Source organism: Sulfitobacter sp. HGT1, from assembly GCF_013282155.1.
Taxonomy (GTDB): domain Bacteria; phylum Pseudomonadota; class Alphaproteobacteria; order Rhodobacterales; family Rhodobacteraceae; genus Sulfitobacter.
The window spans coordinates 1-113,961 of record NZ_BLWI01000001.1 but is presented as its reverse complement, the minus strand read 5'-3'; the positions used below and the strand labels follow the sequence as shown (position 1 = coordinate 113,961).

Below are 113,961 nucleotides of genomic sequence, written 5' to 3'. Positions count from 1 at the left end.
TGAAGTTCGAGGAATGGGACGCCATGCGCCCGCAATCGGTGTTCGTATCTGCCACCCCTGCTGCGTGGGAAATCGAACAAACCGGCGGGGTGTTTACGGAACAGATCATTCGGCCGACCGGTCTGATCGACCCGATGATCGAAATCCGCCCCGTTGAAATGCAGGTCGACGATCTGCTGGACGAGGTCCGCAAGGTCGCCGCCGACGGTTTCCGGACGCTCTGCACCGTATTGACCAAACGCATGGCCGAAGACCTGACCGAATACATGCACGAACAGGGCATCCGCGTGCGCTATATGCACAGTGATATCGACACCATCGAACGGATCGAAATCCTGCGCGATCTGCGTTTGGGAGCATTCGACGTGCTGATCGGCATTAACCTTCTGCGCGAGGGTTTGGACATCCCCGAATGCGGGCTGGTGGCCATTCTTGATGCCGACAAAGAAGGCTTCCTGCGCTCTGAGACATCCCTGATCCAGACGATTGGCCGCGCCGCGCGTAACGCCGAAGGCCGCGTGATCATGTATGCCGACCGCATCACCGGTTCGATGGAACGCGCGATGGGCGAGACCGACCGCCGCCGCGCCAAGCAGGTCGCCTATAACGAGTTGCACGGCATCACGCCAACGACGGTGAAAAAGAACGTCGATGATATTCTTGCCGGGCTCTACAAGGGCGATGTGGACATGATCCGCGTCACCGCCAAGATCGACAATCCACTGGCAGGCGGCAATCTTCAGACCGTTCTGGAAGGACTGCGCACCGATATGCGCAAGGCGGCTGAGAACCTTGAATTCGAAGAAGCCGCGCGTTTGCGTGACGAGGTGAAGCGGCTTGAGGCCGTCGATCTGGCAATCGCAGACGACCCGATGGCGCGGCAATACGCGGTCGAGAAAGCCGTCGATGACGCGCATAAGGCATCGGGCCGGTCTACCGGCGGGCGTGGCGGCATGCGTGGCGGCAAGTCGCGTTATGGCGGGAAAAAGCGCTAGGCAGTCAAACTTCGCGCAGGGGTATTCACGCTTTATCCCTGCGCCAACAGCCCCCCTTGACCGCCCCTCCTCGCAAAAAATTGAAGATCCTCTCACGGGAGTGGGAACAAAATCGCACATTGGCAAGTTGATCTCCCAGAACAACTCATTAGGAGAACGACAATGGAATATGGTATTCTTGGACTAATTATCTTGATCGCCGACATCTACGCTATCGTCAAAGTCATCGGCTCCGGCGCATCAACTCTTGCGAAAATTCTGTGGGTCGTGGGCATCCTGGCATTCCCGGTTGTTGGTTTTATCGTGTGGCTGCTGGCTGGCCCACGTGGCGGCACAGTGCGCGTCTAAATCGGTCTTACGACAGACAAAGGGCTGGCAGATCACTCTGCCGGTCCTTTTTTTTGCGGAAATTTCATTTCAAACCGTAAGCGTTTTATTAAGTTTCATTAAGCATGTTTTCCGCGAAAGGGCGGTATATTGGACATGCTTCCTAGATTGGCGATCTTGTTTTTTCTGCTTGATGTTAGCACCGCCACAGCAGGCGCGTGGCTGCGCGAAAAGGGTACCGGTTTTTCGTCGGTTACGACCAAAGGCACCCTTTCGCGGGATTTCGCCGAAACCACATACTGGGAATATGGCGTTCGGGACGACCTGACGCTGGGCGTGGAAGCCGCCTTTTTCACCTTTGCGTCCGGTGCCCAGTCAGGGTCGGGCATGGTCTTTTTGCGCCGCCCCATTGGGAAAAAAGACCGACCAAGCGTTTGGGCCTATGAGTTGGGCATCGGTGCTGATTGGTCCGACGCTTCCGTGCGCGCCAATGTTCGGGCTGCCCTTTCATGGGGCCGTGGCTACCAGCTTAAACAATTGAACGGGTGGATGGCCGTTGACGGGGCAATCAAGCTTGATGTGTATGACGCAAGCCATACGCTCAAGATCGACAGCACCGTTGGGCTGAATTTCAACGACCGGTTTTCCGGCATGATACAGGTTTTTCACGCGCATACCGCCAATAGCACCGCCACCTCAATCGCCCCTTCATTCCTTGTCAAACCGATCAAAAGCAAACCGAATATCAGGCTGCAAATCGGCGGGGAAACGGAACTGGGAAAAGCGAAAAACCCAGCGTTCAAGATATCATTCTGGCGGGAATTTTAGGGCCTTTCGCAAGCGCATCCGGCAAAAGGCCCCTAGCATCGTTAACGCTTGTCCATACGCGCCTGCATAAAGATGGAGCCCTTCACGCTCGTGCTCCAGACCAGATGAAACAAATCGCGATCCGGCCCTTGATCCGTCAGCACATAAGGCACCGTGAATTGCGCAACATTCGATGTATTCCGCACAGGCCCGTCCATCGCAATGCTGTCCACCGCGATTGCCCAGCCCTGAAAAGGTAGGCGTTCCGAAATATCGACGACCCAGGTTTGCGCAAGGCTGGATTGCGAATGTTCAACCTGCACCGGGTTCGCAACAGGAAAGTTCACGCCATGAAACGAATTCCCCGTCATCTCGATATTGCGCATCCGCGAAAAATCCATATCGGCAAAACTGGTATCAATCCGTTCCACACGATCAATCGGGCCGTTCAGGCTGCGAAACCGGTTATCATTAATGGTTAAACCGTTAATCACGTGACCACTGCCATGAGGCTTGATCACGATATAGCTGAACCAGGGGGCAACTTCCCCCGACAGGAAGATATTGCCGGTAATCGACAATGAACTGAACGAATATTCGCTGCTGTAATCGGGGGCCTGATCCTGCTCGTTCGTCCACTCGATAAAACAATTGTCGATGTAATTCCCCTGCACCACTGACCCCGTGTGCTGCGCAGCAATGATCAAACCGGCAGAACGTATCCCATTGGGCACCGTATCCCCCTGGAAAAAGTGGTTGCCGGTTATGATATTATTCTGCCCCGCAACCAGCGCGAAATGCCGGAAACGTGTCGCGCGGTTGTCACGAATTTTCACATCATTGGCGTTGCAGTTGATGGCAATGCTGGTGCGATCCGCGACATTCAAACCATCCTCTGACGACAGGAACTGACAGCGGTCGATAAACATGCCCTGACATCCGCCACCAATAGACGTGATCCCGCGATCTTTGGGGCGCGAGACAAAGCAGTCGCGCATGTGAAAGGTTACTCCCGACGGGGCAAGGTTCACACCGCTTGCCACGTTGTTGCACTGGATCTCGATGTCGGACAGCACGAACTTGCTAAGCGATGCGAAGTTGCTGAAATCCAGCATGTATTGGAACCGCGAAAAGCTGAAATTCTGCGTGCCAGCCGCGTCATATAACGGCGCGTTCAAGGTGATTTCTTGGGTCGCGACATTCTTGTCCCGAACATAGATTTCCCGCCCGACCCCGGTACCCGATACATGGGCACCAACCGGAATATTGGCAATGTTGGTGACATTGGTCAGCTTGCGCGCATTGGACGGGGAATACGTGCCTTGCGAGGTAACCGTGACCGTATCCCAATCGCCATTGCTGGCAGCTTCAAACTGACCGTTGCGAATGATCCTGCGGGTGGCATAGCTTGTCCGCTCTGGCGTGGCGGCCTGCATATCAATCGGCCCGGTGACATAGACTTTGCGCCCGCCCATATCTAGCGACTCGTGATCGGCATTGTTCAACAACGCCTGAAACGCCTTGCGAAAGGCGAGTTCCTCGGTCTCGAAGGCATCGATATAATTTGGCAGATCAAAGTTGTGACGCAGTTGCAGGATCGCTGTCGCGGGCATGGTCACTTTGCCCTCAAACAGGGTTTCGGTATCAAACGTGACATCACCGTTCAGCAGATACGTCCCCTTCGAGATCAGGACCCGTCGACCGTCAGCCGCCGCATTTGCCGCATTAAATGCAGCGGTATCATCAGTGACCCCGTCCCCAACCGCACCGAAATCACGCACATCAATCTGGGCCAGCATATCCACCAGAAACGCGCTGGTGATGTCTTCGATCTGTAGATCATCAATGCGAACCACGCCGCCATTCTGGCCCGTCAAATCCAGACCGAAATGCCCGTAAACCGGGTCCGTCCCCCATACCATGTCGACACCACCGCGCTGGCCTGATCCAACGATGGCACTCACCTCGACAACTTCGCCATAGCTGGTCAGTTGCACGGATGGGCCGGATTCAACCAGCCCTCCTGCGCGACTGCCGTTCCCAAGCGCCGGATACCCCGCAATCCGCACAGCGGGAAGATTGCCGCTGATCGCTTTTACCTTGGCCGTTATGCGCAAATAGCACCCCGGCAGCAGCGGCGTCTGCCCCATATAGCGCAGCTTTTGCGTGCTTTGGGTCTTGATCAGCTCCAGCGCGCCGCCGAAATCCTGATCTGCGGGGATGAATGCTGCGTTGATCGCATTGGCATAGGTATCCGATCCGGCGGTTCCATCGCCGCTTGAATACACATCCAACCCGTTGGCAAAGATTGCTGGTGTCAGGACAAGCCCGTCCGTAATCGCCTTGTTCATCACTATCCCCTTTCGGAAACCGCGGCATATGCCCCACGGCCCATCTGTTGCGAAACCCCGGCGAATTGCCGGCATGCGCATCTGGATAGTTACGGGTCGTTAACCGGCGCTAAGGGGACCGAACGCTGAAAACAAAAATGCGCCGCTTGCCACACCAACCAAGGCGGACAAGCGGCGCATTATTTCTTTGGCACAGTGAACAGCAGACCCACACGCGGTTACCGTCGCTGCAAGGCAAACGCTTTAGGCTGCGACCAGTTTCCCTGCCAAAGCATCATCAATCAACGCGATGGTTTCATCCACACCGTACAGCGCGATGAACCCGCCGAAACGTGGGCCCTGGCTGGCCCCCAACAGCACCTCGTAAAGCGCCGTGAACCAATCGCGCAACGGATCGAAACGCTCTTTGCCAACAGCGAAAACCATCGTCTGAAGCGCCTCGGCATCCAGCCCGCCATCCCATGCTTTCAATTGATCGCGCAGATCTTCCAATGCCTCGCGCTCCAGATAGCTGGGTGCGCGGAACACTTTGGTCGGCTTCACAAAGTCGTTGTAATACCGCACCGCATGATCGGCCGCCGCGTCCATACCGGGGTTACCCTCGGGCGTCGCATCCGGCGCATAACGCTGGATGAAACCCCACAGCTGGGATTTTTCCTCGGCCGAGGAAACAGACGCAAGGTTCAGCAACATCGAATAGGGCACGATCATATCCGACTTGGGCACATCGCCGCCGTGAATATGCCAGACCGGGTTGTTCAACTTGCCCTTGTCATCCTGTGTCTCATAGGCACGCAACTGCTGGTGATATTCATCCACAGCCTTCGGGATCACGTCGAAATACATCCGCTTTGCCGTCTTGGGCTTGAGATACATGAAATACGACAGCGATTCAGCGCTGGCATAGGTCAACCATTCATCAATCGTCAGGCCATTGCCCGATGACTTCGAAATCTTGTGGCCGTCCTGATCAAGGAACAATTCATAGGTGAAATGCTCAGGCGCACGCGCGCCCAGAATCCGGCAGATCGAATCGTAGATCGGCGTATTGGTTGAATGGTCCTTGCCATACATCTCGAAATCGACCCCCAAGGCCGCCCAACGCGCGCCGAAATCGGGCTTCCACTGCAATTTCACATTGCCGCCGGTCAACGGCAGGGTCATCTCGGTGCCATCTTCATCGTCGAAAGTAACTGTACCCTCTTTGACGTTCACTTCTTTCATCGGCACATACAAAATACGGCCGGTTTCGGGGTGGATCGGCAAAAAGATCGAATAGGTCTGGCGACGCTCTTCGCGCAAGGATTTCAGCATCACAGCCATGATCTCGTCGTATTTTTCGGCAGCGCGTAAAAGTATCTCGTCGAATTGCCCCGATCTGTAAAACTCCGTGGCCGAGATAAATTCGTACTCAAACCCGAATGTATCCAGAAACCGACGCAACATGGCGTTGTTATGGGCACCAAAACTGTCGTGCGTCCCGAACGGATCAGGCACAGACGTCAGCGGACGCTGCAAGTGCTCTGCCAGCGCTTCGGGGTTCGGAACATTGCCGGGCACCTTGCGCATGCCGTCCAAATCATCTGAAAAGCAGATCAAGCGGGTAGGAATGTCACTAATCAGTTCAAAAGCGCGCCGGATCATCGTGGTGCGCGCAACTTCGCCGAAGGTCCCGATATGCGGCAAACCTGATGGGCCATATCCGGTCTCGAACAAGACATACCCCTTCTCGGGGGCCTTGTTTGCATAGCGTTTCAACACCCGGCGCGCCTCTTCAAAAGGCCATGCTTTGCTGGTTAAGGCGGCTTCACGCATCTGCGACATCTTTAAAATCCATCAATTTTGCCTGTCACCCTATGTACACAAGCAGGCTGTTCCTATTGCGTCCCCCACGGGGCGTCAATAATCTGGCCTTCATGAGCTTGTCATATAGGATATTCCAATGACCGAAGACACGTCCCTGACACTAAGCGCACAAGATTGCCTTGTCGCGCTGATGATCGCAGTCTCCGCGTCAGACGAAGACATTCGCACGACTGAGCTGATCAAAATTCAGACCTCCGTCAATATTCTGCCGATTTTTTCGAACTACGACAATGATCGCATCAGCACCGTCAGCCAGATGGTGTTTGACTTGTTTGAGCAAGAAGACGGATTGGATGCCCTGTTCGGGCTCATCAAAGGCGCGTTGCCGGACCGGCTAAACGAAACTGCCTATGCGCTGGCCTGCGATGTCGCGGCTGCCGATGGAACGCTGGAAGAGGCGGAACTGCGTCTCCTTGAAGAAATCCGCTACGAACTGGATCTCGACCGCCTTCACGCCGCCGCAATCGAACGTGGTGCGCGGGCCCGCCACCTCACGTAATCCGCGGGAATTTCCCCGAATAAAACGGCCCCTCAGCTGACGTGATACGCGCCCCAGCGTTCGATCAATCCCTGCTGCAAGCGTTTCGCACGCGCGTTCCATGCGCTGCCGCCGTCGGGGCGTTCGCGTTGCGCCCTGCTCAGCTTTGACCTGCGGGGTTCATCCGCCGAAAACACCACAAACGCCATTTCACGCCCGTTCGGGGCCTGCATAAACCCGGCCAGCGTCGAGACAAAATTCAAAGTTCCGGTTTTCGCATCAACCTTGATCGGGTGATCCGGCAAGGGCTTGCCCTTACTGTCCCGCAGCGTGATTTTTTTCAGAATGGGCTTCAAGCCCTCGGTCCCGTTGACGCTGACCAAAGCCTTCAACATGTCACTTGCAGAAATCCTGCTGGCTTCTCCCAGACCCGAGTGATCAACCAGCGCAGGATTCTTCAAACCCAGCTTGGCTATGGCCCACAAGTTCATCTCTGCCGCTGACTCTTGCAGCGTTGCAGGCGTCTTGCCCCGCGCCATCGTGGCCGCCAAACCGGTCATTTCTGCCGTCAGGTTGGTCGAAAATTTCAGCATGTCGCGCAAAATATCGCGCAGCGGCGCACTTTGCTGGGCAACCACCACCTTTGTGTGCGCGGGCATCTCCGTGATAACCTCAAGCCCGCGCAACCTGATCCCGTTTGCCCCCGCCATCGTCGCAAACACATCACCGGCATAAAGGCCGGGCTTGCGCACCGGCAACCACCGCGATCCGCCACGCCCCAATGCGGGCTTTGCGACCGTCCAGTTGTCGCGCTTAGTTTCTTCGCGATACGTGTACAAAGGGCTTGCGCGGTCCTGAACCTGCATCACCGCCATTGCAACTTCGGGGCGGTATTTGTCAGACCTGCCATCCATCGTCACAGCATAGCCGTTATTGCCGCGCTTCCATTCGAAATGAACACGGTTAAAGTTCAACGCCACGCCACTGATACCAGGGTTATAGCTCACATGGTCGGGCTGGTCCGGGTCGATCCGGCTTAGGACCGGCAGATGCCCCTGATAGACCTTAAAGCCGCCCTTTATGCTGCGAATGCCCGCGTCCTGGAGCTGCCCCGCCATCGCGGCAAGCATATTGGTGTCCAGCGTAGGGTCGCCGCCACCGACCAGGATCAGATCGCCTTGAACCTCGCCTTCGACCACCTCGCCCGTCACTGCGATCCGTGTCTCGAACCGATGGTCCCCACCCAAGGTATCAAGCGCATAAAGCGCCGTAATGGCCTTGGTCACGCTTGCGGGCAACAGCCCCATCGTGGGTGCCATTTCCTCAAGCACGGTCCCCGTCTTGGCATCCGCAACGATGAACGCGACCTGCCCTTTCAGGTTGGCCTTTTCGATAAGTTCCTTGGCGGTCGGGATGGCCTGACGGAACAGGTCGTCCCCCCGCAGAACGGGGCGCAGTGATGTGTCAGGCGGTGCGGCAAATGCTGCGGGTGCAACCACGCCTGCCGCAACCGACCCCAGAAAGAACCGTCGTGAAAATTGCTGTGTCATAATGAAACGTTAAAGCCGACGATGCGCCGCTATTCAAGCATCTCTCTTTCACATTTTCATGGGTAAACACCCGTGCTACCCGTTTGCCCATGCAGCGGGCAATCTTCATCATGTTTATCGCCATGTCCCTGATCCCCGCCGGGGACAGTGCAGGCAAGATTTTGACATCACAGCTTGGGGCCGCTCCGGTATTTGTTGCATGGTCCCGCTTCGCAATCGGCACTTTGCTCCTGATCCCGCTCATCCCCGCCAATACGCGCGCGCTGTTTGGCAATTGGCGCATCTGGATACGCGCAGCGATGATCTGTGGCGGCATCACATGTATCCAGACAGCCCTCCAGACCGAAGACGTTGCAAATGTCTTTGCCGCCTTTTTTATCGGCCCTTTGCTCAGCTACCTTCTTGCCGCGATTTTCCTTCGCGAACCGATCACGCTTTTGCGTACCACATTGATCCTGATCGGATTTGCTGGCGTTATCGTGGTGGTGCGCCCCGGCGTCGATGTCAGCATTGGGCTGCTCTGGGCGCTGGCGGCAGGCACTTTCTATGGCGTGTTTCTGACCATGTCGCGCTGGCTGTCCGGGCTGGCATCGCCTTTGCAGCTTTCGTTTTCGCAACTGGTCATCAGCACAGGATTACTGTTGCCCTTTGGCCTGATGCATCTTCCCGAATTCACAGCCCCCATCGCGGCACTGACAGTCACCAGCGCGGCCTGTTCGATGCTGGGCAACCTTCTGATGCTCTATGCCTACAGGATCGCCCCCGCGACCAAGATCGCGCCGATGATCTATTTCCAGCTGCTGTCGGCTGTCGCTTTGGGCTGGCTGTTGTTTGATGCTTTGCCCGATCTGATGACCTGGGTCGGCCTTGCCGTGATCCTAAGCGCGGGCATCGCCTCAACCAGGTTGCGCTGACCACTTGCCGGCCGCACGGATCGCGCTTGAACTGACATCCATCATCGGGACATTCACGAAACACCATGCAGGCGCATCCGCATGCCCCAAAAGCTGGCTTTGCCGCGCGGGGATGCGGTAGCGGGCATAAAGTGCGGCAGCCTTGCTCATCCGCGCCGAAATGCGCTGCCCCGGCCGCGCCAGAACGCCGATCGGCACCGTTTCCATGATCTGCCGCCAGTCTTGCCACAGATGAAACTGCGCCAGATTATCCGCCCCCATCAACCACACGAACCGGACACCAGGGTTGCACGCGCGCAGTGCCGCCAGGGTCTGGGCCGTATAGCGCGTGCCAAGATGGGTCTCGATATCCGTGATTTGCACATTCGGGTGCTGCATCACTTCGCGGGCATGCGCCATCCGCTGCGCAAGGGGCGCTGGCCCATGGTTCTTGAGCGGATTACCCGGGCTGACCATCCACCAGACACGATCCAGCCCGAACCGCTTGAGCGCCTCGCGTGTGATATGTGCATGCCCTTGATGGGCGGGATCAAATGATCCGCCCAAAAGCCCTATCACCTGACCCGGTGCCGCATAAGGAAATGGATAGCCCACAAAAACGGCCCCCGAATTGCATCAGGGGCCGAAAGGAGAGCAGCATGCTCTCTTTGTCAATCGCGTTAAGCGTTGATTACTTGATGAACTTCTTCAACTCGCCGGATTTCAGGCGGCTGAAATAGCTGTTCATCTCGCGCTTGACGATAGGCATCAGGAAATACAGCGCCGTGATGTTCACAACTGCCATGGCAAAGATCATCGCATCAGAGAAATCGATGACAGCGCCCAGATTGGCCGCAGCCCCCACAATGATGAAGAAGCAGAAGATGACCTTGAACACGATCTCTTTGTTTTTGCCTTCGCCAACCAGATAGGTCCACGCCTTCAGACCGTAGTAGGACCAGCTGATCATCGTCGAGAAAGCGAACAGGATCACTGCGACTGCCAGTACATAGGGGAACCAGCTAAAGCCGGTGGCGAAGGCCGCCGACGTCAGTTGAACACCGCTGGAACCGTCGATGGTTTTGATCGACGTACCTGCCTCGTTCAGAACGAACTGACCTGTTGCAGGGTCCATCACCAAAACGCCCGAGATCGTGATGACCAAAGCCGTCATCGTACAGATCACAACCGTGTCGATAAACGGCTCAAGCAGCGACACAATACCTTCGGTTACCGGTTCCTTGGTGCGCACGGCAGAGTGTGCAATCGCAGCCGACCCGACGCCCGCTTCGTTCGAGAATGCAGCGCGTTTGAAGCCCTGGATCAACGCGCCGACAAAGCCGCCCGCAACCCCAAGACCGGTAAAGGCACCATCAAAGATCTGACCGAAAGCCCAACCGATTTTGTCATATTCGACGATCAGAATGACCAGTGCCGCAGCAACATAAAGGATGCCCATAAATGGCACGACCTTTTCCGTCACCTGCGCGATGGATTTGATCCCGCCCACGATAACCGCGAACACGACAGCGGCAAAGATGATGCCCGTGATCCAGCCGGGGTAATCCCCAACGATACCGGAAATCTGCGCATGTGCCTGGTTGGCCTGGAACATGTTCCCGCCGCCCAATGCACCACCGATCGTAAAGATGGAGAATACAACAGCCAGAAAACCGCCCATCGGCAGGCCACGTTCCTTAAAGCCTTTGGTCATGTAATACATCGGACCACCGGAAACCGTGCCATCTGGGTATTCGTTGCGATATTTCACACCCAGCGTACATTCGGTGAACTTTGACGCCATCCCCAACAGACCCGCAAGGATCATCCAGAATGTCGCGCCGGGGCCACCGATGCCAACAGCAACAGCAACACCCGCGATATTGCCCAAACCGACGGTACCGGACAGCGCTGTCGTCAAGGCCTGGAAGTGGCTGACCTCGCCTGCGTCATTGGGGTCGGAGTAATCCCCTTTGACCAAAGAAATCGCATGGCCGAAGGCCTTGAACTGCACGAAGCCGAAATAGATCGTAAAGACCGAAGCAGCCACAACCAGCCACATCACGATCCAGGGAAAGTTGGTCCCCGGCAGCGACATAAAGATCAGGTTGACGAACCAACCCGTCGCCCCGGCGAAGATATCATTAATGCGTTGATCCATGCCAACGGCGTCTTGGGCCGATGCGATGGCCGGCAAAGCAGAGATTGCAGCCGCGCCAAGCCCAGTTGAAAGAAACTTGTTCATTATATGCCCCTTATGGAATGATCGTGACTGGAACGCTGGATGCGACGGCCAGGCGGCCTGTAACGCCACCGAACATCCGCTCTTTCAGACCGCGCAAGCCGACACGGCCCACCACGATTTGCTGCGCTTTGCTCTCTTTGGCGATATCGTCCAGAATATCCGCGACATCGCCATGTTTGACGATACCATTGACCGATATTCCATCTTCTGCGGCTTTCTTAAGCGCCGGCTCCATGATCCGCTCACGCGCCAAGCTAAGCTCTTCTTCGCGGCGTACATGGCGCTGTTCGTTTTCTTCCGGGGTCTGGAAACTGAACGGCGACCATTCAATCACATAGACCAGCTTTAGGGTGCAGTCCCCGATCAGCTTGGCCTGAGCGGTCGCGAAAGCCAGCGCACGATTGCCAGCCTCACCCCCGTCAAGCCCGACGACGATAGTAGATGTTGTCATTGTTTTGTCCCTCGTGTTGCGGCGCGGCCTCTTGCGGGTCGCGTTACCGGGGCCTGAAATTGACCCCGGATCAAAGAACGATAACGGACAAAACGAAAAATATTCGCCTCATTATTGCGCCAACTGAAGCCGAATTCGCCGTTTTTTCTACGATTTCACGACAATTCGGACAGTTATTGCGATGCGCATTAACGACTCAGATCGGTGAAACGCTGTCGCCCAGGCGGATCAGACCGGACGTATGCACCGATGCACACCACCCGCCATGCCCGCGAACGGCGGAATAACCGCCGCGACCCAACGCCTCTTCCATGCGGCTACACGGGGCACATATTACGTCAAAAGACAGCACCGCCTGCCCGACGCGCACCAACCGTCCCTTGAGCGCGGACAGATTGATACCCGCCACCACCAGATTGCGCCGAAGAATGTCAGGCGGCACTGCGTCGCGCCCCAACATTGCGCCAATCACCGCCAGATGCTCTGCCTGAATAAGGGTCACGGCGCGTTTTCCAGGCCGTGCATGGTCGCCCTCTAACCCGCTGTCATGCACCATAATCTGCGGGACCGGCTGCATGTCGACGCGCCTTTGCGCACGCAGGCCGATCCACGTCACCTGCCCCGACTGCGCATAACCTGCAATCAATGCCTTCAAATCCGCCATCAGCACCCCATATATTGAGTGTTTGATCTTGCCCGGTTTGGGCGATATTGCACAACAAACTAAAAATGCAGCTTATCCGAGGATTCCCAATGGCCGCCTTTCAATATGTCTATCACATGTCCGGTGTCTCAAAGACCTATCCGGGCGGCAAGAAGTGTTTCGACAACATCAACCTCAACTTCCTTCCCGGCGTGAAAATCGGTGTGGTCGGTGTGAACGGATCGGGTAAATCCACCTTGATGCGGATCATGGCTGGCCAAGACAAGGATTTCTCGGGCGAGGCATGGGTCGCCGAGGGTGCCAAAGTTGGCTACCTCGAGCAGGAACCCTATCTGGACCCTGCCCTGACCGTGCGTGAAAACGTCATGCTGGGTGTGAAAAAGAAAAAGGACATCCTGGATCGCTACAACGAACTGGCGATGAACTATTCGGATGAAACCGCAGACGAGATGGCAGCACTGCAAGACCAGATCGATGCGGAAAACCTGTGGGATCTCGACAGCCAGATCGACGTGTCGATGGAAGCATTGCGCTGCCCCGCCGACGACGCAGACGTGACGACCCTTTCGGGCGGTGAAGCCCGCCGCGTTGCTTTGTGCAAACTGCTGCTTGAAGCGCCAGAAATGCTGCTGCTCGATGAACCGACCAACCACTTGGACGCGGAGACCATCGCCTGGCTGCAACAGCACCTGATCGACTACAAAGGCACGATCCTCATCGTTACCCACGACCGTTACTTCCTGGATAACATCACCAGCTGGATTCTCGAATTGGACCGCGGCAATGGCATCCCCTACGAGGGTAACTATTCCAACTGGATCGACCAGAAAGCCAAACGGCTTGAGCAGGAAGCCCGCGAAGACAAGTCCAAGCAAAAGACATTGTCGCGCGAACTTGAATGGATGCGTCAGGGGGCCAAGGCCCGTCAGGCGAAATCCAAAGCGCGGATCAAGTCCTATAACGAAATGGCCGACAGTTCAGAGCGCGAACGCTTGACCCGTGCCCAGATCGTTATTCCCAACGGTCCCCGCTTGGGCAGCAAAGTGCTCGAGGTCGAAGGCCTGTCCAAAGCAATGGGCGACAAGCTCTTGATCGAAAACCTTGAATTCTCGTTGCCACCCGGTGGTATCGTCGGCGTCATCGGCCCCAACGGTGCCGGTAAATCGACCTTGTTCAAGATGATCACCGGCAACGAACAACCCGACAACGGTACCATTACCTTGGGCAATACGGTTGATCTGTCCTATGTCGACCAGTCGCGTGACGACCTGAACCCTGACGACAACGTCTGGCAGGCGATTTCGGGCGGTGCCGAGATCATCAAACTGGGTGACGCCGAAGTGAACTCCCGCGCCTATTGCGGCGCGTTCAACTTCAAGGGTGGCGATCAGCAGAAGAAAGTCGGGTTGCTGTCAGGTGGTGAACGCAACCGCGTCCACATGGCGCGCTTGTTGAAAGAAGGCGGCAACGTGCTGCTGCTCGATGAACCGACCAACGATCTCGACGTTGAAACCTTGCGCGCCCTCGAAGACGCGCTGGTGGATTTCGCCGGTTGCGCCGTGGTCATCTCGCACGACCGTTTCTTCCTTGACCGGATTTGTACGCATATCCTGGCCTTTGAGGGCAACGCGCATGTCGAATGGTTCGAAGGCGGGTTCTCGGATTATGAAGAAGACAAGCAGCGCCGCCTTGGTGCCGATGCTTTGGAACCCAAGCGCCTGAAGCACAAGAAGTTCTCGCGCTAAACAAACGCGACGGAATGACGGAAAACGGGGACATCAAATGGTGCCCCCGTTTTTCATTTCGGTTCAGATTTCAAACGAAAACAAACTGTCGCCGTCATCGGCTGCCGCTTGCTCTCTCGGGGCATTTTGCCCGACATACTCGCGGACCTTGCCGCAGGCCGATCGCGCGGTCCAAAGCCGCTGATTGGTCAGCGATTTCACGGCCACATCCTCGGCAAGATCGCCACCGGCATCTGATGGCTGTCTGCTTTGGGTCAGGTTTTGTTGAACAAGGCGTTGAACACCTAGCGGATCAATCCGGCTGCGGGCAAATATGGCAGCCACCATAACACCATTACCTGCATAGCCCAGAATGCAGCGTTGATCTTGCAGCGCCTCGACCGACGCCTCGGCGACGCGCACCATCTGACGACAAAATTCGGCCGGTGTCAGCGTGTCAAATATATTGCGGACCTGAGGCAGTTTGATCGCGATCAGGTTCATCGCATAGCACCCTTCGGGCAACCGCAGCAGCCGGTTCTCAAACCCGTTCAGATCATGGACATCCGGAACCCCCAGATCAAAACTTTCCTCTGGCCTGATCTTCATCAAATCGGTCAGTTCTGCCAGTGAATGATGCGCAACCCGTTCGCGCCGCAGGCTGTCGTTCAGCAAGCCCGCGGTGTTGATACGGGCCCCCAGTTCGACACCATTCAGCGGTTTATAGATGAAATCGGTCGCACCGGCCTCAAAGGCCCGGTTCATCAAATCAGCTGTCGTGCTCGCTGTAATCATCAGGATCGGCGTCTGCCGGTGTTTTTGCAGACTGCGCAATTTGGCGCACAGCGCGATCCCGTCAATGCCCGGCAACATGATATCCAGCAAGAAACAGTCAAAATCAGTCTCACTGTCGTCTAACAAGGCAAGCGCTTGTTCCGCATGCACCGCGCAGACCAGATCAAACCCATGTCGGGCGGTCAGGCAATTGCTCAACATTTCGAGGATTGTTGGGTCGTCATCTACGGCTAGAATTTTCATACTATCTCTTGCTCAATTTACAGGGCCAGGACCCACACACCAATTAACGAAACCCATCTTGGCAAGAATATCTGGCATTTTTGTGGTGCCGCACCGCGTCATAACGCCAAATACTCGCAATGGTAGAAGTCAATAAAGCAGGGGGGTTACGCGAAATCGCCCCTTGGAATATGGCCAGAATGTGCACATATCGGCGGCATTTCGCTATGATTATCCCGCCAAAGTCGACCCCCTTGCGCGAATCTCTCGCCTCTGGCATACGGTCGGTGCAAACGTTATTCTTTTTCGACCCACTGTCTCCTTATACGGCGTTCAGACTTCGATCCAGACCGACAACGCCAAGCCATCGCACGATGCGGATGGTACACTAGAGGAGACTACGGATATGGCCACTGGCACCGTAAAATGGTTCAACACAACAAAAGGCTTCGGCTTTATCGCACCCGATGGCGGCAGCAAAGATGTATTCGTACACATCTCCGCTGTTGAGCGCGCAGGCCTGACCGGTCTGGCCGACAACCAGAAAGTGACATTCGACATTGAAGCTGGCCGTGACGGTCGCGAATCTGCGTCGAACATCGCACTGGCGTAAGCCAAGCTAGGCCCCGGCCTACACAAAGAATTGACCGGCTGATCCATATGGGACAGCCGGTTTTTTTATGGCCTCAGGGTTGCTTTAAACCAATCAACCAGCAAAATAGACATAACAGAAGCTAATTAGGAACATCACATGCGCCGCCGTTCTTTTATTGCAGGCTCTTTGGCTGCTCTCGCATTTCCCCAAGCCCTTTTCGCCCAAAACGCTGCCTATGATCCGACCCCGCAATTGGTCTCCATCAAGAGCCAGTACAGCGTTGGTCAGATGCTCATACTCCCGCGGAGCCACTATTTGTATCTGGTTACCGAACCCGGCAAGGCAATGCGCTATGGCGTGGGCGTCGGCAAGGCAGGCTTGGAATTCACCGGTAGCGCAACGATTTCCGTGAAGAAAGAGTGGCCTACCTGGCGCCCTACGGACGAAATGATCGAACGCGATCCCAAGGCCTATGCGCGTTTCGTCGGCAACACAGAAGCCCAGCCGGGTGGTCCGGATAACCCTCTGGGCGCGCGCGCCTTGTATCTTTTCCAGAATGGCAAAGACACGTATTTCCGCATCCACGGCACCACACAGCCCAGCAGCATCGGGCGGTCTGTGTCAAACGGGTGCATCCGCATGATCAACGAACACGTCAAAGACCTGTACGAACGGGTGCCGATCGGCACGACTGTAACCGTTCTCTGATTCTGGATAGTTAATGCAATCACGAAAAAAGGGCCGGTGTTTCCACCGGCCCTTTTTCTATTCTCAACGCATGTTCGAACTTAGTTCAACGCTTTGTCCGTGATCGCATGTGTCCATGCGCCTGTTGGTGCTGCTGTGATCACCGGATCAGACCCACCTGACAAAAGCGATTCAACTGTGCGCTGATAATCCGCCTCATCCAGCGCGCCGTTGCTGCCTGCTGTGAGCTTGGCGACTTCGCCCATCATACGCTTTTGGTGCTCTTCGGTCTGCGCACCGGAGGAATCATTCTCAAGAACGATTTCGGCCGCTTCATCAGGGTTTGCTTCGGCGTATTTCCAACCCTTCATCGACGCCCGCACAAAGCGCACCATCTTGTCTTCGAACGCAGGGTCAGCCAGCTTGTCTTCCAGAACATACAGCCCGTCTTCCAGCGTCGCGACGCCTTGGTCTTCGTATTTAAAGACGGTCAGATCCTCGGGTGTCAGACCCGCATCAATCACCTGCCAATATTCGTTATAGGTCATGGTCGATACGCAAGCCGCCTGGTTCTGCAACAGCGGGTCAACGTTGAAACCCTGCTTCAGCACCGTCACGCCGCCTTCGCTGCCATCGGTTGCCAGCTCAAGCTTGCTCATCCAGCTGAGGAAAGGGAATTCGTTGCCAAAGAACCAAACGCCAAGGGTCTTGCCCTTAAAGTCGTCTGTGGTTTCAATGCCCGCATCCTTGCGGCAGGTCAGCATCATACCGGAGGATTTGAAAGGCTGGGCGATGTTCACCATCGGCAGACCTTTTTCGCGCGCAGCCAAAGCCGCAGGCATCCATTCAACCGTCACATCGGCACCGCCGCCAGCCAGAACCTGTGTCGGCGCAATGTCAGGGCCGCCGGGTTTGATTGTAACGTTCAGGTCTTCTTCGCCGTAGAACCCTTTGTCCAGCGCGACATAATAGCCCGCGAACTGGGCCTGCGTGACCCATTTCAGCTGCAAGGTCACATCATCGGCCGCATGGGCCATCGTACCCATCAGGCCGACAGCAGCACCGGCGATATAGTTTGTCAGATTTTTCATTTTATAGACTCCCTCTTGGTTGGTTTGGTTTTAATTATCTACGTTGGCTTGGGTGCCAGAACGTCACTGCCCGTTCGATCAATGACATGGCACCATAGAACGCCGATCCTGCAATGGCTGCCACGACAATCTCGGCCCAGACCAGATCAAGCGCAAGCTGTCCCACCGAGGTCGAGATACGAAACCCCATCCCCCTGACAGGAGAGCCGAAAAATTCAGCAACAATCGCGCCAATCAGCGCCAATGTCGTGCCGATTTTAAGCCCATTGAACACGAAAGGCATAGCAGCAGGCAAGCGCAGCTTGAAAAGCGTGGCCCAGTAATTCGCGCCATAGGTCCGCATCAGATCGCGCTGCATGCTGTCTGTGGCCTGCAACCCTTGCACAGTGTTCACCAGCATCGGGAAAAACACCATGACAACCACAACAGCGGCCTTTGACTGCCAGTCGAAACCGAACCACATCACCAGAATCGGGGCCATGCCGATCACAGGTAGCGCCGCCACAAAGTTACCGACAGGCAACAACCCCCGTTGCAGGAATGGGAACCGGTCAATCGCCACCGCGATCACAAACGCAGCCCCACAGCCGATGACATAGCCGGACAGCGCCCCTTTTAGCACGGTCTGCACAAAGTCGACCCAAAGGATGTCCAGCGATGTGGCAAAGCGCACGGCAATGACCGACGGGGCCGGCAGCAACACCTGCGAAATCTCGAACCCGCGCACAACGCCTTCCCAGACGGCGATCAATGTCGCGCCGAAAATCAGCGGTGCCGCCAAGGCCGCGCCACGTGAAGGCCGCAACCGCGAGAGCCGCACATTCACCCAGAACCCGAACGCCCACGCAACGGTGGCAAAGACCAACCAGATCATTGTGCCATCCCCATACGTTTCAAGGTCGCGCGCTGGATCAATCCGATGATCCCGACCAACAACGCAGCCAGTGCCGCAGCCATAATCAGCGCGCTCCAGATCTGGATTGTCTGACCATAGTAACTACCCGCCAGCAGACGCGCACCCAAACCGGCAACCGCCCCGGTGGGAAGCTCCCCCACGATGGCACCGACCAGGGATGCCGCCATTGCAATCTTGAGCGACGTAAAGAAATACGGCATCGACGCAGGCAACCGCAGCCGCCAGAATGTCTGCGCAGCGCTCGCATGCCAGGTCCGCATCTGATCCAACTGCATCTGGTCAGGGCTGCGCAAGCCCTTGACCATGCCAACGACGACCGGAAAGAACGACAGATACATGCTGATCATCGCCTTGGGCAACAGCCCCGAAATCCCGACAGCATTCAGCACGACAATGATCATCGGCGCAATCGCCAGAATGGGGATGGTCTGACTGGCGATCACCCAGGGCATCACCGACATGTCCATCGTGCGGTTAAACACGATGCCCACAGCCAGCAATGTCCCTAAAACAGTGCCCAATCCGAACCCCAGCAATGTCGCACTCAACGTGACCCAAGAATGATAGATCAGCGACCGCTTTGACGTGATGTTCTTTTCAACCGTGGTGCTCCAGATCTCGGCGGCGACCTGATGGGGCGCGGGCAGTTTCGGCTTTTTTTGCGCCCATGTATCTTGGATCAAGGACGTGGTCGTAACCACCTCCCCCGACCGCGTCGCCTTGTCATAGGTCCAATCCGCATTCAGCCAGACGGCCGCCGCGTACCAGATGACCAACAGCAACCCGACAACGGTCAGAACAGGGAAAAAGCTCTGCCTCACAACACGCCCCCCCGCTTCTCTGGCCCAAAAATATCCTCCCCGAAGGGCCGGCTGGCCCTGCACCCGCGCTCAGTCATCTGCATGCCCCGCCCGCAATCCTTCGCGTACACGGTGCGCAATCTCCAGAAACTCCGGCGTTTCGCGAATTTCCAAGGGCCGCTCTTTGGGCAATGTGCTCTCGATCACATCTGTAATCCGGCCCGGTCTGGGGCTCATCACAACGATCTTTGTGCTCAGATACACGGCTTCGGGAATAGAATGCGTCACAAAGGCAATCGTCTTTTCCGTTCGCGCCCATAGCCGCAACAACTGCTCGTTCAGGTGATCGCGCACAATCTCGTCCAGCGCGCCAAAGGGTTCATCCATCAACAAGATATCCGCATCAAACGCCAAAGCCCGCGCAATGCTCGCCCGCTGCTGCATCCCACCGGACAGCTGCCAGGGGAATTTATTTTCAAACCCCGATAGCTCCACAAGCTCCAGCACCCGCGCCACACGCGCCGCCTGATCGGCTTTGGAATAGCCCATGATCTCAAGCGGCAACCGGATGTTCCCGCCAATCGTGCGCCAGGGATAAAGCCCCGCAGCCTGAAACACATAGCCATAGGCCCGCGCCATCCTTGCATCAGCGGCACTCACACCGTTCACCGTCATCGACCCGCCCGTGGGTTGCTCCAAATCCGCCATACACCGCAGAAATGTGGTCTTGCCGCAGCCGGATGGCCCGATAAAGCTGACAAAGTCACCCTTCTCGATATCCAGCGAGACATCCTTTAAAGCATGTACCGGGCCGTCATTGGTCTCGAATGTCAGGGATAGGCTTTTCGCAGAAATTACAGGCGCGGATGTCATAGAACCCGCCCTTTGACTGTCTTATTCTTTGCTCGCATCACGGCTGGCCTCTTTCTTCTTTTTCTTTGACGCGGCAGAAAACCTGCCGCGTCCCGCTCCGGGGTCTCTGGCTTAGATACCGGCAGGAATATTCAACGGATCGCGCTTGATCATCTTGGGCGCAGTAAGCTCTTTCCACTTGCTAAGTGCAACATTAGCAGAAGGGAAAGCAGGGCGCGGAACAAACCGGCCACGTCCGGGGTTTGGTTGCGAATTCTGCCCCCAGGCCCAGATCACCTCGCCCCGGCTCAACGTATAGCGGCTTTGCGCGGTGACGTTGAAACCCTCGAATACGTTGTAATCCAGAACAGAATGGTGGTTCGCCGGCGAAATCGTCTTGCTGATCTTGGGATCCCAAACCACGATATCGGCATCGGCTCCCTCAACAATCGCCCCCTTGCGCGGATAAATGTTCAGGATCTTTGCCACATTGGTCGACGTCGCGGCGACAAATTCGTTCGGCGTCAAACGCCCCGTTTCAACCCCTTCGGTCCACAAAACCGCAAGACGCTCCTCCAGGCCGTTCGACCCGTTTGGAATGATCCGGAAATCATCCTTGCCCGCTCGCTTTTGCGCTGTTGAAAATGCGGCATGGTCCGTTGCGACAACCTGCAAGGATCCAGATTGCAAACCGGCCCACAGACTGTCCTGATGGTCCTTTGACCGGAAGGGCGGCGACATCACCCGCCGCGCCGCATGGTCCCAATCCTTGTTGAAATATTCCGATTCATCCAGCGTCAGAAACTGGATCAACGGCTCCCCGTAAACCCGCATTCCTTTCTGCCGCGCGCGCCGGATCGCCTCGTGGGTCTGCTCGCAAGACACATGCACGATATACAGCGGAACACCGGCAGTATCCGCGATGGTAATCGCACGATTTGCCGCCTCGCCCTCCAACTCCGGAGGCCGGGAATAGGCATGACCCTCAGGCCCCGTGATGCCCTGGTCGAAATATTTTTGCTGCAACTCGGCAACCAAATCACCGTTTTCAGCATGCACCATCGGAAGCGCCCCCAACTCGGCACAGCGCTTGAACGACGCAAACATCTCGTCATCCTCGATCATCAACGCGCCCTTATAGGCCATGAAATGCTTGAACGAATTGACGCCCATATCCACGGCGTCTTTCATCTCGTTGAAAACATTCTCGTTCCAACCGGTGATCGCCATGTGATACCCGACGTCAGAACAAATCTGCGGTGCCGACTTGCGATGCCACTCGTTGATCGCATTCTTGATGGACCCGTCTTCCCCGGGCAGACAGAAGTCCACAATCATCGTGGTCCCACCGACAGCCGCAGCCCAAGTCCCGCTCTCGAATGTCTCGGCAGCAGTGGTGCCCATGAAAGGCATCTCCAGATGGGTGTGCGGATCAATACCGCCGGGAATGACATAGGCCCCCTCGGCGTCGATATATTCATCCCCGACCAGATCCTCGCCGATACGCTTGATGATCTCGCCCTCGATCAGCACATCCGCCTTCCACGTGCGATCCGCCGTGCACACCATGCCGCCCTTGATTACCTTACTCATCTCAAAACTCCCGTCCCATATCATATTCCAAATGGTTCAAATCCCGGGGGTGTGGGGGCTGGCCCCCATGCACGCCCCGGCGACACGTCAAACCGACCCGAAGCACCCCAATGCCGGACCATGTACCCCAATGTCCAACGGTCCAAAATCGCTCTCCACACAAAGCGAGAAATATCCCGCCCGGGGCATATAAACGACCCGATACGTCCCATCCCCCCGAGAGACCGACCAACAGGTCTGCATAAGCCCCCCGCTGAAATTCACCGTGATTTCACGAGGCGGTCGCAATGTTTCCCGAAACGCTTCCGCCGTGCGCCGGACTACCTGATCACGACTTTGCAGCGCCTCATCCAATTCGGCCTGGATCATACCCGTAATACGTTCGCCAATCGAAAGATCCCGCTCCAGCATCACATGCAGCCACGGAATTTTCGAAAATTCCGGCCCGTTTTCTTTGTAAGAAAACGATCCCGCATCACCCGATGATCTCCGCTGTCTCCAAGACCGCATGCAGCAAAACATCCGCCCCTGCCTTTGCCCAATCCTTGGTGATCTCTTCTGCCTCGTTATGGCTCAGGCCACCCACGCAAGGGCACATCACCATCGCAGTGGGGGCGACCCGGTTGATCCAGCAGGCATCATGCCCCGCACCCGAAATCAGGTCCATATGGCTATAGCCCAACCGCTCTGCGGCCGACCGTATCGCCGTCACACATGTTTCATCAAAGGTGACGGGGTCAAATCCGCCGACCTTTTCAAACGCAACGTCCAGCCCCATATCATCTGCGATCTTCTGGCCTTTGATCCGCAGCTGTGCTTCCATTTCCTCGATCACCAGCAGGTCGGGTGATCTGAAATCAACGGTAAACACGACCTTCCCCGGGATAACGTTTCGCGAATTGGGATAGACGTCTATATGCCCCGCGGCCCCAACAGCGTGGGGCGCATGTGCCCATGCGATCTCGTCCACGGCTTCCAAAATACGCGCCATCCCCAGTCCTGCATTCTTGCGCAGCGGCATCGGGGTCGACCCGGTATGCGCATCTTTGCCCGTCACAGTGACCTGGGTCCACGACAGCCCCTGACCGTGGGTCACAACGCCGATGTCCTTGCCTTCCGCCTCAAGAATTGGGCCCTGCTCGATATGCAGCTCAAAGAATGCGTGCATTTTGCGTGTGCCGACTTCCTCTTCGCCGCGCCATCCGATCCGCTTCAACTCATCCCCGAACGCCAGACCTTTCGCATCGGTTTTGGCATAGGCCCAGTCCTGGGTGTGAATGCCCGCAAAGACCCCCGAAGACAGCATTGCAGGCGCATAGCGCGTGCCTTCCTCATTCGTCCAGTTGGTCACCACGACGGGATGTTTGGTCTTGATCCCCAGATCATTCATGGTGCGCAGAATTTCCAACCCGCCAAGCACGCCAAGGACACCGTCATATTTGCCGCCCGTCGGCTGCGTATCCAGATGCGACCCCACATAGACGGGCAAGGCATCCGGATCGGTGCCGTCGCGCTGCGCGAACATATTGCCCATCTGGTCAAGCCCCATGGTGCAGCCCGCATCCTCACACCATTTCTGGAACAGGGCGCGGCCTTCGGCATCCTCGTCGGTGAGCGTCTGGCGGTTATTGCCGCCCGCCACACCGGGGCCGATCTGGGCCATCTCCATCAGACTGTCCCACAAGCGGTCAGGGTTGATCTTCAGGTTTTCACCGGGCGCGGCCATAGGGGGCTCCTTCATTCAATTCGGCTTTTGCATCTCGCAGAAATTTTACCATTTGGTAAATCCACGATTGCGGCTAGTCTTGTATCTGTCAAGAAATGCTTTCAATAGAATCTACCTATGCGACCCTGCATGATGATTTTTCAGGCACAGATGCAGAAAGGGGTCCACCTTGCCCGACGGTGTCCAAAAAAAACCAAGCCGGATCCAGATGCGCAACCGCCGTGTTATCCTTGATGCAGCGCTAAATGTTTTTTCCCAGCACGGATATCGGGGGGCTACCCTTGATCAAATCGCCACCGAGGCCGGATTAAGCAAACCCAACATACTTTATTATTTTCAAGGCAAGGAAGACATCCACCTGACCCTGCTAAGCCAATTGATGGAGACATGGCTGGACCCGTTGGTCGAGCTGGACCCCGAGGGTGATCCCAAGACTGAAATCCTGGATTACGTCCAGCGCAAGCTTGATATGGCGCGTGATCTACCCCGTGAAAGCCGCCTATTTGCCGGAGAGATCTTGCAAGGTGCGCCGCGCATGGGGCCGCATCTGGAAAGTGATCTGAAACCCTTGTTCGATGAAAAATGCGCCGTTATCGCAGGGTGGATCAAGGCCGGCAAAATTGCGCCCCTCAATCCGCAGCATTTGATCTTTTCCATCTGGGCGACAACGCAGCATTACGCGGATTTCGAAACCCAGGTGACGGTCCTGCTGGGCGAAAACACAGACCCCCACGAAGCCGCCTCCCAACATTTGCGGGCGCTGTTCGGGACGATGCTTTCCGTCAAGGGTTGATTAACCGACTTGGCAAATAACAGATGATTTTGAGGGCTGATTAAGACAGGCTGACAGTCAGTTAACTGCGTGGTGGCGGGCTTCTTAAACTTTGTTTTATCGGAGTATCAAAATGGCATCTATCTCTCTCGTGAGCACTTTACTGCCCGCCCAGCACCATGCAACACCACCTCAAAGCGCTGTGAGTGCGGCCAACCCGACTGCTGGCATCGCGCCGGTTGCGACGGCCTCCTCAAACGGGAACAGCGGCTCATCCACGGATGGCGATTCCGGGGCTGGCGGCGGGTCGTCCGGCGATCCTCGGGCATGGTTCGGGTCCAAAGGCCGGGCGCTGTCCGGCGCATCCGCACAATCTGTGGTCAATGCGAAAACAGAGGCCGGAAAACGATCAAGCATCGAAACGGAGCCCCCTTCGGTGCCGGAGGAAAGAGCGAGCTCCGCCTGGTCAGAAATGCTTGATAAGGCGAATGCGCCCACGGACGCGCAGGCAGACGCAGACAATGGGCTGCGCAAAGCCGAAGGCCCGCTGCCTATCCCGACCGCAGATATTCTGCTGAAGTTCAAGAAAAGCGGGCCTTACTAGGGTCGATTATTCAGCCGCAGTCGCAGCAGGATTGTTCGGGTGCGTTGTCCAATTGGCATAATCCGCTTCAACAACCTTGCCGGTACGCGGGTCAGTTGTGCCGGGGGTCATTGCTTCCATTGTGATGCAATTTTCGACGGGGCACACATTGACGCACAGGTTGCAGGCAACGCATTCCTCGTCGATCACCGAAAACGTGCGGTCCTCGCTCATTGCGATTGCCTGGTGCGACGTGTCCTCGCAGGCAGCAAAACAACGACCACAGGAAATGCACAGGTCTTCGTTGATCTTGGCCTTGGCGATGTAGTTCAGGTTAAGCTGGTTCCAGTCGGTCACGTTCGGAACCGCCTTGCGCACCAGTTGATCGACCGATGTCATGCCTTTGCCGTCCATGTATTCGGACAAGCCGCTGATCATTTCCTCAACGATCTTGAACCCATAGGTCATGGCCGCCGTACAGACCTGCACGTTTCCAGCGCCAAGCGCCATGAATTCGGCCGCGTCACGCCACGTTGTCACACCGCCAATCCCGCTGATCGGGATTTGCGACAGCCCAGGGTCGCGCGCGATCTCGGCCACCATATTCAAGGCAATCGGCTTGACCGCAGGTCCACAATACCCGCCATGCGCCCCTTTGCCGTCAATTGTGGGTTCCGGAGCGAACAGGTCCAGATCAACCGATGTGATCGAATTGATCGTGTTGATCAGACTAACCGCATCGGCACCCCCGCGCTGTGCTGCCTCGGCGGGTTTGCGAATGTCGGCAATGTTCGGCGTCAGCTTGACGATCACCGGCATCCGTGTGCTGGCCTTGACCCAACGTGTGACCATTTCAATGTATTCGGGCACCTGGCCCACGGCCGCGCCCATACCGCGTTCCGACATCCCGTGCGGGCAGCCAAAGTTCAGTTCGACCCCGTCAGCGCCGGTTTCTTCGACCAAGGGCAGGATGAATTTCCACGGCTCTTCCTCGCAAGGCACCATCAGCGAAACGACCATGGCGCGGTCCGGATAGTCACGCTTGACCGATTTAATCTCTTGCAGGTTCAAGGCCAAAGGACGGTCGGTGATCAATTCGATGTTGTTCAGTCCCAGCAACCGACGATCAGCCCCGTAGATCGCGCCGTAGCGCGGGCCGTTGACGTTGACCACCGGCGGGTCGATACCCAGCGTTTTCCAGACCACACCGCCCCAGCCGGCCTCAAAGGCGCGGCGCACGTTGTATTCCTTGTCGGTTGGCGGCGCAGAGGCCAGCCAGAAAGGGTTTGGGCTTTTGATGCCCACGAATTCGCTTCTTAGATCCGCCATCTGCGTTCTCCCGTCGGGTGGTTTAGCCCACCAATGTCATGTGAATATCCATCGCCGCATCGCGCCCTTCGGCAACGGCAGTCACGGTCAGATCATCGCCACCGCTGGCGCAATCGCCCCCGGCCCAGATGCCATCAACGCTGGTGCGCCCTGTGCCATCCACCTTGATCTTGCGCCCTTCCAGTGCGGGCAGCGCGTCACCTTGCAGCGTCTGGCCGATGGCCTTGAACACCTGATCCGCAGCAAGGCGCAGCATCTGGCCAGTGCCTTTCATATCGGCATCGACATATTCGAATTCGATCTCGCGCACCGCGCCATTGCCATGAACCGCGACAGGCACCGCATGGTTCACAATGCGCACCCCTTTTGAGGCCGCCAGATCTTGTTCGAACACACTTGCATTCATCCGGTCGCGACCGCGACGGTAAACCAGCGTGACATTTAACGCGCCAAGCAGCTTGGCCTGAACAGCCGCATCAATCGCGGTCATGCCGCCACCGATCACAACCACATCACGCCCGATCGGCACCTGCGCCACATCACCGGCCTGACGCAGGTCTGCGATGAAATCGACGGCATCCAAGACGCCGGTCTTATCCTCGCCATCCGCACCCAAGGCGTTCACCCCGCCCAGACCCATGCCAAGGAACACGGCATCATAATCCGCCTTCAGCCCCTCAAGGGTAATGTCGGCACCCAAGGCTGATCCCGTCTGCAACGTAATCCCGCCGATTTGCATCAGCCAGTCGACTTCGGCCTGTGCGAAACCGTTGGTCGTCTTATAGGTTGCAATGCCATATTCGTTCAGCCCGCCGGGTTTGGGGCGTGCATCATGCACAACCACTTCATGCCCCATCATCGCCAGACGGTGCGCACAAGACAGCCCGGCCGGACCGGCCCCAACTACCGCAACACGCTTGCCCGTCGGGGTCGCTCGCTCAAAGGGATGTTTGCCTTGCTGTTGCAGATGATCGGTGGCGAAGCGCTGAAGCTCTCCGATTTTCACCGGCTTACCTTCGGCGGCCTCGCGAACGCAGGCCTGTTCGCACAGCTGTTCGGTCGGACAAACGCGAGCACACATGCCGCCCATGATGTTCTGGCTAAGAATGGTTTTCGCAGCAGCATCCGGTGTGCCCGTTGCGATCTGCCGGATAAACAACGGAATATCGATGTCTGTCGGACAGGCCGTGATGCAGGGGGCATCATGGCAGAAATAACACCGATCCGCGGCGACCAGGGCCTCGTGGGGGTCAAGGGGGGGATGAAGATCGGAAAACTGATCGGCATAGGCCGAAGCCTCGAGCCGCCCTGCCGTGATACCCGGCTCAAACATTTTCTGCGACATTGATAAAACCTCTGCTGTCACCTGCTGTTGTTCCAACGGTGCAACGGAATGATTTTTTTATCAACTGGTAAAATTATTTCAAAGTTATGAAATATCGTGCGCAACTGCCCGCCGATCAGGCGTTCCGACATAAAAACTCTTGATTTTGAAAAGGCGGCTGCCAATATTTCTGGTGCGACGCGAAAGACTTTCGACCTCTTCGGCTTTGGCCACGGTGCGATCAAGTTCTGACCGAGCCACGCTGCCGCATAATGCGGGCAGCCCAAAGACAGGAGAAACGGAGCATGGCAACTGGCACCGTAAAATGGTTCAATACCACAAAAGGTTATGGCTTTATCGCGCCTGATGGCGGCGGCAAGGACATCTTTGTTCACATCTCGGCGGTTGAACGCGCAGGCCTAACAGGTCTGGCAGACAACCAAAAGGTGACCTTTGACATCGAAGCAGGTCGTGACGGGCGCGAAAGCGCTGGCAACATCGCCCTCGCCTAAATCTGGCAAACCAGTTTCAAGATAAATGCGGGCATCTAGGTGCCCGTTTTTTATTGTGCTTTGATATCTTCGATCAGGTCCAAGACCTTTGGCCCCATCGCCATCACGATTCTAGCCACGCCTTCCTTGTTCGGATGCACCCCGTCTGGCTGGAAAAACGACTGCGCCTGGGAAAGCTCGGGCAGCTTTCCATCCACCGCCAATCCGGCGAAAAAGCTCGATAAAAATTCCGCCTCGTATTGTTCAGCCAGTTCGGGATAGAGCGCATCGAATGATGATTTATAGTCAGGCCCGTAATTGCCCGGCGCGGTCATCCCGACAAGCAACACCTCGACGTCAGCGGCTTGTGCGGCGTTGAGAATACCGTCGATATTGGCGCGGCTTACCGCAGGGTCCAGCCCGCGCAGCAGGTCATTCCCGCCAAGCGCCACGATCATCCCGTCGACATCCGGCGTCAGCGTCCAACCGACACGGCTAAGCCCGCCCGCCGTCGTATCGCCTGACACACCCGCATTAATCAGCGTGACCTCAGCACCGTTCTGATCAAGCCAAGTTTGCAGTTGTGGCACCAAACCGTCCTCGGCAGGCAGACCGTACCCCTGCGTCAGACTGTCACCCAATGCCGCTATTACAACAGGCTCCGCCGCGACGGGCCCTGCAAAAACCAGAACAATGCCAGCTAAAACCTTGTGCATCATTGCGAAACCTCCATATCCAACAGGAACTACCAACAAAAAGGCAGCCCAATGACCGACCCGGTGTTCCAACTTCAAGATGCGTCCCTGAAACTGAATGGCAATGCCGGACAAGTAGATATCCTACATGGGATCACTTTGAACGTTGCACAAGGCGACACGGTCGCGCTTACCGGTCCCTCCGGTTCAGGCAAGTCATCGCTGCTGATGGTCATGGGCGGGCTGGAAAAAGCCACAGGCGGCACAGTGTGCGCCTTGGGCCAGGACCTGACCGCAATGAGCGAGGACGGTCTAGCCAAGTTCCGGCGCGGGCGTATGGGGATCGTGTTTCAGTCGTTCCATCTGATCCCCACCATGACCGCGCTGGAAAATGTCGCCACCCCGCTGGAGTTGAACGGCGTCGCCGATGCATTCGATCGGGCCGAGGCCGAATTGATCGCTGTCGGGCTGGGGCACCGACTGAACCACTATCCTGCGCAGATGTCAGGCGGTGAACAGCAGCGTGTCGCCCTTGCCCGCGCCTCTGCCCCGCGCCCTGCGATTTTGCTGGCCGATGAACCGACCGGCAATCTGGACAGCACCAACGGTGCCGCAATCATGGATCTACTGTTTGATCTGCGCGGAAAACACGGGGCGACCCTTGTGCTTGTCACCCACTCTGACGAACTGGCCGCCCGCTGTGACCGTGTCGTGACCCTGACCGACGGGCGCATCGTATGAGCCTTTCTCTTGCGACCCGCTTTGCCCGTCGTGAAATGCGTGGGGGGCTGCGGGGGTTTCGTCTTTTTCTGGCCTGCCTTGCCCTTGGTGTGGCGGCGATTGCTGCCGTTGGGTCCGTGCGATCCGCGATCGAAGGCGGCTTGCAGCGCGAAGGTGCCGCGTTGCTTGGCGGCACAGCCGAGCTTGATTTTACCTACCGGTTTGCCACCGCGGACGAACGCGCATGGATTGATGCCCAAGCGACCAAGGTGTCAGAGATTGTTGAATTCCGGTCGATGGCAGTCGTTGGCGATGGCAGCGCCGCAGACCGCGCGCTGACCCAGATCAAGGGGGTGGATAACCTTTACCCCCTCGTCGGTACCGTGCTGCTGGAACCTGACATGCCCCTGGAACAGGCACTTGCCGACAGTGATGGCATGTCCGGCGCGGTGATGGAACGCGCATTGTCGGACCGGCTGGGCCTGTCCCCCGGTGACGTGTTCAAACTTGGCACCAAGGAATTTCGCCTGACCGCCCTGATCTGGCGCGAACCCGACAGCGCTGCCAGCGGCTTTGCCCTTGGGCCACGCACCTTGCTGCGCACTGACAGTCTGGACAACGCGGGCCTGCTGTCTGCCGGCACGTTGTTCAATTCAAAATACCGGATGCTTTTGCCAGCCGAGACCGAACTCGACCAGTTGAAAAACGCCGCGCAATCGCGGTTTGAAAACAGCGGCATGCGCTGGACCGACGCCCGCAACGGTGCCCCCGGCGTGTCGCGTTTTGTCGAACGTCTGACGGCGTTTCTGGTGCTGGTGGGTTTGTCGGGCCTTGCCGTAGGGGGCGTGGGCGTATCGGCGGCCGTGCGGTCCTATCTGAACGGCAAGACCGAAGTCATCGCGACCCTGCGTGCCCTTGGTGCGGACCGCGCCACCATCTTCCAGACCTATTTTATCCAGATCGGGCTGCTGTCTTTGCTTGGCGTTGCGATTGGTGTGATCCTTGGGGCCATCGCGCCGCTGGTTTTTGCGCCGCTTATTTCGGCCCGCCTGCCTATTCCCGCAGCCTTTTCCATCTATCCCGGCCCTCTGATCGAGGCGGGCATTTACGGGCTGCTGACCGCCTTTGCCTTTACCCTCTGGCCGTTGGCCCGCAGTGAAAACATCCGCGCCGCGACGCTGTTCCGCGATGCTTGGGACGGAGCCGCCCGTTTTCCGGCACCGCGCTATATCGCCGTCATCGCGCTGACCGTTGCGCTGCTGATCACATTGGCGGGGTGGTTCAACGGCAGCTGGATGCTGACCCTGTGGACGCTGGGCGGCATCGCTGGCGCGCTGTTGATCCTGACCCTCGCCGCCTTGATCGTGCGTTTTCTGGCGCAGCGCGCCGCGCATCTGGCACGCGGGTATCCGCAGGTCCGTTGGGCGCTCACCGCCATTGGCGGCAATGGCGAAGGGGCCAGCGCTGTGGTTTTGTCACTTGGGCTTGGTCTGTCGGTTCTGGCCGCAGTCGGACAGATTGATGGCAATTTAAGGCAGGCCATCTCGGGCAATCTGCCGGAAATCGCGCCTTCCTATTTCTTTGTCGATATCCAGAAAGACCAGATCGACGGTTACACCAAGCGGTTGACCGATGACCCCGCTGTCAGCCGCATCGATAGCGCGCCGATGCTGCGCGGCGTGGTGACCCAGATTAACGGTCGCCCGGCCAAGGATGTGGCAGGCGACCATTGGGTCGTGCGCGGTGATCGTGGTGTGACCTATGCCGCCGAACCGGGCAAAGAGGCAAACATCACCGCCGGTGAATGGTGGGCAGCAGATTACACAGGCCCGCCCCTGATCAGCTTTGCCGCCGAAGAGGCCGAGGAAATCGGTCTGAGCCTTGGCGATACCCTGACCATCAACGTGCTAGGGCGCGACGTCACCGGCACGATCGCCAGCTTTCAAGAGGTGGATTTTTCCACCGCTGGCATCGGGTTTATCCTGACCATGAACCCCTCGGCACTCGAAGGTGCACCGCATACCTTTATCTCGACTGTCTATGCCGAACCCGAGGCCGAAGCCGCGATCCTGCGCGATATCGCGACAGCTTATCCCAACATCACAGCCATTCGGGTGCGCGATGCCATTGATCGCGTGGCCGCCGTGCTGGCAGGGTTGGCCGCCGCCACATCATACGGCGCAGCGGCGACCCTGTTGACGGGGTTTCTGGTGCTGATCGGTGCTGCGGCGGCGGGTGCCGATGCACGCCGTTACGAGGCCGCATTGCTGAAAACGCTCGGCGCATCCCGCCGCGCCATCGCAACCAGCTTCCTGCTGCGTGCAGCGCTTTTGGGCCTGTTCGCCGGGGCAGTGGCCCTGCTTGCTGGCATCTTGGGGGGCTGGGCCGTCAGCCGCTTTGTGATGGAAACAGACTTTAGCGTTGTGTGGTCCTCGGCGATACTGATCATCATCGGGGGCGCATTGGCATCTGTCCTGGCATCGCTCGGGTTTGCCGTCAAAGCATTGAATGCCCGTCCGGCACAGGTGCTGCGCGCACGGGAATAATACCCGCGTTAGAGCCTTTGAATGGAACCGCCTGAAAAAGCTATCCGCGTGCCTTAGCGAATAGCAAAGCGCCTGCGCACGGGGGTCACCCACGCGCAGGCTCGCATTTATTCTGCCGCTTCTGCGTAATCCGACAACGGCGGGCAGGTGCAGATCAGGTTGCGGTCGCCATGCACATTGTCCACGCGGTTAACCGGCGGCCAGTATTTATCGACGCGGAACGCACCGGGGGGAAAACACCCTTGCTCGCGCGTGTAGGGCCGGTCCCAATCGCCCACCAGATCCTCGACCGTGTGCGGCGCATTTTTCAGCGCGTTATTCTCACGCGGCATATCACCGTTTTCAATCGCACGGATTTCCTCGCGGATCGCCAGCATCGCATCGCAGAAACGGTCCAGCTCGGCTTTGGTCTCGGATTCCGTCGGCTCCACCATCAGCGTGCCCGCCACAGGGAAGCTCATCGTCGGGGCGTGGAAACCCGCATCAATCAGGCGCTTGGCGACGTCATCGACCGTAACGCCTGCACTTTCCTCAAACGGACGCACGTCAAAGATACATTCATGCGCGACGCGCCCCGTCGGCCCTTTGTACAGCACGTCATAGGCCCCTTCGAGCCGCTTGGCGATGTAGTTGGCGTTCAAAATAGCAACCCGCGTCGCCTGTGTCAGCCCGTCGCCGCCCATCATCAGGCAGTACGACCATGAAATCGGCAACAAGGATGGCGACCCGTAAGGTGCCGCAGAAACCGCCCCCTCACCGCCATTCGGATGGCCGGGGATATAGGGGATCAGATGCGATTTGACACCAATCGGGCCCATGCCGGGGCCACCGCCGCCATGGGGAATGCAGAACGTCTTGTGCAGGTTCAGGTGGCTGACATCGCCGCCCACATCACCGGGCCGGGCAAGCCCGACCATCGCGTTCATATTGGCCCCGTCGATATAGACCTGACCGCCATGATCATGGGTGATGCGCGTGACTTCGGTTACCGTTTCCTCGAACACCCCGTGGGTCGACGGATAGGTGATCATGCAACCGGCCAGATTTTCGCTATGCTTTTCGGCCTTCTCGCGGAAGTCCTCCAGATCGATATCACCATTGGCGGCGGTTTTGATCACGACGACCTTCCAGCCGACCATATTGGCGCTGGCGGGGTTTGTACCATGGGCCGACATCGGAATCAGACAGATGTTGCGGTGCGCTTCGCCATTGGCGCGGTGATAGGCGGCAATCGCCAGCAGGCCCGCATATTCCCCCTGCGCACCCGAATTGGGCTGCATGGAAATCGCGTCATAGCCGGTGATATCGCACAGCTTGGCCGACAGATCGTCGATCATGTGTTTGTACCCAAGCGCCTGATCTTGCGGCACAAACGGGTGGATCATCGAAAATTCTCGCCAGCTGACAGGCATCATTTCCGCAGCCGAGTTCAGCTTCATTGTGCACGACCCCAGCGGGATCATTGCGCGGTCCAAGGCCAGATCACGGTCGGCAAGGCGGCGCATGTAACGCATCATCTCGGTCTCGGCACGGTTCATGTGGAAAATCGGGTGGGTCAGATACTCGCTCTCGCGCATCATCTTTTCGGGGAACCGGTACTGCGCCTCGAATTTCTCGTCGCTTTTGACGATGCCAAAGGCACGCCAGACCGCTTCGATGGTCGCAGACACACTCCGCTCGTCCAGCGAAATACCAACGCGGGTTTCGCCAACGCGGCGCAGGTTGATGCCTTCGTCCACCGCTGATTTCATCACGGCCGCCTGCAACGGGCCGACGTCAACGGTAATTGTGTCAAAGAACGCCTGCGGATCAACCTTGAACCCGGCTTCCTCCAGCCCGTTCGCCAGCCGCACGGTCTTGCGGTGGATGCGCTGTGCGATGGCTTTCAACCCCTCGGGCCCGTGGAACACCGCATACATCGACGCCATCACGGCCAGCAACGCCTGCGCCGTACATACGTTCGATGTCGCCTTTTCACGGCGGATATGTTGCTCGCGGGTTTGCAGCGACAGGCGGTAGGCGCGGTTGCCATGGGCATCAATCGACACACCCACAATCCGCCCCGGCATCGCCCGCTTATAGGCGTCCTTGCACGCCATATAAGCCGCATGCGGGCCACCGTAGCCTTCGGGCACACCAAACCGCTGGGTTGAACCCACAGCGATATCGGCCCCCATCGCGCCGGGTTCCTTCAGCAAAGTCAGCGCCATCGGGTCAGCGGTCACAATCCCCAACGCACCGGCATCATGCAACGCTGCGATATGCGATGTGAAATCACGCACATGGCCGTAAGTGCCGGGATACTGGAACAACGCCCCAAAGACGGCGCTCGCATCCATCTTGTCGGGGTCCCCGATGATCACTTCGATGTCCAACGGGGCTGCACGGGTCTGGATCACGGCGATATTCTGCGGATGGCAATCGCGGTCCACGAAAAACGCCTTGGCCTTCGACTTCGCAACCCGCATCGCCATGGTCATCGCTTCGGCACAAGCCGTCGCCTCGTCCAGCAAGGACGCATTGGCGATCTCAAGCCCGGTCAAATCACTGATCATGGTCTGAAAGTTCAACAACGCCTCAAGCCGGCCCTGGCTGATCTCGGGCTGATACGGCGTATAGGCCGTGTACCAGGCGGGGTTCTCAAAGATATTGCGCTGGATCGCAGGCGGCGTGACCGTCCCGTGATACCCCTGCCCGATCAGCGAGGTCAGCACCTTGTTCTTGCCCGCCACCACGCGCATGTGCTCCAGCACTTCGCGCTCCGACATGGGCTTGCCAAAATCCAGCGGCTGTTTCTGGCGGATCTTGGCGGGCATTGTATCGTCAATCAACGCCGCAAGGCTTTGCGCCCCCACAGTCTTGAGCATATCCGACATTTCCGCCGGAGACGGCCCGATATGTCTGCGGTTGGCAAAATCATACGGCAAATATTCGGTTGGCTTGAAAACCATGGCGCAACGCCCCTCATTCCAAATGGTTTAAAATCCCCGCCGGAGGCTCCGACGGGGGCAAATCGGTTTACCCGATGAATTTTTGATAGGCGGCTTCATCCATGAATTCGTCCATCTGGCTTGGATCAGACGCTTTCATCTTGAAAAACCACGCCTCGCCCTGCGGGTCGTCATTCACCATCGCCGGGTTGTCGGTCAGGGCACTGTTCACCTCGATGATCTCGCCATCAATCGGGGCCAGAATGTCGGATGCCGCTTTCACGGATTCGATCACAACGACCTCGTCATCCTTGCTCACCACGGTCCCTTCCGAGGGCAGTTCCACAAACACTACATCGCCCAATTGCTCGGCCGCGTGAATGGTGATGCCTACGGTGATTTCGTCGCCTTCAACGCGCAGCCATTCATGTTCTTCGGTAAATTTCATCTTTTCGTCCCTTGTTGATTATCGCTTAAAATTCGCCGCCACAAAGGGCAGCTTGGCCACACGGACAGGCAACCGCTTGCCGCGCACCTCGCCCCACAGCGCGGTGTCCACGCTGGCATATTCATCACCGACATAGCCCATGGCAACAGGCCCGCCCAAAGTCGGTCCGAAACTGCCCGAGGTAACACTGCCCACCAGCCGACCGCCGTCTTCGGCATCATATAGCTGCGTGCCTTCGCGCATCGGCGCGCGGCCCTGCGGGGCCAGCCCGACACGCTTGCGCGCCACACCGCCCTCGAACGCCTTTTGCACCGCGTCGGCCCCCGGATAGCCACCTTCGCGGTCGCCACCCTTACGGCGCACCTTTTGGATCGCCCAGGTCAAGCTCGCCTCGACCGGGTTGGTCTGGGCGTCAATGTCATTGCCATACAGGCACAGGCCCGCCTCAAGCCGCAGGGAATCCCGCGCGCCCAATCCGATCGCCTCGACGCCGTCCAGCGCCAGCAACCGCCGCGCAAGCGTTTCGGCCTCCGCATCAGCCACTGAAATCTCGAACCCGTCTTCGCCGGTATAGCCGGACCGCGATGCCCAGACCTCGATCCCGTCCAGGTTCAAAGTGCCAAAATCCATAAACCGCATATCCGCCGCCGCCGCATCCAGCGACGCAACCGCCGCTGCGGCCGTTGGCCCTTGCACCGCGATCAATGCGCGATCGGTGATCGGTGTCACCGTTACTTCAGGTTCAAGAGCGGCTTTCATCCGCGCGATATCCGCGCCCTTGCAGGCGGCATTGACCACGACAAACAGGTCATCGCCACGCCGTGCGAACATCAGGTCATCCTCGATCCCGCCCGTGTCATTGGTGAACAACCCATAGCGTTGCCGCCCGTCTGCCAGCCCCAGCACATCCATCGGCACCAGCGTTTCAAACGCAGCCGCAACGGCCTCCCAGGACGCACCAGACAGCATCACCTGCCCCATGTGACTGACGTCAAACAGGCCCGCCTGGCTGCGCGTGTGCAGGTGTTCTTTCATCACGCCCATCGGGTATTGCACGGGCATCGAATACCCCGCAAAGGGCACCATTTTACCGCCCAATTCCAAATGCAGTTCGTATAACGGGGTTTGGTGCAGATCGCTCATGGTCACAGGCCTCTTCTTTTCAAATCCAGAAGGCCATCGACCAAACTGGCACTAAGCAGGCCGCAAAAATGCGCCCAACAAAATGCCCCCTCTGTCCTTTCGCCTGAGATCGTTATCCCTTCGGCGGGTGCATGTGGCACCACTCTCCAGAGTTTTTCGGTCACGCAACGGTCCATTTGCCTGAGAGTTTCCGGGGCGGTTGCTCCTTCGGCACCGGGTTTCCCCAGTTCTCCCGTTACGGTGGCTATTGCTATGCCGGAAGATGGCGCAGCGTCAAGTGACGTCACACCGATGGTGACGATTGTTTTTCGCAATGCCTCTTGTTCAGGCAAACCGCCAGCGGCAGTGGACATCGCGACCGCCATCGGCGAAAAAGCTGCCATGACACCTTATTTCTTCGGCTATGGCAGCCTCGTAAACCGCAGCACCCACACCTACCCCGATGCGCGCCCCGCGCAGTTGCAGGGGTGGCGTCGGGTCTGGGTGCGCACCGCAGAACGCGATCTGGTTTTCCTCAGCGTTGAACCGGACCCGCAGACCACTGTCGACGGGTTGATCGCTGCCGTGCCGGGGGCGGATTGGGAGGCCCTGGACGCCCGTGAAACCGGCTATGACCGGATCAACTCCGGCAATGGTGTGCGACACGATATCCTGCCCGCCCCTGACATGGCGCATTACTCCATCGCCCCCGAAAACCAGAAACACGGCGGCGATCACGCGATCCTGCTCAGCTATCTTGATGTGGTGGTTCAGGGGTTTCTGCGCGAATACGGCACCCAAGGCGTCACGCGCTTTTTCGATACCACCCGCGGCTGGGACACGCCGGTGCGAAACGACCGCGCCGCACCGCTCTATCCCCGCCATCAATCCCTGACCGTGCAGGAAAAAGCCCTCGTTGACGACAACCTGTACCGTCTAGCGGCGCAGGTGAAGTAACGACATCAACCGGCCCTCGCGGCCAAACACCTCGGGGCGCGGACCCTTGGGCTGGCCGCCATTCGCGATCATCCGCAGTGCCAGCACCCATGCAAATCCGCCGAACAAGACGCCCGCCGCCGCCTGCCCGATCAATACCCCCGGCGCGCCGAACAGGACGCTGCCCAGCCATACCAGCGGCACCATGCCAACCGTGTTGCGCCCCCAGTTGGTGAAGGTGGAATAATAGGGATGCCCCATATTGTTGAAGGCCGCGTTCGACACGAACAACACCCCGTTAAAGAAAAACGCCAGCGACAGCGGCCCGCAGAACAAAAAGATCAGCGTCATCGTGATGCCATCCGCATCAAACAACGCCGCCAACGGCCCCCGCGTCAAAAACAAAACGACCGAAATCGTGACGATGACAATCGCGGCAAACAGGATACCCGCATTATAGGTCCGCTTGACCCGCCCGATATCCCCTGCACCAAAGTTTTGCCCGATGATCGGCCCCACCGCCCCCGACAACGCGAATATCACCGCAAAAGCCACCGGCATCATGCGGCTGACAATCGCCATACCTGCCACGGCCTCTTCGCCATAAGCCGCCATCGCGCGGGTGACATAGGCCTGCCCCACAGGGGTCGCGACCTGGGTCAAGATCGCCGGCACCGCAATCGCAAGCACCGGAAACAGATCGCGCCACATGCCGCCCAACCTGGGCCGGGCGATCCCGCCATAATGGCGCACGATCGGCATCAGCGCGGTATAGGCAATCACCACCCGTGCCACAAAAGACGCAAGTGCCGCCCCGGTCAGATCAAGGTCAAAGCCAAAGATCAGGATCGGATCAAGGATCGCATTGACGATCCCGCCAGCAATTGTCGCCATCATCGCGCGGCGCGCATCCCCGTGAGCCCGCAAAATGGCGCTGCCCATCATGCCCAACATCAAGAACGGTACCGATGGCACAACAATCTGCAAGAAATGCACGGCCAGATCCGCCGTTTCCCCCTGTGCGCCGACCAGATGCACCAGCCAGTCCAGCGCCAGAAACACCAACACCGCAAACACGATCCCGAAGATCGCGCCATAACACAGCGCATGGGTGGTCCGCTCGCGGGCCAAAGCCATATCATCCTGCCCCAAGGCCCGCGCGACCAAAGCCCCCGCCGCAATCCCCAGACCAATTCCAAAGGACGTGGTGAAAAACAAGATCGCACCGGCATAGCCAACAGCCGCCGCCAGCTCGGCCTTGCCCAACATCGAGATGAAAATCATGTCGACAAAATCGACCAGAAAAACCGCAACCAGTCCGACTGACGCCATCAGCGACATGGTCGCCACATGACCAAAAAGGTTGCCCGACAAAAATTTGGCGCGCCCGTCAGCCATGACACGCGCGCCCTCTATTCATTTTGCCAAATAAACTTTCGCCGAAGGCTCCCGAACTTGCGCCCGGATGCCCCCGCCCGATCATCCGCGCGCCTTCACAACTTGCAAAAGCGGCAGCACCGCGGCCATCTCGGGGCCGCGCGCCTGTCCGGTCAGCGCCAGACGCAGCGGCATGAACAGGGTTTTGCCTTTGCGTCCGGTCTTTTCCTTGACCGCCGTTGTCCAGGTGCTCCATGTCGTCTCGTCGAACGCGCCCTCGGGCAGCATTGCCATGGCCTCGGCGATGAATTCTTTGTCCTCGTCGGCGATCACAGGCTCCGCCCCCTGACTGAACATGTCCCACCAGCCTTTGAGGTCTTGCAGCGTGGTGATGTTTTCACGCGTGACCTGCCAGAACAGTGCCGCCTTGTCGTCGGGCACCCCGATCGCTGCGATGTCCTCAGCGACAGCCTCAAGCGGCAAGGTCTGCAAATAGCGGGCGGTCATCGGGAACAGGTCCTCGACGTCGAACTTGGTCGGGGCTGAGCTGAAGTGGCTGATGTCGAATCCTTCGATCAGTTCTTCCATGGTCGTGCGCAGCTCTACCGGGTCAGACGACCCGATCCGTGCCAGCACACTCAGCAACGCAAAGGGCTGAACACCGCGCGCACGCAGATCGCGCAGGGCCAAAACGCCAAGGCGTTTGGACAGCGCTTCGCCTTGCGGGCCGGTCAGCAGCGAATGGTGCGCAAACTCGGGGACAGCCCCGCCAAGCGCCTGCATGATCTGGATTTGCGTCGCCGTGTTGGTCACGTGATCCGATCCGCGCACCACATTGGTTACGCCCATTTCGGTATCATCGACGACCGACGCCAACGTGTACAAAATCTGCCCGTCAGCACGGATCAGCACAGGGTCGGAAACCGACGCCGCATCAATCGAGATATCGCCAAGAATGCCGTCATTCCATTCGATGCGTTCCTGATCCAGCTTAAAGCGCCAGACACCGGGGCCACGCTCTTCGCGCAGTTTGTTCTTTTCGGCTTCGGTCAGGTTCAGTGCCGCACGGTCGTAGACCGGCGGCTTGCCCATGTTCAGCTGTTTCTTGCGCTTCAGGTCCAGCTCTGTGGGCGTTTCCCAGGCTTCATAGAAACGGCCCATCTCGCGCAGCTTGTCGGCCGCAGCGCGGTATTTGTCCAACCGTTCGGACTGACGCTCAACCCGGTCCCATTTCAGGCCCAGCCATGTCAGGTCTTCTTTCAGCCCTTCGACATATTCTTCCTTGCTGCGGATCGGATCTGTGTCGTCGATGCGCAGGATGAAGGTGCCGCCATTCTTGCGGGCAATCATATAGTTCATCAGCGCCGTGCGCAGGTTGCCGACGTGGATATAACCGGTGGGGGATGGGGCAAAGCGGGTGATGGTCATTGGGTTCTCCTGTTGGCCGCTGGCTTGTCACAGCACGGCCAGATTGTCCAGAAAATGAGGCGGCGTTCAGCTGGGATCGCGCCAGCGGTTCACGATAGGATAGCGCCGGTCCAGCCAGAACGCGCCCTTGGTCAGGCGCGGCCCCGGGGCGGACTGGAACCGTTTATATTCGCTGATATAGATCAGGTGCTCGACCTTCTTGGCCACATCGCGGTCAAAGCCCGCCTTGACGCAGTCGGCGATTGATCCGTCCTGATCCACCAGAATGTCCAGCATCGCGTCCAGATCGGGGTAATCGGGCAGGCTGTCGCTGTCTTTCTGGTCTTCGCGCAGTTCCGCCGTGGGTGGCTTGTCGATGATACGCGGCGTGATGACTTCGCCCGCAGGCCCCATCATCCAGTCGCGGTGATTGTCATTGCGCCAGCGGCAGGTTTCAAACACGCGGGTTTTATACAGGTCCTTGATCGGGTTATACCCGCCCGCCATATCGCCATAGATCGTGGCATAGCCCACGGCGACCTCGGATTTATTGCCCGTGGTCAGCAGCATCTCGCCGAATTTGTTGCTCATCGCCATCAGCAGCAAACCGCGCAGACGCGACTGGATATTTTCCTCTGTCAGGTCGGGCTTTGTGCCCTCGAACAGCGGTGCCAGCGTGTCGGTGATCGCCGCGCGCCCCTGCTTGATCGGCACATAGTCATAGCGACAGCCCAACGCCTCTGCGACGGCCTCGGCATCATCCAGCGACGCCTGCGAGGTGTATTCAGAGGGCAGCATCACACAGCGCACGTTGTCTGCGCCCAGCGCATCCACGGCAATCGCCGCGACAATCGCCGAATCGATCCCGCCCGACAGGCCCAGCAGCACCTTTTTAAAGCCGGTCTTGCGCATGTAATCGCGCAGACCCAGAACCATGACGCGGTAATCTTGCTCGTATTCCGACGGCAGACGTACCTTGGGGCCATCCACAATACGCCAGCCATCAGGCCCCTTTTGCAGATCGACATGTGCGATTTCGCTATCGAATGTCGGCATCTGGAACGCCAGCTTGCCACTTGGGTTCAGGCCAAAGCTGGCCCCGTCGAACACCTGGTCATCCTGACCGCCGACCATGTTCAGGTAAATCAACGGCAGTTCGGTCTCGATCACGCGGGCGACCATATTGTTCAGCCGCGTATCGAACTTGCCGCGATAGTAAGGCGATCCATTGGGCACCAACAAGAATTCAGCCCCGGTTTCCGCCAAGGTTTCAGCTACATCAGGATGCCAGGCATCTTCGCAGATCGGGCTGCCGATGCGGGTATTTCCGACGGAATACGGCCCGCCCAACGGGCCGCTGTCAAAAATGCGGACTTCGTCAAACACCGTCTCGTTCGGCAGATTGTGCTTTAGAACGCGGCTGGCGATTTTACCGTCCTTAAGGATCAGATAGGCGTTATACAGCTCTGCCCCCTCGACCCAGGGTGCGCCGATTGCCAATGCGGGGCCATCGGCACAATCTGCCGCCAGCGCGTCGATATGGGTCATCGCATCCAGCTGGAAGGCGCGCTTCATCACCAGGTCCTGCGCATTATAGCCGGTAATAAACATCTCGGGCAGCGCGACCAGATCGGCACCTGCAGCTTTGCCCTTGGCCCATGCATCGCGGGCAAGGTCGGCATTCCCGGCCAAATCCCCGACGGTCGGGTTCAACTGTCCCAGCGTGATGCGAAAACGCGATGTCATATGGCGATCCTTCGATATTGTCCGCGTTGGATGTAGCAGATCATGCGCCAAGGGAAAGGGTCTTGCCCGTCTCGCAAAAGACGATTGCCCCCTTGGTGCCCATTGCTTAGTCTTGGACGTAACAAAAAGCGCCAACCCCGATCCGGTGCCCCTTTTAGTCGAAAGCAGTAATATGTCCCGGTTAACCGTTACCCCCCTGATCCTGTGCCTAAGCCTGCTGCCGTTCTCTGCGCTGGCCCAAGACGGATCGGTGCTGAGCAAGCAATATGACGATGGCGGCATCTACGAAGGGACATTCCGCGGCGGGGTCCAGCATGGCACGGGCACCTACACCCTGCCCAATGGCTATGAATATTCCGGCGAATGGGCCGATGGCGAAATCAAAGGCACAGGTATCGCACGTTTTCCCAACGGGTCCATATACGAAGGCAGTTTCGCCAAAGGCAAACCTGACGGTGTTGGCAAGATCACCTTTGCCGATGGCGGCACCTTTGAAGGTGAGTGGCAGGGCGGCGCGATCATGGGCCAGGGCATCGCCATCTATGCCAATGGTGTCCGCTACGAAGGGGCGTTTCGCAATGCCAAACACCACGGCAAAGGGGTGATGCAATCCCCCGGCGGATATGAATATCAGGGCGATTGGGTCGACGGGGTCAAGCAGGGCGTGGGCAAGATCACCTATCCCGATGGTGCCGTCTATGATGGCCAAATCCAGAATGGCGAACGCAACGGCACGGGCACGCTGACAATGCCCGACGGGCTCACCTATGTCGGGCTTTGGAAAGACGGGCAGATTGATGGCACAGGCAGATTGACCCAACCCAATGGCGACATTTACGAGGGTGATCTGGTTGCGGGCCAACGTCAGGGCAAGGGCAAGGTGACCTATGCCAATGGCGATGTCTATGATGGTCAATTCAAGGATGACCGCCGCGACGGCCAGGGAACATTTACCGGCACCGACGGCTATACCTACACAGGGTCCTGGGTGGCCGGCCAAATCGAAGGCGAAGGTCAGGTGACCTATCCTGACGGGTCCGTCTATACGGGCAGCTTCCGCGATGATCTGGCAGATGGTCAGGGCAAGATCACCTATCCCGACAGCTCCAGCTACGAAGGGTCATGGGCCGTCGGCGTTATCGAAGGACGCGGCATTGCGACCTATCCCAACGGGATCGTCTACGAGGGTGACTTCAAAAACGCGCGCAACGACGGGATGGGCACAATGACCTATGCCGACGGCTACCGCTATGAAGGCGGCTGGAAAGACGGCCAGCGCCACGGCGCAGGCACGGCGACCTACCCCGATGGCACCGTCTATGAGGGCAGCTTTGCCAATGGCAAACGCGAAGGTATGGGCAAGATCACCATGGCCGACGGCTTCACCTACGAGGGGGAATGGGCCGGCGGTGTGATCTCGGGTCAGGGCACGGCCACCTATGCCAATGGCGATGTCTACCAAGGCACGTTCCTGGACGGCAAACGCCAAGGCACCGGCACCATGCGCTATCACACGGGCGAAGAGGCAACCGGCAACTGGGTCAACGGGGCCTTGTCCGAATGATTGCCGTCATCTTCGAGGTTTCGCCCCACGCCGACAAACGCGCCGACTACCTTGATATGGCCGCCAAGATGCGGCCCTTGGTGGACAGGATCGACGGCTTCATCTCCGTCGAACGCTTCCAGTCGCTCACCAACCCAGACAAGTTGCTGTCGATATCCTTCTTCCGCGACGAGGCTTCGCTTGATGAATGGCGCGAACTCACGGCACATCGTGGCGCACAAAAAGCGGGCCGCGACACCATTTTCAAAGACTACCGCATTCGCATCGCCCATGTCATGCGCGACTACGGCATGTTCGACCGCGACGAGGCCCCCACAGACAGCCGCGCTCTCCACGACCCTGCCTGAACCGTACCGGTCCCCCTTCTCTGGCTCTTAAATATCCCCTGCGCGGAGCGCAAAAATCTCTTCCGGAACACCATCGGCCTAGATCACCTCGCCCGCGTCCAGCCGCTTCAACAGCGCATCCCCTTCCGCCAGAACCGTCTCGCGCTTTTCGGCAGCCATCCGGTCCCACGTCCGGTACATATTCCCCATCCGCGCATTGCCCGAAAACCGGTCCCTGTGCCGGTCCAGAAAATGCCAGTAAAGCAGGTTGAACGGACAGGCCTTTTCCCCTGTCTTGGCGCTGACAGAATAGTGGCACGTCTTGCAGTGGTCTGACATCCGGTTGATGTAGGCCCCCGACGACACATAGGGCTTTGACGCGATGACACCGCCATCGGCGAATTGGCTCATCCCCACGGTATTGGGGGCCTCGACCCATTCAAACGCATCGGCATAGACCGCCAGATACCATTCATGCACCTGATGCGGATCAATCCCCGCCAGCAAGGCAAAATTGCCGGTCACCATCAGCCGCTGGATATGATGCGCATAGGCTTGGCTTTTGGTCTGTGCCACAGCCTTTGAAACACAGTTCATGCGCGTTTCGCCGCCCCAATAGAACCACGGCAAGTCGCGCGTGTGGCCCAGCACATTGCGCTGCGTGTAGTCAGGCCCCTCAAGGAAATAGATGCCGCGCACATACTCGCGCCAGCCGATGATCTGCCGGATGAACCCTTCGACGGCGTTGATCGGCGCGTTGCCCTTTGCATAGGCTGCCGCTGCCGCCTCGCACACCTCGAGCGGGCCAAGCAGGCCGATGTTCAGGTAGGGCGAAATGACGGCATGGTACAGAAACTGGTTCTCGTTCAGCATCGCGTCTTGATAGTCGCCGAACCGGGGCAACGCGTGTTCGATGAAATGATCCAGCGCCTGCAATGCCTCGGCCCGCGTTGTGGCAAACCAGAACGGCTCCAGATCGCCAAAGTGATCGCCGAAACGCGCCGCCACCAGATCCAGCACCTCGCGGGTGATGGCGTCAGGTTCAAATTGCAGGGGGCCATCGACGGTAACATCATCCGGCGCGGCCTTGCGGTTGTCGTGGTCGAAATTCCACTTGTCGCCAGCGGGCTTGTCGCCCTCCATCAAAAGGCCGGTCTTGCGCCGCATCTCGCGGTAGAAATATTCCATCCGCAGCGCTTTGCGCCCGTCTGCCCATCCTTCGAATTCCGAATGTGATGCCAAAAAATGATCGTCGGGCAGAACCTCGACCTTCAGGGGCGCGTATTTCAGCTTGTCGATCAGCCGCCATTCGCCCGGCTCTGTCGCCAGCACCTCGGTCGCGCCGGTCTGTTCGGCACGGCGCAGCAATTCCCCCACGATAGAGCCTGCATTTTCCGTATCATCCAGCTGCGTATAGGCAACTGTCCAGCCGTCCTCCTCCAGCGCGCGGGCGAATTTGCGCATCGCGGCAAAGATCAGCGCGATCTTTTTGGGGTGGTGTTTGACATAGCTGGCCTCGTCCGTGACCTCGGCCATGACGATGGTGTCGCGAGCCTTATCTGCCGCGCGCAGCGCGCTCAGCCCTTCCGACAGTTGGTCACCAAGGACCAGAACCAGCCGCGCTACCATGGCACTACCTTTCCGGCCCAGTCAAAGAACTGACCCGTCTGTTCAGGCGTCAAACCGTCGATCACCGACATTAGGTTTTCCGCCGCCTCCGATGCTGCGACCGCAGGATGGCGGGCAAGGTATTTTTCGGTGAATGGCGTCTTGACCGTTCCGGGATGCAGCGCCACGCAAATGCTTTGCTTGTGCGACCGCGCCAGTTCGATGGCGCTGGTATGCACAATCTGGTTCACCGCCGCCTTGGCGCTGCGATAGCTGATCCAACCACCGATCCTGTTGTCGCCAATCGACCCAACCCGTGCCGACAGCACCGCAAAAACGCCACGCCCGTCGCGGCGCAAAAGGTCGGGCGCATGGCGCAAGACCAGCGCAGGGCCAACCGCGTTCAGCGCAAACTGGTCCATCATCGCCTTTTGAGTGATGGATTTGATGGTCTTTTCCGGCTCTGCCCCGTCAATCTCAAGCGCGCCAGACGTGACGATGACCACATCAAAGGGGCCATCCAGCGCGCCGATATGCGCCTCGACGCTCGCCTCGTCCGTCAGGTCCAATCCGTCAACCGACCGCGACAGGCCCGTCACCTGATCACCACGTGCCGTATATGCAGCCGCCAGAGCCGATCCGACCCCGCCTGACGCGCCAATAATCAAAATCTGTTTCATAGACCTCAAGTAGCAGGCAAACTGCGCCCTTCAATATCGCCAATCGAAACGAGCCAAAAAACTCTTCCCATTTGGGTTCGCAGCAGTATAACGTGCCCCATGACTTATGCTGATCATACACCGACCCTGACGCGCGCCAGCGCGCCGTCGCTGTGTGCAAACCTACTCCTGCTAATCCGCCTCTGAGCGTGCCATCCGGCGCGCCCGCTCAGAGGGATGTGCAGCGCGCCAAGGATTTGAAAAGCAGAATGAAAGAACCCAAAACATGACCGATACGACCAAACAAGACCGCGTCTTGATCTTTGACACGACGTTGCGCGATGGCGAACAATCGCCCGGTGCAACCATGACCCATGCCGAAAAGATCGAAATCGCCGGCCTGCTGGACGAAATGGGCGTCGATATCATCGAAGCCGGCTTCCCCATCGCTTCCGAGGGTGACTTTGCCGCCGTCAGCGAGATTGCAAAACTGTCGAAGAATTCGGTGATCTGCGGTCTGGCCCGTGCGCAGCTTGGCGATATCGACCGCTGCTGGGATGCCGTGAAGCACGCAGCCCAACCACGCATTCACACATTTATCGGCACCTCGCCGCTGCACCGCGCCATTCCGAACCTCACCATGGATGAAATGGCCGAGCGGATTCACGAGACCGTCACCCATGCGCGCAATCTGTGTGACAACGTGCAATGGTCCCCGATGGATGCCACCCGGACAGAGCTGGATTATCTGTACCGCACCGTCGAAATCGCGATCAAGGCGGGGGCGACCACAATCAACATCCCCGACACCGTCGGCTATACCGCGCCGCGCGAAAGCGCCGAATTGATCCGCAAGCTGCTGGAAAACGTGCCCGGCGCGGACGAGATCATCTTTGCTACCCATTGCCACAACGACCTTGGTATGGCGACCGCCAACAGCCTTGCCGCCGTCGAGGCGGGTGCCCGTCAGATCGAATGTACCATCAACGGGCTTGGCGAACGCGCTGGCAACACCGCGCTGGAAGAAGTCGTGATGGCCATGAAGGTGCGCAACGACATCATGCCCTATCAGACGGGCGTGGACAGCACCAAGCTGATGAACATCTCGCGCCGTGTTGCGACCGTGTCGGGCTTTGCGGTGCAGTTCAACAAGGCCATCGTCGGCAAGAACGCCTTTGCCCACGAAAGCGGCATCCACCAGGACGGGATGCTGAAAAACGCCGAAACATTCGAGATCATGCGCCCCGAAGATGTGGGCCTGACCGAAACCAATATCGTCATGGGCAAACATTCGGGCCGCGCCGCGTTGCGCTCCAAGCTCGAAAACCTTGGCTACGAATTGGGCGACAACCAGCTCAAGGACGTCTTTGTACGGTTCAAGGAACTCGCCGATCGCAAAAAGGAAATCTATGACGAAGACCTGATTGCCTTGATGCGCACAGCGGCAGACCCTGAAAGCGACCGGATCAAGCTGAAGTCGATGCATGTTGTCTGCGGCACCGAGGGGCCGAACGTGGCCAAGATGACCCTGACCGTGGATGGGGCCGAACTCAGCACCGAACAGACCGGCGATGGCCCCGTTGATGCGTCGTTCAAATGCATCAAAGCCTTGGTTGATCACAACGCCCGCCTGCAACTGTATCAAGTGCACGCCGTCACCGAAGGCACCGATGCGCAGGCGACCGTGTCCGTCCGGCTTGAGGAAGACGGGCGCATCGTGACCGGGCAGGCCGCCAACACGGATACAGTCGTCAGTTCAGCCCAAGCCTATATTCACGCGCTCAACCGTTTGCTGGTGCGCCGCGAAAGAGGCGGCACCGACAAACGCGAAATCAGCTATAAAGACGCTGGTTGATAAGATCAGGCAGGGTTTCGACCCTGCCTTTTTCTTTTAGTATGGGTTTTTTGGCGTCCGGTCGTCCGACAGCGACCGTTGCGACCGCTCCACGATCATCACCGTTGCATCGGCCAGATGCTGGCGTTCGATGTGGTGGTCCCCACGGGCAACGCGCAGTTTATGCGCCTCCAGCATCACCTCGGCATGGGACGATCCGCGCGGCGGGATGAAGGTATAGCAGGCCAGTTCGATCAGGAACCCAAGCGGGTCTTTGAAATAGATCGAATGCATAAAGCCGCGATCCTTGATGCCTGAATTGCCGATGCCGCGTTCTTTGAGCCGCTCCAGCACTTGATCGAACATGGCGCGGTCCACCTCGAATGCAACGTGATGCACGCAACCCGCATCGGTGGGGGTGCGGCTGTGAACAGGCTTGCGGTTTTCATTGCTGAAGATCGTGATCAAGCGCCCGTCGCCGGGATCGAAATACAAATGCCCCTCTTCGGGGTTGTCCAGATTGGGTTGGTCAAAGATGAACGGCATCCCCAGCAGCCCTTCCCAGAAATCAATGCTTGTCTGACGGTCCGCCCCCATCAACGTGATGTGATGGACCCCGAGTACTTGGATTTTCTGCATTTTCTTTCCCCTGATTTGACCTATTCCCTGAAATACTAGCGCAGTGGCGGCATCATGCCACCCGGATAGTCAACCCCCCTTTCGTCTTGGGGCGCATCGTCCTATACACCAAACAGCCCGCCTCTGATCAGAGTCGCCGGGCCAATAAGATTTTTTGCAAGGTTCTACTGCTCATGTCCATATTTGATCAATTCCGTGGTTTGTTTTCATCCGATATGGCGATTGACCTTGGGACGGCGAACACGCTGGTCTACGTCAAAGGCAAGGGCATCGTTTTGTCTGAACCTTCCGTTGTGGCCTATCACGTCAAGGACGGCGTTAAAAAAGTACTGGCCGTGGGCGAAGACGCCAAGCTGATGCTGGGCCGGACACCGGGCAGCATCGAAGCGATACGTCCGATGCGCGAAGGCGTGATTGCCGACTTTGATACCGCCGAGGAAATGATCAAGCACTTCATCCGCAAGGTGCACAAACGCTCGACCTTCTCCAAGCCCAAGATCATCGTGTGCGTGCCGCATGGTGCTACACCCGTTGAAAAGCGCGCGATCCGTCAGTCGGTTCTGTCGGCTGGTGCGCGCCGCGCCGGTTTGATTGCCGAACCGATTGCTGCTGCGATTGGTGCGGGCATGCCGATCACCGACCCAACCGGTAACATGGTTGTCGATATCGGTGGTGGTACGACCGAAGTTGCGGTTCTGTCGCTGGGCGACATCGTTTACGCGCGTTCCGTTCGCGTCGGTGGTGACCGCATGGACGAGGCGATCATCAGCTACCTGCGCCGTCAGCAAAACCTGCTGGTGGGTGAAATTACCGCCGAACGCATCAAGACATCTATCGGTACAGCCCGCATGCCCGACGACGGGCGCGGCACATCGATGCAAATTCGCGGGCGCGACCTGTTGAACGGTGTCCCCAAGGAAATCGAAGTGACCCAAGCGCAAATCGCCGAGGCGCTGGCCGAACCCGTGCAGCAAATCTGCGAAGCCGTCATGACCGCGCTTGAGACAACACCACCCGACCTTGCCGCCGATATCGTTGACCGGGGCGTGATGCTGACCGGTGGTGGCGCGTTGCTGGGCGATCTGGATCTGGCGCTGCGCGAGCAGACCGGTCTGGCGATCTCGGTCGCTGACGAGCCGCTAAATTGTGTGGCCTTGGGCACCGGCAAAGCGCTGGAGTACGAAAAACAACTGCGCCATGCCATCGACTACGACAGCTAATCAGGCACAGTTTACCAAAGCCCGACCAGCGGCAGGACGGCCCTGCCCAACAGGCAGGATACACGTCACGACATGGCCATAGACAGATCATCCTCCAACGATTTTGGCCGGCCCTTGCGCCGGATCATGATGGCTGTGCTGATTTTGCTGCTGTTTGGCGTGTTCCTTTTGTGGCGGATAGACAGCCCGCGTGTTGAGCGGTTTCGCGCACAAATCACTGACAGGATCGTGCCCAATCTGGATTGGGCCATGGCCCCGGTAACCGGTGCCGTGAACCTGCTGCGCGACTATCAAAGCTATCAGCGGCTGACTGTGCAAAACCAGGAACTGCGGTCCGAACTGCGCAAGATGCAGACTTGGAAGGAAGCCGCCCTTCAGCTTGAACAGGAAAACGCGCGCTTGCTGGACCTGAACAAGGTGCGGCTTGATCCGCGTTTGACCTATATCACCGGCGTGGTGCTGGCCGATTCCGGCTCGCCTTTCCGGCAATCGGTATTGCTGAACGTCGGCGCACGGGACGGCATCGTCGAAGGCTGGGCCACTGTTGATGGCATCGGCCTTGTCGGGCGGATATCGGGGGTCGGGCAAGACACCGCACGGGTCATTCTGGTAACCGACACGTCCAGCCGTATCCCCGCAACGATCCAGCCTTCGGGCCAACGCGCGATCATTGCGGGCGATAACTCCTCGGCACCGCCGATTGATTTTCTGGAAAACCCCGATCTTGTGCGTCCCGGCGACCGTGTAATCAGCTCGGGCGACGGGGGTGTTTTTCCCGCGGGTCTGTTGATCGGCCAAGTTGCGGCTGATCCCGGAGGGCGGTTGCGCGTGCGGCTTGCTGCCGACTTTGAGCGGCTGGAATTCTTGCGGGTGTTGCGCGATCACGGTGCCGAAACGGTGACCGAAGGGGGCTCTGTCATTCTGGATGGTCGTTTGCCCGCCGTGGCTCCGGCTATCCCCGTGCCCCCTGGCGAATAATGGATACGCTGTCGCCTCTTCGCCTGTGGATGATGCGCGCGGTGTTCTTGCTGCTTGCGTTGATCTTGTTGTTTTTCCACCTTTTGCCGATTGAAACCCAACCTGTGGCCTTGTTTCAGGTTGATCTGCTGCCGCCACTGGCCAGCATCGACCCCGCCGAGGCGCGGTTGCGCGATTTGCTGAACCAAAGCGGCGCGCGGTACCTTATTGCGCCTGATTTTCTGATCGCCTTTGCCTTTGCATGGTCCGTGCGGCGGCCTGATTATGTGCCTGCGGTCTTGCTGTGTGCCATATTTTTGCTGACCGATCTGCTGCTTCAACGCCCCCCGGGGCTTTGGGCCTTGCTGGCGTTGATCGCGTGCGAGAACCTGAAGCTGCGCGGGCGAACATTGCGCGACAGTAGCTTTGGGCCTGAATGGGTGGCAGTGACAATTTGGCTTTTCGCGATTTTGCTGTTGAACCGCATAGTGCTATCATTGGTACTGGTCCCGCGGCCCGACCTGAAGCTAAGCCTGATCGAGCTGGCATTGACGGTTTTGATCTATCCCGTTGTGGTTTTGATCACCCATGTTTTCATGGGCGTGCGCAAAGCGACACCGGGCGATTTCGACAGCATCGGCGGCCGCGCGTGAGGAGACTGGAATGAGACGCAGCAGAGCAGAATCAGACGCCAGCCAAGCCAAGCTGAGCCGCCGTGCCGCACTGTTGGGCGGCGTGCAATTGCTGTTCATGGGCGGCCTTGCTGCACGCATGAACTATCTCCAGGTCGATCAGGCCGATCAATATTTGCTGCTGGCCGAAGAAAACCGGATCAACATCCGCCTGATCCCTCCGACACGCGGCGAAATTTTCGACCGCAATGGTGTGCAACTGGCCCAGAACGTCCCGTCCTACCGCATTGTCATGGTCCGCGAGGAAGTCGGCGATGTCGAAGAGGTGATGCACCGGCTGGCCAAAGTCCTCCGGCTGGACCCCGAAGCGCGGGACCGCGCCATTGCCGAGGTAAAAGCCGCCGAACGGTTCTTGCCGGTCACCGTGGCCGATAACGTCAGCTGGGATGACCTGAGCCGCGTTTCCGTGAATGCCCCCGCATTGCCCGGTGTCAGCCCAGAGGTCGGCCTGACACGGGTCTATCCGCGCGGGTCGGATTTTGCCCATATCGTCGGGCGCGTCGGCCGCGTGAGCCAATCCGATCTGGATGCTCAGGAAATACCCGATGCCGTGCTGCGCATCCCCCGCTTTCAAATCGGCCGCATTAATGTCGAAGCCCGCGAGGAAGGGTTGCTGCGCGGGGTCGCTGGCACAAAGCAGGTCGAGGTGAACGCAACAGGCCGTGTGATGCGCGAACTGTCCCGGCGCGAAGGCCAATCAGGTGCCGACATCCAGCTGACCATCGATTCCAAGCTGCAAAACTATGTTCAGGCACGGCTTGGCAACGAAAGCGCTGCGGTCGTTATCATTGATTGCGAAAACGGTGATCTGGTGGCGAACGCGTCCTCGCCCAGCTATGATCCGAACCTGTTCATCGGCGGCATTTCATCGGCCGATTACAATCCGATGCTTGAATCGAAGTACCGCCCGCTGGTGAACAAAACTGTCCAAGGCACCTATCCGCCCGGTTCGACCTATAAAATGGTCGTCGCGATGGCGGCCTTGGAGGAAGGTATCATCGGGCCAGACGAAACCGTCTATTGCCCCGGTCACCTCGAGGTCGGGGGCCGCAAGTTCCATTGCTGGAAGCGTGCCGGTCATGGGTGGGTCGATCTTGAAAACTCGCTCAAGCAGTCGTGTGACGTTTATTACTATGATCTGGCGCTCAAAGTCGGGATCGAGAAGATATCGGAAATCGCCAAGCGGTTCGGTCTGGGCATCCGTCACGACCTGCCCCTGTCCTCAGTGGCGGCCGGCCTTGCGCCCACCAAAGAATGGAAAGCCACAACCCGCGGCGCGGACTGGGTGATCGGCGACACCGTCAACGCCTCGATCGGTCAGGGGTTTACCCTCAGCTCGCCGTTGCAATTGGCGGTGATGACGGCGCGGATGGCCACAAACCGCATGGTTACGCCGCGCCTCATCAAATCCATCGACGGCATTGAACAACCCTCGGGCGGGGGCGAACCGCTGGGGATGAACGAAAACAACCTGCGCAAAATTCGCAAGGGGATGCATGTGGTCGTCAATGATCGCAGGGGGACCGGGTACCGGTCCCGCATCATTGCCGAAGGCATGCGGATGGCCGGCAAGACCGGTACAAGTCAGGTGCGAAATATTACCACGGCCGAACGCGCACGCGGTGTAAGCCGAAACGAGGACCTGCCATGGGAACGCCGCGACCACGCGCTTTTCGTGGCCTTTGCCCCCTCAGACAAACCGCGCTATGCCGTCTCTGTTCTGGTCGAACATGGCGGGGGCGGATCGACCGCCGCCGCACCCATTGCCCGCGACGTCCTGTTGCAAGCGCTCTATGACGGAGAGCCGCCCCTGGATGCTTACCCTACAGCCGATAGGGGCAGAATTGCCGCGCAACAAAAGGAACTGCGTGACGTGCAGCCTCAGGCCACGATTAAGGGTAAAGATCAGGCATGAGTTATCTTGAATATACCGTCAAACACGTCCCCACGGGATTGCGGAAAATACTGCACCTGAACTGGCCGCTGACGATCTTGCTGATCGCCGTGTCCTGTGTCGGTTTCCTGATGCTCTATTCCGTCGCGGGGGGCACCTTCACACCTTGGGCCGAACCGCAGATGAAACGCTTTGCCCTCGGGCTTAGCTTGATGATCGCGGTTGGCATGGTGCCCATCTGGATGTGGCGCAACCTTGCTGGCGTTGCCTATCTCGGGACGGTGGTGCTGCTCATCGGGGTTGAACTTTTCGGGTCTGTCGGAATGGGCGCACAGCGCTGGATCGAATTGGGGTCGTTCCGGCTGCAACCCTCGGAACTGATGAAGATCACCTTGGTGATGATGCTGGCCGCCTATTACGACTGGCTGCCCGCCAAGCGGACATCGCGCCCGATCTGGGTATTCATTCCGATCGTCATGATCCTTGTCCCCACGGCCCTGGTGCTCAAGCAGCCCGATCTTGGCACCGCGCTTTTGCTGATGTTCGCAGGCGGCGGGCTCATGTTTCTAGCCGGCGTGCATTGGGCCTATTTTGCCGTCGTCATCACGGCAGGTATCGGCTTGGTCACCGCCGTATTTCAGTCGCGCGGAACGCCGTGGCAATTGCTCAAGGATTATCAGTTCCGCCGGATCGACACCTTTATTGACCCCAGCACAGACCCGTTGGGCGCAGGGTATCACATCACCCAATCCAAGATTGCCCTGGGATCAGGTGGCTGGACAGGGCGCGGCTTTATGCAAGGGACGCAATCGCGCCTGAACTTCCTGCCCGAGAAACACACCGATTTCATCTTTACCACCCTGGCCGAAGAATTCGGGTTCATCGGTGGCTTTTCATTGCTGGGCCTCTATGCCCTGATCATCATTTTCTGCATCGCCGCTGCGGTGATCAACAAGGATCGCTTTTCCTCCCTGCTCACCTTGGGCATTGCGCTGAACTTCTTTTTGTTCTTTGCGGTCAACATGTCGATGGTGATGGGCATGGCCCCCGTCGTGGGCGTGCCACTGCCACTGGTCAGCTACGGCGGCTCGGCGATGCTTGTTCTCTTGCTTGCCTTCGGGCTGGTCCAATCCGCACATGTCCATCGCCCAAGGTAGGTCTGAATGTCCCTGAACATCCTATTCGCCGCACGCCCCGAACGCTGGACGGTCTATGAACAACCCTTGCGCGATGCGCTGCGTGCAGCAGGGATTACCGCGAAGCTAAAGCTGGATATCCCCCCTTCCGAAGTCGACTATATCGTCTATGCCCCAAACAGCACCTTGCAGGATTTCACCCCCTACACCCGCGCCAAAGCTGTGTTGAACCTGTGGGCAGGCGTCGAAAAGATCACCGGCAACACGACGCTGCATATCCCGCTGGCCCGCATGGTGGACCCGGGCCTCACCAAAGGGATGGTCGAATGGGTGACCGGGCACGTCATGCGCTATCACCTTGGGCTGGATATCGACATTCTGCACACAGGCACCGACTGGACACCGCGCACGCCGCCGCTCGCACAGGAACGCAAAGTCGGCATTCTGGGCATGGGGGCACTGGGTGCCGAGACCGCCAGAACGCTCGTCAATCTGGGGTTCGATGTGGCCGGCTGGTCACGCAGCGCCAAGTCCGAACCGGGTGTAAAATGCTTTCACGGGGATCAGGGCCTGCAAGACGTCCTTGCACGCAGCGAAATACTGGTGCTTTTGCTGCCCGACACGCCCGCGACCGAAAACATAATCAACAAGGCCGCATTGGCAGCGATGCCGGATGGGGCCTTCATCATCAACCCCGGCCGCGGACCCTTGATCGACGATGATGCGCTCATCGGCGCACTTGATAGCGGCAAGATTGCACATGCCACCCTAGACGTGTTCCGTATCGAACCCTTACCCGCAGAGCATCCCTACTGGGCACATCCACATGTCACCGTGACCCCCCATATCGCCGCAGAAACCCGCGCCGTGACAGCCTCACAGGTGATCGTCGAAAACATCCAACGCGGAGAAACCGGCCAAGGTTTCCTGCATCTGGTCGATCGCACTTTAGGCTATTGATGGCCCCTGCCTTGCGGGTGGAATTTGAGTTTATTTGGCAAAATGAAATCAGAGCGGTCTGCCCCGTTTTTCATTTTGCCCTTAAACTCTCGCCGAAGGCAAAAAGTTCTTTTTCAAGCCGCGATTAACCCGCGCCCTTTCAGCAATGCCTCAACACCCGGCAACCGCCCTCTAAACGCCGTATAGAGCTCTGCCGCGTCGCGACTGCCGCCTGTGGAAAGGATATGCTCTTCGAGCGCCTTGGCCCTTTCGGGGTCAAATGCATTTCCCTTTTCTTCGAACGCCTGGAACGCATCTGCATCCATCACTTCGGACCACATATAGCTATAATATCCGCTGGAATATCCGTCCCCGGAAAAGACATGCGCGAATTGCGGTGTCGCATGGCGCATGGTGATCGCGGGTGGCATGCCCAAACCCGCCAGAATTTCCGCCTGCTTGACCATCGGATCGCCAGGTGGTGGCGCATCATGAAACTCCAGGTCAACCAGGGCGGACGCGACATATTCTACAGTCGAAAATCCCATGTCAAAGTTGGCTGCACCCAGAACTTTGTCCAGCATATCTTTGGGCATGGCTTCGCCGGTTTTGGCGTGGACCGCAAATTCGCCCAGCACCTCGGGCACTTCCAGCCAGTGCTCGTACAGCTGGCTTGGCAGCTCCACAAAGTCGCGGGCGACCGATGTCCCGCTCACGGATTCATAGGTTACATTCGACAACATCTGATGCAATGCGTGGCCGAACTCGTGAAACAAGGTCCGCGCATCGTCATAGGACAAAAGTGCGGGTGACCCTTTGGCAAAGTTGCAAACGTTGATCACGATCGGCGATTGCTCGGCCGGGAACTTGGCCTGAGCGCGCATGGCGGAACACCACGCACCCGACCGCTTTGATCCGCGGGCGAAATAGTCACCGATGAACACGGCAACATGCTTCCCGTTCCGCGTCACTTCCCAGGCGCGACAATCCGGATGATAGAGCGGCACATCAAGGGGCGCGAATTCGAGAGAGAACAAACGCGTGGCGCAGCTAAAGGCCGCGTCAATCATACGGTCCAACTGGAAATACGGTTTCAACGCGGCTTCATCGAGGTCATGTTCGGCCATGCGCCGTTTTTCCGCGTAATACCGCCAATCCCAGGGGGCCAGATCCGCGTTCACGCCATCCGCATGCATCATCTCAGTCAGCACGGCACCATCCGCCTCGGCCTGCGCCTTGGCCGGGGCCCACACATCCATCAACAACTGCCGGACGGCATCCGGCGTCTTTGCCATTTCGGTTTCCAACTTGAAGGCTGCGAAATTCTTATAGCCCAGCAGCTTGGCGCGTTCTTCGCGCAATGCCAGTGTTTCAGCGGCGATGGCGCGGTTATCCGTATCGCCCTCGTTGGCTCCACGTGCCTGCCACGCCAGAAACGCCTTTTCGCGCAGGTCGCGGCGGGGCGAGAATTGCAGGAACGGCACGATCAGTGACCGAGACAGCGTAATGACCGGGCCGCCTGCGTCTTTTTCCGCGCCCGCATTGCGCGCGGCGTCAATGACGAACTCGGGCAACCCCTCAAGGTCGGCTTCCTCAAGCTTCATGAACCATGACCGTTCATCTGCCAAAAGGTTCTGGGTGAATTGCGTACCAAGCACCGCCAACCGACCCTTGATTTCCTTCATTCGCGCATCCTCGGCACCTTCCAAGGCGGCACCAGAGCGTACAAACCCGCGATGGGTCAGCATCAGCACGCGGGCTTGCTCTGGGGTCAAATCAAAGCTGTCGCGCTTGGCCCACACCTCGGCCACACGGGCGAACAATGCCTTGTTGCTTGATATCTCGGAAAAATGCGCCGCCAGAAGCGGGGAAAACCTGCGCTGCAATTCTTCGCGAAGCGGATTGCTGTCTGCGCCCGCCACGGTGAAAAACACCCCCAGCACGCGGTCAAGCTGGCTGCCCGCCTCTTCCAGCGCCTCAATCGTGTTGCCGAATGTCGGCGCGACATCGCAGCTGGCGATCGCATCAATCTCCATGCGGTGCGTGGTCAGCGCCTCATCCAGCGCGGGCTCGAAATTGCTGTCTGAAATCTTGTCAAACGGGGCCAGTTCAAACGGCGTATCCCAGTCCTGAAGCAAGGGGTTTGTCATGGTATTCTCCTTTGCCGAACAAGGTAGGGTTCGGGGCGGAAGGTTGCAATCGTCTGCGTGGATACGCAGACATGACCAAAGGCAAAATGGGGGCAAAAATGACCCGCCGTATCCAGCAGTGTCAGGGGACTTATCATGTTGCGGATGCAGGAACCCGTTCCGAAACCGAAATAACAAGGGTCTAGGCGTGTAGAAAACCCGACCCCGGGCACATGGATACACCCTGGGGCCGGTCACTATTCATGGGCGCACGTATGCGAACCCGTCTTCTTGCAATTCGATCAACCGAACCACACCTGAGGGCACAACGGTTGCCTCAGATAGCAAAACAACATCGTGACCTGTCTTTTTCTTCATGCCGGCCATCGTATTTGCACAGGCCGAAAAACTGATGTTGTCCATTTCCAGGGACATCGCGGAAATACGTTGCGCGACCGGGCTTTTGTCAGCGATCAACATGTTCAGACCGGGGCCATAGGTCACCATTTCAATGGTGACTGTATCGCCTTGGCTTTCATAATAGCTGGCGACGTTTGCAGCGTTATTCAGCGCCATGTTCATCACCTGTGGGTCATTTTGGTCGACGTGAATGGCAACCTTATGCGCCACGCCTTCGGCGAATACCGCAAGCGGAGCAAAGGCCACAACGGCGGCAAGTGCGAATCGTTTCATGAATTCCTCCTCATTTGGACTGTGATCAGTGTAGCGCTGTTTTTGATCCGTGCCGCATTTAAGATGGGGTACCACACACCGGGCAATCATCGCGCTTGCTGACACCGATCACGCGGTTTTCCCCATAAAGCGCATCATACATCACCATCTGGCCACGCAACGGCGCACCGGCCCCTGTGATCACCTTGATCGCCTCGACCGCCATCATAGACCCGATGACGCCGGGCAAGGGCCCGATCACCCCGGCCTGCGCACAAGACGGTGCCAGATGGGCGGCGGGGGCTTGGGGAAACACACATTGATAACATGGCGCACCCTTGGCAGGGTCAAAGACGCTCAGCTGACCCTCCCATTGGCTCAGCGCGCCCGAGACCAACGGAACACCGGCAGCGACGCAGGCACGGTTTACCAGATAGCGGGTGTCGAAATTATCGGTTCCGTCCAGAACGATATCGTATTCAGCGATCAAGGTGGCGGCGATGTCATCGTCCAACCGGCGGTTATAGGGGTGCACAGTGACGAAAGGGTTCTGCGCCTCCAGCTCGGCCTGCGCCGAGAACACCTTGGGCATGCCGATGTTGCGGTCTTTGTGAATGACCTGACGTTGCAGGTTCGCATTGTCGACCACATCGTCGTCAATCACCCCGATCGTACCGACACCAGCCGCTGCAAGATATTGCAAAACCGGCGCGCCCAGACCACCGGCGCCGACAACCAGAACCTTGGCGTTTTTCAGCGCCTTTTGACCGGCACCGCCGACCTCGCGCAGCACGATATGGCGGGCATATCGGTTCAGTTCGGTCTCCGAGAAACTTCCCGATTGCGGGATCGGGGTGTCTTGAACCGCTGCGCTCCGGCCACGCAGATATTTCACCCCCCAGCCATAGCCGAAAACCAGCAAGACGAATCCGGTCAAAAGCAACCAGGGTGCCGCAGTTGCACCTGTCGCTTCACGCAAAGGATGCCCGTCCGGCAGCAATAGATTCACGCCAATCACGGCGCCCAGCAAGACGCCCAACAGTTTCAGCCGGCTCTCACGCGACCGGCCCATCGCGGCACCGACGCCCCAGATCACGGCCGCAAGAATAACAACAAGTAACATCTGGCCCCGAATTCATCTGATTATGTGGCTGCAACAGATCCGCAACCTAAGCATTTTTCCGCCGACACCAACCCAAAAAGCCCGGCCCTTGCTATTTCAGGCCGGTCGATCCGAACCCGCCTGCCCCACGTTCACTATCCGACAATTCTGTCACCTCGGCCGTGGCATAGCGTGTAACTTGGGCAATCACCGCCTGCGCAATCCTGTCCCCATGCTGTATCTCGAACGGGGCATCGCCAACATAGTACAGCCCCACCATCACCACGCCGCGATAATCCTCGTCTACCGTGCCGGGGGCATTGGGGATCAAAAACCCGTGCTTTAGCGCCAGGCCAGAACGTGGCCGTATCTGCATTTCCGTGCCGCGGGGCAGCTCAACATGAAACCCGGTCGAAATCAGCTTGATATCGCCCTTTGCAAACACCATCGGCCCCTCAGGCAGAAACGCCCGCAGATCCATCCCCGCCGCGCCAGCGGTTTCATATCCGGGTAACGGCAAATCCGCATTCCCGGCAACCCGCATAAACTTGATTTCAGACATATTCATTCCTCACAAACCGTGACGCAGCAAATGCTTCCAAATGGTTCCAAATCCTCGCCGAAGGCATAGAATCTTTTACTTCAACGCCTCGGCAATGCGTGCGGCCAACTGCTTGGCCACCTGATCCTTGCCCATACGCGGCCAGTCTTCTGCCCCGTCGTCACTGATCAGGGTCACTGCATTTTCACCGCCGCCCATGATCCCTGTGGCGGGTGACACATCATTTGCCACGATCCAGTCACATCCCTTGCGCAGACGTTTCGCCGTGGCGTTTTCAATCACGTCATTCGTTTCGGCGGCAAAGCCGACAACCAGTTTGGGCCGTCCTTGCGTCATCTGGCTGACCGACTTCAGGATGTCGGGGTTTTCCGCAAACTCGAGCATTGGCAAACCGTCTTTGGATTTCTTCAATTTGCGGTCGCTGGCCGATGTCACCCGCCAATCGGCCACCGCGGCGGCAAAGACCCCCGCATCCACGGGCAACGCCGCATTCACGGCTTCCTGCATCTGGAGCGCCGTCTCGACGCGCACGACCTGCACACCGCTTGGCGGCGGCACATCGGCGGGGCCGGTGACGAACACAACATCGGCCCCCAACGCCGCCAGGGCGCTGGCAATCGCCGTTCCTTGCGCACCGGAAGACCGGTTCGCGATATAGCGAACGGGATCAATCGGTTCATGGGTCGGGCCTGACGTGACCAGAATACGCCGCCCGTTCAGCGGGCCATCGTTCAGCCGGGCTTCAATCGCCGCCACGATCTCGAGCGGTTCCGACATCCGGCCGGGGCCGAATTCACCACAGGCCATGTCGCCGTCATTGGGGCCGACAACGGTAATCCCGTCACCGCGCAACGTGGCAAGGTTGCGCTGCGTGGCCGCGTGTTCCCACATGCGCACGTTCATCGCAGGTGCAATCATCACCGGCGTATCCGTGGCAAGCAACAAGGTCGATGCAAGATCGTTTGCCAATCCGCCCGCCATCTTGGCCATCAAATCAGCCGTTGCCGGTGCCACGACCACCAAATCCGCTACACGGCTCAGCTGGATATGCCCCATCTCGGCTTCGTCCCCCAGATCGAACAGGTCGCGATAAAGCCTTTGCCCCGCCAATGCGGACACGGACAAGGGGGTCACAAACTCTTCGCCTGCGCGGGTCAGAACGGGGGTCACGGTTGCGCCGCGTTCGCGCAAACGGCGGATCAGATCCAGTGATTTGAACGCCGCGATACCGCCACCGATAATCAGCAGAATATGTTTGCCAGCCAGCATGTTCAGCCCTTTTTAACGCAATCAGGCTGAACCATAAGCTGCAAGCGCCGGTTCTGCCAGCCCCATCACTGCTTGGTAAATCCCAGACAAGGGTCTTCGCGCGCGACAGACGGGGACTGCAAGACAAGATCGAAACGCCCCTCGGGTGCGGCCCCGTCTTCGCCCTGCCCCACAGACACAGTGGTCACATCAGGCCGGGCCGTCTTGATTGCCGCCGGAACACCCCAATCGGCACGCGCATGGCCATTGCCGGTGATCACCACAACCGGACCGCCAGTTTCGTTCAGCGCCCGCAGCGCGGTTTGCGCCAACCGCGCATCGCGCAGGCGCTGCACATCGACCATCGCAGGCAACAGCTCGGGTGGCAGGGCATCGCAATGGGCCGCCATCTGCAAAGCCTCGCGTGTGGCTTGCTGCTCATCGGTCAACGGAACGTCCAGCCCGTATGTGCCGGCATCCGCCCCGAACGCAGCAAAAATGCCGTCTTTCATGGCTTGGCGCGCCGTCTCTCGTGGGACAGCCGCCCCATAGACCGCAGCCAAGGGGGACGCCGCAAATATCGGGTAATACATCGAAAAATCCGGCCAGCCCGTTCCGTTCCAGCCCAGCGCCTGTTCCAACGCGCTTTGATCACCAACCAGATCCGCCCGCACCACGGCAGCTTGATCGGCAGTCAGCATTTCATAAACCACAGCTGTGGGGGACTTACGCGCAATGATATCTGCCTGCGTCTGATGGTGGGCCGGGTTATCATGGCTTTCCCCCAGAACGACAATTTGCGCAGCAGCGAGCCGCGCAAATCCATCATCGCCAAGGGGTTGCGCCATGGCGATGATCGGGAACAGTATAAAGGCCGCTAAAAACCTGATCACATCAAGAAGTGATGAACTTCGGAGGACTGCGTCTCAAGCGTTTTGCGCATCTTGCCAAAGGCCGCAGCCTCAAGCTGGCGCACCCGTTCTTTGGACAGGTTCAATTCCTCGCCAAGGCTTTCCAATGTGCGGGGCTGGTCGCGCAGCTTGCGCTCGCGCACAATAAACTGCTCGCGTTCGCTCAAGGCATGCATCGCGCCCAGCAACCAGTTGCGAAGCGTGGTGATGTCGTGACTTTCCTCCACCTTTTCGGCGGCCTGCGCACTGTCATCGACCAACGCATCAATCCACTCGCGCCCCTCGTCTTCCGAAGATTGGGTCGCGTTCAACGAATAATCAGAACCGGACAAACGTCCTTCCATCATTTCAACGTCATGCATCGGCACGCCAATCTCGGTCGAGATCATTTGCCGCAGCTGGTGCTTGTCCAGTGCCTCGCCCGCAACCTGGGCTTCACGCTCAAGACGGGCCTGCACGCGGCGCATGTTGAAAAACAGCGACTTCTGCGATGACGTGGACCCCGTGCGCACCATCGACCAGTTGCGCATCACGTGGTCCTGAATGCTCGCCTTGATCCACCAAACCGCATAGGTCGAAAACCGCACACCGCGGTCCGGGTCGAATTTGTCAGCGGCCTTCATCAGGCCAAGGCTTGCTTCTTGAATAAGGTCGTTCATCGGCGCGCCGTAACGCTTGAATTTACTCGCCATCGAGATCGCCAACCGCATGTAGGCGGTGATCAACCGATGCAGTGCCTCCTCGTCCCGCTGGTCGCGCCAGGCATAGGCCAGCTTCAATTCGGTTTCCGCATCCAAAAGCTCGGCCTTCATGGCGGTACGGGTCAACGAAAATTCACGCGCTTGAGTTAGTGCCACAGTTATCACCCCCTGATAAACGAAATTTTGGTTCTTTATTTTAGCAACGCTTCGGGCGGCGCTTTGGTTCAAAACTTTTTTCGATTTCTGTTCACAAAACCTTGAGGACTAGGAACCCGGCGCTAGGATCAGGTGAAATAATTCGGGGCTAAGGGGGGGAAATCGCATGACAACATGGCACTGGATCAGGCACGGGCCCACCCATGAAGAAACCCTCGTCGGATGGCGCGATGTTCCCGCCGATCTGTCGGACACAGCCCAAATCGCCCGCCTGAATGCACATCTACCGCAGCGTGCCATTCTTGTGTCCTCCGATCTGGTCCGTGCGACTGCAACGGCAGATGTGCTGGGGCACCCCGAACGCCAGCGCCTGCCTCACAAGCCAGAATTACGAGAGCTGGATTTCGGCCTGTGGGACGGCATGCATGCAAGCGACGTGTCAAAGCATCATCCAGAGCTCAGCAAAGCTTATTGGACCACCCCCGGCGACATTGCCGCCCCGAACGGTGAAAGCTGGAACATGGCAGCCCGGCGTATCAATGCCGCTGTGGATCGCCTGAACGTGATGTATCCGAATGAGCATATCATTGCGGTTGCCCATTTTGGCGTCATCCTCACGCAGGTCCAGCGCGCCTTGAACATCAGCGCAAAAGCCGCATTCAACCATAAAATTGACAATCTGTCAGCCACCCAGATCACGGTGTCGCCTGCGCGGTGGGATGTGACCCACATCAATCATTCTCCGTGATGGCGCGCGCCACAAAATAGAATTTGCACAGTCCCTCATTGGCTGGCTAGAAATCCCGCATGACATATGAACTTTATATCGGCGATAAAACCTTCTCCAGCTGGTCACTACGCGGCTGGCTGATGCTTGAAAAATTCGGTCTGCCATATCGCAGCCATATGGTGGGCCTCTATGGCGGCACCATGGCGCAGGATATGGCTGATCTTGCCCCCGCCAAACTGGTGCCGGCCCTGAAAACGCCCCAAGGCGACATCATTGGCGAAACCCTTGCCATGGCCGAAACCCTGGCAGAACGGCACCCAGACAAAGCACTTTGGCCGACAGACCCGTCCACCCGCGCCCGCGCGCGCTGGCTCTGTGCGGCAATGACGGCCGGGTTCTCAACCCTGCGCGGCGAATGCCCCATGCAGCTTCAACATGTGAACAAAGGGTTCCCAGTTTCCGAAGCCTTGGCCAATGATCTCGCCCGCCTGCAAGAACTGTGGGACTATGCGAAGGACGCCTCCGACGGCAAAGGCCCGTGGCTTTTCGGCAGCTATAGCCTTGCGGATGTGTTCTACGCCCCCGTCTGCGCGCGGATCGTCGGATATGATCTATCGGTGTCCCAATCAGCTCGCGAGTATTGTCAGACGACCCTGAACGATCCCGCCTTCAAAACCTGGCGCGCAGAGGGTCTCAAAGTCACCTATGACCCCTTCCCCTATGACATGGGTTGCCCCACATCACCCTGGCCCGTGGCCTGACCCTCCACCCGTTTCATTTTGCAAAATAAACTCAAATCCCGCCATCGCAACGCGCGTTAACGCTTCTTAAACACCCCGGACCTACGCATTAACCATCTTGGCTTGCAAAGGGCCCCTATGGTTGCGCGCGCATATACAGTTGCATTTCAGGGCGTCGAAGCCCGCATTGTCGAAGTGCAATGCGCGGTTTCGGCGGGGCTGCCTGCCTTCTCAATTGTCGGCCTCCCTGACAAGGCGGTCTCGGAAGCGCGCGACCGGGTGCGGGCCGCACTTTCTTCCATGGCGATTGCATTGCCCAGCAAACGGATCACCATCAATCTCAGCCCAGCCGACCTGCCCAAGGAGGGCAGCCATTTCGACCTGCCGATCGCTTTGGCCCTGCTATGTGCGATTGATATCCTGCCCGATGATGCGATCCAGTCTGTCGTCGCTTTGGGCGAATTATCCTTGGATGGTACATTGATCCCGGTCATCGGCGCGTTGCCCGCTGCGATGTCGGCGGCGGAACAGAACCGTGGCCTGTTATGTCCCGAAGCGTCCGGTGCCGAGGCGGCCTGGGTCGGCAACACGCAGGTGATCGCGGCAAGCTCCCTCGGCGCTGTCGTGCGCCATTACACGGGCCAAGTCCCGATCAGCCCCGCGGATCCGGGCGAAGTATCGGCCCCCCGGCAAACCAAGGACCTGCGTGACGTCAAAGGGCAGGAGCGGGCAAAACGTGCATTGGAGATTGCGGCGGCAGGCCGGCACCATCTGATGTTTGTGGGCACACCGGGGTCGGGAAAATCCATGCTCGCGGCACGGCTGCCGTCGATCCTCCCGCCGCTGACCCCGCGCGAGGCGTTGAGCACGTCGATGATCCATTCCCTTGCCGGGCTGCTGGTCGAAGGCGGCATATCGCGCACCCGCCCCTTTCGCGAGCCCCATCACACCGCATCAATGGCCGCGATCATTGGTGGCGGACGACAGGCCAAACCCGGCGAGGTCAGTCTGGCCCATAACGGCGTGTTGTTCATGGATGAATTCCCCGAATTTCCCCGCATGGTTCTTGAAACGCTGCGCCAGCCCGTCGAAACCGGCGAAGTCATGATCGCCCGCGCGAATGCCCATGTGAAATATCCTTGCCAGTTCATGCTGGTTGCTGCCGCGAACCCGTGCAAATGCGGGTATCTAAGCGATCCGGCGCGCGCCTGCAGCCGTGCGCCCGCCTGCGGCGAAGACTATATGGCCCGCATTTCGGGGCCTTTGATGGACCGGTTTGATTTGCGCGTCGATGTCCCCCCGGTTGCCTTTACCGATCTGGACCTGCCTTGCGACGGCGAAGGATCATCGCAGGTCGCCGCACGGGTGGCCGATGCGCGCCTGACCCAAGAAGCCCGTTTTGCCCAAACCCCCGATGCGCATTTGAATGCGGATGCCGAAGGCGACCTGCTGGAAAGCATCGCCACGCCTGCCCCGGACGCGCGTGCGTTGCTGATCCGCGCAGCAGAGCGGTTTCATCTTTCTGCCCGCGGTTATCACCGGGTTTTGCGGGTCGCGCGCACGATTGCCGATCTTGACGGGGAAAAGACGGTGCAAAAGCACCATCTGGCAGAAGCGCTTAGTTTCCGGATACCGGCGTCGGCAATTCTTTGATCCACCCCGCAAGGTCGTCCAAGGTCTGCCGCCCTTCGGGCAGGACATTGTGAAAGATCGGCCAGACATGTGGCAGATCATGTTCCTCGTGGAACATGACGGGCACATCACAGCCTTTCAGATGCTGGAAAAGCGCGCGGGCATCATCGCGCAGAATTTCCGTATCGCCCACGCAAATCCACACAGGCGGGGCACCGGCAAAATCGGCAGTCAGCGTGTTCAATCTGGGATCATCGCGGTCGGCATCGGCCAGATACATATCCAACATGTCCTCTGCACGTTCCGGCGGCAGCATCGCTTCGCGCTGTGCGTTCTCGACAAGGCTTGCCCCCTGGCGTTTGAAATCAACGAAAGGCGAGAAACCGAAAACACCGCGTGGCGCGGGCAGCTTTTTGGCCAGAATTTCGGATAATAATCCAAAGGCCAGCCCGCCCCCCGCGCTATCGCCACCGATCACGATATTCTGCGCAGCAACGCCCGATGCGATCAGGTCGCGATAGGCGCTTTCCACATCATCCGCTGCCGCAGGAAACGTAAATTCCGGCGCAAGGCGGTATCGCGGCATGACCACCCGTGCCCCCGACCGCGCTGCCAGCTGGCCCAGCATTGCGGCATGGGTTTCGGGGCTGCCGAAAACAAAGCCACCCCCGTGAATGTAGAAGATCACGATATCAGAGTGCAGGCGCTTTGGCGTGACCGTCAGCGCCTCAACACCCCCCGCAAGGGTGATCTTGGCCATTGTCGTGCCGCGCGGCGCGCGGAAAAACAGCCGCGCGTTTTGCTCAAGGTGCCGGCGCAGGTTAGCCGGCTCTTTCGTGCGCCGCATCCGGCGTTTTTCGACGAGCCGTAAATAGGTATTCAGAACCGGACGGATCAGGCTCATGCGCGGCGGGCTTCGATTGCTTCCCAGATTTTGGCCGCTATATTGGTGCCGTCGAACCGTTCAAGTTCCTGAATACCGGTGGGCGAGGTTACGTTGATTTCCGTCAGATAATCCCCGATCACGTCGATACCGACAAAGACCTGGCCTTTTTCCTTCAGGACAGGGCCAATCGTCGCGCAGATCTCAAGATCACGCTCGGTCAGGCCGACCTTTTCGGGGCGTCCGCCTACATGCATATTCGAACGGGTCTCGCCTGCGGCAGGGACGCGGTTGATCGCACCGACGGCTTCGCCATCGACCAGAATCACACGTTTGTCACCCTTGGACACCGCGGGCAGGAATTGCTGAACGATCAGCGGCTCGCGCGAGAAACCGGTAAACAGCTCATAAAGCGACCCAAGGTTGCGGTCGTTGTCATCAAGCCGGAAAACCCCCGCGCCGCCGTTGCCATAAAGCGGCTTCAGGATCACGTCACCATATTTGGCCTTAAAGGCTTTGATCGTTGAAAGGTCACGCGCGATGGTCGTCGGCGGGATCAGGTCAGGGAAATCCAGACACATCAGTTTTTCGGGAAAATTGCGCACCCAGAACGGGTCATTCACAACAAGCGTTGTTTTCTTGAGGCGGTCGAGAAGATGCGTCGATGTGATGTAATGCATGTCAAATGGCGGGTCCTGCCGCAGCCAGACCACGTCAAAATCTGCCAGATCAACCTCGCGAACGGGGCCCAGCGTGGCGTGATCACCCTGCACGCGCTGCACTGTCAGATCGTGACCGCGCGCGGTAATCCGGCCCTCTTGATAGGCCAGATGGTCAGGCGTGTAGTAGAAAAGCGTGTGACCGCGGGCTTGCGCCTCTTCGGCGATGCGAAAGGTGCTGTCGGCGTTGATATTGACGGCCCCGATCGGGTCCATTTGAAAGGCGATTTTCATACCAGATCTCCGTGCTGTTGCTCATTAGATGACGCAGCACGGCGCGGGGTGCAATGGGTCAGTCGTGGCCAAACGCGTTTTCGACGATGCGTAACTGGCCTGTTTCATCAACCAAAGCCACGTCAAAACGCAGGTTGGTAAGGCTGCCATTTGGTTCATTGGCGATGAATTCTTCGGCTGATCCCAAGATCCTGTCGATCTGGCGGCGGGTGATCCGCAAGGCGGCCTGCTCAAAGCTTGTGCTTTTCTTGACCTCGACAAATACCAGATCAGGGCCGTCGCGCATGATCAGGTCGATTTCGCCGCGTTTGCCCCGCCATCTTTCGCGGGCCAGGGTGAACCCGCGGCGGATATAATCCCGGGCCACAGCATTTTCAGCGGCCTGACCGGCGTGATAGCTGACCGAGCCCTGAATTTGCTTTGCCACAGACATGATTACCCGTTCCCTTTGCCCTGCTCCAATGCGGCCTGATACACCTGCCTGCGCGGCAGGTTATGCGCCTGCGCCACCATATCGACGGCATCGCGCATCGACATGGTTTCCAGCGCCGATGCCAGATCAGAGGTTAGGTCACTTTCGCTAACCGACTGTAAACGGCCACGGTCAATCAGCACGACGATCTCGCCCTTGGGGGATTTGTCGGCATAATATTCTTGCAGCTCTGCCAAGGTCCCCCGGCGGATTTCCTCGAATTTCTTCGTCAGCTCGCGGCAGACAGCGGCGGGGCGTTCTTCGCCCAACGCTTTGGCCGCATCGCGCAACATCGCCGCCACACGCTTGGGCGATTCGTAAAAAACCAGCGTGCCTTGGATGTCTTTGAGCTTTTGCAGGGCCGTCAGACGCGCCGATGTCGCATTTGGCAGGAACCCGGCAAAGAAAAATGCGTCTGTCGGCAACCCGCCCAAAGCAAGCGCCGTCAGCACCGCCGATGGCCCCGGTGCGCAGGTCAGCATCAGGCCCGCCTGCGATACCGCACGGGACAATTCGAAACCCGGATCGGCAATCAGCGGCATCCCCGCTTCGGAGGCATAGGCGACCGATCGCCCATCGCGAATGGCCGCCAACAGCTTGTCCTGCACGCCCGCGCCCGAATGGTCATGCAGCGCAAGCACCCTGCGACCGTCCAGCGGCACGCCGTGAATTTCCATTAATCTACGTAAGCTTCGCGTATCTTCGGCCGCCAAAACATCAGCCGAAGCCAAGACGTCAAGCGCACGCAAGGTAATGTCACGGGCGGTTCCAATCGGGACGCCGACAAAGTAAAGCCCCGCAGAGAGCGGTACCTTTTGATAATTCAAGCTGGACCCGCCTTTCGCACCCTCTATGATCGGTGCATCTGTTCATGGGCTATTGCCGCCGACCTGCCACTTATGGAGTGACACTGCTATGTTCGCCGTTTTCGACACCCTTCGCAAGCCACTGCGGCTTTTGATTCTGCCCTTTGTGGCGTTTGCACTGGCCGCCTGCGAGCCGGGATTGATGACCAATACAGGGTCTAGCAAAGGCCCCAAGGTGGATACCAGCAAGCCCATTCCAGTGGCTCTTTTGGTGCCACGCGGCGGTTCTGCCAGTGACAACCTGCTTGCGCAAGAGCTCGAGAACGCGGCCCGTCTGGCGATCCGTGACCTTGCAGGCGTGCAAATCGACCTGCGGGTCTATGGCACAGGCGGCAGTGCTGCCCTGGCCGCCACAGCTGCATCCCAAGCCGTGAACGAAGGCGCGCAGATCATCGTCGGCCCGCTTTATGGCGAGGCTGCAAATGCCGCAGGCAATGCCGTGGCCGCGCAAGGCGTCAATGTGCTGTCCTTCTCGAATAATGCCAGCATTGCCGGCGGCAACGTCTTTGTCATGGGCCAAGGCTTTGACGACACGTCAAGCCGTCTGGTGCGCTTTGCAAAAGCCACGGGTAAAGACAAAATTCTGGTCCTGCACAGCAATGATGTTGCAGGCCAGTTGGGCCGCAATGCCATCATGAACGCGATTGCGCAAAATGGTGCGACCTCTGCTGGTGCCGTCGACTATTCCCTGAGCCAGGAATCGGTCATCGCCGCCGTGCCGCGCGTGAAAGCGGCCGTAGAAGCCAATGGTGCCAACGCGATCTTTTTGACAACATCATCGGCCAGCGCCCTGCCCCTGTTTGCGCAACTATTGCCAGAAGCAGGCGTGCTTACCACATCAACGCAATATATCGGCCTGACCCGCTGGGACATTCCAGCCCAGACACTGGCACTGCCCGGCGTTCAAGGCGGCTGGTTTGCGATGCCTGACCCCTCCGCAACCGCCGCGTTCTCGCAACGCTATTCAGCGGCTTATGGCAAGACACCTGGTCCTATTGCCGGCCTTGCGTTTGATGGCATTGCCGCTGTGGGCGCATTGGCGCGATCGGGTAAATCGAATGCACTGTCGACTGCGAATCTGACACAAGGCGCAGGTTTCCGCGGGGCCAACGGTGTGTTCCGTTTAAAAACGGATGGCACAACCGAGCACGGCCTGGCCATCGCAACCGTGCGCAACAACTCCGTTGTGATTATTGATCCCGCCCCCCAAGGTTTCGGCGGCGCTGGTTTCTAAAGGACACTAAGTGGTAAAACCATTAGCTGCACAAGCAGAGACAGGTGAAGCTACAGCGCTTCACCTGATCAGCGCCCCCGAGTTGATCTTTGACGAAGACGCCATCGCCGACGCCCTGACTGTGGCATTCGAAGAAGCATCGGATAGCAGCCAGGTCCGTGCAGCGGCTGTGCGTATTCTTGGGAATGCCCAGAAAGCAGGCCGCGCTGAAATCGCCCGCGCCTTTGCCGCGACACCGTTTGACGCGCGCGCAATGACCTCCGCCTATTGTTTTTTGACAGATCAGCTGGTCCGCAGCACGTTGCAGATTGCGGTGCAGAAATTGCATCCCAAGCCCAACCCGACGTCGGGCGAACGCTTGGCGGTGATCGGCGTCGGCGGGTATGGCAGGGGCGAAATGGCCCCGTTCTCGGACGTTGATCTGCTGTTTTTGATCCCCTACAAAGCGACCGCCTGGACCGAAAGCGTGATCGAATCCATGCTGTATATGCTGTGGGATTTGAAGCTGAAGGTTGGCCATTCCACCCGCACGATCCGTGATTGCGTGCGCCTTGGGGCCGAGGATTTCACCATCCAGACCGCCTTGCTCGAACACCGGTTTATCGCGGGCGACCTTGAACTGACCGCCGAGCTGGACAAGACGCTGAAGACCGATCTTTTTTCCGGTTCGGGCCGTAGTTTCATCGAGGCCAAGCTGGAAGAGCGCGCCCTGCGCCACCGCAAACAGGGTCTGCGCTATCAGGTTGAACCGAACGTCAAGGAAGCCAAGGGGGGCCTACGCGATTTGCAATCCCTGTTCTGGATCGCCAAGCATATTTACAACGTCGAAAACGCTGCCGATCTGGTGGAGCGCGGCATCTTTCTGGAAGAAGAATTCAAAACCTTCGTCGCCGCCGAGGATTTTCTTTGGGCGGTACGCGGGCACCTGCATTTGTTGTCTGGGCGCGCAACCGAACAGCTGACCTTTGACATGCAGGTCGCCGTCGCCGAGGCGATGGGCTATACGGATACGGGCGGCAGACGCGGTGTCGAAGTGTTCATGCAGGCCTATTTCCGCCACGCCACCCAAGTGGGCGAGCTGACCCGCATCTTCCTGACCAAGCTGGAAAGCATCCACATCAAGGCAGAACCCCTGCTGGAACGCATATTCCGCCGCCGCCCCAAGATGCGCGACGGCTACGAAGTCGTCGTGGGCCGGCTTGCGATTGTCGATGATGCTGCGTTCATTTCGGACAAGCTGAACCTGTTGCGCATCTTCGAGGAAGCGTTGCGGACCGGCATGTTGATCCACCCGGACGCCATGCGGCTGGTGAAACGCAACCTGAACCTGATCGACGACGACATGCGCAACAATGCCGAAGCGCAGCGCATTTTCCTTGATCTGATGCTCAAACACGGCAACCCCGAACGCGGCCTGCGCCGGATGAACGAACTGGGCGTTCTGTCTGCCTTTATTCCCGAATTCGAAAACATCGTCGCGATGATGCAGTTCAATATGTATCACAGCTACACCGTCGACGAACATACGATCCAGTGCATCACCAACCTTGCCCTCATTGAAAAGGGCGAGCTTGAGGAAGACCTGCCGGTCGCGTCGAATATCCTGAAACGCGGCGTGAACCGCAAAGTCATTTATGTGGCCCTGCTTTTGCACGATATCGCCAAGGGGCGCCCCGAAGACCATTCGATCCTTGGGGCCCAAATGGCCCGCAAGATCGCGCCACGGCTGGGGCTGAACAAGACCGAAGTCGATACTGTCGAATGGCTGGTGCGCTATCACCTGCTGATGTCGGACATGGCCCAGAAACGCGATATTGCCGACCCGCGCACCGTGCGTGACTTCGCCAAAGCGGTACAGACGGTCAAGCGGCTTGATCTGCTGTGTGTGTTGACCGTTTGCGATATTCGCGGCGTCGGGCCGAACACCTGGAACAACTGGAAGGCCGTGCTGATCCGTGGCCTGTACCGCCAAACCAAGAAAGCCCTTGAAACAGGGCTTGAGGATCTGAACCGTGCGAACCGCGGCGACGAGGCGAAAAAGACCTTGCGTGCAGCCCTTGCCGATTGGCCGCGCAAGGATTTGCAGACCGAAACCGCACGCCACTATCCGCCCTATTGGCAAGGGCTGCACATCACGGCCCATGTCGTGTTTGCCCAGTTGCTGCGTGATATCAAGGATGGCGAAATTCGCATCGACCTGCACCCAGACGAGGACCGCGATGCCACCCGTGCGTGTTTTGTCATGGCAGATCACCCCGGTATCTTTGCACGTCTTGCAGGGGCGCTGGCGCTGGTGGGTGCCAATGTGGTCGACGCCCGCAGCTACACGACCAAAGACGGCTATGTCACCGATGCGTTCTGGATACAGGATGCCGAAGGCAACCCCTATGACGCTGCCCGCCTGCCCCGCCTCAGGCAGATGATCTCGAAAACCCTCAAGGGAGAGATCCTGGCCCGCGAGGCCCTGAAATCCCGCGACAAGGTCAAAAAACGCGAAAGGGCATTCAAGGTCCCGACCCACATCACCTTTGATAATGATGGCTCTGAAATCTATACCATCATCGAAGTCGACACCCGCGATCGCCCCGGTTTGCTATACGATCTGGCGCGCAGCCTGGCCGAATCGAACGTCTATATCGCCAATGCAGTCATCGCGACCTATGGCGAACAGGTGGTCGATACCTTCTATGTCAAAGATATGTTCGGGCTGAAATATTACACCGAAAGCAAGCAGCGGACCCTTGAAAAACGTCTCCGCCTTGCGATTGCCGAAGGGGTCGAGCGGGCCGCCGATTAACGCCGGACCACGCGCGCCCGCCTCAGCCAGCAGGCGAAAACAGGGCCGGCGGCTTCCCGTTGCCGGCCATTGCCCGCCGCACATCAACAATTGCGCTATGGCACGCCAAACGGTAGGCCATTTGCATCGCACTCACAGGGCAAGCATTCCAATGAAACCAATCCGCCTGATGTCCGGCTTTTTCACCGTCGGAATATGGACCCTTCTCAGCCGCGTCATGGGGTTCATTCGCGATGTGATGGTTGCTGGATATCTCGGCTCCGGCCCCGCAGCCGAAGCCTTCTTGGTGGCGTTTTCCCTGCCCAACATGTTTCGCCGCTTCTTTGCCGAAGGCGCGTTCAACATGGCCTTTGTGCCGATGTTCTCGAAAAAGCTCGAAAGCGGCGACGGCCCCGAGGAGTTCGCCCAGGATGCCTTTGTCGGTATGGCGTTTATCCTGACCCTGTTCACCCTCATCGGCATCATCGCCATGCCCGGTCTGGTGTTGCTGATGGCGTCGGGGTTCAAAGGGGACGAACGCTTTGATCTGGCCGTTGAATACGGGCGGCTTGCCTTTCCCTATATCCTTTTCATCTCGCTCGCGGCACTGGTATCGGGGGTATTGAATGCCACGGGGCGCTTTATGGCTGCTGCGGCTGCGCCTGTCGTGCTGAACATCATCTTTATCATTGCCGTGCTCGTTGGGGCCGCCCTTGGCCGCGACGGATCAGAGGCGTTGGGCCTCGGCATCGACAAGGCCCTCGGCCTGCATATCGGCAACACACTGGCCCTGTCCGTGCCGATTGCGGGCATTGCGCAACTGGCGCTGGTGTGGTGGGCCGCCAAACGCGCGGGCTTCACCTTGGGCTTCAACCGCAGACCCCGCATGACGCCGGAATTGAAACGCCTGGCCATCATCGCAGCCCCGGCCGCACTGGCGGGCGGTGTGATGCAGATCAACCTGCTGGTCGGTCGTCAGGTGGCCAGCTTTTACGAAGGGGCCGTGGCCTGGCTCAACTACGCCGATCGCTTGTACCAACTGCCGCTTGGCGTGGTGGGCATTGCCATCGGCGTGGTCCTGCTTCCCGATCTGTCGCGCCGCCTCAAGGCCGGGGATGAACAGGGATCGCACACCCAGATCAGCCGCGCCGCCGAAGTCTCCCTTGCCCTGACAATCCCCTCTGCCGTGGCCTTGATGGTAATCCCCTTCACTCTGGCATCGGTCCTGTTTCAACGTGGTGCCACAACCGTCGACGATGCGGCGGCGATTGCCATTGCGGTGGCGATCTACGGCCTCGGCCTGCCCGCCTTTGTCCTGCAAAAAATCCTGCAACCGCTGTATTATGCCCGCGAAGACACCAAACGCCCGTTCTATTTTGCCGTTGTGGCAATGATCGTGAATGTGGTGCTGGCCGTGGGCCTCAGCCCCTTTATCGGCTGGTTCGCCCCGGCGATCGCGACGACCCTCGCCGGTTGGGCCATGTTCGGGCTGCTGGCCTATGGCGCACGCGGCTTTGGCCTGGCCGCGAAATTCGATGCCCGCTTTCACAAACGCATTTGGCGTATCCTTGCGGCCTCCGCAATCATGGGGGTTGCCTTGTGGATCGGCAATGTCGCGATGCAACCGCTGCTGGGTCAGTCCTGGTGGCGCGGCATCGGGCTTCTGCTGCTAATCCTGATCGCGGCCATCAGCTACTTCGGCTCTGGCCAGATCATCGGAGCCTTCAAACTGGGCGAATTCAAACGCGCATTGAAACGCGGCTGACCTGATTTCCAAATGGTTCAAAATCCCGGGGGGTCAGGGGGGCTGGCCCCCCTGCCTTGCGCATGAAATCAACGATGCCGGACACGGTTGCGCAATTTCAACCATTCACCGGGAGCCAGGACAAAGCACAATCCAAAGCCCACGAAGAACCCGAAAAGGTCCGCCAGCCATTGGGTGCCCGCCTCAAAGAACACGCCCCACAAAAGCTGTATCCCCATCAACACCGCAATCAGCGAAAACGCACGCAATTGCTGCGCGCCCAGCCCTGACAATCTGCGCCACATGACAAAGGAATAGGCCCCGATCAGCCCGTAAACATTCGGATAGGCCCCGACCAGCCAAACCGGATCATTCAGGGCCAGCGCATAGAGAACCGCCCCGATGATCCCCGAGACAAAGAATATCGCCAGAAACGCCAGCTGCCCCAAGGCCTCGGCCACCATTTTGCCAAGGGCCAACAATAGCACCATGGCAAAAAGCGCATGGGTGAACCCCAGATGCACAAATGAATAGCTCACGGCGCGCAATGTCTCCGACACAGGGAAGCGCCAGTTGGCGATCATCCAGTCAAAGATGTCGTTCGAAAATCCGTAATCGCGGATCAATGCCAGTCGCCAGCCGATGGCACCGGGGCCGCCGATAATACCCGCCTCGGCCAGGGACAGCCCTGCCTCGATACCGGCGATGGCCAGAAACACCACTGTAACCACGGCAGGCATCGGGTTTACGGGTGGTTGAAAATCAGGGTCTTCCATAGCGGCTCCTTGACGGGGTTGGTGCGCATGGGTAAGCCCATCGTGCCGTCTTTTCCAGCCTTATCGGAGCGTTGCCATGACCGACACCCAATTCACCCCGCGCGTGTTCTCGGGCATTCAGCCGTCCGGCGGCCTGACCCTTGGCAATTATCTGGGCGCGATGAAGCGTTTCGTCGACATGCAGGATGAAGGGTCATATCAGACCATCTATTGCATGGTGGACCTGCACGCGATCACGGCCAAGCTTCAAGACCCCGCCACCTTGCGCCACAACACACGCGAACTGGCCGCCGGATTTATTGCAGCGGGCGTTGATCCGCAGAAATCCATTCTGATCAATCAATCCCAGGTTCCCGAGCATGCACAGCTTGCGTGGATCTTTAACTGTGTTGCCCGCATGGGCTGGATGGGCCGCATGACCCAGTGGAAAGACAAGGCCGGCAAAAACGCCGAGACCGCTTCCTTGGGCCTGTTTGCCTATCCCGCGCTGATGGCCGCCGACATTCTGATTTACCACGCCACCCATGTGCCCGTGGGCGAAGACCAAAAGCAGCATCTGGAACTGACCCGCGACATCGCGGCCAAGTTCAACCATGACTACGGCGTTGATTTCTTTCCGCTGACCGAACCGGTGATCGAAGGTGCCGCAACCCGCGTGATGTCCTTGCGCGACGGGTCGAAAAAGATGTCGAAATCCGATCCATCGGATGCCAGCCGGATCAACCTGACCGACGATGCCGACACAATCGCCAAAAAGATCCGCAAGGCCAAGACCGATCCCGATGCTTTGCCCTCCGAGATCGAAGGCCTGAAGGACCGCCCCGAGGCGCGCAATCTGGTGAACATCTATGCCGCGCTCAACGACCAGACCGTTGAACAGGTGCTGGCCGAAGTCGGTGGTCAGCAATTCGGCACCTTCAAGCCGCTGTTGGCCGATCTGGCCGTCGCCAAAATGTCGCCGATCAGCACGCGCATGGCCGAACTGATGGCCGACACAGCCGAGATTGACCGCATCCTTGCAAACGGTGCCACCCAGGCCCGCGAGATCACTGCGCCGATCCTGAGAAAAACCTATGATATTGTCGGGATGGTTGGCTAAGGCAGCACGCCACCCGATCATACCCGCGCCGATGGGGCTGCGCATTTTTGCACAGGCGGCGCGCGCCAGCCGCTCTGGCTTTGCGGGCGCGATGTCGCCATCTTGCAGTCATCGCAAGAAGAAAGGCGCATCTCATGGCTCATGCCTCAGTCGGTCACGTTCACCTCAAGGTCGCGGATCTTGAGCGGGCGATCACGTTTTACCGCGACATTCTCGGGTTCGATCTGAACCAGAAATTCGGCACGCAGGCCGCCTTTCTTGGTGCGGGCGGGTATCACCACCACATCGGTCTGAATACATGGGAAAGCGCCGGCGCGACGCCCCCGCCCGAAGGTCACACCGGGCTGTATCATTCGGCGTTTCTGTACCCCGACCGCCCCGCCTTGGCCGCCGTTCTGAAACGCATTGTTGCTGCGGGCATTCCGCTGGACGGGGCTGCCGATCATGGCGTGAGCGAGGCGATATACCTGCGTGATCCTGACAATAACGGGGTCGAGATATACCGCGACCGCGCCGAGCAGGATTGGCCCCGTGACGCGCATGGCGGGCTCAAGATGGTAAATGCCCCGCTTGATCTGAACGCCCTGCTGGCCGAGGCCCCCGCCTAAGGATCATGGACAATCCCGCCGTGTCGCGTCAGTTTCCAGACAGACAACAAGGGGAATGACAGGATGACCACCGGCTTTTTCATGGATGAACGCTGTTTCTGGCATGCGGGGGGCAACTATGCCTTTACCATGCCCATCGGCGGGCTGGTGCAGCCCTTGGCGTCAGGCGGGTTGCCCGAAAACCCCGAAACCAAGCGGCGGCTGCGCAATTTGATGGAAGTTACCGGCCTAATGGCCGAGTTGGACGTGCGCAGCGCGCAGCAAGCCACACGCGACGATCTGTTGCGTGTTCACCCTGCTGCCTATCTGGACGACTTCAAACGTCTCTCTGACACGGGCGGTGGTGAACTGGGCCTGCGCACCCCCTTTGCTGCTGGCGGGTTCGAGATCGCTGCCCTGTCTGCCGGACTGTCCATCGCCGCTGTCGAAGCGGTTGCATCGGGTGATCTGCAAAACGCCTATGCGCTTTCCCGCCCCCCCGGTCACCACGCCCTGCCTGATTTCCCCAACGGGTTCTGCCTGCTGGCAAACATCGCCATCGCGATCGAAGCCGCCAAGGCCAAGGGGCTGGTAAACCGCGTTGCTGTGCTGGATTGGGATGTGCACCATGGCAATGGCACCGAAGCGATATTCTATCACCGCGACGACGTGCTAACGATTTCACTGCATCAGGAAGGCAACTATCCGCTGGATACAGGCGCGCTGGCGGATCGGGGCAAGGGGGCGGGCGAAGGGTATAACATCAACCTGCCGCTCCATGCCGGATCGGGGCATACGGCCTATCTGCACGCGCTGGACCGCATCGTGATCCCCGCGCTTGAGGCGTTCCAGCCCGATATGATCATTGTCGCCTGTGGCTTTGACGCCGCAATCGTGGACCCGCTGGCGCGGATGCAGGCCACGGCCAAAACCTTTGCCGCCATGACCCGCAAAATCAAAGCGACTGCGCAAAAACTTTGCGATGGCAAGCTGGTGCTTGTCCACGAAGGCGGCTATTCAGAGGCCTATGTCCCGTTCTGTGGCCACGCCACCATCGCAGCCCTCGCAGACAGTGATATCATCGCGCCAGATCCGCACGCGGAGAACTATCACATCCGCCAGCCCAGCCCCAAATTTGACGCCTTCCTGCGCTGCTCCATTGATGAGATGGCGCAAGAGCTGAACCTGTAAGAGAGACCCAATGCCGACACCAAACCCAGACGCACTGCATTTCCTGCAAACACGCCGGTCCCGGCCTGCCAAGACGCTGACCATCCCCGTGCCGGACCGCGACACGCTGCTGCCCCTGCTTACGGCCGCTGCGCGCACACCCGATCATGGCAAGCTGGAACCGTGGCGTTTTATCGTGATCGACAAGCCCGCGATGGGGCGTTTGGCGGATATCGCGCAGGCCCGCGGAGAGGCCTTGGGCCTTGACGACGAACAGGTCCAGAAAGGCCGCGGCCAGTTTGATCAGGGCCATCTGGCCGTGGTCGTGGTCGAGGTGCAAAAACCGTCGCCCAAGATCCCCGCGATTGAACAGACGTACTCTGCCGGGGCCGTGTGCCTTGCGCTGACCAATGCGGCCTTGGCTGCGGGTTGGGGCGCAAACTGGCTAAGCGGCTGGGTCAGCCACGACCGCGAATTTATGAAAAAAGGGTTCGGATTGGCCGACAACGAACGGATCGCGGGCATCATCCACATCGGCACTGAAACCTCTGCCCCGCCAGAACGTCCTCGTCCTGACATCGCGGCACTGACCACATGGCTGTGACCGAGATTTTCAAGGCGATCGGCCTTGCCGTTGGACAGCTCAGCGACCTGCGGTTTCGCAAGGTGTTCTTTATGGGCATCGGGCTGGCGCTGGTTCTGCTGATCGGCATTGCGGCGGCCTTTGTCTGGCTTGTTGGCTGGTTGGCGGGTGACGCCACATCGATCCCCTGGGTGGGCGAGGTGACGTGGCTGGACGACCTGTTCAGCTGGGGGGCGGGGCTGTTGTTGATGGCGCTGTCGGTCTTTTTGATGATCCCGGTCGCGTCCGCGATCACGTCGATGTTTCTGGACGACGTGGCCGATGCGGTCGAGGCGGAGCATTACCCCCACCTGCCCGCAGCAAACCGCGTGCCTTTTGGCGATGCGGTGCGCGACACGGTGAATTTCATGGGGGTGCTGATTGGCGTCAACCTGTTGGCACTGATCCTGTACATCCTGTTCGCGCCGCTTGCGCCGCTGATCTTTTGGACGGTGAACGGGTTCTTACTGGGCCGTGAATATTTCACACTGGCAGCGATCAGGCGTGTCGGCAGGGTCGAGGCGAAAAAGCTCAGACGCCGTCACATGGGCACAATCTGGGTCGCAGGGGTGCTGATGGCGATGCCATTGTCGATCCCCCTGCTAAACCTTGTTATTCCGATTTTAGGGGCGGCGACCTTTACCCACCTGTTCCACCAATTGGTGTCAGATCCCCGTGCAGCCAATATTCAATATCCGCCACGGTGACCAACCCCGACAGGATGAACCAGACAGTAAACGCCCAAAGCACGATCGTAATGCCCGTTGTCCACCACGCCTTTGTCTTGAGGTGATGATGCTCTGGTGCGCCGGCATGTGTGCCTTCAACGATCTCTCCCAGATCCCCTTGGGTTTTCACCCGGATAGGCAGCGCGATCAGAAAGGTCATTGACCAGATCACGGCAAACAGAACCAAGGCTGATGTAACGCCCATGATTACACCTGCTCCAGTTCGACCAGCGCACCGTTAAAGTCTTTGGGGTGCAGGAAGATTACCGGTTTGCCGTGGGCCCCTATCTTGGGCTCTCCGTTGCCCAGAACGCGGGCACCGGTGGATTTAAGGTGATCCCGCGCCGCGATGATGTCGTCGACCTCGTAGCAGATATGGTGGATACCACCCGCGGGGTTCTTTTCCAGAAAGCCGTTGATCGGGCTGTCATCGCCCAGCGGATACAGCAGTTCGATCTTGGTGTTCGGCAGTTCGATAAAGATCACCGTCACACCGTGATCGGGTTCATCCTGCGCCGGGCCGACATTGGCACCAAGGGCGTTGCGGTACTGGTTCGCGGCGGCTTCCAAATCTGGCACAGCAATGGCTACGTGGTTAAGACGACCGATCATCATATTTCTCCTGCGTTTCTTAAACTTTGTCAGGTTATGGGCCGGGTTTGACGCAAGAGCAATGCGTCACGTTAACGTCCTATTAGCCAAGCACGCCTAACCATTGAGTCATCGGAATCTTTTGGAGAAGGCTAAAATGGACAAGCTGGGCGTACAGACAGATACCCTTCCAAGCCCCACGGCCGACCGGCCTTTGCTGGGCCTGACGGTTTTGGTGATCGAAGACAGCCGTTACGCCTGCGAGGCGATGCGCCTGTTGTGCCTGCGGTCAGGTGCGCGGATCAGACGGGCCGATTGCATGCGCGCGGCGCGACGGCATTTGCAGGTTTACCGCCCCTCGGTGGTGATTGCCGATCTGGGGCTGCCGGACGGCAACGGCATCGACCTGATACAGGAACTGGCGCGCGCGCAGCCGCGTGTTGACGCCCTGCTGGCGATTTCGGGCGATACCCATCTTGCCGGCGATGCCTTGGCGGCAGGTGCCGACGGGTTTATTGAAAAACCGCTGAACTCGCTCTGCCACTTTCAACAGGCCGTGCTGGCCGCTTTGCCCGCCGACCGACAACCCCAGGGGGTGCGGGTCTTGACCGATGAAACGGTGCAGCCCGATGAAATCGCCTTTCAGGACGACATGGCACATATCGCGGATATTCTGGACGATACCGCAGACACGGTTACGCTGGATTATATCGCACAGTTTCTAGGGGGCGTTGCGCGTGGCGTCTGTGATACCGCGCTGGAAAAAGCCGCGCTGGCACTGGCGCATAAACGCGCATTGGGCCAACCGACAGAAACGGAAAAAGCCGCAATCGCGGGGTTGGTGCAAACCCGGCTGGCGCAACGCATCGCGATTTAGATCAACCGCCCCTAGACCAGCGGGTCGCTGGCCACGCGCACCAGTCTTGTCAGATCGGAAAGGCTCTCTCGCTGCTGGCCTTGGTCGTCAAAATTACTGGGGGCAAGCCACGCTTCAAACGCCTCTTTCAAGCTGGACCATTCGGAATCGATGGCCGCAAACCATGCCGTGTCGCGGTTGCGCCCTTTCACAACCGCTGCCTGACGAAAAACACCCTCGTAGCTGAACCCAAGCCGCTGTGCCGCCCGGCGCGATGGCATGTTCAGCGCATTGCATTTCCATTCATAGCGCCGGTACCCCGCCTCAAACGCCCAAGCCATCATCAGATACATCGCCTCTGTCGCGGCGCGCGTGCGTTGCAATGCGGGGCTGAAAGCAATCGACCCCACCTCGATTGAACCGGCAGCGGGGGCAATGCGCATATAGCTTGCGACGCCTTCCCAATGCCCTGTCTCAAGGTTCTTGATCGCATAGAACAGCGGATCATCGCGGGTTTCCGTTTCGCGCACCCAACGATGGAACTGCGAGGACGAGGAGAATGGCCCGTCATACATATAGTGCCACAGATCGTCCTGCCCTTCGAACGCGCCGAACAGCAATGCCGCATGGGCCTGTGCCGTTAACGGTTCCAATTTGGCATATGTCCCCGACAAGCCGTCGCGCGGGGGCAAGGGGGGCTGGACAAAATCCGGAACAGCAAAGCCAAGGGGCGGTGATGAGGGCGCATTTTCTTTCATAAGCATTACGTTACGACCAACCGGCACCAACGCCAAGCCTGTAAAACGCGTCTGGCGTGTCTAAGACCGCTCTTAGTTTGACCAAACTTTGGACACAAACCCTTGGCAATCTGATCGATATGAAACCCCTCATGCGTCAAAGGATCCCGACATATGCTGGCCAAGCTTAAAGCAGCGCGCCTGATATATCGCGACGAGGCTCGGATCGACTGGGTCATTTTGGCCGCCGATGCTGTGGGCGTGGCGATTGTCGCCTTGGCATTCGCAAACGCACGGATCGCGGATCAGGCACCCGAGGTCGGGATTCAGATTGCCACGGCACTGTTTTAACGCGCCCCGTCCGACCCGGCCCGCCCCCTGACGGGGAACCAGGTTTGATGTCCGGCGTTTTCCTTTCGAAACGTGAAGGGGGAACACAATGACGCCTCAGGCAATCGCTTTGAAGACAGCAAAAAGCCCGCCCCCGGATCATCGGTGGCGGGCTTTTTCAATTCCATTCGGGCGGCTTAGTCTTGCGGGATCACCCGCAGGCCAAGTTCCATCAACTGGTCCGGCATCGGATCATTCGGCGCGTTCATCATCAGGTCTTCGGCGCGCTGGTTCATCGGGAACAGGATGACTTCGCGAATGTTCGCTTCTTCGGCCAGCAGCATCACGATGCGGTCGATACCGGCGGCACAACCACCGTGGGGCGGGGCACCGTATTGGAAGGCATTAACCATACCGCCGAAACGCTTCTCGACTTCTTCCTTGCCGTATCCCGCGATTTCAAACGCCTTGAACATGATCTCTGGCTTGTGGTTCCGGATCGCACCGGACACCAATTCATAGCCGTTGCAGGCAAGGTCGTACTGATAGCCCAGCACCTCGAGCGGGTCGCCCATCAGCGCGTCCATCCCGCCCTGAGGCATGGAGAACGGGTTGTGTTCAAAGTCGATCTTGCCGGATTCCGCGTCTTTTTCGTAGATCGGGAAATCGACGATCCATGCAAAGGCAAAGCGGTTTTCATCCGTCAGGCCCAGTTCGGAACCGATCACATTGCGGGCACGTCCTGCGACGCCTTCAAACGCCTTGGGCTTGCCACCAAGGAAGAACGCCGCATCGCCGACCGTCAGGCCAAGCTGCTGGCGGATCGCTTCGGTACGCTCTGGTCCGATGTTCTTGGCCAATGGGCCTGCCGCTTCCATGCCGCCTTCGACTTCGCCGGATTTCAACTTTGCCTGGGCTTCCTTCACCGGAATACCCAGTTCTTGCGCGACGCTGTCGGCAGTCTTTTCGCGCCAGAAGATATACCCCATGCCGGGCAGGCCTTCTTTTTGCGCAAAGGCGTTCATGCGGTCACAGAACTTGCGCGAGCCACCGGTCGGGGCCGGGATGGCGCGGATTTGCGTGCCTTCCTGCTCCAGCAGCTTGGCAAAGATCGCAAAGCCGGAGCCCGCGAAATGTTCGGAGACAACCTGCATCTTGATCGGGTTGCGCAGGTCGGGCTTGTCCGACCCATACCAAAGCGCCGCGTCCTTGTAGGAAATCTGCGGCCATTCCTGATCGACGGCTTTACCGCCACCGAATTCTTCGAAGATACCGGTCAGAACGGGCTGGATCGTGTCAAACACGTCTTGCTGCTCAACAAAGGACATCTCGAGGTCGAGCTGGTAGAAATCCGTGGGCGACCGGTCGGCGCGCGGGTCTTCGTCACGGAAACACGGGGCAATCTGGAAATACTTGTCAAAGCCGGACACCATCAACAGTTGTTTGAACTGCTGCGGTGCCTGGGGCAGCGCGTAGAATTTGCCGGGGTGCAATCGCGATGGCACCAAGAAATCGCGCGCGCCTTCGGGGGAAGATGCGGTGATGATCGGCGTCTGGAATTCTTTGAACTTGCGGTCCCACATGCGGCGGCGGATCGACGACACCACATCAGAGCGCAGGATCATGTTCGCCTGCATCTTTTCGCGACGCAGATCAAGGTAGCGATAGCGCAGGCGCGTTTCTTCGGGGTATTCCTGATCGCCGAACACTTGTAAAGGCAGCTCTTTGGAGGCTCCCAAAACTTCGATATCGCGCACGAAGACTTCGATTTCGCCGGTCGGGATTTTCGCGTTCACCAGATCATCGGCACGGGCTTTGACCTCGCCGTCGATGCGAATGCACCATTCCGAACGGACCTTTTCAACATCGGCAAAAGCTGCTGAATCAGGGTCGCACAGCACTTGGGTCATGCCGTAGTGATCGCGCAAGTCGATGAACAGGATACCGCCGTGATCGCGCACGCGGTGTACCCAACCGGACAGGCGGACCTTGTCGCCTACGTTTGATTTGCTCAGATCGGCGCATGTGTGGCTGCGATATGCGTGCATGACGGGTCCCTTCCTAGGGCTGAATTTGCTCGTCGCAGGTACACCGTTTGGGGCCGGGGAAGTCAAGACTTTCCCGTAAAATACCGCCATTCTTGGCCGTTTTGGCTGGTTGGAAAAAATTAGACCGCCTGCTCCTCCCAAAGCAGGCGGTCCTTCCCGCGCGACGTTTTCGGTTCTTTACAGAACCAACACATCAAGCGGCGGAAATCCGTTGAACCCAACCGAGCTGTAAGAGCTGGTATAGGCACCACAATTCTTGATCATGATCTTGTCACCATCGCGAAGGTCAAGCGGCAGATCAACTGGGTTCTTCTCATACAGGATATCTGCGGAATCGCAAGACGGGCCTGCCAGAACGCAGGGGCCTGTGGGGCTACCGTCACGCGCAGTCACAAACTCGTAGCGGATCGCCTCGCCTTCGGTTTCGGCCAGACCGGAAAAACGGCCAATGTCCAAATAAACCCAGCGGCGCAGCGCCTCGGTTGATTTGCGCGACACCAGCAGGACTTCGGCGGCGATATGACCAGCCTCAGCCACCATACCGCGCCCCGGTTCTGCCATCACATAGGGGATGTGCCCGAAGCGGTCTTTGACGGCAGCCATAACGGCGGCGGCATAGCCCCGTGGCGCATCAACCGGATCGCCGTGATAGGCGGGGAAACCGCCCCCGATGTTGAGCAATTGCAGGTCGTGACCCGCAGCATTGGCGGCGTGCCACAGGGGGGCCACCTGATCCAGAACAGGGTTCCAGTATTCCGCCTTGCGGGTTTGCGACCCGACATGGAACGACAGACCATAAGGCACAAGACCAAGCGATTTGGCGTAATCTAGCAAGGACGGCAGCAACGTATCTGCGCAGCCGAATTTTCGGGTCAACGGCCAGTCGGCCAGCGAATTTTCAACGATCAGGCGGATATAGACGCGCGCGCCGGGGGCATGGGCGGCAATCTTGTCCAGCTCGGCCTCGCAATCGGCAGCAAAAAGGGTCACGCCGATGGAATGGGCAAATGCAATGTCAACGCCGCGCTTGATGGTGTTGCCGAACGAGATCTTTGCAGGATCAGCCCCCTGGGACAGACACAGTTCGATTTCCTGACGCGATGCCGCATCAAAGCCCGAGCCACGCTCGACCAGCAGACGGATAATTTCCGGCGCAGGGTTTGCTTTGACAGCATAGTGGATATTCGCATCCCCCAGACCCGCGCTCAGCGCATCGTATTGGATGCCGACACGCTCGCGACTGATCACAAGGGTCGGTCTATCAAAGCTGTTGTTCCAGATATAGTCTGCAGCCTCGTCAAAATTGGATTTGGCGGACGTATTAAGGCCGGTGGTTTTCGTGGCGTTCATGGGTCATCTCCAAAGAGCAGGGCGGGGCGGGAGCACCCCAACGTGTCGTTTTAAGAGACGTTACCGTCGCTGCATAAACGCGGGTCAATCAGCAAGAAATCTGACCGGCCAGAGGCGCGTGCGTTGGCGTCTGTGAAGGCGCATTTAGCGTGTTTTGAGATTCGTACAAGAGCCAATTATGACATTGCACAGAATAGTTTATCACGTGGTCTGGCCGTCTCTATCGAAAGGGCGCGCATCAGTCCTTTTCCCAGTCAGTCCCGATCGCTTGTCTTTCATTTTGCAGTTCTTCTTGTACGATTTCCCTGACCTCATCACGCTCTGCGGCGTCACTCGGGCCGGGTGTCGAATTGGCAAGCTTGGTGCGTGTTAGCGCCAAAGTAAACAGGATAGGAAAATGGTCGGACCCGATATGGCGCAAGCGATCCATACGGATCAGGCGGAAATCGGCACTGTGAAAGAGATGATCCAAGGGCCAGCGCAAAAACGGAATGCCGGCATGAAACGTATTGTACAAACCCCGACCAACGCGCGGATCAAGCAGACCGGACAACCGCTGAAATCGCCGGGTCGGCGCAGACCAGGCGACATCATTCAAATCTCCGGTGACGACAACGGGCAGCTCGTCTTGACCTGCCTCGATCCCGGTCAATGCAATTTCGCCATCGCGCCCTTTGGTATCATGGTTTGGCACGGGCGGTTCGGGATGGATGATGTACAACCGCCAGTCGCGGCCTGATCTGGTTTGCACCCGCGTCCGTATTGACGGCACATCCTCGACCAGCAACTCGCGCACTTGCGTCTCTGACAGGGGCAGGTTCGACATCAGCACAATGCCGTAGGAATTGCTTTTGGGTACTTTGACCCAATGGGCGTAATGGTCTTTCAATCCGGCATAAATGGCGTCCATCCACGCCTGGTCTACCTCAAGGGCCGTGGCGATATCCGGCTTTTCGCTGATAATCAGATCAATCAGTTTCTGATAATCACGGTTTGATTGCTTCACATTTGCAGCGATCAAGGTGATGTGGGTGTCAGTATCCCCAAGCTCGGCCAAGTTGGCAGCCATCGATTGCTGCGACCAGACAGGTGTGAATTTCACGATATATCCGACGTGCACCGCCGCAGAGATAACCAATACGGCAATGGCAAATACCCCCGTCTGCGGTGCCGTACCAACAAGCGCCACGGGGATCATGGCTAGGGTCAGGACAAAAAACTGCTGGCGCGGAAAGGCAAGGCCACGAATGGCCCCATGTGCAATCCGGCTAAAAGGCAGCACACTTGCCAGAAACAAAAACGCGACACCGAACCAGAATAAATAGTGTAGCAACGGCATCCGGAATTGATCCTTTTCGATCCGTCAAAACAACAACGGGTGAAGGGCATGACCCCTCCACCCGATGACCAACGATCCGCTGGCCGCTTTGGTTCCGCTTTGGCCTGATGAAAGGCCAAGCAGTTTATTTGTTATCGTCTTCGTCGTCATCATCCGCGCCATTCTCGGGCAGCTTAAAGAAGCTGTCCGCATCGGAATAGTCGCCGCGATCACGATCATCATCATCCGCAGGGTTGCCAGACAATGTGAATGTCTCAAGGCCCTCAATGGCCGATGGCATTCTGGATTCAGTATCCATGCCCAGCGATTGCTCGGTGCTGACCAGACGGCGACGTTCGTCGTCAGTCATCAAGCCCCCTTCAGCGGCTTTCTTGGCTGCGGCTTTCTGAACGGCGGCATCCAGTTCGGACTGCTTGCACAGACCCAAAGCAACCGGATCAATCGGCTGGATGTTAGAGATGTTCCAATGCGTCCGCTCGCGGATCGCCTGAATGGTCGGCTTGGTTGTGCCAACCAGCTTGCTGATCTGACCATCGGACAATTCGGGGTGGAACTTGACCAGCCAATAGATCGACGCGGGCCGGTCCTGACGCTTGGACAATGGCGTATAGCGCGGACCACGGCGTTTCTCTTCGCCTTCGGCAGCGGCGTTGTACTTCAGCGCCAGCTTGTGCAGTGGATTTGCCTGCGCCTTTTCGATCTCTTCTTCGGTCAATTGGTTGTTGGCAATCGGATCAAACCCCTTGACCCCCTGCGCCACATCGCCGTCAGCGATGCCTTGAACTTCCAACTCGTGCATCCCGACGAAATCCGCGATCTGCTTAAAGCTAAGGGTCGTGTTGTCCACCAGCCAAACGGCAGTCGCACGGGCCATAATTGGTTTTGCCATATCGGTCTCTCCTTAAAACACACCTTCCCCGTCGCCTGAAATTGGCTGTCCTGCCGGGGCAGAACGGTTTCCATTGTGGGGGAACTTACAGCTTATATAGTGATCCAAGCTGAATAAGGAAAGACCCCAATGCGTTTGCTGATCCTGTGCCTTGTGACACTTCTTGCGGTTTCCCCCCGCGGGGCCGCCGCCGAAGGCGAAATAGCCGGAGAGTTCGACTATTATGTTCTGTCCCTCAGCTGGTCGCCGAACTGGTGCGCCCTTGAAGGGGATGCGCGCCGCTCGCCCCAATGCGACGCGTCCCAAGACCACGGCTGGATCATGCATGGGCTGTGGCCGCAGTTCCATCGCGGCTACCCATCGTTTTGCCACACCGTTGAACGGCCCCCGTCCCGCGGAATGACCGCTACGATGGCCGATATTATGGGCACCCCGGGCCTCGCATGGCATCAATGGAAAAAGCACGGCAGTTGCACAGGGCTTTCTGCCGCAACCTACTTCGAAACCTCGCGAGAGGCCTATGCCACAGTCCAACGCCCGGCCGTCTTCCGGAAACTTACCAAAGGCATCACACTCCCCGCCTCGGTGGTTGAGGCGGCATTTCTAAAATCAAATCCTGAAATGTCGGCAGACGGCGTCACAGTCACATGCAAAAACGGCTACATTCAAGAGGTCCGCATCTGCCTCTCCAAAACCCTTGCGCCCGTACCGTGCGGGCGTGATGTGATCAAGGACTGCACACTTAACAACGCGCTTTTCGCGCCGATAAAATAGCACGATCGCTCAATGAGCGATGGCCTTCGGCGAGGATATTTAAGAGCCAGAGAAGACAGGGACGTCCTTCCCCTTCTCTGGCTTTCTAAATATCCCCGCCGGAGGCAGCGACGCGATAGCGGCGATTTGTCTTAGATCTCGAGGATCGTGCTGCCAGTCGTCTGGCGCGCTTCAAGTGCGACATGGGCCTTGGCGACATCTTGCAACGCAAAACGCTGGCCGATGTTTATTTTCACGTCACCGGACATCACCTTGTCTGCCAAATGCTTGGCCATTGCCTGACAGGTTGCGTGATCGCCAATATGCGTAAAGATCGTAGGGCGCGTGATTTTCAGCGACCCTTTCGCCCCCAGAATGCCAACGCTGAAGGGGGGTACCGGGCCGGATGCGTTTCCGAATGAGATCATCATTCCCAATGGTTTCAGGCTGTCAAGCGACCCTTCGAATGTGTCAGCGCCCACTGCATCCATCACCGCATCAACGCCCACGCCACCTGTCAGTTCAGCCACGCGCGCGACCCAGTCCGTCGTCCGGTAATTGATGCAATGGGCGGCCCCGTGATCCAGGGCCAGTTGGCATTTCTCGTCTGTTCCTGCTGTGCCGATCAGGGTGATCCCTTCGGACTTTGCCCATTGGCAGGCAATCAGGCCGACGCCACCGGCCGCGGCATGAAACAGAACCGTATCGCCCCGCTTGAGCGGGGTGGTGCGGTGGAAAAGATATTCTACCGTCATGCCCTTGAGCATCATTGCGGCACCTTCTTCGAACGATATGCCGTCGGGCAGCGGGCATACTTGAGCTGCGGGCATCACGCGCGCTTCGGTATAGGCACCGGGGGGTTGCGAGGCATAGGCCGCGCGGTCGCCGACCTTGAGGTGGGTCACCCCTTCGCCAACCGCTTCGATGATGCCTGCGGCTTCCATCCCCATCGCATGGGGCAGTTTCATCGGGTACAGGCCGGTGCGCTGGTAGACGTCGATAAAGTTAAGTCCAATGGCCTTATGGGCGATACGGACTTCATTGGGGCCGGGTTCGCCGACCTCGATATCCACAAGCTTGAATTGCTCGGGGCCGCCGTGGGCCTCGATTATTGCTGTTAGTGCCATGACGGTTTCCTATCCATTTACCTTGAGTACAATTTTTCCGATATGGCCACTGGTCTCCATGCGGGCATGGGCATCGCTGGCCTGTTCGAATTCATATTCGCTGTCCATCACGGGTGCGATTTTGCCAGCGTCCAGCAGCGGCCAGACATGTTCACGCAACTGGTCTGCGATCCGGGCTTTGGCCAGATCGCTTTGCGGGCGCAGGGTGCTGCCTGTCATGGTCAACCGGCGGGTCATCAACGTGGCAAAATTCACCTCGACCTTGGGGCCGCTGAGGAAGGCGATTTGCACAAGACGGCCATCTTCGGCCAGCGCTTGCAGGTTGCGCGGGATGTAATCGCCGCCCACCATATCGAGGATCAGGTCAGCGCCGCCTTCGGCTTTCAGCACATCCACAAAATCGGTATCGCGATAGTTGATCGCGGCTTCGGCCCCCAATTTGGCACAGGCTGCGCATTTGCTGTCGGTCCCTGCTGTTGCAAAGACACGTGCGCCAAATTCGCGGGCAAGCTGGATGGCTGTCGTCCCGATGCCCGACGACCCGCCGTGGACCAGAAACCGTTCGCCCGCCTTTAGGCCTCCGCGCATGAAAACGTTGGACCAGACCGTAAAGAATGTTTCGGGCAGGCAGGCCGCTTCCTTCATGCCCATTCCGTTGGGCACCGGCAGGCAATGCGCCGCAGGTGTGGCCACATATTCGGCATAGCCGCCACCGGGCAGCAAGGCGCAGACTTTGTCGCCGATGGACATGCCCGAAACGCCTTCGCCGATCGCGAAGATTTCGCCTGACGCCTCGAGGCCCGGCAGATCGCTGGCTGTCGGGGGTGGGGCGTACATGCCGGCGCGTTGCAAGGCGTCGGGGCGGTTCACACCGGCATAGGCAACCTTGATCACGACCTGACCGTGGGCAGGTTGTGGAATCGGGCGTTCAACCGGTTGCAGGACTTCGGGCCCGCCGGGTTTGGTGATTTCAATCGCGCGCATGACGTCTGACATGATGTGGTGCCTCCTCGGGTGTCTGTGTTGCGTTCAACATAGGCCAACCAAAGGGGACGTACAGAGCGAACTGATAAACGTCAGGAGCTTGCTAAAGACCGCCACGGGCGCGCAGGGCCTCGGCCACATGTTCCGCATCATCAAGGGCAAGCACGGCAAAGGGAATAATCGTCCGCCAGCCCAGCCGTTTGGCCGATCTTGCCCGCCATGACTGTGCCAGCATCTGGCCCTTTTCCACCAGCACCGGAATAAAGCGGATGACCAGGGCGATCCCCAGTTCAAGGCTACGGGTCTTGAGGCCGATCTTGCGCAGCGGTGTGGTCAGCCATGTCACCACATCGACCATCTGCGACAGCTTGGTCGTCATTGTCACCAGATTGGCAATTCCAACAGCGCTGACCATGCGCAAAGCGATCACCGCACCGTTTCCAAGGTCATCGGTCGCCACATGCCATATCAGGATCAGCGCCATAAAGGGCCAAAGGATTCGCAGCCGTGCCATGCCTGTCTTGAAAAACGCCCATCCCGGCAGCGCATAGAGTGTCAGTGTCGCCGTGAGCGTCGCGATCTGAAACCAAAGCGCGGTGAAGCTGAACAAGATCAGCGTTGCCGCGCAAAGTGCCGCCAGCTTGGCCCCGGCAGGCCAACCATGGGCGCGGGTTTTAACCGGAGAGGTGAGTGAAATCATCCTGCTCTCCCAACTGCTGCATCCGGGTCATAAAGGCCGGTATCACTGTTTGGCCGGCACCGTCCCGGGCGACGCGCCCTTCGTCGATCCAGATGACGCGGTCGTAGCCAGCCAGATGTTGCGGGTCATGGGTGATGTGCACCAGATGCGCATCAAGCTGTGACAACACGCGGGTCAGGTGCAGCGTTGTCGGAATATCGAGGCCCGCAAAGGGTTCGTCCAGAATGATCAGTTTGGGTCGCATCGCCAAGATTGACATCAGACACACCAGTTGGCGTTGGCCCTGCGACAATTGGTGGATCGCCGCTTTGGCCCAGTGGGTCCGGTCAAATTGGGCCAGCATCGCAGTCGTGTTTTGCGCGGCGTCAGTGCCGGATTGGCCAAGCTGGGTCAGGCCAAAGCTGATTTCTTCTTCGACCGTGGGAAAGATGATCTGATGATCGGGGTTTTGAAACAGAATGCCGACGGTGCGCAAAGCGGCCTTGCGGTCTTTTGCGACATCCACGCCTGCAATGCGCACCTGCCCTGCTGCGGGGGAAACCAACCCGGCCAAAACCCGCGCCAGCGAGGTCTTGCCTGATCCGTTTCGACCAACGACACCGATCCGCCGCTCGTTCGCCTGCAAGGTTACATCATGCAACACCGCAACGCCGCCGGGGGCAAAGGACACAGCATTCAGATCAATCAAAGGAATGGACATTATACCCAGACACCAACATTTCAGGTAAGCGGAAAATGCGAACCCGTCGGGGGCTATCAGGTCTGAAAGTCAGTGTGAAGCCAGCCTAGCGCCGCGGGCTGGTCCAACTGCCCGGCAGATTCATTTTGGGCAACCGGTTCGGCGCTTTTACATGGGACAGCAGCCAGTTCGGGCCCGCCATAAGCCTGCTCAATGTCGGGCTGTTGTTCACCTGCGCCTTTAGCTTTTCGATCTGCATCACGTTTTCAATGCGACGGTCGAGGAATTCCCATGTTGCTTGATGGCCGTCGCTGGTGTCGCCCAACCAGAACAACACGGTAGCGGAATAGACCGCACTAAGCGTTGCCCGTTTCGTATACCAGTTTACATCATCTGACGTATCGCCCAAGGCATCCCATATGGCATCGCATGTGCCCCAAACCAGCTTGGCACCATCGGGGGCATGTTGGGGCAAGGCAAACAGGGTCGTCCCACGCCGCACGACTTCCTTGTCCGTCACCACCTCAAGGCGGAACCTGACCATTGCAGCGATCTTGTCGCGGAATTTCATCTCGCTCAGGTCTTCGGATTTCATCCGCTCAAGCATCTTGGCATCGCCCTGCTTGTGAAAGGCGACAGCCAGATCAACCGACCCACGGGGGCAAACGGCGCGGGCAATGGTCGAATCAACACCTGTATCCGCGATGGCGGCCTGAAATGTCGCCTCTGACCAACCATCAAAAGGAACATGCATTAATGCGGCTTCCAGCAGTTGATCCTTGGGGTTTTGGGTGGTTTCGGTCATGGCGGGCCTCCTTAGCGGTCAATGGCTTTGCACTAGACAATATAGGTCTTCGTTGCTATATGGCCAGTTCCTGCAAATCCTTGCAACTTCAAACTAGAAAGGTGGTGAAAACCACATGCAGGTTAGTGTTCGCGATAACAACGTCGATCAAGCGCTGCGCGCCCTGAAGAAAAAACTTCAGCGCGAAGGTGTGTTTCGTGAAATGAAGCTTAAGCAGCATTTCGAGAAACCTTCCGTCAAAAAAGCACGCGAGAAAGCCGAAGCGATCCGCCGTTCCCGGAAACTGGCGCGGAAAAAATTGCAGCGCGAAGGTATGATGTAAATCATTCCAAGCGACGCATAAGAATACGAACCCCCGATACCATCAGGTGCCGGGGGTTTTATTTTGTCTGACGGATTTTCTATCTAACCGGTTTCAGTCGGCGGTGATCCAGGCCTTGGCCGCCTCAAAGTCGTTCTTGTCGAAATACCGCGCCTCTTTGCCGACCAGACGTTTGACCACCTGAACAACCATCGCCTCCCACTTCGATTCTCCGACGATTGCGGCGCGGTCCAACTGGCCTACGTGGTCGCGCACAAGCTTGAAATGCGACGCCATTGCGCCCAAACCCTGCCAGCCGTCAAAGCGTCTGATGTCCAACAGCAGGCGAAAGCGGTCGTTCTTGCGCACAAACGCGTTCAGATCTTCGGTCTCCGATGCGTAAACATCGGCGTCGATCTTGCCCAACATTTCAAGATGCAGCGCACCGGCACCCAAATCGGTCTGGTGAATCGCCCCAAGTGACTCGAAAAGCCACAGTCGGGCCTCGTCTTCGTGCCATTTTCCGAACACCGACACCGGACAAGGCATCAAAATAGAGAAGGCGCGCACCAGTCGGGTCATCGCTTTGTTGGCTGTCACGATGGCGATTCGCTCGAATCCACGCCAGTTACCGATTCCCAGCTTTGCGTCGTCCCACAACGCCCCCATGGTAAAGTCGGTCAGGTCCGCATTCATGACCACCAACATGCGCAATTTTTCCCCTTTGGCGAGGGCCGCATCAATGGCTGGCATCAGCACATCGGCATAGTCTTTGTCGGTGATGGGTGCTGACATATGCACCTCTAGCAGGCCTTCCTGCGTTCCAGATTTGACGTCGATCATTGTCGATTCTCCTTTAGGATTATACAATCATGTTAAGCCTTTAGAGATCCCACGCATTGACGCAGATCAACACGCCGCCGGTCAGACCGGCAAGGCGGTGGTGTTGCGGACCGTGCGCAAGGCAAAGCTGGATTGCATCTGCCCCACACCTGGCAGACGGGCCAGAAATTGACGGTGGATACGCGCGAAATCTTCGGTGTCTTCGGCGACCACTTTCAACAAATAATCCGCAGAACCAGCCATCAAATGGCACTCAAGCACGGCTGGTATCAGCGACACCGCTTTTTCGAACGAATCGAGGACTTCATCGGCTTGCCCCTGCAACGTGATCTCGACGAAAACTGTGGTCGGAACCCCCATCTTTCGGGCGTTCAGCAGGGCGACATACCCCTGAATATATCCGTCTGTTTCAAGTTGTTGCACGCGCCTGTGGCATGCGGAAGGCGACAAATGCACCTGCTCTGAAAGATCTGAATTCGACATCCGCCCTTTGCGTTGAAGGGCAGTCAGAATGCGGCGGTCAATGTCATCAAGGGCCATCTGCGCAATACTCTCTCGCTATTTGTCTAATTCACCGTGTTTTATTCTAACTTATCATCAAAACGCGACCCATAATCGGTGCCAAATTTCGTTTTTTTCGGATTATATTATTTGCAAGAGCCCATAACCTAGGAAATACCCCATGAAAATCGGTTGCCCAAAAGAGATCAAGCCACAGGAATTTCGCGTCGGTATGACGCCGAATGCCGCCTTCGAGGCCGCAAACCACGGCCACGAAGTTATCATTGAAACAGGTGCCGGTGTTGGTGCCGGTTTTGACGATGCCGCCTATATCGACGCAGGTGCCTCGATCATCGCCACCGCCGCTGAAGTATTCGAAACCGCCGACATGATCGTTAAGGTCAAGGAACCCCAAGCCGTCGAGCGGAAGATGCTGCGCAAAGGGCAAATCCTGTTCACCTACCTGCACCTTGCCCCCGACCCTGAGCAGACCAAAGACCTGCTGGCTTCCGGTGCGACCTGCATTGCTTATGAAACCGTCACAGACCGCAGTGGTGGCCTGCCCTTGCTGGCCCCGATGTCCGAAGTTGCGGGCCGCTTGGCCCCACAGGTTGGCGCATGGACCCTGCAAAAGGCGAATGGCGGACGCGGCGTATTGATGGGCGGCGTTCCTGGCGTTGGTCCTGCGCGGGTTGTTGTGATTGGCGGCGGCGTTGTTGGTACACATGCCGCGCGGATTGCCGCGGGCATGGGTGCGGATGTTACCGTGCTTGACCGTTCCCTGCCGCGTTTGCGCTATCTGGACGATGTCTTTGGCGGCGTGTTCAACACGTCTTATGCGTCTGCGGGCAACACAATCGAACTGGCCCGCGAAGCCGACATGATCGTCGGTGCCGTGCTGATCCCGGGTGCAGCTGCCCCGAAACTGATCAGCCGCGCACAACTGTCCGAGCTCAAGCCCGGCGCGGTGCTGGTCGATGTGGCCATTGACCAGGGTGGCTGCTTTGAAACATCCAAAGCCACCACACACCATGACCCGATTTACGACGTCGACGGCATTATGCACTATTGCGTTGCCAACATGCCGGGTGCGGTTGCACGCACGTCAACGATTGCCCTTGGCAATGCGACGATGCCCTTCATGCTGTCGCTGGCCAATAAGGGCTGGAAGAAAGCCTGTTCAGACGATGCGCATCTCAAGGCGGGCCTGAACGTGCATGAGGGCCAGCTGACCTATGCGGCCGTCGGCGAAGCGCTTGGCATGAGCTACATCACGGCCGACGAGGCGATTGCCGGTTAATCCATCGGCACTGGAACGCAAAAGGCCCGCAGGTGACTGCGAGCCTTTTTTGTTTCCGTCCGAAGTTGACGAAATTACTTCTTGGCGAGCGAGTCGCGGATTTGCAGAAGAACGTCCAGCTCGGATGGGCCGGTATCGACTTCTGGCGCGACTTCCTGTGGGCTCTCTGCTGCGGATTTCAGTTTGTTCACGGCCTTAACCAGCATGAACACAACAAATGCGATGATCAGGAAGTTGATGCAGGCAGTGATGAACGCGCCGTAAGCAAAGATCGCTGCACCTGTTTCGCGTGCGGCATCAAGGCCAACGCCAGCCGGCACATCACCGGACAGAGCAACATAGAGGCTGGTAAAGTCAGCGCCGCCCAAGACCAGGCCGATGATTGGGTTGATCAGGTCGCTTACCAGCGAGCTTACGATCGCAGTGAACGCGGCACCGATGATGATACCAACGGCCAGATCCATAACATTGCCCTTGGCAATGAAGTCCTTAAATTCTTGAAGCATAGCGTGTCCCTCGTTGTTTTATTTGCGCCCTTACATTGTGAGCGCTTCATTGCAGCCCGTTAGCACAGGTTGTGCTAATAGCGAGCATAATATTCACCAAACGTGCAAAATCGAGGGTAAAATTGCCCATTCTCCCGTTTCAACCCCTAATAGGGGCTATTCGGGCAGCTTTCCGGTCAAGACATAGCGCAAGATCTGAACAACCTGAGCGGGTTCTTGGGCAACAGCCAGCGCTGCGGCATCCACTTCCTTGAGGGCGTGAGCATGATCGGGGCCATGCAGAATAACCAGCGATTTGCCCAGTGCAGCCGCATAGCCCGCATCAAAAGCGGCGTTCCACTGTTTGTACTGATCCCCGAACCGGACAACGACCACGTCGGCCATTTCGATGCCCTTGCGCGTGCGGATCGCGTTCAGCTGCGCGCCTTTGCGGTCATGCCAAAACTTGTCCGCTTCGGCCCCCATGATGGCAACGCCGCAATCATCACTGGCAGCGTGATCGGTAACAGGCCCGTCAAAGCTGACATCCAGACCGGACGCGCCGTCGATGATCTGTTCGCGCCAATCCGTGTGGATTTCACCGGACAGATATACATTCAACGTCATATCGAATTACTCCCTTTAGCCGCGCAGAACACCGCCTGTGGCTTTGGTGACTTTCTCGATGACCTTGGCCCCGACCGCTTCGATATCGGCATCTTTCAGCGTTTTATCGGTTGGCTGCATCCGCACGGTCAGGCCCAGAGATTTCTTGCCCTCGCCTAACGCGCCGCCGATGAATTCATCGAACACGCGGACATCGTCGATCAACGCCTTATCCGCACCCATCGCCGCGTTCACCAAGGTGATCGCGTCAATGTCGGCATCCACGACGAATGCGAAATCGCGCTCAACCGCCTGCAAGCTGCTGGTTTTCAACGCAGGACGCGTCGCACCGGACTTGCGCGGCAAAGGCACCTCGGCGGGCCAGATGGTAAAGCCCATGGCAGGGCCTTTGACATCCAGTGCGGCCAATACGCGAGGGTGAATTTCACCAAACACACCCAGCACCTTTTTCGGGCCGAGACAGATCTGACCATGACGACCCGGATGCCACCATTCGGCACCGTTGCGGTTGATCTGCACCTTGGCGGGTGCGCCGATGGCAGAAAGCACCGCTTCGATATCGGCTTTGATGTCGAACACATCGACAGGGCGGGACGCGCCATGCACATCCTTCGGACCGGTACGCCCGACCAATACGCCACTGATCTGCATGTGCTGCTCGCCGGGTTCGCCACCGGTGAACACCGGACCGACCTCGAACAGGGCCATGTCAGGGAAACCGCGTGCCTGATTGCGTGCAGCCGCCTGCAACAACGCGGGCAGCAAGGCCGGGCGCATGTGGCTCATGTCATTGCTGATCGGGTTTTCCAGACGGGTTTCATCGGTGCCGCCACCGAACAACGCAGCAGAAGGCTGATCGATAAAGCTATAGGAAACGCATTCATTATACCCCAAGGCGGCACAAGCCCTGCGGGCTGCGGCCTCGCGGCGCTGCATCGGTGACAGAACCGGCTTGGGAATACCCGCCGTCAGACGCGGCAAGGGACGCCCTTCCAGCTTGGTCAGGGATGCAATGCGCGCGACTTCTTCGACCAGATCGGCCTCGCCCTGCACATCGGGGCGCCAGCTGGGCACATGCGCCATATTGCCTTCAAGGCGGAAGCCAAGCGATGTCAATGTCTTGCGCTGGTCGGCTTCGGAAATGGTCATGCCAACAAGCGACTGCACCCGCGCTGCATCCAGCTTATATGCCCGCGAGAAATCAGGCACCTTGCCAGCGACCACAACTTCGGACGCTTCGCCGCCTGCATTATCAAGGATCATCCGCGTGGCATGTTCAATCGCGTAAGGCGTCCATTCAGGGTCGATACCGCGCTCGAAACGATACCGTGCATCCGAATTGATCTTGAGCGCGCGACCGGTATAGGCGGTGCGCACCGGATCGAAATACGCCGCTTCGACAAAGACATTCACGGTATCCATGGAACAGCCGGTCTCGGCTCCGCCCATGACACCCGCGATGCTTTCGACCTTTTCAGCGTCCGAGATCAACGTCATGCCTTCGGTAAATGTGTATTCCTTGTCGTCCAGACCCATCAGGGTCTCGCCGCCTTTGGCACGATGAACGCGCAGCATGTTTCCGGCAACCTTGTCTGCATCAAAGACGTGCAAAGGACGGTTGCGGTCATAGGTAAAGAAGTTGGTCACATCGACAAGGAACGAAATCGGGCGCAACCCGATGGCCCGCAATGCATCTTGCAACCAGACGGGCGACGGGCCGTTTTTCACGCCACGGATCACGCGACCGTAAAACACCGGGCATTGATCCAGCGTGTCTTCGTCGATGGAAACGCTGATCGGGCAAGGGAACATGCCCTCGACCGCAGGCGTGTCGCGTTTTTTCAATGTGCCCAGACCACGGGCCGCCAGATCACGCGCAATACCGCGCACGCCCAACGCATCGGGGCGGTTGGGGGTAATCGCGATCTCGATCACCGGATCGACCTTGGCAGGATCATTTTCGGCAAGCCAGTCGATGAAGCGATCACCGACATTGCCCGATGGCAGCTCGATAATGCCGTCATGCTCTTCGGACAGTTCCAGCTCGCGCTCGGAGGCCATCATGCCAAAGCTTTCGATGCCACGGATTTTGCCGACACCAATCGTCGTGTCGATACCCGGCACATAGACGCCCGGCTTGGCAACAACCACCGTGATCCCTTCGCGGGCATTGGGGGCACCGCAAATAATCTGCTGAACGCCCTCGTCCGTGTCCACCTGACAGACGCGCAGACGGTCGGCATCCGGGTGCTTCTCGGCTGATTTGACATAGCCTAGGGTGAAATCCGCCAGCTTGGCACCGCGATCTTCAACGCCTTCAACCTCAAGACCCAGATCGGTCAACGCATAGGTGATTTCATCAATCGACGCCGTGGTGTCGAGATGATCCTTTAGCCAAGAGAGTGTGAATTTCATCGGGTCAATCCTCGTGCAAATGCTTGGGCTAGGGCGTAGCGCTTAATCTGCGCGGGTTCAATGCGGTTAGCGCGTCATTCACGCCCCATCAGATCATCCAGCTGGATACCCAGCCAGCGTTCCGGAATAAAATGCCCGCCTGAATGCACATCCAGCGTCACTTTGCGACCGGCAGTGCAATTATCCCAAACGATATTTGTGGCGGGGGTACCAGCGCGGATCAACCAATGTTCGGAAATGCGCCCCTGGCCACAGCGAAACGCCTTGCGCCACAGGGCAACGGCATTGGTGGCGTCATGGCCCTGGCCACGCGGCAGGCTCATCCAGATGTCATTCAGGCCGTGCACATGGCGCACCTGATTGGGCGGATTAGGACAGGTCGTTGCCTGCGGGATCGTGCCCGACATGGTCATCAGCCCCGCAACCCTATCGCCGCGCGCACAAGCATAGCGCCACGCCATCGCCGCCCCGAACGAAAACCCCGAGATGTAAATCTGGCTTTGATCCACCGGATAGCGTTTCGCCACATCGGCCAGCACCGCATCGGCAAAATCAATATCCGCCGGATCGTCCTGCCAGAACCGCCACGCCCTGTTCTGCGCTGAAGGGCCGATCAACATGACCCCACGGGGTTTCGTCTCAACCCCGATACGCGGATGGTTCACCACCGTCTTGCCGCGCCGCAGGAAGGCGTGAAAATGCATCATCACTGGCAGAGGAGTTACCCCGTCCCAGTCATCGGGCAGCAGGATGTTGTACTCGCGGTCGCCGATCTTGCAGGGGATATCACCGCCGCAGGTTTGGGCGGAGGCGGGGGCAGCGAATGCTGGCAACAGAAACAGAACAAACAACAACCAGCGCATCATGAAGCCACTCCAACCTTGAAAGTCACTAAATCCGTGGGGAACGCGAAACGCTCCCCGCCAGTTCCTTTTGGGCCGCGCTTTCCGCTTACCTGCTCAAACCGCCATGCAAATTCGGCTGATCCAGGCTGGCAAACCCATAGTGGCGCAGCCAGCGCAGGTCTGAATCAAAGAAGGCGCGCAGATCGGGGATGCCGTATTTCAGCATCGCGATCCGGTCGATCCCCATGCCAAAGGCAAAGCCCTGCCAGTCGTTCGGGTCGATCCCACCCGCTTGCAGCACCTTTGGGTGAACCATGCCGGACCCAAGGACTTCCATCCAGCCGTCGCCTTCGCCGATGCGCAACTGGCCGTCGACCCAGGAACACTGGATGTCGACCTCGGCCGATGGTTCGGTGAACGGGAAATGCGAGGCGCGGAAACGGGTTTTGATGCCGTCGACCTCAAAGAACGCGGCAAAGAATTCTTCCAGCGTCCATTTCAGGTTCGCCATCGAGATGTCTTTGTCGATCGCCAGACCTTCGACCTGATGGAACATCGGCGTGTGGGTCTGGTCGTAATCGGCGCGGTACACACCGCCGGGACAAATGATGCGCAGCGGCGCGCCTTGTGCTTCCATCGTGCGGATTTGCACGGGCGAGGTATGGGTGCGCAAGACATGCGGCGGGCGGTCGTCGCCCTCGGCGCGGGCCATGTAAAACGTGTCCATCTCGGCGCGGGCGGGGTGGTGGCCGGGGATGTTCAGCGCGTCAAAGTTATACCAGTCGGTGTCGATACGCGGCCCTTCGGCAACGGAAAACCCAAGCTCGGCAAAGATCGCGGTGACCTCTTCGGTCACCTGGCTGACCGGGTGGATCGTGCCCTGACGGGTCGGACGGGTCGGCAGGGTAACGTCCAGCCATTCACTGCGCAGGCGTTCATCCAGCGCGGCATCGCCCAACGCGGCCTTCTTGGCGGCAAGCGCCGAATTGATCTCGTCCTTGAGCGCGTTCAGCGCGGGGCCAGCGGTTTGGCGTTCTTCGGGGGTCATCTTGCCCAGCTCGCGCATTTTCAGCGCAACTTCGCCTTTTTTACCCACGGCGGTCAAACGGATGTCTTCCAACGCGGCTTCGTCGGCGGCACCAGCGATCTGGCCCAGATATTTCGCTTTCAGGTCGTCCATATCTGCCTCATGTCTTTTGTTCTGGCTGGTGCTAGCAGAATTATGCCCGAATACAAGTCGCAGCGCCACCCGATGCCGTGCTTGTGCAGCCCGATCCCTGCGCACATAGTGACCCCGACAGGTCGGAGGACACAGATGACGGACACCCCAAACAGCCCCGGCTTGCCCCGACCCGTTGATCGCCCGTGGCTGGCATTGGCCGGTCTGACCCTGGGTGTGATGATCACCAACGGCTTTGCGCGGTTTGCCTACGGTCTGATCCTGCCCGCGATGAAATCCGAATTGGGCTGGACCTATGCGCAGGCCGGATGGCTGAACACGGCCAATGCGTTGGGATATGTTGTGGGGGCGGTACTCACGCTGCTGTTGATCGGGCGGGTCGCCCCGTCGCGGCTGTTCAGTTTCGGGCTGGTGGCCACCACGCTAAGCCTGCTGGCAACAGGTTACGAGGCGACGATGGGCTGGCAGACGTTCTGGCGTATTGCGGCGGGGGTATTCGGGGCGATGTCTTTTTCCACCGCCAGCGTTTTGACCGCACGGCTGTTTCCGGGTGACGCCAAGCGCAACGCCCTTGCGATTGCGATCCTGTTTGGCACCGGTGGCGGGCTTGGCATCATGCTGGCTGGCGCATCCCTGCCCCTGATGCTCGAGACTTGGGGGCCGTCCTCCTGGCGCTTTGGCTGGTACATCATTGGCATTCTCAGCGTGATTGCAGCACCGCTTGGCTTGTGGTCGGCCCGTGCGCTGCATGTACCAGCGTCGCGCAACACGGCGGCGGGTGGGCTGGCGCTGCGCCGTATCTGGCGCGAATTGGCCGGCTATGCGGGATTTGCCATGGGCTACATCGTGTATCTGACGTTTCTGGGGGCATGGATGACGGATCAACAGGCCTCGGCTGGTTTGATCGCCGGGGTTTGGATCATCCTGGGCGTGGCCCTTATCCTATCGCCCTTTGTCTGGCGCGGTGTCTTTGCGCGGCATAAATCAGGGCGACCACTGGCGATGATCCTGACGGGTATCGCCATCGGGTCCGCCCTGCCCGTCGTGCTGCCTGCTGGGGGTGCCGTCGTGATCTCGGCCGTTGTCTTTGGGTTGTGCGTGTTCATGGCACCCGGCGCGATCACCAATTTCATCCGCCAGAACCTGCCCCCTGAAAGCTGGGCCGCCACGATGAGCCTGTTCACTGTGGTGTTTGCGGTTGCGCAGACGGTTGGCCCCTTTGCCGCCGGAGCCATCGGGGATGCGACCGGCGATATCGGGTCAGGCCTGCTGGTGGCTGCGGCGATCCTGCTGACCGGTGCATTTCTGGCTGCATTCCAAAAGCCGCTGGACCCTTAAACGCAAAACGCCGCCCTGATATCAGAGCGGCGTTTCGAACTTCTAAGAAGCCTAGGGCGCTTATGCGGCCAGTGCGTCTTGTGCTTGCTTAACAATCGCACCGAACGACGCAGGTTCGTTCACGGCCAGATCGGCCAGAACTTTGCGGTCTACTTCGATGCCTGCAAGGGACAGACCATTGATGAAACGGCTGTATGTCAGCGCTTCGTCATGGCTGCGCACGGCAGCGTTGATCCGCTGGATCCACAATGCGCGGAAGTTGCGCTTGCGATTCTTGCGGTCACGGGTTGCATATTGGTTTGCTTTGTCGACGGCTTGACGCGCGACTTTAAAGGTATTCTTGCGGCGGCCATAGTAACCTTTGGCTGCTTTAATTACCTTTTTGTGACGGGCGTGGGTGACGACACCACCTTTTGTACGGGACATATCGGCTCTCCTATCTTAGCGGTCGTAGGGCATGAAGCCCTTGATGATCTTTGCATCTGGCGCAGACAATGCTGTCGTGCCGCGTGCGTTGCGCAGGAACTTGTTGCTCCGCTTGATCATGCCGTGCTGCTTGCCGGCCTGACTGCCGATGACCTTACCGGTCGCCGATACTTTAAAGCGCTTTTTAGCGCTCGACTTGGTCTTCATCTTGGGCATTTCCGTCTCCTTGACTTGAGTTCGGTAGATGCGCGACTCGGCATGCCACGTGGGCCGGACGCGCGGAACGAAGCTGGCGTATAGGTCGGACAGAAAAATATCGCAAGCGTAAAAGCGCTACCAGAACCTGTAGCGCGCGATCACATGCAAGATGGCATCTGGAATATCCTCCAGCGCATAGCCGCCGGGATGGCTGCGGATCGCGTACACAATCAACCCCCCGGCAATCAGCACGGTCAAGACAGACGCACGCGGTGCGCGGCTGTCGGAAAACGCCGAAACGATGGATGGAACAGACAACGCAGCGAGGGCAAGACCGAGAACCAGAGCAAGATCAGAGTCCATATTCCACACATCCCTAAGAAGAATTCATTTCCGTTAGGTAACGCTACTCCGGATCGGCACTATAAATCAAACGTTCGTCGCAAGGGGCCACGCGCAAGATATTCGTGCTGCCTTCCACGTTGAACGGCACACCGGCCACGACCACCACCATATCTTCGGGTTCGGCATAGCCTTCCTCGCGGGCGGCACGTGCCGCACTGACCACGGCCATCTTGAACCGCTCCAGCCGTTCGGTCAGAACGCAATTGGTGCCCCAGCTTAGTGTCAGACGCCCTGCGGTCTTGGCCAGCGGGGTCAGCGCGATGATCGGCACCCGTGGCCGTTCGCGGGCAATCAGCAGGGCCGTGGTGCCGCTTTGGGTGAAACAACAGATCGCTTTGATGTTTGTGGTTTCGGCAATTTCCCGTGCGGCGGCAACGATACCATCAGCCACGGTCATCCGGTCAGCGGTACGCGACGCTTCGATGATCTGGGTATAGGTCGGGTCCATCTCGACTTCGGTGGCGACATTGTTCATCGTCCGTACCGCTTCGATCGGATAGGCTCCGGCGGCGGATTCAGCAGACAACATGACCGCATCGGCCCCCTCGTAAATCGCTGTCGCAACATCAGAGACCTCTGCGCGAGTCGGCATCGGGCTTTCGATCATCGATTCCAGCATCTGCGTGGCAACGATCACCGGCTTGGCTGCCGCACGACATTTACGCACCAGCCGTTTCTGGATCGGCGGAACATTCTGGATGGGCAGTTCAACCCCCAGATCGCCACGCGCAACCATGATACCGTCACTGACCGCAAGGATATCATCGAACCGCGCAACGGCGGATGGTTTTTCGATCTTGGACAACAACGCGGCGCGCCCTTTTGACAGCTCGCGCGCCTCAAGCACATCTTCGGGACGCTGCACAAAGCTGAGCGCCAGCCAGTCGACACCCAAGTCGCAGACAAATTCCAGATCCGCCCGGTCCTTGTCTGACAGCGCGGCAAGCGGCAGCACCACATCAGGCACGTTCACGCCTTTGCGGTTGGAAATCACACCACCGATAACCACCTCGCAATCGGCAAAGTCGGGACCGCAGTCCTTGACCTTGAGACGGATTTTACCGTCATTGACCAAAAGACTTGCGCCGGGCTCCAACGCCTGGAAAATCTCGGGGTGGGGCAGACAAACGCGGTCGGCATTGCCTTCGGCTTCGTCCAAATCCAAGCGGAAGGAGGCACCTTCGACCAACTGCTCACTGTCGCCCGAAAACACACCAACGCGCAGCTTTGGCCCCTGAAGGTCGGCAAGAATCCCGATTGTCGATCCGGTTTCTTTTTCGATCTGGCGGATGATCTTGTGCTTGATCCGGATTTCGTCATGGCTGCCGTGGCTCATGTTCAGGCGAAACACATCCGCACCCGCCGCATGCAAAGCCGATATCATCTCGTGTGTGTCCGAGGCTGGCCCCAAAGTGGCGACTACTTTTACATTGCGTGTGCGTCTCATCTTGTGCGTCATCCTTCGTCAGATTGGGCCGGTTCTTGGCCGCAGTTTATCCCTGTTATTTCCTGTCTAGCATGGGTGTAGCCCAGAGTGGATAGCAAATGTGTTAGCGATAACATCGAATTTCTGCGTTCTGCCGGATTTTCATTCACATGTCCCTCGCCTACAGATATCTCGCAAGAGGTTTCAGCAATATGACTTATACCCCATTTTCGATTGATGGCGCGGATCGCCCCGGCCGCTGGTTGGTGATCTGCGACCATGCCGCCAATACGGTTCCGGACTGCATTGCGGGCGGGACGCTGGGGCTGGACGGCGCAGACATGGAGCGCCACATCGCCTATGATATCGGGGCGGCAGGTGTGTCACATGCCTTGGCCGAACGGCTGAACGGGCCCGCGATATTCAGCAATTTCTCGCGTCTGGTCATTGACCCCAACCGCGGCGAAGACGACCCGACGCTTTTGATGAAGCTCTATGATGGGACCATCATTCCAGCCAACCGGAACGCTGACCATGGCGAACGCGAACACCGGCTGAACACCTGCTACCGCCCCTATCACGATGCGCTGGCCAAACTGGCCGCACGCCCTGCGACCGTCATCGTTTCAATCCACAGCTTTACCCCGCAACTGCGCGGCAAGCCAAAGCGCCCGTGGGAAATCGGTGTGCTATACGCCCGTGACGCGCGCCTTGCCGTCCCGCTGATGGACCGGCTGCGGCAGGAAGCCGGCCTGACAGTGGGCGACAATGAACCCTATAGCGGCCATTTGCCCGGCGACACGATCGACCGGCACGCGCTTCAACAGGGGCGGCCCAATGTGCTGATTGAACTGCGCAGTGATCTGATTGCCGATGCCAAAGGCCAGCAGGCCTGGGCCGAGCTTTTGGCGCCCATCCTTGAAACCACGCTCGCCCAGACCCAACTTTGATCTCAAACAGGAGAGACACCATGCCCACACAAACCGAGATCGAACTGCAAGCCGCCGCCTTTCGCCGCCTGCAACAACACCTGATGCAAGACCGCACCGATGTGCAGAACATCGACATGATGAACCTCACAGGATTTTGCCGCAACTGCCTGTCGCGCTGGTACCAAGAAGCCGCGAACGAGCGCGGCATCGAGATGGGCAAAGAAGAGGCCCGCGAGCTGTATTACGGCATGACGATGGATGAATGGAAAGCCAACTACCAGACGGATGCCACTCCCGAAAAGCAAGAAGCGTTCAAGGTCGCCTTTGAAGAAAACGTAGGCAAGAAATAAGGTCTTTGCGCTTTGTAAAAGCTGACTGCATTTCAAGGCGGGCATCCGGACGCAGAAGGTATCATGCCTGCTGCGTCCGTTGATCCATCACTTGCCGGGTCACATCGACACGGCGGCCCTAATGGACAGCAGCATACATGATCCGCTCTTCAGTCGCGTCGTCAATCGAGAATTCCTCGACGATGCGGCCTTGGCGGGAAACCAGAATCCGGTCGGAAAGGCTCAGGATTTCCGGCAAATAGGATGAGATCACCACCACGGGCAAACCGGATGTGGCCAGTTCATGGATCAGCTCGTGAATTTCGGCGATTGCGCCAACGTCGACGCCGCGCGTGGGTTCATCCAGAATAATCAACTTGGGTTTTTGAACCAAGGCCTTGGCCAAAACGACCTTTTGCTGGTTCCCGCCCGAAAGCTCGATCACTTTCGATTTGTTGTCGATCGCTTTGACGTTCAGGCGATCCGTCCAGGTTTTGGCAAGCGCAGCCATTTCCGAATAGCTGACCACAGATTTCTGGTTCAGATCAGCCCCGATCAGCCCCGAATAGATGTTTTCGGCAATCGACTTGGTTTCAAAGAAGCCTTCGATCTTGCGGTCTTCGGTAACGTAGACGATCCCGTCAAGGATCGCCTGCCTCGGGACGCGGTAGCGCACGGGCTTGCCATCAAGGCGCACTTCTCCGCCATGGAACAAATTGCGTTTGTTCACGCCTGCGACGATCTTGAATGTTTCGGTTCGTCCGGACCCGATCAACCCAAAGACCCCGGTAACCTGCCCCTCAAAAACCGAAAACGACGTATTCCTGACCATAGAACCCATCGACAGGTTTTGGACCGACAGCACACGTTTTCCCAAGGGGCGCGTCTGCCTTTTGACCTTGTCCTTGCCATAAAGCTCGTCCGTAAGGTTTCGCCCGACCATGTGCTGAATGATCGTGTCGCGATCGAAATTTGACGCATCATCCGTGATCACATGCATCCCGTCGCGCAGAATCGTAATCCGGTCGGAAATATTCAACGCCTCTTCAAGGGCGTGGCTGATGAAGATGATGGATACGCCATCGTTTTTAAGACGCTCGACCAAATTGAAAAAGTGGTGCTTTTCTTCGGGGGTAAGCGTCGCGGTGGGTTCGTCGAAAATGATAACGCGTGCGTTGTGGCGCACGGCGCGTGCGATTTCGACCATTTGTTTTTGTGCCGCCCCAAGCTGGGACACAAGCGCCGTTGGATCGACTTCGAAGCTGAGGGATTGCAGGAATTGTTGGGCCGATATGTAAAGCCCGCGCAACCGGTTCAGCAGCTTTTCATTGCCCAGTTCTAGGTTCTGCGCCACGGTCAAAGACGGCACCAGATTGGTTTCCTGAAACACCATCGCGATGCCATTCTCCAGCGCCTCTTGGGGACTGCTGAAAGAGACCGGCTTGCCAAGGTATTGCACCTGCCCTTTGGTTGGCTCGTGTACGCCTGCAATCATTTTTGTCAGCGTCGACTTGCCTGCACCGTTTTCCCCCAAAAGAGAGTGGATTTCACCGGGGCGCAAATCAAAAGAGACATTTCGGATCGCCGGATTTCCGTGGAATTCTTTTGTTACGTCCAACATTTCTACAACAGGGACGGTCATAGCGCTTTTCCTTTTTCCACCAGTTGCATCTCCAGAATCTCGCCGTTCCCGCGGCAGGCCATCCTAAGTGTGTTCCCCGATTGCAATGCGGATGTAATTCCGTGGCGGGACCCGCCTGTTCGGCTGTGAAAGCTGCGCAAAGGAATGAAGGTGCTGCTCAACTCTATGACCAAGCCATATGAACGGGTCGGTGCCCATGGCTTGAGGATCCCCATTTGTTTGAGCGCCCCGCCCTGCATGGGTTCGTTGAAATATCTCCCGCTATAGAAATGCGGTGCGATCCAGAACTCGGGCGCGACTTCTTGCAACATTGCCTTGCGGTAGGCCGGTTCGCGCAAGACGAATTCGATCAGGGGGTTTCGTGGTGCAAAAACACTTAGCCAGAAGGTGCCATTTTCCTGCCGGCAAAGGCGGCCGGGATAGCCTGGGATTTCGTCAAAAATGATCTGCGCGTTTGATCCGTCTGCCGACATTTCAACGATGTGAGATGCCCATGCTTCGCTGTAAACAATTGACCCACTGGCAGTGGTTGCGATCCCGGACGGGTACCGAAGGTTTTTCGCCAAGATGCGCACCTCGCCGGTCTTGGGATTGGCCCGACCGATCATGCCCGATTGGTTTGTCTCCATCAGATCGCGCCGCCATTCGTTGGGCGCATTTGTCTGTGAACCGGTGCAAAATAGAATATCGCAGCTTTGGTCCACCGATATTGCCGTCACATTTGTGATCGGAGTGGCCCACGCGATTTCGGCCCTCTGGTAATCACCGCCAAGCAAAATGAGGCCATCGTCAAGGGTTGCCACAACCAATGTATCATCCAGCGCGGCAAGGGCGGTGATCACCGACGGCAGCTCTGCCTGAACACCCGAGCGTGAAACCAGCGTGGCACCGTCTGACCAAAGAGGCTCCCCTTTCCACTCAACGATATCATCCACCTGAGCGGCCGGGATTCCGGGTTGGAGGTTCTCTAGCTGGTTGTTCGGCTTGAGCGCGCCATCCATCGGCGGGACGGTGACCGCAGCGGATCCACGCCCAAGGAGGTTGTCAAAGATACGGGAAATCATAGAGTGTTTCACGCGTTTTCCCCCGATTTCTTGCCCCAATAGCTTGACCATCCGGTCCAGCGATTATTCTGCCCCTCAAGGCGAATACGGCCGATACGGTTGTTGGTGATGCCCCCCAGATACAGCCAGCCTTTGTGCTCGCGCATGGATGTAATCATCGGGTGATTGGCAGCTTTGCGATCCCATAGGGATTCAATGATCTCTCCGTCGTCATCAAAGCGCGCAACGCAACCGATATTGAGGTTGGGGAACAGCCATTGATCAGCGGCCATGCGGCGCGCCATCCGACGTCTGAAATCGGGCATCCGAAGCGCCAGATCCAGCGCGGGCGAACGCATCCCCATGATCGCGACCCAATAGGTGCCGTCAGACGCGCGGTTGATGTTATCGGGATACCCGGGAAGTTTGTCGGCAAGCACCTCAACCGTGCCTTTCTTGGGGCCCTCAAGCCAGTAGCGGTTGATCCGGCAGCCCCAGCTTTCCGCAAACAAGATCGATTTACCGTCATGGGATGTGCAAACCCCGTTGGGAAATACCAAGTTGCGCACGACAGTCCGTGTCTTTTTGGTTTTGGGATCATAGCAAACGATACGACCATTGCCGCGGCTTTCCAAAGCATCGACAGGCCAGTCGTGCATCTCGTAGCGCACCGTCGCCTCAGAGAAATAGATCTTGCCGTCTGGGGCAACATCCAGATCATCCGCAAGACGCAGGCGGCTGTCGTCGATGATGGAAAAGAAAGACCGGTTGGTTTCGTCTGTCACCAAGGTGACCGCTCTGTCTTTCTTTGCGACCATATAAAGCCCCATGCCACCGACGCAGACCAACAGGTTCCCGTCTTTATCAAAGCTCATACCCAAGGGGGCACCGCCGATATGGGCGTAGATTTCGTAGGTCTTGTATTCAGGCGGTGTAAACCGGACGATGTCCCCGTGGCGGTTGCCGCAATACAGGTAATCCTCGTCATCAAGGATAACGTCCTCGGGGCTTTCCACGTCTCCCAGACCGATCACGTCGACTTTGGACAAGCGGTCATTCACCTTGAACGGACCCTCATCGGTTGTGCGTGGCTCTGGCATCTCCATCAAAGTGGGCGACACATAGACCGTGTTCAAAAGCTTGTGACGGTTTTTCATCCAGCGCACGTCGACGAACACGGCGAAAAGCAATGCCAGCCCCAGCACCATTGGCCCCGAACCACTGTTAAGGCCAAGACGCAGAACACCGTTGGTTAGCACCAGCACCGTGACCGCCCCCATCATGGCCTTGGTCACCGAACCGCGACCGCCGCCAAGGGAATTGCCCCCAAGTATCGCTGCCGTCAGCACGAGGACCTCGAGACCAAGACCGGTGTCTGTGCCGGCACCGCTCAGGCGGGCGGCGTATAGAATGCCGGCCATACCGACCAACATCCCCGAAACGACATAAGCCAGACAAACGATCCGTTTCACAGGCAGGCCCATATTATAGGCCGACCGGCGTGATCCACCAATCGCCAGAAGACGCCAGCCCGGCCCCGACCGGCTAAAGATGACATGTGCGATGACCGCGACGATCACCAGGATCACAAAGCTGAACGGAAAGATTGAAACGTTGCCCAGCCCCATCAGATCCCAAAGAGGAGACGAGTAAAAAGACATCGACATGTCTTGGGCGTATTCAAGCAGCAAAAGGTCTACGATGGCGCGCACAATGATCAGCGTCACAAGCGTTGTAAGAAATGCCCGCAACCTCAGATAGCCGATCAATACGCCATTCACCAATCCCACCGATCCGCAGATGAGCACAACAAGGCCAGCAGCCAGCCCGACCGGAAGATCCGCAAGGTTGAGAAAGTACAGCATCAAGAAGTTGCCGAGCGCAAAGTTCGACCCGACCGAAAGGTCGATCCCCCCGACCAGTATCACAGTGGTCATCGCCAGAACGACAAGGGCAAGTTCCCCATATTGGCGGGCCAGAATGCCGATATTACTTCCAGTAAAGAAATTGGGCAGCAAAGACCCGACAACCCCGACCACAATAATCATAATTGTGAATGGGATGGCGTTGTCGATCCAGCTCTTCGAGAGCAATTCGCCAAAAACGTGATCGGGAAGCCAGCGGTACCGGGCTTTTTTAATACTGCTTGCCAATGACATAGCGCGTCACTTTCTTATGAAACTTCTGGGAGTTGAGGCGTGTTCGGGTTTGACCGGAAAGCAGCGGCATCCTGTGCCGCTGCTTTGGTCTTTATGCGAGCGGCTTAACGTAGACGCGCGGCGTATTGCTCGGGGTCCCAGCAGGACGCGGATTCGACATTGTCCTTCGACATGACATAGGTAGGCGAGAAGACCTGCGTCTTCATCTTGCCACCGCCACCGTTCTGCATTGCGATCATGATCGCAGTCCAGGCGTCGCGGCCCATGCCCGGTGCGTCGTAGTTCACGACCACATCAAACGTGTCGTCCCGGATCAAATCACATGTGCTGGCGGCACCACCACCCGAGGTGATAACGGAAACCGTATCGGCAAGGCCTGCTTGCTTGACCGCGGCACCCGTGCCGATGGCCTGACCATCCCACATGTCCAGGATCGCGCAGAGATCGGGGTGCTGCTGAAGCACGGTTTCTGTGATCGCACGCGCCTTGGACGCGTCCCAGTCGGCGGCCTGGCTAGATACGATTTCGATGTCATCCCGTTCGCTCAGCACTTCCATAATGCCCTGAACCTGGAAATAGCTTACGCCGCCCGTGATCACGCCTTGCACGATCGATACCTTGTGCGACGTATCGGTTTCGCCGCCGCATTTCTCGATGGCCATATTTGCCAACTGGCGCCCCATCGCAATATAGTCAGGCCCGACAAAGGCATCCGTTTGAACGGCACCCTGCATATTCATCTGAACGACAGCGATGCCTGCACGGTTCGCCTGCACCATCAGTCGCGCCAGCGATTGTGTGTCAGGGTTCTGCGTCACGATCACATCAGGCCCTTCGGCAATCAGTGACGTCATCCCCTGAGCCATCGCATCCGTCGACCAGTTCGGGTCCTGGATGGTAAACTTCATCCCGTAACGCTCGGCTTCCTCCTTGACGACACCGCCCCATGCTTGGGCAAGGTCGAAACCGGCTGAGATGGGCAGATACGCAACCCACTTGCCTTCGAGAGCATCAAGCGCCGGGCCACGGAACGGATCGTTGGTTTCCTGCGCATACAGAGCGCCTGAAAATCCGATCGCCAATGTGGCCAATTTCATTGAATGTTTAAGAACTTTCCATTCCATAGTATTTTCCTCCTGGTTGGTTTGATTGGGTTAGTGACGTTGCCGCGGGTCTTTAGATGTCGCCCTGTTGACCGGTCTGTTCATCACGCGGGTTGATTATGCTGTCTGAAATAATGGCAAGCAGAAGGATCAAGCTCTTGATCACGTTCTGAATCGTGTACTGGATGTCCATGATGGTCATCCCGTTGACGAGAACGCCGATAAGCAGCGTCCCGACGATCACATTGCGCACGTTGCCGCGCCCCCCCGACAGGCTCACACCGCCAAGGACAACGATCAGGATGACGTCATAGATCATGTTGGAATTCACGATCCGCGTATTCATCGACTGAACGGCGGTTGCGGTGATCAAGCCTGCCAGATAGGCGGCTGTTCCGCTCATCATGTATTGCATCACCATCGTCGGGCGGACCGGAATACCGGTAACGCGGGCAGCGGGCGTGTTGTCGCCAATGTTGTAGGTATTCCATCCGTGCTTTGAAAAGCGCAGGAACAGGAACACGACAAAGGCCAGACAGACCGCCAAGATGATTGGAATTGGAATGCCCCAAAGCTGCCCCTGGCCGATTTGACTGGCCCAGCCAAAGCTGGCGGGCAGATAGACAACATCCGTCCCGGTGATCAGATGCGCCCGGCCGAAACCATAGACAAAGGTCCCCATCGCGAGCGTTGCGAAAATTGCGGGAATTTCGGCTTAGGCGACAAGGATGCCAGATATGCAGCTCATCGCCAGCGCAAATCCATAGCCCATGGCAAGTGCCAGACCCAACGGCGTACCTTCGCCCACAAGCTGGATTGTCCATGCGACCGAAATTGCCATGATCGCAACCATCGACAGATCAATGCCGCGCCCCAGGACAACAATAAGCATTCCCAGCCCGAGAATACCCAATACAGCGACATTCCTGAGCAATGCCAGTATGTTGTTTGCCCCGATGAATCCGTTCAGCGAAACGGAAAAGGTGACAAACAATGTCACCGTGATCAAAAGCACGATTTTTTCTTGGCTAAGATTACCCAACCAACGTTTAATAGACACCGACCATCCCCTCCCGAGATATCCGCAGCACGAAACAATGCGCACTTTGCTTGGGATTACCTTAGGGCGATGAAGACGCCTCGCGACATATCGAAGTTTTTATAAAGGATATAGGAAATGCCTATAGGCCTATTTCCCCATTGTTTTTCTGCATAAATTTGGCATTCACCCTTGGCTTTACCCCGCATTCCCCAAGTAAA

The 113,961-nt window shown here is 58.2% G+C and carries 109 protein-coding genes and 1 riboswitch (1 of these 110 only partly in view); of the genes, 42 read left to right on the top strand and 67 right to left on the bottom strand.

Going from position 1 to position 113,961, the window contains the following annotated elements:
* The 3 genes from uvrB to HGT1_RS00530 all read left to right on the top strand — a co-directional run.
* Positions 1–995 carry the end of an excinuclease ABC subunit UvrB gene (gene uvrB, locus HGT1_RS00540; RefSeq protein ID WP_176248027.1) on the top strand. The gene continues 1,222 nt to the left of window position 1, outside the view, so only the last 995 of its 2,217 coding nucleotides appear in the window; the start codon falls outside the window, past its left edge; the stop codon is at positions 993–995.
* 162 nt (positions 996–1,157) lie between these two features.
* On the top strand, positions 1,158–1,343 hold the full coding sequence (locus HGT1_RS00535) for a PLDc N-terminal domain-containing protein (protein WP_176248026.1): 186 nt from the start codon (positions 1,158–1,160) through the stop codon (positions 1,341–1,343).
* A gap of 135 nt (positions 1,344–1,478) precedes the next feature.
* Positions 1,479–2,150, top strand: coding sequence for a hypothetical protein (locus tag HGT1_RS00530; protein ID WP_176248320.1), 672 nt, complete (start codon positions 1,479–1,481; stop codon positions 2,148–2,150).
* Between the two features lie 41 nt (positions 2,151–2,191).
* Here HGT1_RS00530 and HGT1_RS00525 read toward each other — a convergent pair whose 3' ends face one another.
* Together HGT1_RS00525 and HGT1_RS00520 are read right to left on the bottom strand one after the other, a co-directional pair.
* The gene (locus tag HGT1_RS00525; protein ID WP_176248025.1) at positions 2,192–4,480 is read right to left on the bottom strand and encodes a glycosyl hydrolase family 28-related protein; all 2,289 of its coding nucleotides are present in this window, start codon (positions 4,478–4,480) and stop codon (positions 2,192–2,194) included.
* Positions 4,481–4,723: 243 nt separating this feature from the next.
* Entirely contained in the window at positions 4,724–6,304 is a 1,581-nt protein-coding gene (locus HGT1_RS00520) for a lysine--tRNA ligase (RefSeq protein WP_176248024.1), read from the bottom strand.
* 118 nt (positions 6,305–6,422) lie between these two features.
* On the opposite strand from HGT1_RS00520, the gene HGT1_RS00515 reads away from it, so the two are divergent.
* The gene (locus HGT1_RS00515) at positions 6,423–6,845 is read left to right on the top strand and encodes a tellurite resistance TerB family protein (RefSeq protein WP_176248023.1); all 423 of its coding nucleotides are present in this window, start codon (positions 6,423–6,425) and stop codon (positions 6,843–6,845) included.
* 32 nt (positions 6,846–6,877) lie between these two features.
* Here the strand turns inward: HGT1_RS00515 and dacB are convergent, their stop codons facing one another.
* On the bottom strand, positions 6,878–8,374 hold the full coding sequence (gene dacB, locus HGT1_RS00510; protein ID WP_176248022.1) for a D-alanyl-D-alanine carboxypeptidase/D-alanyl-D-alanine-endopeptidase: 1,497 nt from the start codon (positions 8,372–8,374) through the stop codon (positions 6,878–6,880).
* Between the two features lie 89 nt (positions 8,375–8,463).
* Between dacB and HGT1_RS00505 the strand changes: the two genes are divergently transcribed.
* The gene (locus HGT1_RS00505; RefSeq protein WP_176248021.1) at positions 8,464–9,288 is read left to right on the top strand and encodes a DMT family transporter; all 825 of its coding nucleotides are present in this window, start codon (positions 8,464–8,466) and stop codon (positions 9,286–9,288) included.
* Here the strand turns inward: HGT1_RS00505 and HGT1_RS00500 are convergent.
* The 4 genes from HGT1_RS00500 to HGT1_RS00485 form a co-directional block, all read right to left on the bottom strand.
* Complete coding sequence (locus HGT1_RS00500; RefSeq protein WP_176248020.1) at positions 9,271–9,882, bottom strand: nicotinate-nucleotide adenylyltransferase; 612 nt, start codon at positions 9,880–9,882, stop codon at positions 9,271–9,273. The genes HGT1_RS00505 and HGT1_RS00500 overlap by 18 nt on opposite strands.
* 76 nt (positions 9,883–9,958) lie before the next feature.
* Entirely contained in the window at positions 9,959–11,512 is a 1,554-nt protein-coding gene (locus tag HGT1_RS00495; protein WP_176248019.1) for a sodium:alanine symporter family protein, read from the bottom strand.
* A 10-nt stretch (positions 11,513–11,522) separates the two neighbouring features.
* Positions 11,523–11,963 carry a universal stress protein gene (locus tag HGT1_RS00490; protein ID WP_176248018.1) on the bottom strand — a complete coding sequence of 147 codons (441 nt, stop codon included), beginning with the start codon at positions 11,961–11,963 and terminating at the stop codon, positions 11,523–11,525.
* Between the two features lie 196 nt (positions 11,964–12,159).
* Entirely contained in the window at positions 12,160–12,627 is a 468-nt protein-coding gene (locus tag HGT1_RS00485) for an MOSC domain-containing protein (RefSeq protein WP_176248017.1), read from the bottom strand.
* An 89-nt stretch (positions 12,628–12,716) separates the two neighbouring features.
* On the opposite strand from HGT1_RS00485, the gene ettA reads away from it, so the two are divergent.
* A complete protein-coding gene (gene ettA / locus HGT1_RS00480) occupies positions 12,717–14,372 on the top strand; it encodes an energy-dependent translational throttle protein EttA (RefSeq protein WP_176248016.1) in 1,656 nt (551 codons plus the stop codon).
* Between the two features lie 63 nt (positions 14,373–14,435).
* Here ettA and HGT1_RS00475 read toward each other — a convergent pair whose 3' ends face one another.
* Positions 14,436–15,389, bottom strand: coding sequence for a PleD family two-component system response regulator (locus HGT1_RS00475; RefSeq protein ID WP_176248015.1), 954 nt, complete (start codon positions 15,387–15,389; stop codon positions 14,436–14,438).
* A gap of 385 nt (positions 15,390–15,774) precedes the next feature.
* Between HGT1_RS00475 and HGT1_RS00470 the strand changes: the two genes are divergently transcribed.
* Positions 15,775–15,981 (top strand): cold-shock protein, encoded by a 207-nt coding sequence (locus HGT1_RS00470; protein WP_005851393.1) that lies wholly within the window; start codon positions 15,775–15,777, stop codon positions 15,979–15,981.
* 138 nt (positions 15,982–16,119) lie between these two features.
* Positions 16,120–16,671: a L,D-transpeptidase gene (locus HGT1_RS00465; protein ID WP_176248014.1), complete on the top strand. Its 552-nt coding sequence runs from the start codon at positions 16,120–16,122 to the stop codon at positions 16,669–16,671.
* An 80-nt stretch (positions 16,672–16,751) separates the two neighbouring features.
* On the opposite strand, the gene HGT1_RS00460 is transcribed toward HGT1_RS00465, so the two are convergent.
* From HGT1_RS00460 to HGT1_RS00435, 6 genes are all read right to left on the bottom strand, one after another.
* Positions 16,752–17,741 carry an ABC transporter substrate-binding protein gene (locus tag HGT1_RS00460; protein ID WP_176248013.1) on the bottom strand — a complete coding sequence of 330 codons (990 nt, stop codon included), beginning with the start codon at positions 17,739–17,741 and terminating at the stop codon, positions 16,752–16,754.
* Positions 17,742–17,775: 34 nt separating this feature from the next.
* Positions 17,776–18,615 (bottom strand): ABC transporter permease, encoded by an 840-nt coding sequence (locus HGT1_RS00455; protein ID WP_176248012.1) that lies wholly within the window; start codon positions 18,613–18,615, stop codon positions 17,776–17,778.
* A complete protein-coding gene (locus tag HGT1_RS00450; RefSeq protein WP_176248011.1) occupies positions 18,612–19,478 on the bottom strand; it encodes an ABC transporter permease in 867 nt (288 codons plus the stop codon). Before HGT1_RS00450 ends, HGT1_RS00455 begins: the two co-directional genes overlap by 4 nt.
* Positions 19,479–19,547: 69 nt before the next feature.
* On the bottom strand, positions 19,548–20,330 hold the full coding sequence (locus HGT1_RS00445) for an ABC transporter ATP-binding protein (RefSeq protein WP_176248010.1): 783 nt from the start codon (positions 20,328–20,330) through the stop codon (positions 19,548–19,550).
* Positions 20,331–20,441: 111 nt separating this feature from the next.
* Complete coding sequence (hydA, locus tag HGT1_RS00440) at positions 20,442–21,902, bottom strand: dihydropyrimidinase (RefSeq protein WP_176248009.1); 1,461 nt, start codon at positions 21,900–21,902, stop codon at positions 20,442–20,444.
* A gap of 475 nt (positions 21,903–22,377) precedes the next feature.
* Entirely contained in the window at positions 22,378–23,628 is a 1,251-nt protein-coding gene (locus HGT1_RS00435) for a Zn-dependent hydrolase (protein ID WP_176248008.1), read from the bottom strand.
* Between the two features lie 208 nt (positions 23,629–23,836).
* Here HGT1_RS00435 and HGT1_RS00430 point away from each other — a divergent pair, with 208 nt between their 5' ends.
* Both HGT1_RS00430 and HGT1_RS00425 read left to right on the top strand, forming a co-directional pair.
* Positions 23,837–24,421, top strand: a complete 585-nt coding sequence (locus HGT1_RS00430) for a TetR family transcriptional regulator C-terminal domain-containing protein (protein ID WP_373028990.1) — start codon at positions 23,837–23,839, stop codon at positions 24,419–24,421.
* A 112-nt stretch (positions 24,422–24,533) separates the two neighbouring features.
* Complete coding sequence (locus HGT1_RS00425; protein WP_176248006.1) at positions 24,534–25,004, top strand: hypothetical protein; 471 nt, start codon at positions 24,534–24,536, stop codon at positions 25,002–25,004.
* A 6-nt stretch (positions 25,005–25,010) separates the two neighbouring features.
* Here the strand turns inward: HGT1_RS00425 and preA are convergent, their stop codons facing one another.
* The gene (gene preA / locus HGT1_RS00420; protein WP_176248005.1) at positions 25,011–26,312 is read right to left on the bottom strand and encodes an NAD-dependent dihydropyrimidine dehydrogenase subunit PreA; all 1,302 of its coding nucleotides are present in this window, start codon (positions 26,310–26,312) and stop codon (positions 25,011–25,013) included.
* 22 nt (positions 26,313–26,334) lie between these two features.
* On the bottom strand, positions 26,335–27,657 hold the full coding sequence (locus tag HGT1_RS00415; protein WP_176248004.1) for an NAD(P)-dependent oxidoreductase: 1,323 nt from the start codon (positions 27,655–27,657) through the stop codon (positions 26,335–26,337).
* Positions 27,658–27,941: 284 nt separating this feature from the next.
* On the opposite strand from HGT1_RS00415, the gene HGT1_RS00410 reads away from it, so the two are divergent.
* A complete protein-coding gene (locus HGT1_RS00410; protein WP_008227897.1) occupies positions 27,942–28,148 on the top strand; it encodes a cold-shock protein in 207 nt (68 codons plus the stop codon).
* Positions 28,149–28,198: 50 nt separating this feature from the next.
* On the opposite strand, the gene HGT1_RS00405 is transcribed toward HGT1_RS00410, so the two are convergent.
* The gene (locus HGT1_RS00405) at positions 28,199–28,846 is read right to left on the bottom strand and encodes an arylesterase (RefSeq protein WP_176248003.1); all 648 of its coding nucleotides are present in this window, start codon (positions 28,844–28,846) and stop codon (positions 28,199–28,201) included.
* A gap of 48 nt (positions 28,847–28,894) precedes the next feature.
* Here HGT1_RS00405 and HGT1_RS00400 point away from each other — a divergent pair, with 48 nt between their 5' ends.
* Both HGT1_RS00400 and HGT1_RS00395 read left to right on the top strand, forming a co-directional pair.
* Complete coding sequence (locus HGT1_RS00400; RefSeq protein ID WP_176248002.1) at positions 28,895–29,563, top strand: ABC transporter ATP-binding protein; 669 nt, start codon at positions 28,895–28,897, stop codon at positions 29,561–29,563.
* Complete coding sequence (locus HGT1_RS00395) at positions 29,560–32,088, top strand: ABC transporter permease (RefSeq protein WP_176248001.1); 2,529 nt, start codon at positions 29,560–29,562, stop codon at positions 32,086–32,088. The genes HGT1_RS00400 and HGT1_RS00395 overlap by 4 nt, the downstream gene beginning before the upstream one ends.
* Before the next feature lie 107 nt (positions 32,089–32,195).
* Here the strand turns inward: HGT1_RS00395 and gcvP are convergent, their stop codons facing one another.
* From gcvP to gcvT, 3 genes are all read right to left on the bottom strand, one after another.
* Positions 32,196–35,039 (bottom strand): aminomethyl-transferring glycine dehydrogenase, encoded by a 2,844-nt coding sequence (gene gcvP / locus HGT1_RS00390; protein WP_176248000.1) that lies wholly within the window; start codon positions 35,037–35,039, stop codon positions 32,196–32,198.
* 67 nt (positions 35,040–35,106) lie between these two features.
* Entirely contained in the window at positions 35,107–35,466 is a 360-nt protein-coding gene (gene gcvH / locus HGT1_RS00385) for a glycine cleavage system protein GcvH (protein ID WP_176247999.1), read from the bottom strand.
* Positions 35,467–35,484: 18 nt separating this feature from the next.
* Positions 35,485–36,609, bottom strand: a complete 1,125-nt coding sequence (gene gcvT, locus HGT1_RS00380) for a glycine cleavage system aminomethyltransferase GcvT (RefSeq protein WP_176247998.1) — start codon at positions 36,607–36,609, stop codon at positions 35,485–35,487.
* A gap of 158 nt (positions 36,610–36,767) precedes the next feature.
* Positions 36,768–36,854, bottom strand: a riboswitch (glycine riboswitch).
* A gap of 7 nt (positions 36,855–36,861) precedes the next feature.
* Here gcvT and HGT1_RS00375 point away from each other — a divergent pair.
* On the top strand, positions 36,862–37,545 hold the full coding sequence (locus tag HGT1_RS00375) for a gamma-glutamylcyclotransferase family protein (protein WP_308791267.1): 684 nt from the start codon (positions 36,862–36,864) through the stop codon (positions 37,543–37,545).
* Here HGT1_RS00375 and HGT1_RS00370 read toward each other — a convergent pair.
* The 3 genes from HGT1_RS00370 to HGT1_RS00360 all read right to left on the bottom strand — a co-directional run bounded on the left by HGT1_RS00370 (position 37,525) and on the right by HGT1_RS00360 (position 42,054).
* Positions 37,525–38,922, bottom strand: a complete 1,398-nt coding sequence (locus tag HGT1_RS00370) for an MATE family efflux transporter (protein WP_176247997.1) — start codon at positions 38,920–38,922, stop codon at positions 37,525–37,527. The genes HGT1_RS00375 and HGT1_RS00370 overlap by 21 nt on opposite strands.
* 81 nt (positions 38,923–39,003) lie before the next feature.
* Positions 39,004–40,329, bottom strand: a complete 1,326-nt coding sequence (gene gltX, locus HGT1_RS00365) for a glutamate--tRNA ligase (RefSeq protein ID WP_176247996.1) — start codon at positions 40,327–40,329, stop codon at positions 39,004–39,006.
* Positions 40,330–40,395: 66 nt separating this feature from the next.
* The gene (locus tag HGT1_RS00360; protein ID WP_176247995.1) at positions 40,396–42,054 is read right to left on the bottom strand and encodes an NAD+ synthase; all 1,659 of its coding nucleotides are present in this window, start codon (positions 42,052–42,054) and stop codon (positions 40,396–40,398) included.
* A 172-nt stretch (positions 42,055–42,226) separates the two neighbouring features.
* Between HGT1_RS00360 and HGT1_RS00355 the strand changes: the two genes are divergently transcribed.
* Together HGT1_RS00355 and HGT1_RS00350 are read left to right on the top strand one after the other, a co-directional pair.
* Positions 42,227–43,618: an MORN repeat-containing protein gene (locus HGT1_RS00355; protein ID WP_176247994.1), complete on the top strand. Its 1,392-nt coding sequence runs from the start codon at positions 42,227–42,229 to the stop codon at positions 43,616–43,618.
* A complete protein-coding gene (locus HGT1_RS00350; RefSeq protein WP_176247993.1) occupies positions 43,615–43,965 on the top strand; it encodes an antibiotic biosynthesis monooxygenase in 351 nt (116 codons plus the stop codon). The genes HGT1_RS00355 and HGT1_RS00350 overlap by 4 nt, the downstream gene beginning before the upstream one ends.
* Positions 43,966–44,043: 78 nt before the next feature.
* Here the strand turns inward: HGT1_RS00350 and HGT1_RS00345 are convergent, their stop codons facing one another.
* Positions 44,044–45,573 carry a cryptochrome/photolyase family protein gene (locus HGT1_RS00345; RefSeq protein ID WP_176247992.1) on the bottom strand — a complete coding sequence of 510 codons (1,530 nt, stop codon included), beginning with the start codon at positions 45,571–45,573 and terminating at the stop codon, positions 44,044–44,046.
* Positions 45,567–46,232 (bottom strand): SDR family NAD(P)-dependent oxidoreductase, encoded by a 666-nt coding sequence (locus HGT1_RS00340; protein ID WP_176247991.1) that lies wholly within the window; start codon positions 46,230–46,232, stop codon positions 45,567–45,569. The genes HGT1_RS00345 and HGT1_RS00340 overlap by 7 nt, the downstream gene beginning before the upstream one ends.
* A 265-nt stretch (positions 46,233–46,497) precedes the next feature.
* Between HGT1_RS00340 and HGT1_RS00335 the strand changes: the two genes are divergently transcribed.
* Positions 46,498–48,066: a 2-isopropylmalate synthase gene (locus HGT1_RS00335; RefSeq protein ID WP_176247990.1), complete on the top strand. Its 1,569-nt coding sequence runs from the start codon at positions 46,498–46,500 to the stop codon at positions 48,064–48,066.
* A gap of 36 nt (positions 48,067–48,102) precedes the next feature.
* On the opposite strand, the gene HGT1_RS00330 is transcribed toward HGT1_RS00335, so the two are convergent.
* Entirely contained in the window at positions 48,103–48,684 is a 582-nt protein-coding gene (locus HGT1_RS00330) for a VOC family protein (RefSeq protein WP_176247989.1), read from the bottom strand.
* A 173-nt stretch (positions 48,685–48,857) separates the two neighbouring features.
* Here HGT1_RS00330 and HGT1_RS00325 point away from each other — a divergent pair, with 173 nt between their 5' ends.
* The 6 genes from HGT1_RS00325 (at position 48,858) to HGT1_RS00300 (ending at position 55,543) form a co-directional block, all read left to right on the top strand.
* A complete protein-coding gene (locus HGT1_RS00325; RefSeq protein ID WP_295512451.1) occupies positions 48,858–49,904 on the top strand; it encodes a rod shape-determining protein in 1,047 nt (348 codons plus the stop codon).
* A 72-nt stretch (positions 49,905–49,976) separates the two neighbouring features.
* Complete coding sequence (gene mreC, locus HGT1_RS00320) at positions 49,977–50,882, top strand: rod shape-determining protein MreC (RefSeq protein ID WP_176247988.1); 906 nt, start codon at positions 49,977–49,979, stop codon at positions 50,880–50,882.
* Positions 50,882–51,514, top strand: a complete 633-nt coding sequence (locus HGT1_RS00315) for a rod shape-determining protein MreD (protein WP_255200044.1) — start codon at positions 50,882–50,884, stop codon at positions 51,512–51,514. Before mreC ends, HGT1_RS00315 begins: the two co-directional genes overlap by 1 nt.
* 10 nt (positions 51,515–51,524) lie before the next feature.
* Entirely contained in the window at positions 51,525–53,468 is a 1,944-nt protein-coding gene (gene mrdA / locus HGT1_RS00310) for a penicillin-binding protein 2 (RefSeq protein ID WP_176247987.1), read from the top strand.
* The gene (rodA, locus tag HGT1_RS00305) at positions 53,465–54,604 is read left to right on the top strand and encodes a rod shape-determining protein RodA (protein WP_176247986.1); all 1,140 of its coding nucleotides are present in this window, start codon (positions 53,465–53,467) and stop codon (positions 54,602–54,604) included. Before mrdA ends, rodA begins: the two co-directional genes overlap by 4 nt.
* A 6-nt stretch (positions 54,605–54,610) precedes the next feature.
* On the top strand, positions 54,611–55,543 hold the full coding sequence (locus HGT1_RS00300; RefSeq protein ID WP_176247985.1) for a glyoxylate/hydroxypyruvate reductase A: 933 nt from the start codon (positions 54,611–54,613) through the stop codon (positions 55,541–55,543).
* Between the two features lie 113 nt (positions 55,544–55,656).
* Here HGT1_RS00300 and HGT1_RS00295 read toward each other — a convergent pair whose 3' ends face one another.
* The 7 genes from HGT1_RS00295 to HGT1_RS00265 all read right to left on the bottom strand — a co-directional run bounded on the left by HGT1_RS00295 (position 55,657) and on the right by HGT1_RS00265 (position 62,958).
* Positions 55,657–57,672: a M3 family metallopeptidase gene (locus HGT1_RS00295; protein WP_176247984.1), complete on the bottom strand. Its 2,016-nt coding sequence runs from the start codon at positions 57,670–57,672 to the stop codon at positions 55,657–55,659.
* A gap of 240 nt (positions 57,673–57,912) precedes the next feature.
* Complete coding sequence (locus tag HGT1_RS00290) at positions 57,913–58,344, bottom strand: DsrE family protein (protein WP_176247983.1); 432 nt, start codon at positions 58,342–58,344, stop codon at positions 57,913–57,915.
* Between the two features lie 58 nt (positions 58,345–58,402).
* Positions 58,403–59,446: a molybdopterin-synthase adenylyltransferase MoeB gene (locus HGT1_RS00285; RefSeq protein ID WP_176247982.1), complete on the bottom strand. Its 1,044-nt coding sequence runs from the start codon at positions 59,444–59,446 to the stop codon at positions 58,403–58,405.
* 91 nt (positions 59,447–59,537) lie between these two features.
* On the bottom strand, positions 59,538–59,987 hold the full coding sequence (dut, locus tag HGT1_RS00280) for a dUTP diphosphatase (protein ID WP_176247981.1): 450 nt from the start codon (positions 59,985–59,987) through the stop codon (positions 59,538–59,540).
* Positions 59,988–60,062: 75 nt separating this feature from the next.
* Entirely contained in the window at positions 60,063–61,256 is a 1,194-nt protein-coding gene (gene coaBC, locus HGT1_RS00275; protein ID WP_176247980.1) for a bifunctional phosphopantothenoylcysteine decarboxylase/phosphopantothenate--cysteine ligase CoaBC, read from the bottom strand.
* A 65-nt stretch (positions 61,257–61,321) separates the two neighbouring features.
* Positions 61,322–62,083: a ChaN family lipoprotein gene (locus tag HGT1_RS00270; protein ID WP_176247979.1), complete on the bottom strand. Its 762-nt coding sequence runs from the start codon at positions 62,081–62,083 to the stop codon at positions 61,322–61,324.
* A gap of 41 nt (positions 62,084–62,124) precedes the next feature.
* The gene (locus tag HGT1_RS00265; protein ID WP_373029879.1) at positions 62,125–62,958 is read right to left on the bottom strand and encodes an RNA polymerase factor sigma-32; all 834 of its coding nucleotides are present in this window, start codon (positions 62,956–62,958) and stop codon (positions 62,125–62,127) included.
* A gap of 211 nt (positions 62,959–63,169) precedes the next feature.
* On the opposite strand from HGT1_RS00265, the gene HGT1_RS00260 reads away from it, so the two are divergent.
* The 3 genes from HGT1_RS00260 (at position 63,170) to HGT1_RS00250 (ending at position 66,126) form a co-directional block, all read left to right on the top strand.
* Complete coding sequence (locus HGT1_RS00260; protein WP_176247977.1) at positions 63,170–63,751, top strand: histidine phosphatase family protein; 582 nt, start codon at positions 63,170–63,172, stop codon at positions 63,749–63,751.
* A 59-nt stretch (positions 63,752–63,810) separates the two neighbouring features.
* Positions 63,811–64,494, top strand: a complete 684-nt coding sequence (locus HGT1_RS00255; RefSeq protein ID WP_176247976.1) for a glutathione S-transferase — start codon at positions 63,811–63,813, stop codon at positions 64,492–64,494.
* A 117-nt stretch (positions 64,495–64,611) separates the two neighbouring features.
* Positions 64,612–66,126: a YifB family Mg chelatase-like AAA ATPase gene (locus tag HGT1_RS00250; RefSeq protein ID WP_176247975.1), complete on the top strand. Its 1,515-nt coding sequence runs from the start codon at positions 64,612–64,614 to the stop codon at positions 66,124–66,126.
* Here the strand turns inward: HGT1_RS00250 and HGT1_RS00245 are convergent.
* The 4 genes from HGT1_RS00245 to rsmI are packed head-to-tail and all read right to left on the bottom strand — an operon-like array spanning position 66,092 to position 69,240.
* Entirely contained in the window at positions 66,092–67,009 is a 918-nt protein-coding gene (locus HGT1_RS00245; RefSeq protein ID WP_176247974.1) for an alpha/beta hydrolase, read from the bottom strand. The genes HGT1_RS00250 and HGT1_RS00245 overlap by 35 nt on opposite strands.
* On the bottom strand, positions 67,006–67,941 hold the full coding sequence (gshB, locus tag HGT1_RS00240) for a glutathione synthase (RefSeq protein ID WP_176247973.1): 936 nt from the start codon (positions 67,939–67,941) through the stop codon (positions 67,006–67,008). The genes HGT1_RS00245 and gshB overlap by 4 nt, the downstream gene beginning before the upstream one ends.
* 58 nt (positions 67,942–67,999) lie before the next feature.
* Positions 68,000–68,356, bottom strand: coding sequence for a YraN family protein (locus HGT1_RS00235; RefSeq protein WP_176248316.1), 357 nt, complete (start codon positions 68,354–68,356; stop codon positions 68,000–68,002).
* A gap of 20 nt (positions 68,357–68,376) precedes the next feature.
* Positions 68,377–69,240: a 16S rRNA (cytidine(1402)-2'-O)-methyltransferase gene (rsmI, locus tag HGT1_RS00230; protein ID WP_176247972.1), complete on the bottom strand. Its 864-nt coding sequence runs from the start codon at positions 69,238–69,240 to the stop codon at positions 68,377–68,379.
* Between the two features lie 88 nt (positions 69,241–69,328).
* Here rsmI and HGT1_RS00225 point away from each other — a divergent pair, with 88 nt between their 5' ends.
* The 3 genes from HGT1_RS00225 to murJ all read left to right on the top strand — a co-directional run bounded on the left by HGT1_RS00225 (position 69,329) and on the right by murJ (position 75,054).
* Positions 69,329–70,513 (top strand): penicillin-binding protein activator, encoded by a 1,185-nt coding sequence (locus HGT1_RS00225; RefSeq protein WP_176247971.1) that lies wholly within the window; start codon positions 69,329–69,331, stop codon positions 70,511–70,513.
* Between the two features lie 10 nt (positions 70,514–70,523).
* Entirely contained in the window at positions 70,524–73,310 is a 2,787-nt protein-coding gene (locus HGT1_RS00220; protein ID WP_176247970.1) for a [protein-PII] uridylyltransferase, read from the top strand.
* Between the two features lie 151 nt (positions 73,311–73,461).
* Positions 73,462–75,054, top strand: a complete 1,593-nt coding sequence (murJ, locus tag HGT1_RS00215) for a murein biosynthesis integral membrane protein MurJ (protein WP_176247969.1) — start codon at positions 73,462–73,464, stop codon at positions 75,052–75,054.
* A 68-nt stretch (positions 75,055–75,122) separates the two neighbouring features.
* Here murJ and HGT1_RS00210 read toward each other — a convergent pair whose 3' ends face one another.
* Positions 75,123–75,809, bottom strand: coding sequence for a rhomboid family intramembrane serine protease (locus HGT1_RS00210; RefSeq protein ID WP_176247968.1), 687 nt, complete (start codon positions 75,807–75,809; stop codon positions 75,123–75,125).
* Positions 75,810–75,885: 76 nt separating this feature from the next.
* Between HGT1_RS00210 and trpS the strand changes: the two genes are divergently transcribed.
* The 5 genes from trpS (at position 75,886) to HGT1_RS00185 (ending at position 79,994) form a co-directional block, all read left to right on the top strand.
* Positions 75,886–76,908 (top strand): tryptophan--tRNA ligase, encoded by a 1,023-nt coding sequence (gene trpS, locus HGT1_RS00205; RefSeq protein ID WP_176247967.1) that lies wholly within the window; start codon positions 75,886–75,888, stop codon positions 76,906–76,908.
* A 134-nt stretch (positions 76,909–77,042) separates the two neighbouring features.
* The gene (locus HGT1_RS00200; RefSeq protein WP_176247966.1) at positions 77,043–77,516 is read left to right on the top strand and encodes a VOC family protein; all 474 of its coding nucleotides are present in this window, start codon (positions 77,043–77,045) and stop codon (positions 77,514–77,516) included.
* Positions 77,517–77,579: 63 nt separating this feature from the next.
* Positions 77,580–78,686 (top strand): class II histone deacetylase, encoded by a 1,107-nt coding sequence (locus HGT1_RS00195; protein WP_176247965.1) that lies wholly within the window; start codon positions 77,580–77,582, stop codon positions 78,684–78,686.
* Positions 78,687–78,696: 10 nt separating this feature from the next.
* Positions 78,697–79,269 carry a nitroreductase gene (locus HGT1_RS00190; protein WP_176247964.1) on the top strand — a complete coding sequence of 191 codons (573 nt, stop codon included), beginning with the start codon at positions 78,697–78,699 and terminating at the stop codon, positions 79,267–79,269.
* Positions 79,260–79,994: an EI24 domain-containing protein gene (locus HGT1_RS00185; RefSeq protein WP_176247963.1), complete on the top strand. Its 735-nt coding sequence runs from the start codon at positions 79,260–79,262 to the stop codon at positions 79,992–79,994. The genes HGT1_RS00190 and HGT1_RS00185 overlap by 10 nt, the downstream gene beginning before the upstream one ends.
* On the opposite strand, the gene HGT1_RS00180 is transcribed toward HGT1_RS00185, so the two are convergent.
* Positions 79,927–80,220: a DUF1467 family protein gene (locus tag HGT1_RS00180; protein ID WP_176247962.1), complete on the bottom strand. Its 294-nt coding sequence runs from the start codon at positions 80,218–80,220 to the stop codon at positions 79,927–79,929. The genes HGT1_RS00185 and HGT1_RS00180 overlap by 68 nt on opposite strands.
* Before the next feature lie 2 nt (positions 80,221–80,222).
* Positions 80,223–80,627, bottom strand: coding sequence for a methylmalonyl-CoA epimerase (gene mce, locus HGT1_RS00175; RefSeq protein WP_176247961.1), 405 nt, complete (start codon positions 80,625–80,627; stop codon positions 80,223–80,225).
* 136 nt (positions 80,628–80,763) lie between these two features.
* Between mce and HGT1_RS00170 the strand changes: the two genes are divergently transcribed.
* Positions 80,764–81,483, top strand: a complete 720-nt coding sequence (locus HGT1_RS00170) for a response regulator (RefSeq protein ID WP_176247960.1) — start codon at positions 80,764–80,766, stop codon at positions 81,481–81,483.
* Positions 81,484–81,494: 11 nt separating this feature from the next.
* On the opposite strand, the gene HGT1_RS00165 is transcribed toward HGT1_RS00170, so the two are convergent.
* Positions 81,495–82,220: a GNAT family N-acetyltransferase gene (locus HGT1_RS00165; RefSeq protein WP_176248315.1), complete on the bottom strand. Its 726-nt coding sequence runs from the start codon at positions 82,218–82,220 to the stop codon at positions 81,495–81,497.
* 153 nt (positions 82,221–82,373) lie between these two features.
* On the opposite strand from HGT1_RS00165, the gene HGT1_RS00160 reads away from it, so the two are divergent.
* Complete coding sequence (locus tag HGT1_RS00160) at positions 82,374–82,550, top strand: hypothetical protein (RefSeq protein WP_176247959.1); 177 nt, start codon at positions 82,374–82,376, stop codon at positions 82,548–82,550.
* Between the two features lie 176 nt (positions 82,551–82,726).
* On the opposite strand, the gene aspS is transcribed toward HGT1_RS00160, so the two are convergent.
* The 4 genes from aspS to HGT1_RS00140 form a co-directional block, all read right to left on the bottom strand.
* Complete coding sequence (gene aspS / locus HGT1_RS00155; RefSeq protein ID WP_176247958.1) at positions 82,727–84,577, bottom strand: aspartate--tRNA ligase; 1,851 nt, start codon at positions 84,575–84,577, stop codon at positions 82,727–82,729.
* A 177-nt stretch (positions 84,578–84,754) separates the two neighbouring features.
* Entirely contained in the window at positions 84,755–85,927 is a 1,173-nt protein-coding gene (locus HGT1_RS00150; protein ID WP_176247957.1) for a type III PLP-dependent enzyme, read from the bottom strand.
* A gap of 238 nt (positions 85,928–86,165) precedes the next feature.
* Positions 86,166–87,266: an endonuclease/exonuclease/phosphatase family protein gene (locus tag HGT1_RS00145; protein ID WP_176247956.1), complete on the bottom strand. Its 1,101-nt coding sequence runs from the start codon at positions 87,264–87,266 to the stop codon at positions 86,166–86,168.
* Between the two features lie 124 nt (positions 87,267–87,390).
* Entirely contained in the window at positions 87,391–88,155 is a 765-nt protein-coding gene (locus HGT1_RS00140; protein ID WP_176247955.1) for a DUF1013 domain-containing protein, read from the bottom strand.
* 129 nt (positions 88,156–88,284) lie between these two features.
* Here HGT1_RS00140 and HGT1_RS00135 point away from each other — a divergent pair, with 129 nt between their 5' ends.
* Positions 88,285–88,929 carry a ribonuclease T2 gene (locus HGT1_RS00135; protein WP_176247954.1) on the top strand — a complete coding sequence of 215 codons (645 nt, stop codon included), beginning with the start codon at positions 88,285–88,287 and terminating at the stop codon, positions 88,927–88,929.
* 131 nt (positions 88,930–89,060) lie between these two features.
* Here the strand turns inward: HGT1_RS00135 and HGT1_RS00130 are convergent, their stop codons facing one another.
* The 5 genes from HGT1_RS00130 to HGT1_RS00110 all read right to left on the bottom strand — a co-directional run bounded on the left by HGT1_RS00130 (position 89,061) and on the right by HGT1_RS00110 (position 93,203).
* Positions 89,061–90,035, bottom strand: a complete 975-nt coding sequence (locus HGT1_RS00130; RefSeq protein WP_176247953.1) for a quinone oxidoreductase — start codon at positions 90,033–90,035, stop codon at positions 89,061–89,063.
* Positions 90,036–90,044: 9 nt separating this feature from the next.
* The gene (locus tag HGT1_RS00125; protein ID WP_176247952.1) at positions 90,045–91,031 is read right to left on the bottom strand and encodes an NAD(P)H-quinone oxidoreductase; all 987 of its coding nucleotides are present in this window, start codon (positions 91,029–91,031) and stop codon (positions 90,045–90,047) included.
* Positions 91,032–91,122: 91 nt separating this feature from the next.
* Positions 91,123–91,719, bottom strand: coding sequence for an energy-coupling factor transporter transmembrane protein EcfT (locus tag HGT1_RS00120; protein ID WP_176247951.1), 597 nt, complete (start codon positions 91,717–91,719; stop codon positions 91,123–91,125).
* A complete protein-coding gene (locus HGT1_RS00115) occupies positions 91,694–92,419 on the bottom strand; it encodes an energy-coupling factor ABC transporter ATP-binding protein (protein WP_176247950.1) in 726 nt (241 codons plus the stop codon). The genes HGT1_RS00120 and HGT1_RS00115 overlap by 26 nt, the downstream gene beginning before the upstream one ends.
* A gap of 85 nt (positions 92,420–92,504) precedes the next feature.
* Positions 92,505–93,203, bottom strand: a complete 699-nt coding sequence (locus HGT1_RS00110; protein WP_176247949.1) for a COQ9 family protein — start codon at positions 93,201–93,203, stop codon at positions 92,505–92,507.
* Between the two features lie 115 nt (positions 93,204–93,318).
* Here HGT1_RS00110 and rpsU point away from each other — a divergent pair, with 115 nt between their 5' ends.
* Entirely contained in the window at positions 93,319–93,525 is a 207-nt protein-coding gene (gene rpsU / locus HGT1_RS00105) for a 30S ribosomal protein S21 (RefSeq protein WP_176247948.1), read from the top strand.
* A gap of 93 nt (positions 93,526–93,618) precedes the next feature.
* Here the strand turns inward: rpsU and HGT1_RS00100 are convergent, their stop codons facing one another.
* Both HGT1_RS00100 and HGT1_RS00095 read right to left on the bottom strand, forming a co-directional pair.
* Positions 93,619–94,347, bottom strand: a complete 729-nt coding sequence (locus HGT1_RS00100; RefSeq protein ID WP_176247947.1) for an STAS/SEC14 domain-containing protein — start codon at positions 94,345–94,347, stop codon at positions 93,619–93,621.
* Positions 94,348–94,428: 81 nt separating this feature from the next.
* On the bottom strand, positions 94,429–94,887 hold the full coding sequence (locus tag HGT1_RS00095) for an Lrp/AsnC family transcriptional regulator (protein WP_176247946.1): 459 nt from the start codon (positions 94,885–94,887) through the stop codon (positions 94,429–94,431).
* Positions 94,888–95,029: 142 nt separating this feature from the next.
* On the opposite strand from HGT1_RS00095, the gene ald reads away from it, so the two are divergent.
* A complete protein-coding gene (gene ald / locus HGT1_RS00090; protein ID WP_176247945.1) occupies positions 95,030–96,148 on the top strand; it encodes an alanine dehydrogenase in 1,119 nt (372 codons plus the stop codon).
* A gap of 74 nt (positions 96,149–96,222) precedes the next feature.
* On the opposite strand, the gene mscL is transcribed toward ald, so the two are convergent.
* The 5 genes from mscL to pheS form a co-directional block, all read right to left on the bottom strand.
* Positions 96,223–96,654, bottom strand: coding sequence for a large conductance mechanosensitive channel protein MscL (mscL, locus tag HGT1_RS00085; RefSeq protein WP_176247944.1), 432 nt, complete (start codon positions 96,652–96,654; stop codon positions 96,223–96,225).
* 156 nt (positions 96,655–96,810) lie between these two features.
* Positions 96,811–97,260, bottom strand: coding sequence for a YtoQ family protein (locus HGT1_RS00080; protein ID WP_176247943.1), 450 nt, complete (start codon positions 97,258–97,260; stop codon positions 96,811–96,813).
* A 15-nt stretch (positions 97,261–97,275) separates the two neighbouring features.
* Positions 97,276–99,675, bottom strand: coding sequence for a phenylalanine--tRNA ligase subunit beta (gene pheT, locus HGT1_RS00075; RefSeq protein WP_176247942.1), 2,400 nt, complete (start codon positions 99,673–99,675; stop codon positions 97,276–97,278).
* Between the two features lie 74 nt (positions 99,676–99,749).
* Positions 99,750–100,541 carry a PHB depolymerase family esterase gene (locus HGT1_RS00070; RefSeq protein ID WP_176247941.1) on the bottom strand — a complete coding sequence of 264 codons (792 nt, stop codon included), beginning with the start codon at positions 100,539–100,541 and terminating at the stop codon, positions 99,750–99,752.
* A gap of 85 nt (positions 100,542–100,626) precedes the next feature.
* On the bottom strand, positions 100,627–101,700 hold the full coding sequence (gene pheS / locus HGT1_RS00065; protein WP_176247940.1) for a phenylalanine--tRNA ligase subunit alpha: 1,074 nt from the start codon (positions 101,698–101,700) through the stop codon (positions 100,627–100,629).
* 135 nt (positions 101,701–101,835) lie between these two features.
* Between pheS and HGT1_RS00060 the strand changes: the two genes are divergently transcribed.
* Complete coding sequence (locus HGT1_RS00060) at positions 101,836–103,038, top strand: YbfB/YjiJ family MFS transporter (RefSeq protein ID WP_176247939.1); 1,203 nt, start codon at positions 101,836–101,838, stop codon at positions 103,036–103,038.
* A gap of 60 nt (positions 103,039–103,098) precedes the next feature.
* Here HGT1_RS00060 and rplT read toward each other — a convergent pair whose 3' ends face one another.
* The 4 genes from rplT to pyk form a co-directional block, all read right to left on the bottom strand.
* A complete protein-coding gene (rplT, locus tag HGT1_RS00055) occupies positions 103,099–103,464 on the bottom strand; it encodes a 50S ribosomal protein L20 (protein ID WP_176247938.1) in 366 nt (121 codons plus the stop codon).
* 15 nt (positions 103,465–103,479) lie between these two features.
* Positions 103,480–103,680, bottom strand: a complete 201-nt coding sequence (gene rpmI, locus HGT1_RS00050) for a 50S ribosomal protein L35 (RefSeq protein WP_008228149.1) — start codon at positions 103,678–103,680, stop codon at positions 103,480–103,482.
* Between the two features lie 117 nt (positions 103,681–103,797).
* Entirely contained in the window at positions 103,798–104,025 is a 228-nt protein-coding gene (locus HGT1_RS00045; RefSeq protein WP_176247937.1) for a hypothetical protein, read from the bottom strand.
* Between the two features lie 43 nt (positions 104,026–104,068).
* Positions 104,069–105,514, bottom strand: a complete 1,446-nt coding sequence (gene pyk / locus HGT1_RS00040) for a pyruvate kinase (protein ID WP_176247936.1) — start codon at positions 105,512–105,514, stop codon at positions 104,069–104,071.
* A 191-nt stretch (positions 105,515–105,705) separates the two neighbouring features.
* Here pyk and HGT1_RS00035 point away from each other — a divergent pair, with 191 nt between their 5' ends.
* Positions 105,706–106,443, top strand: a complete 738-nt coding sequence (locus tag HGT1_RS00035; protein WP_176247935.1) for an N-formylglutamate amidohydrolase — start codon at positions 105,706–105,708, stop codon at positions 106,441–106,443.
* 20 nt (positions 106,444–106,463) lie between these two features.
* On the top strand, positions 106,464–106,775 hold the full coding sequence (locus HGT1_RS00030; RefSeq protein ID WP_176247934.1) for a DUF1244 domain-containing protein: 312 nt from the start codon (positions 106,464–106,466) through the stop codon (positions 106,773–106,775).
* A gap of 118 nt (positions 106,776–106,893) precedes the next feature.
* On the opposite strand, the gene HGT1_RS00025 is transcribed toward HGT1_RS00030, so the two are convergent.
* The 6 genes from HGT1_RS00025 to HGT1_RS18200 all read right to left on the bottom strand — a co-directional run bounded on the left by HGT1_RS00025 (position 106,894) and on the right by HGT1_RS18200 (position 113,716).
* Positions 106,894–108,396, bottom strand: a complete 1,503-nt coding sequence (locus HGT1_RS00025) for a sugar ABC transporter ATP-binding protein (protein WP_176247933.1) — start codon at positions 108,394–108,396, stop codon at positions 106,894–106,896.
* The gene (locus HGT1_RS00020; RefSeq protein ID WP_176247932.1) at positions 108,393–109,472 is read right to left on the bottom strand and encodes a strictosidine synthase; all 1,080 of its coding nucleotides are present in this window, start codon (positions 109,470–109,472) and stop codon (positions 108,393–108,395) included. Before HGT1_RS00020 ends, HGT1_RS00025 begins: the two co-directional genes overlap by 4 nt.
* Positions 109,469–111,598 carry an SMP-30/gluconolactonase/LRE family protein gene (locus HGT1_RS00015; RefSeq protein ID WP_176247931.1) on the bottom strand — a complete coding sequence of 710 codons (2,130 nt, stop codon included), beginning with the start codon at positions 111,596–111,598 and terminating at the stop codon, positions 109,469–109,471. The genes HGT1_RS00020 and HGT1_RS00015 overlap by 4 nt, the downstream gene beginning before the upstream one ends.
* Before the next feature lie 104 nt (positions 111,599–111,702).
* Positions 111,703–112,722 (bottom strand): sugar ABC transporter substrate-binding protein, encoded by a 1,020-nt coding sequence (locus HGT1_RS00010; RefSeq protein ID WP_176247930.1) that lies wholly within the window; start codon positions 112,720–112,722, stop codon positions 111,703–111,705.
* 52 nt (positions 112,723–112,774) lie between these two features.
* Positions 112,775–113,383, bottom strand: a complete 609-nt coding sequence (locus HGT1_RS18205; RefSeq protein ID WP_255200043.1) for an ABC transporter permease — start codon at positions 113,381–113,383, stop codon at positions 112,775–112,777.
* Between the two features lie 33 nt (positions 113,384–113,416).
* On the bottom strand, positions 113,417–113,716 hold the full coding sequence (locus tag HGT1_RS18200) for a hypothetical protein (RefSeq protein WP_217902959.1): 300 nt from the start codon (positions 113,714–113,716) through the stop codon (positions 113,417–113,419).
* Positions 113,717–113,961: the final 245 nt, after the last annotated feature.

Bases quoted from the DNA above. Each gene is read 5' to 3' on its own strand.
- HGT1_RS00535 (WP_176248026.1), top strand. From the start codon at position 1,158: ATGGAATATGGTATTCTTGGACTAATTATCTTGATCGCCGACATCTAC.
- HGT1_RS00530 (WP_176248320.1), top strand. From the start codon at position 1,479: ATGCTTCCTAGATTGGCGATCTTGTTTTTTCTGCTTGATGTTAGCACC.
- HGT1_RS00525 (WP_176248025.1), bottom strand. From the start codon at position 4,480: ATGAACAAGGCGATTACGGACGGGCTTGTCCTGACACCAGCAATCTTT.
- HGT1_RS00520 (WP_176248024.1), bottom strand. From the start codon at position 6,304: ATGTCGCAGATGCGTGAAGCCGCCTTAACCAGCAAAGCATGGCCTTTT.
- HGT1_RS00515 (WP_176248023.1), top strand. From the start codon at position 6,423: ATGACCGAAGACACGTCCCTGACACTAAGCGCACAAGATTGCCTTGTC.
- dacB (WP_176248022.1), bottom strand. From the start codon at position 8,374: ATGACACAGCAATTTTCACGACGGTTCTTTCTGGGGTCGGTTGCGGCA.
- HGT1_RS00505 (WP_176248021.1), top strand. From the start codon at position 8,464: ATGCAGCGGGCAATCTTCATCATGTTTATCGCCATGTCCCTGATCCCC.
- HGT1_RS00495 (WP_176248019.1), bottom strand. From the start codon at position 11,512: ATGAACAAGTTTCTTTCAACTGGGCTTGGCGCGGCTGCAATCTCTGCT.
- HGT1_RS00490 (WP_176248018.1), bottom strand. From the start codon at position 11,963: ATGACAACATCTACTATCGTCGTCGGGCTTGACGGGGGTGAGGCTGGC.
- HGT1_RS00485 (WP_176248017.1), bottom strand. From the start codon at position 12,627: ATGGCGGATTTGAAGGCATTGATTGCAGGTTATGCGCAGTCGGGGCAG.
- ettA (WP_176248016.1), top strand. From the start codon at position 12,717: ATGGCCGCCTTTCAATATGTCTATCACATGTCCGGTGTCTCAAAGACC.
- HGT1_RS00475 (WP_176248015.1), bottom strand. From the start codon at position 15,389: ATGAAAATTCTAGCCGTAGATGACGACCCAACAATCCTCGAAATGTTG.
- HGT1_RS00470 (WP_005851393.1), top strand. From the start codon at position 15,775: ATGGCCACTGGCACCGTAAAATGGTTCAACACAACAAAAGGCTTCGGC.
- HGT1_RS00465 (WP_176248014.1), top strand. From the start codon at position 16,120: ATGCGCCGCCGTTCTTTTATTGCAGGCTCTTTGGCTGCTCTCGCATTT.
- HGT1_RS00460 (WP_176248013.1), bottom strand. From the start codon at position 17,741: ATGAAAAATCTGACAAACTATATCGCCGGTGCTGCTGTCGGCCTGATG.
- HGT1_RS00455 (WP_176248012.1), bottom strand. From the start codon at position 18,615: ATGATCTGGTTGGTCTTTGCCACCGTTGCGTGGGCGTTCGGGTTCTGG.
- HGT1_RS00445 (WP_176248010.1), bottom strand. From the start codon at position 20,330: ATGACATCCGCGCCTGTAATTTCTGCGAAAAGCCTATCCCTGACATTC.
- hydA (WP_176248009.1), bottom strand. From the start codon at position 21,902: ATGAGTAAGGTAATCAAGGGCGGCATGGTGTGCACGGCGGATCGCACG.
- HGT1_RS00435 (WP_176248008.1), bottom strand. From the start codon at position 23,628: ATGGCCGCGCCCGGTGAAAACCTGAAGATCAACCCTGACCGCTTGTGG.
- HGT1_RS00430 (WP_373028990.1), top strand. From the start codon at position 23,837: ATGCGCAACCGCCGTGTTATCCTTGATGCAGCGCTAAATGTTTTTTCC.
- HGT1_RS00425 (WP_176248006.1), top strand. From the start codon at position 24,534: ATGGCATCTATCTCTCTCGTGAGCACTTTACTGCCCGCCCAGCACCAT.
- preA (WP_176248005.1), bottom strand. From the start codon at position 26,312: ATGGCGGATCTAAGAAGCGAATTCGTGGGCATCAAAAGCCCAAACCCT.
- HGT1_RS00415 (WP_176248004.1), bottom strand. From the start codon at position 27,657: ATGTCGCAGAAAATGTTTGAGCCGGGTATCACGGCAGGGCGGCTCGAG.
- HGT1_RS00410 (WP_008227897.1), top strand. From the start codon at position 27,942: ATGGCAACTGGCACCGTAAAATGGTTCAATACCACAAAAGGTTATGGC.
- HGT1_RS00405 (WP_176248003.1), bottom strand. From the start codon at position 28,846: ATGATGCACAAGGTTTTAGCTGGCATTGTTCTGGTTTTTGCAGGGCCC.
- HGT1_RS00400 (WP_176248002.1), top strand. From the start codon at position 28,895: ATGACCGACCCGGTGTTCCAACTTCAAGATGCGTCCCTGAAACTGAAT.
- HGT1_RS00395 (WP_176248001.1), top strand. From the start codon at position 29,560: ATGAGCCTTTCTCTTGCGACCCGCTTTGCCCGTCGTGAAATGCGTGGG.
- gcvP (WP_176248000.1), bottom strand. From the start codon at position 35,039: ATGGTTTTCAAGCCAACCGAATATTTGCCGTATGATTTTGCCAACCGC.
- gcvH (WP_176247999.1), bottom strand. From the start codon at position 35,466: ATGAAATTTACCGAAGAACATGAATGGCTGCGCGTTGAAGGCGACGAA.
- gcvT (WP_176247998.1), bottom strand. From the start codon at position 36,609: ATGAGCGATCTGCACCAAACCCCGTTATACGAACTGCATTTGGAATTG.
- HGT1_RS00375 (WP_308791267.1), top strand. From the start codon at position 36,862: ATGCCGGAAGATGGCGCAGCGTCAAGTGACGTCACACCGATGGTGACG.
- HGT1_RS00370 (WP_176247997.1), bottom strand. From the start codon at position 38,922: ATGGCTGACGGGCGCGCCAAATTTTTGTCGGGCAACCTTTTTGGTCAT.
- gltX (WP_176247996.1), bottom strand. From the start codon at position 40,329: ATGACCATCACCCGCTTTGCCCCATCCCCCACCGGTTATATCCACGTC.
- HGT1_RS00360 (WP_176247995.1), bottom strand. From the start codon at position 42,054: ATGACATCGCGTTTTCGCATCACGCTGGGACAGTTGAACCCGACCGTC.
- HGT1_RS00355 (WP_176247994.1), top strand. From the start codon at position 42,227: ATGTCCCGGTTAACCGTTACCCCCCTGATCCTGTGCCTAAGCCTGCTG.
- HGT1_RS00350 (WP_176247993.1), top strand. From the start codon at position 43,615: ATGATTGCCGTCATCTTCGAGGTTTCGCCCCACGCCGACAAACGCGCC.
- HGT1_RS00345 (WP_176247992.1), bottom strand. From the start codon at position 45,573: ATGGTAGCGCGGCTGGTTCTGGTCCTTGGTGACCAACTGTCGGAAGGG.
- HGT1_RS00340 (WP_176247991.1), bottom strand. From the start codon at position 46,232: ATGAAACAGATTTTGATTATTGGCGCGTCAGGCGGGGTCGGATCGGCT.
- HGT1_RS00335 (WP_176247990.1), top strand. From the start codon at position 46,498: ATGACCGATACGACCAAACAAGACCGCGTCTTGATCTTTGACACGACG.
- HGT1_RS00330 (WP_176247989.1), bottom strand. From the start codon at position 48,684: ATGCAGAAAATCCAAGTACTCGGGGTCCATCACATCACGTTGATGGGG.
- HGT1_RS00325 (WP_295512451.1), top strand. From the start codon at position 48,858: ATGTCCATATTTGATCAATTCCGTGGTTTGTTTTCATCCGATATGGCG.
- mreC (WP_176247988.1), top strand. From the start codon at position 49,977: ATGGCCATAGACAGATCATCCTCCAACGATTTTGGCCGGCCCTTGCGC.
- HGT1_RS00315 (WP_255200044.1), top strand. From the start codon at position 50,882: ATGGATACGCTGTCGCCTCTTCGCCTGTGGATGATGCGCGCGGTGTTC.
- mrdA (WP_176247987.1), top strand. From the start codon at position 51,525: ATGAGACGCAGCAGAGCAGAATCAGACGCCAGCCAAGCCAAGCTGAGC.
- rodA (WP_176247986.1), top strand. From the start codon at position 53,465: ATGAGTTATCTTGAATATACCGTCAAACACGTCCCCACGGGATTGCGG.
- HGT1_RS00300 (WP_176247985.1), top strand. From the start codon at position 54,611: ATGTCCCTGAACATCCTATTCGCCGCACGCCCCGAACGCTGGACGGTC.
- HGT1_RS00295 (WP_176247984.1), bottom strand. From the start codon at position 57,672: ATGACAAACCCCTTGCTTCAGGACTGGGATACGCCGTTTGAACTGGCC.
- HGT1_RS00290 (WP_176247983.1), bottom strand. From the start codon at position 58,344: ATGAAACGATTCGCACTTGCCGCCGTTGTGGCCTTTGCTCCGCTTGCG.
- HGT1_RS00285 (WP_176247982.1), bottom strand. From the start codon at position 59,446: ATGTTACTTGTTGTTATTCTTGCGGCCGTGATCTGGGGCGTCGGTGCC.
- dut (WP_176247981.1), bottom strand. From the start codon at position 59,987: ATGTCTGAAATCAAGTTTATGCGGGTTGCCGGGAATGCGGATTTGCCG.
- coaBC (WP_176247980.1), bottom strand. From the start codon at position 61,256: ATGCTGGCTGGCAAACATATTCTGCTGATTATCGGTGGCGGTATCGCG.
- HGT1_RS00270 (WP_176247979.1), bottom strand. From the start codon at position 62,083: ATGGCGCAACCCCTTGGCGATGATGGATTTGCGCGGCTCGCTGCTGCG.
- HGT1_RS00265 (WP_373029879.1), bottom strand. From the start codon at position 62,958: ATGAAGGCCGAGCTTTTGGATGCGGAAACCGAATTGAAGCTGGCCTAT.
- HGT1_RS00260 (WP_176247977.1), top strand. From the start codon at position 63,170: ATGACAACATGGCACTGGATCAGGCACGGGCCCACCCATGAAGAAACC.
- HGT1_RS00255 (WP_176247976.1), top strand. From the start codon at position 63,811: ATGACATATGAACTTTATATCGGCGATAAAACCTTCTCCAGCTGGTCA.
- HGT1_RS00250 (WP_176247975.1), top strand. From the start codon at position 64,612: ATGGTTGCGCGCGCATATACAGTTGCATTTCAGGGCGTCGAAGCCCGC.
- HGT1_RS00245 (WP_176247974.1), bottom strand. From the start codon at position 67,009: ATGAGCCTGATCCGTCCGGTTCTGAATACCTATTTACGGCTCGTCGAA.
- gshB (WP_176247973.1), bottom strand. From the start codon at position 67,941: ATGAAAATCGCCTTTCAAATGGACCCGATCGGGGCCGTCAATATCAAC.
- HGT1_RS00225 (WP_176247971.1), top strand. From the start codon at position 69,329: ATGTTCGCCGTTTTCGACACCCTTCGCAAGCCACTGCGGCTTTTGATT.
- murJ (WP_176247969.1), top strand. From the start codon at position 73,462: ATGAAACCAATCCGCCTGATGTCCGGCTTTTTCACCGTCGGAATATGG.
- HGT1_RS00210 (WP_176247968.1), bottom strand. From the start codon at position 75,809: ATGGAAGACCCTGATTTTCAACCACCCGTAAACCCGATGCCTGCCGTG.
- trpS (WP_176247967.1), top strand. From the start codon at position 75,886: ATGACCGACACCCAATTCACCCCGCGCGTGTTCTCGGGCATTCAGCCG.
- HGT1_RS00200 (WP_176247966.1), top strand. From the start codon at position 77,043: ATGGCTCATGCCTCAGTCGGTCACGTTCACCTCAAGGTCGCGGATCTT.
- HGT1_RS00195 (WP_176247965.1), top strand. From the start codon at position 77,580: ATGACCACCGGCTTTTTCATGGATGAACGCTGTTTCTGGCATGCGGGG.
- HGT1_RS00190 (WP_176247964.1), top strand. From the start codon at position 78,697: ATGCCGACACCAAACCCAGACGCACTGCATTTCCTGCAAACACGCCGG.
- HGT1_RS00185 (WP_176247963.1), top strand. From the start codon at position 79,260: ATGGCTGTGACCGAGATTTTCAAGGCGATCGGCCTTGCCGTTGGACAG.
- HGT1_RS00180 (WP_176247962.1), bottom strand. From the start codon at position 80,220: ATGGGCGTTACATCAGCCTTGGTTCTGTTTGCCGTGATCTGGTCAATG.
- mce (WP_176247961.1), bottom strand. From the start codon at position 80,627: ATGATCGGTCGTCTTAACCACGTAGCCATTGCTGTGCCAGATTTGGAA.
- HGT1_RS00170 (WP_176247960.1), top strand. From the start codon at position 80,764: ATGGACAAGCTGGGCGTACAGACAGATACCCTTCCAAGCCCCACGGCC.
- HGT1_RS00165 (WP_176248315.1), bottom strand. From the start codon at position 82,220: ATGAAAGAAAATGCGCCCTCATCACCGCCCCTTGGCTTTGCTGTTCCG.
- HGT1_RS00160 (WP_176247959.1), top strand. From the start codon at position 82,374: ATGCTGGCCAAGCTTAAAGCAGCGCGCCTGATATATCGCGACGAGGCT.
- aspS (WP_176247958.1), bottom strand. From the start codon at position 84,577: ATGCACGCATATCGCAGCCACACATGCGCCGATCTGAGCAAATCAAAC.
- HGT1_RS00150 (WP_176247957.1), bottom strand. From the start codon at position 85,927: ATGAACGCCACGAAAACCACCGGCCTTAATACGTCCGCCAAATCCAAT.
- HGT1_RS00145 (WP_176247956.1), bottom strand. From the start codon at position 87,266: ATGCCGTTGCTACACTATTTATTCTGGTTCGGTGTCGCGTTTTTGTTT.
- HGT1_RS00140 (WP_176247955.1), bottom strand. From the start codon at position 88,155: ATGGCAAAACCAATTATGGCCCGTGCGACTGCCGTTTGGCTGGTGGAC.
- HGT1_RS00135 (WP_176247954.1), top strand. From the start codon at position 88,285: ATGCGTTTGCTGATCCTGTGCCTTGTGACACTTCTTGCGGTTTCCCCC.
- HGT1_RS00130 (WP_176247953.1), bottom strand. From the start codon at position 90,035: ATGGCACTAACAGCAATAATCGAGGCCCACGGCGGCCCCGAGCAATTC.
- HGT1_RS00125 (WP_176247952.1), bottom strand. From the start codon at position 91,031: ATGTCAGACGTCATGCGCGCGATTGAAATCACCAAACCCGGCGGGCCC.
- HGT1_RS00120 (WP_176247951.1), bottom strand. From the start codon at position 91,719: ATGATTTCACTCACCTCTCCGGTTAAAACCCGCGCCCATGGTTGGCCT.
- HGT1_RS00115 (WP_176247950.1), bottom strand. From the start codon at position 92,419: ATGTCCATTCCTTTGATTGATCTGAATGCTGTGTCCTTTGCCCCCGGC.
- HGT1_RS00110 (WP_176247949.1), bottom strand. From the start codon at position 93,203: ATGACCGAAACCACCCAAAACCCCAAGGATCAACTGCTGGAAGCCGCA.
- rpsU (WP_176247948.1), top strand. From the start codon at position 93,319: ATGCAGGTTAGTGTTCGCGATAACAACGTCGATCAAGCGCTGCGCGCC.
- HGT1_RS00100 (WP_176247947.1), bottom strand. From the start codon at position 94,347: ATGATCGACGTCAAATCTGGAACGCAGGAAGGCCTGCTAGAGGTGCAT.
- HGT1_RS00095 (WP_176247946.1), bottom strand. From the start codon at position 94,887: ATGGCCCTTGATGACATTGACCGCCGCATTCTGACTGCCCTTCAACGC.
- ald (WP_176247945.1), top strand. From the start codon at position 95,030: ATGAAAATCGGTTGCCCAAAAGAGATCAAGCCACAGGAATTTCGCGTC.
- mscL (WP_176247944.1), bottom strand. From the start codon at position 96,654: ATGCTTCAAGAATTTAAGGACTTCATTGCCAAGGGCAATGTTATGGAT.
- HGT1_RS00080 (WP_176247943.1), bottom strand. From the start codon at position 97,260: ATGACGTTGAATGTATATCTGTCCGGTGAAATCCACACGGATTGGCGC.
- pheT (WP_176247942.1), bottom strand. From the start codon at position 99,675: ATGAAATTCACACTCTCTTGGCTAAAGGATCATCTCGACACCACGGCG.
- HGT1_RS00070 (WP_176247941.1), bottom strand. From the start codon at position 100,541: ATGATGCGCTGGTTGTTGTTTGTTCTGTTTCTGTTGCCAGCATTCGCT.
- pheS (WP_176247940.1), bottom strand. From the start codon at position 101,700: ATGGACGACCTGAAAGCGAAATATCTGGGCCAGATCGCTGGTGCCGCC.
- HGT1_RS00060 (WP_176247939.1), top strand. From the start codon at position 101,836: ATGACGGACACCCCAAACAGCCCCGGCTTGCCCCGACCCGTTGATCGC.
- rplT (WP_176247938.1), bottom strand. From the start codon at position 103,464: ATGTCCCGTACAAAAGGTGGTGTCGTCACCCACGCCCGTCACAAAAAG.
- rpmI (WP_008228149.1), bottom strand. From the start codon at position 103,680: ATGCCCAAGATGAAGACCAAGTCGAGCGCTAAAAAGCGCTTTAAAGTA.
- HGT1_RS00045 (WP_176247937.1), bottom strand. From the start codon at position 104,025: ATGGACTCTGATCTTGCTCTGGTTCTCGGTCTTGCCCTCGCTGCGTTG.
- pyk (WP_176247936.1), bottom strand. From the start codon at position 105,514: ATGAGACGCACACGCAATGTAAAAGTAGTCGCCACTTTGGGGCCAGCC.
- HGT1_RS00035 (WP_176247935.1), top strand. From the start codon at position 105,706: ATGACTTATACCCCATTTTCGATTGATGGCGCGGATCGCCCCGGCCGC.
- HGT1_RS00030 (WP_176247934.1), top strand. From the start codon at position 106,464: ATGCCCACACAAACCGAGATCGAACTGCAAGCCGCCGCCTTTCGCCGC.
- HGT1_RS00025 (WP_176247933.1), bottom strand. From the start codon at position 108,396: ATGACCGTCCCTGTTGTAGAAATGTTGGACGTAACAAAAGAATTCCAC.
- HGT1_RS00015 (WP_176247931.1), bottom strand. From the start codon at position 111,598: ATGTCATTGGCAAGCAGTATTAAAAAAGCCCGGTACCGCTGGCTTCCC.
- HGT1_RS00010 (WP_176247930.1), bottom strand. From the start codon at position 112,722: ATGGAATGGAAAGTTCTTAAACATTCAATGAAATTGGCCACATTGGCG.
- HGT1_RS18205 (WP_255200043.1), bottom strand. From the start codon at position 113,383: ATGGGGACCTTTGTCTATGGTTTCGGCCGGGCGCATCTGATCACCGGG.